Consider the following 86,967-nt stretch of genomic DNA (forward strand, 5'->3'; position numbering starts at 1 on the left):
ATATATCCATCAGCTTTGGGGCCGCTCCGTGCATATGGAATCAGTCATAGAAGGAAAAGAAGTCCTGTTTTCTTATGATGGAAAAGGCATTCACCGGAAATATTTATAAAGTTGATAAAACTGCCGGTCACTCGGCAGTTTTCTTGTTTTTGTCTCATTAAAGATTTACGGAAGGGCACCGATATTCGTTCTGTTCCGTTCCGTGGTGGCTTATCTGACAGGGGATGTTGAGGGGGCAAAAGAGTGTGCATACAACTTCCTGAAACAGGAGTTTGCAGTGTGAATCTGGCATCTAGTTCATGCGATCCTGGTATTCCTGCAACTATTACTAACGATAGTTCTTGCTGTGGCAACTATGTACAAGTGAGAATGGAAATTAAAAATAATTCCTGTTTTGAATAAACCAAAAGACCAGTCTGATGAACTCGACTGGTCTTATTAAATTGATGCTTTTTTGAGATGAAGTATTAAATTACTTTTGGATAGGTGTTGTTAAACATTTTATTCTTTCATCTACAATTCGAAATCTTTAATAACAGCAGTTGGACGTAATACTTTTTCCGAATTGAACTCTTCTAAAGGTTCTTCATTTTGAACTTTCTTTACCCAGTCGTGATTAGCCAATGCTCCTTTACCTAAAGTTATAATATCAGCATGACCATTATTAATCATTTCAGAAGCTCTTTCTGGCTTCTCTAACTGTCCATTTGCGATTATAGGTAATTGACTATACTCTTTGGCAAGTGCTGCAAGTGAATCTTTTCCTGTTTCAAATGCAGGTTGCCACGCTTTAAATTCTGTTACATGAATATAATCAAGATCTGCTTTTCCTAATGCTCCAAAGATAATCGCGGCGTCCTGCTCTTTGCCTGACCAATGATAGGAGTAATCATTCACTTTTGATTGTGAAATTCTTATACCAATAGTAAAGTCTTCTCCTACCGATTTTCTAACTTCCTGAATTATTTCTACTAATAACCTAACTCTGTTTTCTGTTGTGCCACCATATTCATCAGTACGTTGGTTTGTATATTCCGTTAGAAACGCATCCAATAAATAACCATTTGCTCCATGTAGTTCTATCCCATCAAAGCCAACAGATTTAGCTCGTTTTGCAGCTTCAACAAAACTGTTTTTAACATAAGCTATTTCTTCTTTTGTTATTTCTCTAGGTAATTGAAAGGGTCCTTCCCCTAAATAAAATTTTAGCTGTTCTCCTTTTGGTTGAACAGAAGAAGGAGCTACTGTTTCATCAGTGAAACGATTTCCCTGAGATAATGGCCCAGTGTGTTGTAACTGCATAAAGATTGCTGATCCTGCTGAATGAACAGCATTAACAACTCTTTTCCACTCTTGTGCTTGCTCATCAAAAGCGATACCTGGCTGATAATCGTAAGTTTGACTATATCTATCATCAATATAAGTTCCTTCAGTAATAATAAGTCCAAACCCACCTTCAGCAAAAGAACTATAATACTTAATCATATTATCTGTGACAAAACCTTTTTCAGTAGCGCTAATACGGGTCATTGGTGCTACGCCTACTCGGTTACTTAACGTAAAAGTTCCTATATTGAATGGTTCAAATAATAAAATTGTATTGGACATGATGTTTGCCTCCTCTTTTTTGCAAAAAAAAATGTATAATCTGATTAGTATTTGATTTATCAACTGCTTGATATTAGTTTAAATCTTCTATGTGGTTTAGTAAAATTGATATATTAGATAATTAAGTTCAAAAAAATTGAATTAAAGGAGATTTAATTATAAATGGAACTCCGTCAACTGATTACTTTTAAAACGATAGTAGAAAAAGGTGGGTTTAATAAGGCGGCAGAACACCTTGGTTATGCACAATCCTCCATTACTACTCACATCAAAGAACTAGAGAAAGAATTAGGTAGACCAGTTTTTGATCGCTTAGGAAAGAAAGTTATGTTAACTCACTATGGAAATGAATTTTTGTCTTATGCGATCAAAATCATTGAACTATATAATCAGTCATTAAATATTGACAAAGAGCCACAAGGCGCTTTAACTTTAGGGATTTCCGAATCTTTAACGATTTGTCGAATTCCGTCTCTTCTTCTCGAATATAAAACGAAATATCCTAAAGTAAAGCTTTCATTGAAATCACTTGAAAATTATGATGTTACAAAAAGTCTTCAAAATGGGGAAATTGACATAGCCTTATTATTAGAAAAAGATGGTTGGAGACAAGAAGAACTTTACTCTGAAAAACTTATCAGAGAAAGAATGGTTTTAATTAGCTCTCTAAATGTAGAAGATTTATCTCAAACAGCACTGTACTCCGAATCTAGATGTAGTTATAAATCTGTTTTCGATGAATATATTCGCCATCAGAATATGGACGTAACAGAAAGTTTAGAATTTCAAAGTATAGAAGCGATAAAACAATGCGTTAAAAGTGGTTTAGGTGTATCACTAGTTCCTTACTTTTCGGTCAAAGAAGAATTAGAAAGCAATAAGCTAAAAGGAGAAATTATTCCACAACACCATTCCTCTATATCAACATATTTGACTTATCATAAGGATAAATGGCTTTCCCCTTCGATAATTCGCATGATTGAACTCATACAAAACCACGCAAAAACTTGGTACTATTAATTCTTAAATAGAGAACCTGACTAGTCGAGGGGACGTGTAGGCTAAGTTCTCCACAGTGGGAGTTAGTTTGAAACCATCTATTAAGCAGACTACTATTAATAATTAATGGTTGAATATTTAATGCTTGATTAAATAAGAATATGCTTATACAATGATGTTGGATAATCATATAAGCATATACTTATTTAATTTGGGCTAGGAGGGATGAAATGCAATGAATGAGGCGTTGGATATAGAAACCACGGCAAACATTCTTAAATTACTAGGCGATAAAACCCGTTTGACCATGATTAAGATCATGTCTGAGCATGAATGCTGTGTCTGTGAATTTGTGGATCTATTCGAGATGAGCCAGCCAGCTATAAGCCAGCATTTACGAAAGTTGAAAGATGGCGGGATCGTGAATGAAGCGAGGAGGGGACAATGGGTTTTTTACTCGTTAAACCCGTCTTCTTCCCATTACTCATTTATTCAGGCGGTCATCAAGGATTTGCCAAGTCAAAACTTTAAATTAGAAAACTTAACAGCACAAGGAAAACGGATTTGTTGTGACTAACTAGGAGGAGAACATCAGTGGGTACAGTTATATTAGCTAGTATCATCTTTTTGCTGACGTTGACATTCGTCATCTGGCAACCCAAGGGATTGTCAATCGGCTGGTCAGCATGCGGGGGGGCGGTACTTGCCTTACTATTTGGGGTTGTTGACTTCAACGATGTAATTACTGTTACAGGTATTGTATGGAACGCGACGTTGGCGTTCATTGCTATTATCATTATTTCTTTGATTTTAGATGAAATTGGTTTCTTTGAATGGGCAGCTTTACATATGGCTAGAGCGGCTAAGGGAAATGGAGTAAGGATGTTTGTGTATGTGAGCATTCTCGGTGCTCTAGTCGCTGCGTTCTTTGCAAATGACGGAGCCGCTCTCATTTTAACTCCGATTGTTTTGGCGATGGTTCGAAACTTGAAGTTAGAAGAGAGAATGATCTTCCCATTTATCATCGCGAGTGGGTTTATTGCAGACACTACATCCTTACCGCTTGTGGTAAGTAATCTGGTCAACATTGTTTCTGCTGACTTTTTTGATATCGGATTTATTGAGTTCGCATCTAGAATGATCGTTCCCAACCTGTTTTCATTAGTAGCAAGCATCCTGGTATTATATTTGTACTTCAGAAAGAGCATTCCGAAGAATTATGATATGGCTCAATTGAAGAAGCCAGTCGATGCCATTCGGGATGTGAAAATGTTTCGCCTGTCTGGGATTGTTTTAGGCATTCTGTTGGTAGGCTACTTTATCAGTGAATTTTTGAACATTCCTGTATCCATCATTGCAGGTGTTATCGCCATATTCTTCTTGTTTATGGCAAGACGAAGTCCAGCTGTTAATACCAAGACCGTTGTAAAAGGCGCACCATGGGCGATTGTGTTTTTCTCCATTGGAATGTATGTCGTGGTGTATGGAATGAGAAACGTTGGATTGACGAACATTTTAGCTGACCTTATACAAGTAACAGCTGATCAAGGATTATTCGCTGCTACTGTCGGGATGGGCTTCATCGCAGCTATACTTTCATCGCTTATGAATAACATGCCTACGGTCATGATAGACGCTCTTGCCATTTCTGACACCCATACAACTGGAGCAATAAGAGAAGCCCTGATTTATGCAAATGTCATCGGTTCGGACTTGGGACCAAAAATTACACCGATTGGTTCTTTAGCTACGTTATTGTGGCTGCATGTCCTTTCATTAAAAGGCGTGAAAATCTCATGGGGAACTTACTTTAAAACGGGAATCATCTTAACCATCCCAACATTGTTCATCACATTGGCCGGCTTATATATATGGCTGCAAATTATTCATTAAACCTTACTTTACAAACAAAGGAGAGAAACCGCATGGCTAAGAAAACGCTATACTTTTTATGTACTGGTAATTCTTGCAGAAGCCAAATGGCAGAAGCATGGGGGAAGAAATATTTAGGTGACGAATGGCAAGTGCTTAGTGCAGGAATCGAGGCCCATGGGTTAAATCCCAAAGCAGTAAAAGCAATGAATGAAGTTGGGTTGGATATCTCCAATCAAACATCGGATATCATTGACCCAGATATATTGAATAATGCCGATTTTGTCGTAACATTATGTGGGGATGCGGCTGACAAATGTCCTATGACACCACCGCACGTTAAACGTGAACATTGGGGCTTTGATGACCCGGCAAAAGCGGAAGGAACAGATGAAGAGAAATGGGCAACCTTCCAACGTGTTCGAGATGAAATAGATGAAAGAATTGCACGTTTCTCTAGAACCGGTGAATAAATGAAATTGAAAAGCCGTGGATGTTAGCAGGCGGACCAAAGACCATAAAGAAAGAGCTGCCAAAATCGGCAGCTCTTTTCATCATTAAATCTTAATATCGACCTTAGCATTTTTCTGAAGTTCTTCGACATGCTTCACAAGCTTTTCTTGTTTCTTTTGCTGCTCTAGTTGTTCCTTGATTTGCGGCTTCATTTCTTCGAGTTTCTGTACCTTCTGTCCGCTTGTTTTAGCTTGCTCCGCAACCTGGTCGTAATACTTTTGGATTTCTTCATCAGTTGCTTCTTCCACTTTAATCTCTTTTTCAACGTACTTCGTATATGGGATGTTCTCTGCGATCTGGGCATTCAGCATTTCCGAATTCAGACCTGCTTGCTTCAATGCCGCCTTGAATTTTTCTTCACTCTCATATTGCTTCTTGATTTCGGCAAGTTGCTTTTCAATTTCGGCCTTGGAAGCTGTGTAGCCCTTTTTATCAGCTGCTTGAAGCAGCAATGTTTGCCCCACTAAAGAGTTGAGCGTTTGCTCTTTAATTTGTTTGGCGCCCTCCTTGGATGTGGGGTCTTGTCCGAATTGCTGCATCTGCATTTGTGTGGTGGATAACACGGTATTATATTCCGCACCTGAAATTTTTTCGTCATTGACGATGGCTACCGTTTTCTTTTCATCCACCTTTTGCTTGTCTAGTTTCTTCTGCATTTCTTCCATCTGTTTTTGCTGTTCCTCAGTTGCTTTAGCCGTTTCTTTCTCAGTTGTTTTAGTCTCTTTCTCGTCATTTTTCTTATCAGCTTCATCGTTCGAACCACAAGCCGTTAGAACAACTGCCAATAATCCAATGATGATTGGGTACAATAGTTTCTTCATATTTCAGTCTCCTCTCGTATTCAATGCTAAAAAATCATCTAATGCGCATTATAAAGGAATTTCCCATTAAAACACAATTAATTCATTCTTTTTTCCAGAAAACAGGAAGATAGTATAGGCATCATCTCATTATATAAGTGTAACATTCGCGGAAATGAACCCATTTACCCTTCGTCATGCAAAATTCTTAATGGGAATGCGAAGGCTTGATACCTGGTGGGCAGTCAGAAACTTGTAATCAATCTCTTAATCACAAAACGTAACTACCGTAAATTGGTTTAGTAAAAGAAAGACTCGTCAGAAGATTCTTGGATACTCTTCTAGGAATTAGCGGTTTATATCTCTACTTAATTTCCACATGTGTGTTTCTTCATCGATCGATATCAGCGGTTCCACCAGCTTTTTGACAAAAAACTTAGTCGACAGAACCCTTGTATAAGTAGTTTATTATAAATATACATTTGTTTGAAAGCTTCCTGTAGGAGATTTTAGAGATAAGTAAATCTCTCGATGAATCTCTTTTGAAATGAAGGGATATTTTCTCTTCCAGGTTAGTATTCAAAACATACAAAAACACATTTCCTTTTTCCTACAGAAAGCGGCTAACAATTTTACACGCAAGTTATTAATATAAAGACAAGGAAAAAATTCCAATTTTTAAGAGACTATCTGATGATTTGTCAGCGCTTCCATTACAGTTTGGTCCTAATAAAGGAGGATACAATTCATGGACGTGGTTGAGCAAGAGTGTAGATTATGTAAGCGCTCAAAATAAGTCAATACATCCTATGGGTAATTATCATTAATTTTTAAAATATATTCTAGGAGGATAATTGAATGAAAATAAAAAAGGCTCCATTTCTTTCTTTACTAATGGTTGGTATTCTTGCTGTTGCTACTCCACTTGCTAGTGCAGCTGACAACAAGGCTAAAATGTTAGAAGTCCCTATTAAGGAACCTTCTGTTAATTTAATTTCAGATGTTGTTTACTCTCAGCAACCTATTTATGGTGATTCCAATGTTCCACTAGAAATGGATATATTACAGCCTGAAGGTAAAAAACCGCTTCCTGCAGTTGTATTTGTTCCAGGAGGTGGATTCATGTCAGCTAATAACGATAAGTCTGTACAACAAAGAATGATCATTTCAGAGGCAGGTTACGTTGTCGCTAGTATTGAATATCGGGTTACGCCTCAGAGTACCTTCCCTTCACCACTTGAAGATGTGAAAGCGGCCATTCGCTACCTGCGTGCCAATGCTGAAAAATTTAATATCGACCCTGAGAATACCGTTGTAATGGGTAGTTCAGCTGGAGGATATCTTGCTGCGTTTGCTGGAATAACAAATGGTTTGGCGGAATTCGATAAAGGGGAAAATCTAGATCAAAGCAGTGATGTGAAAGCGGTAATCGATTTATATGGGCTTTCTGACTTAACGAGAGTTGGAGATGGCTTTTCAGAAGAGATTCAGGCCCTTCACAAATCTCCTTCCGCACCAGAAGGTATGTGGGTAAATGGACCTTCCGTAATGAGCCCTGGTGGTTCGATTTTTGATAATCTTGAAAAAGCAGCCAAAGCAAACCCCATCACATATATCACTAAGGATGCACCTCCGTTCTTAATCATGCACGGAGATGAAGATACACTTGTTTCACCAAATCAAACTGAAATATTACACGAAAATTTAATTAACAAAGGGGTTGATTCCACTTATTATGTTGTAAAAGGTGCTGGCCATGGTGGAACTCACTGGGTGCAACCAAAAGTCATGAAAATCTTGATTAGCTTCTTAGATAAACACGTAAAAGGGAAAGAAAATAAAAAGAACTAAAAAGAGAAAAATGAATTGAAGCTAAATCCTTCCGTGAATCATACGGAAGGGTTTCTTAGTGTGCAGTGGATTCCAATTGAAATACGAAATTTTTATCTCAGTAAAAGAAGAAACAAAAAGTCTGCAAAGCTATTCTTCCAGAAAAGCTTTGCAGTCTATTTGAAATCAAACAAAAAGTAGAAAGAAAAAACTCTACATAAACATTAATACGAAACTAACAAGCAATTTTCAAATGAATTGTACTCGGTAGAAGATACTGATAAGGCCATAACAAACAAGGTTAGTAGCCAAAGGGTTAACTGAGAAGTCTACATAATATTATCTTACTAATAATTTATGGCTCGCCCTTTATAAATTGTTTAGGAATCGAAAGAGATTAGGATAAAGGGAGATTTGAAAACGGAGTTCCTTGCTTTTCAAAACACTATTATTCGAATGATTGAAGTCTAAGAAAAAAACTGTGCAAATTAAATTAGGGAACGTCTTCTTTCTTATATATCACTAAGCTGTTTTACTAGTTGGATAGGTTGCACTATCCGAATAGACTACATAATAACTGAAAATAAACTTCTTTTTTCCTACATTAAGTGGCTAACAATCCTTACAGCCAGCTAATAAAATTAGATTACGGAAAAGTCAGTTTCTTAAAAGGAGGGAACAGAGGTTACAAAAAAATGAAAGCGTTTCCTATTGGTGCAGGGTATGATTTGTTAAATGAAATCTAAAATTAAAGGGGGGCAATAATAATGAAGTTGATTAATCCAATGAAAGTAATTGACGGAAGCCGCATCCATTCATTCCATATTTGGCTTGTTTTCTGGCTTTTTCTCGTCATTTTGTTTGATGGATATGATGTTGTCATATACGGGGCTGTCGTTCCATCCCTTATTAAGGAGTGGGGAATATCGGATGTTACAGCAGGTGCAATTGGTAGTTATACGGTAATGGGTACAGCGGCCGGCGCAATCGTATTCGGGTTACTTGCAGACAAATTGGGCAGGAAGAAAATTATCTTGTTGACCATTTTCCTCTTCAGCTTTTTCACACTGCTATCTGGGTTCGCGAATGGACCGACAATGTTTATAATTTTTCGGGTCATTGCAGGTATTGGCCTAGGGGGAGTCATGCCAAATGTTATTGCCTTGACCACTGAATTTGCACCTAAGCACATCCGTTCTGCTCTCGTGTCATTCGTTTTTTGTGGTTATTCGGTAGGAGCTATAGCAGCTGCACTTACAAGCCGGTCGCTTCTGCCGACTGTTGGCTGGGAGCCCGTTTTCTGGCTCGCGGGAATCCCTCTTTTGTTTTTTCCATTGTTAATCAAAGTCATACCGGAATCTGTTAGCTTCCTAATTCAAACTGGTAGAGTGGAAGAAGCCAAGAGAGTTCTTGCCAAGATTGATCCTACAATAAACGTGAAAGAGGCAATAGAACTTAAGAAACCTGATGAGAGAACACCAGGTTCACCTGTTATAAAATTGTTTGAACAAAAACGTGCAATAAGCACCGTAATGTTCTGGATTTCCTGCTTCAGCGCATTTATTTTGATTTACTCGATGAATACATGGCTTCCACGCCTTATGATGCAGGCTGGTTATGACCTTAAATCAAGCCTCACCTTTATTGCGGTCATGCAAATCGGAGCTATTGTAGGGACCATCGTATTTGGCCGATTGGTGGATAAACTGGGCTTTAAGAAAGTACTTGTTCCCCTGTTTTTCTGTGGTGCGATTGCCCTGTCGCTCATTGGCTTCACGAACAGTCCATTTATCGCATATGGCCTGATTTCAGTAATAGGTGCTGCATCGGTTGGTGTACAGAATATGTCAAATGCATTTGTTTCCCAGTATTATCCTACTGAAATGCGTTCCACGGCCCTAGGCAGTACCATGGCTTTTGGACGTATGGGGGGGATAGTGGCTCCAACATTCGTAGGTATTCTTCTTACAATGAACTTGCAGCCCCAGTATAACTTCGCAGCAATTGCAAGCGCCGCTGTGCTTGGGGGATTCGCGATGCTGTTCGTTCAGGAGAAGCATGGTAATTATAATAAGGAAGCGGACAAACCTGAATCGGCAGAAGATCGTTTGAATGCCGCTAAATAATAGTCATAAATCCCGATGAGATACTCTCTTCGGGATTTATGACTGAGAGGAAGGGGAAGAGGAAATGAGCATAAACCTGAAGCATATTTTTACGGCAAACATACATGTGGACGATCCTATTGAAGTAGGGGATGTGGGAACGGGTATAAGAAGAGTCATTCCTATAACGGGTGGAACGTTTTCCGGACCTGGGATAAAAGGAATTGTTTTATCGGGTGGCGCGGATTACCAGATGATTCGATATGACGGCATGACGGAGGCACTTGCCCATTATACGATTCAAACAGAGGAGGGGGTGCTTATTTATGTTGTGAACAAAGGTTACCGGCATGGTCCCAAAGAAATTATTGACCGTATCATCCAAGGGGAAGAGGTTCCAATTGGATCTTATTATTTTAAAACGGCTCCCTTGTTTGAGACAGGAAGTGAAGAATATGCTTTTTTAAATCGAAATATTTTTGTAGGAGAAGGCATAAGAAGACCTTCTGATGTGCAGATGAAATTTTATCAGGTACTATGATTTTTGGTTTTCCCTCTTTCATTATATGTTTCTTCATTTACAATAGGATTAGGGAGAATTAGGAAGGAGGGATGGGCTGTGTATAGCAGTAAAAGAGAGAAATTAATGAGAAAAGTAGATAACCATTTGCGAAAGACATCGCGTTATCTGATTAAGATTGACACCGAAGAAGAGGCACTGCAGTACTTGACCGATTCCTTTCGTTCTGAACTATACTGCGATTTTGTTGGTGTTGTGTTAGAAGAGGGCGGGCAGCTTTTACCGAAAGCGTGGAGCGGCAACATACCTTCTGTAACCGAGGCCTTTCCATTTTCCACAGATGACTGTTCCTCCAAATTATTTCGTCAAAGTATGACGTATAAAACAGCGGAAGTGCCGGAAAAATGCCATATGGCAAAAGTATTGAAGAAGGCCAACATTAAAACATGGTTTACTGTCCCCCTCAAAGATGAAATTCACCATTTTGGCTTCTGCATAGTTGGTTTCTTAAGCTTCGTCCCGCTTTTGGATATGGAAGTCCACTTCGAGGAATTTGGAAAGGACATGGCAGTTGCCATGGCAATGGCGAGGGAAAAGGAAACACAGCTGAAAAAAATAGAAGGCATTGAATGGATTAGCAAAAACCTCTCACTCGATGCACCTCTTGAACAGCATATCGCCGAACTGACGTCTAGGGCAGGAAAAGGGACCAATGCCGACTTTGCGTGCATTTATTTATATAATGAAAAAGAAAACTGTTTTGTTTTCCAACAACCTGCTTACGGGAAGATGGAATACGCACACAAAATCCTGATCCAAGACAATTATATGCTGAAAGACTACTTTCCCTTTCTGGAAACACCTGGTGGGAATCAGCTAACGATTCCTCTTTTCAATGATCTGAAACCAATAGGAGTCCTGCATGTTGGGAATGAAGGGACAGGTGTATTTTCAGAAGATGATTTGAGAATGTTGGAGCTGTTGTCCAAACACGTTGCTGCTTTGCTCGAAAATGCTCGTTTATATCATAGCGAAAGAGATCATAAACACAGGCTTCAATTTCTTTTGGATTCTCAGCAAGCGCTTGTAAAAGAAACCGTTGAAGTTGACAATTTTGATGGCATCACAACCATGCTCGGCGGAATATTTCAAAGTTCGGTCATCTTATTTGACCGGTTTATGCGGGAGTTATCAGTTCTCGACTATGGACATGAAGGTGGTCCGCTATATACACATCAGTTGGCTGAAAGAGCAAAGGAAGAACTTGGTAACCAAAAAGGGAACGAGCTTATCACTATGCAAGATCCCACTAGCGCAGACTATTATTTTTCATTCTGGCCAGTTAGTGGCGGTGGCAATTTACTTGGCTACCTAGCCATTCGCAGGTCTGGTGTAGAAATGGATGAGTTCGACCGTCTGACGGTCGATTTAGCTCGGAATATTTGCTCAATCCAGTTTATAAAGCAAAAGCTCGTCCTGGATGCAAAAGAACAGGCAAAGGATAGCTTCATTAGCAAATTGCTGACAGAAAAAATTGATAATGAAGAAAGCATTATCCAATATGCAAACTTATTTCAATGGGACTTGTTCAGCCGCCATCGGTTGGCTGTTTTGTCCATAGAGCTTGATGTAAGTGAAATGGAAGGAAGCAATCTTCTTGAACAGCAGACGAAAAAAACGCTTGTTTGGGATTCAATAAAATCTCATCTGTCGGAGCTCGATCGCACTTTTATATCTGCATCACATGACGAAAAGTTTGTTCTACTTGTTTCAACTGAAATGGAAGGGAATAAGCCGAAAATGTTTTGGGCTACGCTTTTTAAAAGTATTCAGCGCTGGGTCGCGAAGGGATCTATCGAATGTAAAGTACTGATGGGGATCGGGAGTGAAACGGAGAATATCCAGGATTATTATGTGAGCTATCAGCAGGCCGTTCAGGCATTGAATATAGTTAGTAGTCGGTTCGAAAACACTGGTTATTCACTTTTTAAAGACCTCGGTTCCTATACCATTCTCCATCATTTGGGTCATTCAACTGCCATTGATTTATTTGTGAAGAGTCAACTAGGGCCTCTTATCAAATATTCAGAAGGGAAAAACATCGATTTGTTCAATACTCTCCATGTTTTCCTTCAAAATAACGGGAATGTAAAAGGTACGGCTGAAGAACTTTATATTCATCGGAGTTCCCTCATATACCGGCTTGAAAGGATCGAATTGCTTCTGGATGCCGAATTAAATGACGCTGAAGTCCGGTTCAATCTGATGATGGCATTAAAGCTTTATGATATGAATGGTGGACTTATCTAAAACAGCCTTTATAGGCTGTTTTTTTATCCTACAAAATAGCCGAAGTGATTATAGTTTTTTCCCTCATTTTGTAGGTACAAACCTAAGATTACCAAGGTTATAATTAATTTACAGAATATTGATAATTTTATATAGTCGGGAGATGGAGAGATGGCAATTCAAACAATTGGGGTAGTTGGTGCAGGTTCAATGGGTTCAGGCATTGCGAATCTAGCGGCAATGAATGGGTTTACCGTTATCTTGTGTGACATTGAAGACAGCTATTTGGAAAATGCAATAAAACGTATTGGAAAGTTTATGGATAAAAGTGTTGCAAGGGGAAAAATGACCGAAAACCAAAAACAGGAAACGCTTGGACGCATCCAAACCACGACGCTCCTCGAAGAAATGAAAGACGCGGACGTGGTGATTGAAGCCGTTCTGGAAGACCTTAATCTAAAAAAGGAAGTGTTCTCTGCACTCGACCAAATCGTTCGTGAAGGCGTGATTCTGGCAACTAATACATCATCGATGTCGATTACAGAAATTGCAGCAGCGACACAACGCCCGGAACGGGTGGCTGGTATGCATTTTTTTAATCCGGCACAATTAATGAAACTTGTAGAGGTGGTTCGTGGATATCAGACAAGCGATGAAACTGTAGAGGAATTGAAAGCGCTCTCTAAACAGCTGACCAAAGAGCCGGTGGAGGTGAAAAAAGATACGCCGGGATTCATTGTCAACCGGATCATGATTCCACAGTTTATCGAGGCGATCAAGTTGCTTGAAGAAGGCGTGGCTTCTGCTGAAGATATCGATAAGGCCGTTACACTAGGCCTGAACTATCCTATGGGTCCATTCACACTGCAGGACTTTGCGGGTGTGGATATTGGGTACCATGTGATGGAGTATTTCAAAGAGGAATTCAACGATGATCATTTTGCTCCCCCTCTTCTTCTGAAACAGCTAGTCAGGGCGGGGAGACACGGTAAGAAGACAGGCGCTGGGTTTTACGACTATGAATAATAAGAATGGGGTTGAATTGAATGTATAAATTTATATTGTGTGAAATCGAAGATAAAATCGCGGTTGTAACCATTAACCGGCCGCCCGTCAATCCATTGAATACCAAGGTATTCCAAGAGCTTTCAATCGTATTTGATGAGCTTGAAGCCAATGAAGATGTTCGAGCGATTGTCCTTACTGGCAGCGGAGAGAAAGCATTCGTTGCAGGAGCTGACATCAATGAAATGGCAAGTCTTGATCTTGTCGGAATCAATATGATGAACAAGACATCCAGAACGGTATTTACGAAAATTGAGAATGTGACAAAGCCGGTCATTGCCGCGTTGAATGGAATGGCGCTGGGTGGGGGTCTCGAGCTCGCGCTTGCCTGTGACCTGCGTATAAGTTCCGATCGTGCGAAGTTTGCTTTCCCGGAAGTTGGCCTCGGTATCATTCCAGGGGGAGGCGGTACCCAGCGGCTACAGAAGATCGTCGGACAGGGTGTTGCCAAAGAACTGCTTTATTTCGGCGATATGATCGATGCGCAACGGGCATTGGATTTGCATCTCGTCAATAAATTGGTCACAGCTGGTGAGGTGCTGGAGACAGCGAAGGAATGGGCCGGGAACTTGGCAAAAAAACCACCAGTTGCTCTTCAAATGGTGAAGACTGCAGTCAATGCAGGAGGCAATACTGACCTTGAATCGGGTTTGATTATCGAAAGCGTTTGCTTTGGCAATGCATTTTCAACGGAAGATCGGAAAGAAGGGCTTAAGGCTTTCGTTGAAAAAAGAGAACCAATTTATTCAGGAAGATAAACAATGAAGCAACACTAGATAAGTAAAACCCATAAACGTAGATATGAAGGCAATTAAGAGGTTTTCAACTGTAGATTCCAGGACATTTAATGGTGGTAGCTAGGAACATAATGCAAAATGATACGCCCAAAACTACGAGTATTGATTATCAGGTTTAAAAATAAAAAATTAAAATGAGGTGAATGAAGTGAAGGAAATCTTATTGTTAGAAGGAGCAAGGACGCCATTTGCTGAAATTTCCGGATCATTCCGTGATATCACAGCAACGGACTTAGGCGTTTTTGCCGCAAAAGAAGCCATACGGCGAGCCAAAATTTCTGGTGAAGATATCGATCAAGTTGTATTCGGGAATGTGCAGCAATCAAGCAAAGATGCCCATTTGCTGGCGAGACATGTTGGGTTAAAAGCTGGTACCCCGATTCATGTCCCTGCATTGACCATTAATAGACTGTGTGGAACGGGTGTTGAATCTATTTTAACAGCGGCACGTTACATTTTAACAGGAGAAGCGAATGTCATATTAGCAGGTGGAACTGAAAGCATGAGTCAGGTACCGCATGTAATTCGCGGAATGAGATGGGGAAGTCAACTAGGGGCGCCTGTTGTAGAAGACTGGGTATGGGACGGCCTATACGATACTTATGGAGAATGTACAATGGGTGAAACCGCTGAAAATTTGGCTGCCAAATATAGTCTGTCCAGGGAAGAAGTCGATCAGCACGCTCTCGCAAGCCATGAACGTGCCCTTGCTGCAAGAGAAAAAGGCTATTTAAATGAAGAAATTGTACCTGTGAATGTGAAAGGCAGAAAAGGCGATAAAGTCATAGAAGACGATGAACACATTCGGGAAACTAGCATGGAACAGCTTGGGAAACTGAAGGCGAGATTTGTTGAAAACGGGGTAGTTACACCAGGTAATGCTAGTGGCATGGTTGACGGAGCAGCGGCAGTCATTGTCGCCTCAAGTGACTATGCGGAAGTAAAAGGACTGAAGCCGATTGCTCGACTTGTTTCCTGGGACGTAGTCGGAGTAGAGCCAAAGTACATGGGGATTGGACCTGTTCCGGCCATTCAAAGTGCATTAAAAAAAGCTAACTTAACAATCGCAGACTTAGATCTGATTGAAATCAATGAAGCATTCTCAGCTCAGTACCTTGCTTGTCAAAAAGAATTAGGCTTTGACCTTGAAATAGGAAATATAAACGGTGGGGCAGTTGCAATGGGGCATCCGCTAGCGGCGAGCGGAACAAGAATCGTAACCGCACTCATTTATGAATTGAGAAGACGCAATAAAAAATATGGGGCAACAGCTGTTTGCATTGGCGGGGGTCAGGGAATTGCGGCAATTTGGGAAGCATTATAAAGTTGTGATTTATAGAACCGTATAATCAAAGTTTAAGGCAGTCCTTTTCCAGGGATTGAAAGGATTTTGTGTACAAATGACGAAATAACTGATGAAAATGCAGGGATTCATGGTCATTGGGATTAGGATTCCATATCGAGGCGGTCATGCTGAAAATAGAAGTTAATGTAGGCTAAAGTTAAAAGGGAAAACAAGTTTCTGGTTAAAAAAATCACATTTAGTGGCAGGAAAAATGGCGAGATTTTTAGAACCATACGGGAGCGAGTGAGTAAATGAAAAAGGATCAGAATCTTTTGACAGTTTACGGCTTATTGGAGCGTGCTGTTTCAGCTAATGGGGATAAAGAAGCGATATATGATTTGAAGAGACGGGTTTCCTACCATGAAATGAAAAAGGACGTGGAACGGTTTGCCGGGACTCTCTACAATCTAGGCATAAAAAAAATGGACCGGATTGCTGTGTCATTGCCCAACTGGTATGAAACAGCGGTTATATTTTTTGCTGCAGCCAAAATTGGGGCGGTGATCGTCCCCTTTAACCATAAATATCGAACACATGAAGTCGAATACATCTTAAAGAATTCCGAGCCGAAAGCGTTGATAGTGACGGAAGAATTTGATCAAAACTTTGGGTTAAAAGAAGCGCAGTCGATTGTGCCGTCATTGATCTCTGTACGGTTCACACGGGATGGCCTCCATCCATATGAGGACCAAACCGATGGTGATGTCATGGAAGCAGAAATTGATGTAAATAACGATCTATTTTGTATTTTATATACGTCCGGGACAACCGGCGTGCCAAAAGGCGTTATGATCACGCATAGAGGTGTGGTACAATCCGCGAATACATTGGCAGGGGAACTTAGATGTACTGAAGAGGACGTTTTTGTTGTATCAGCGCCGCTGTTTCATATCTTTGGCATGGCATGCAACTTGTTTTGCGGCGTATCCGCCGGGGCACGAATGGTGTTGCAGGAAAAATATCATCCCCGTGAAACTCTCAAACTGATTGAACAAGAAAAAGTTACGATAAAGATGGGTGTACCGACAATGTTCATTAAAGAAATGGAACTGGAAGATTTTGGTAGTTACGACTTGTCGACATTGCGAACAGGCATGGTGGGGTCTGCTCCAATTCCACCAAGTAAAGTCAAGGAAATACGAGATCGCATGGGCATAAAACTTTGTCAATCATTTGGAATAACGGAAACGGTTACGGTTACAATGACTCCTTATGATGATGATGAACAGAAAATAACGAAGACACTAGGAAAACCGATTCCTGGGGTTGAGTTGAAAATTGTTGATGAAAACCGGCTTGAAATCCCATTGGGGGAAACAGGAGAGATAGCCCTCAAAAGCTTTGGGATAATGAAAGGCTATTACAAAATGCAAGAACATACGGACGGTGTTCTAGATCGGGAAGGCTGGTTCTATACCGGTGATCTAGGTGTGCAGGATGAAGAAGGATATCTGCATTTTGTAGGCAGAAAAAAAGAAATGATAATCCGTGGGGGCTATAACATATATCCTCAGGAAATTGAAAGTGTGCTGACCAAACATCCAAACATAATGGTTGCTGCAGTCGTGGGCATTCCAGATGAAGTGCTTGGTGAAGTGGTGTGCGCGTTCATTCAGCTAAAAAAAGGAACAGAAATTTCAGAAGGTGAAATTAAAGCCTTTTTAAAGAAACAAATAGCAAATTATAAAGTCCCGGAAAAACTCATGTTCATTGAGGATTTTCCAATGACGGCTAGCGGAAAAATCCAAAAATCGAGACTTCTTGATCAGATGGATGCGAAGGTCAGTCGTCCAGTCTGAAATTGAAAGGAGCATATCTAACATGATAGCAGAATATTCGTTCCAGGTAAGATGGGGTGACACGGACGCAGCAGGAATAGTGTTTTATCCCAACTTTTATAAATGGATGGATGAAGCCACTCATGAATATTTGTCAGCCCTAGGGTATCCATCCTCCAAACTTTATGCAGAACAGCAAATTGGTGTCCCTTTATTAGAAGCAAACTGCATTTTCAAATGTCCGCTTTTCTTTGAGGATAGCGTGGTTGTGCAAAGTACAGTTGAAGAATTACAAAACAAAGTATTTAAATTGCGACATGCTTTTATTAGAGGCGAACAAATAGTAGCTGAAGGGTATGAATTACGTGCCTGGACATCATTTGAGGGTAAACCGAAGGCGCTACCGGTTCCTGAAGATATCCGAAAAAAAATGATGCCGAAAACCCACCAGTCTATGAAGAGGTGAAAACATGCTTACGGAAAAAAAGGAAATCAAACATTTTTTGAATACTGACATCCTTCCTGACGAAATTTTCACACCCGAAGATTTTAGTGATGAACATATAATGCTGGAAGAGATGACTGGGAAATTTGTGAAGAACAGAGTTTATCCTGCATTAGGAAACATAGAAAACCAGGAGTTTGATGTAACAGTGCGTCTTATCAAAGAGGCAGGTGAACTCGGGCTGATCAGCGCAGATATTCCAGAGCAAGATGGCGGGCTAGAGCTTGGCAAAGTCAGTGCGTCGATCATATCTGAAAAAATGGCGCTTGGACGTTCGTTTTCCATTACATTTGGAGGGCAAACCGGAATTGGGGCGTTGCCAATTGCCTATTTTGGAACTGTGAAACAAAAGGCGATGTATCTCCCAAAAATGTTATCTGGTGAGACTATAGCTGCATATGCATTAACCGAACCTTCATCCGGCACGGATGCAATGAGTGCAAAGACAACAGCGGTACTCTCAAAATGTGGGAAATATTACATTTTAAATGGAGAAAAACAGTGGATTACCAACTCTTCTATCGCTGGCCTATTTATTGTGTATGCAAAAGTGAACGATGAAAAGTTTACTGCTTTCATTATTGAAAAAGATTACGAAGGAGTCTCCATTAATCCTGAAGAAAAGAAAATGGGGTTGCGGGGGTCTTCCACATGTTCTCTTATTTTGGATAATGTAAGAGTACCTTCTGAAAATGTTATTGGTGAAGTAGGGCGTGGGCATATTATTGCGTTTAACGTATTGAATATCGGCCGCCATAAGCTTTCAGCCACTTCATTGGGAACTGCAAAGAGATCGATTGAGCTAGCAGTTAGCTATGCCAATGAAAGGAAGCAATTTGGCCAGCCTATTTCCAGCTTCAACTTAATCAAAAATAAACTGGCTGATATGGCTATAAAAACATACGCGAATGAAAGTTCCGTGTATAGAACTGCAGGCTCGATGCAGGAAGGGTTTGCAAATATGAAACAAACGGGCTCCGATGACTTTTGTGAAACGATTTCCCGTTATGCTTTAGCATGTTCGATCAACAAAGTTATGTCCACGGAAGTTCTTGACTTTATCGTAGATGAAGCCTTGCAGATCCACGGTGGATATGGATATATGGAAGAATATGAAATAGAGTCACTATATCGTGATTCCAGGGTTAATCGGATTTTTGAAGGTACGAATGAAATTAATAGAACCCTGATTGCTTCAACATTACTGAAAACCTATGAATTGCCTAGTAAGAAAGGAAATGTTGACGAAGGTACGCTGCTACGTGAAAAGCAGACACTTCAACTGATGAAAAAGCTTTATCATTCTACAATAGAGTCTGTTCGGAAGAACGACCTGATAAATCTAAATCAAGAACAGGAAACAGCTGCATTTATCGCGGACCTAGTCATCGGAATTTATTCGGCGGAAAGCTCCATTTTACGAACGGAAAAAGCAGTACAGATAACAGGGAAAGATAAAAACAGCCAAAAAGTTGCTTATACGAAAGTATTTATACATGAAACATCCCAAATGGTCGCCATCAGAGCCTTAAATATTCTAAATCATCTCGGTGATGATGAAGCATTTTCGCGGATTGCTGGCCGTCTTATCATGAGTTGCCCGGAAGATATTGTGGAAGTGAAGCGTAAAATTGCGGATGTAATTATTGAAGCTGAAAAATATGTTTCTTAGTTATTAGTGCAGATACCTGATCAGCTACCGAGATAATTGGGAGTGGTAAATAAAGTTCAATTATTAGATGTAATTATGGAATCGCTTTCAAATCATGAACTTATTTTAAAAGGAGTGAATTGAATGGCTAAAAGTGAAGTTTATACACAGGAAAAGCTAGATCAGTATTATGAAGGCATGAAGAAAAGAAATCTTGGCCCTCTATGGTACGACCTTGGCCATATGGTAACCAAAGAGCCGGTACATGATGTAGAGCCGTATTTATGGAAGTGGAAATCCATCCGTGAATATGTGCTGACTGCAGGGGAATTGCTGGAGCCGGGGAAAGACGCAGAACGCCGTGTAGTGTATCTTCAAAATCCGAGCCTGCTGAAGCGAGGTCTTGTTGGCTATGGGACACATACTTTATATGCTGGCATTCAGCTATTGTTACCTGGTGAGAGCGCCCCCTCCCATCACCACTCGCAATCTGCGATCCGTTTTGTTATTGAAGGGGACGGGGCATACACGGCGGTTAATGGAGAGAAAACGTATATGGAACGTGGAGACATGATTTTGACGCCGGCCTGGACTTGGCATGAGCACAAGCATGAAGGGACAGAGCCGATGTTTTGGATGGATGGGCTAGATGTCGGTCTCGTCCGTACGATGGCTGCATCGTTTTTTGAGCCGTATGAGGAAGAGTCTTACCCGATGGAAGCACCAGAAAACTATGGTAATCAGCAATTTTCAATGGGAGCGTTTAAAAAGCTAAATGAAAAATCAAATCCTGATTATCCATCACCAATTTTCGGTTACAAATTCAATCGTGTTAAATATTTGCTTAATCAGATGACAGAAGCAGATTTTGACCCGTTTGACGGATACGCGATTGAATATATTAACCCAACCACAGGTGGCTCTGCTGATTCCCGCATTGGCACAATGATGCAAAAGCTGAAACCAGGTCAGCAAACGAAAGCGCACCGACATGTTCACAGCGCAATTTTTCATGTTCTTGAAGGTACAGGCTATACGGTCATTGATGGTCAGAAGTTTGAATGGGAAAAAGGGGATTTCTTTATTCTACCACCATGGAGCAATCATGAGCATGTGAACACGGGATCAGAAGATGTGTTCCTATTCTCCTTCAATGACAAACCCGTCATGGAAAAACTAGAGCTTGAATTCAGCGAGGGATACCAAGAAAATGATGGACACCAGGTAGTGAAAAAAGTCTTTATTCCTGACGGAACCGTTTGAGAAGAGAAGGGGGAGGCAGTGTGAAGATTGCTATTTTTAATGACGATTTACTTGGAGTGGTAATGGGAGACCGTGTAACAGATGTTTCAAAAGTAGCAGGGTGGGATAAAGCTGACCCGAATTCTTCTTTCCTCAAGCTCGTTGAAAATTTTAATGAACTAAAAGAGGAAATGAATCGGGAAGCGGAAACAGGAACTTCGTATTCATTGAACGAGGTGACATTGAAGTCCCCCGTACCAAGTACACGGAAAATTTGGGCTGCACCTGTGAACTATCGAAAACATCAAGAAGAAATGAATGAAATATTCAACAACGCACCTAGGACAATCGAAGAAATTGCCTTGTTTCTGAAATCACCAGAGTCCTTATCTGGCCCTTCCGATCCCATTTTACTTCCTTATAAGGATCGTCGTACGGACCATGAGGCTGAGCTTGGATATGTGGTCGGTAAAAAGGCGAAAAATATTAAGGTGGAAGAGGCAAAAGATTATATCTTTGGTTACTTTGCCTTATTGGATATTTCCATTCGGGGCAATGAAGAGCGGACCTGGCGAAAGTCGTTTGATTCATTTACTCCGATCGGGCCATGGATTGTGACTTCCGATGAAGTCGAAGATCCAAATGACTTGGCCATGACATTATGGGTGAATGATGAAGTGCGTCAGGATGGAAGTACAAAACATCTCATTTACGATTGTTACAAATGTTTTGAAGTGGCATGCGATAATATGACGCTCCTTCCTGGAGATATTGTGGCAACGGGTACCCCTGAAGGAGTTGGTCCGATTGAAGAGGGGGATTGTGTCCGCATTAAAATTGACAAAATTGGTGAATTCACCGTAGATGTTAAACTGGCCGGTGAAGTTTAAGGAATTGTAAAACTGAAAATGTCTATTTTGCCTTATAATTCTAACCACAAATAATCATAAAATATTAAATAAGGAGAATCTCATCTATGGAAAAAATTAATAAATGCGATGTAATAGTTGTTGGCGCTGGCCCGGTTGGTTTAGTTGCAGGTCTTGCATTGAAGCAAAAAGGAATTTCTTCTGTAGTAATAGAAGCGGATCCGCAAGGACGTCCTCGTCCGGGTAGCCGGGCGATCTATATGCACAGTGCAACTCTAAAACTTTTGGAAGAAATTTCGAAAGGACTGGGGTTCACACTGGGGCGCAATGGGATCATTTGGCCTGTTAAGCGAACACTTTATAAAGGAAAAGAAGTATATGTCCGTAATTATGGATTTACGGATAATACCGATCAAAATAAATTACCCCATTTCACGGCATTGCACCAAGATGATATCGAAAACCACATTTATGATGCCTGTCTTGACGCTGGTGTTGAGTTCGTTTGGGATTCACCAGTGAAAAAATTGGATATTACCGGTGCTGGAGTGAGATTGACTACAAAATCCGGTGAAGTGTGGGAAGCACAATACATTATTGGCAGTGACGGATCACATTCAGTTGTAAGAGAACAGGCTGGTTTAAAATTTGAAGGACCGCGAACGGCAGATACATTCCTTGTAGTTGATGTAAAAGAGGATGAGGAAAATCCCCTCCCGCTTGAGCGTACATTTCATTATCAACACCCAGCAATGGGAGGAAGGAATGTGATGTTTGTTCCGTTTAAAGGTGGCTGGCGGGTGGACCTTCAGCTTTTAGAAGGGGACAATCCGGATGACTATACAAATATCGAGGGTGTCAAAAAGTGGCTTCCAAAAGTGATGGATGCTAAATATGCTGAGCGTATTACATGGGTATCTACATACCGTTTCCATCAGGTCGTTGCCAATTCCTTTACAGATGAAAAAAGGCGAGTTCTTCTCGCCGGTGAAGCAGCCCATTTATTTGCACCTTTTGGAGCCCGTGGATTGAACTCCGGAGTACCGGATGCAATTATTTCTGTACGGGGGATTAAGAAAGCGCTTCAATCCAACTCTGAAACGGAGCGAAAAGAAGCAATTGATGCAGTTGCCACCGAAAGACGTATTGCCGCAAAATGGAACCGTGACGGATCAACCACTGCATTGCATCACCTTCAAGGGGATGCCCCTGAAATGAACTTAAAGCGTGAACTTGCAGCATCCCTCGTATCCATAGTTCCAAGACTGGGACGCTGGCTCGATGAAGGCCCATATGGACCGAAATTTGGTCCTCCAGAACTGACAACAAAATATTAACAGACATTGGTCGGCAGGGAAATCCCAGTCAGCCTGATAAAACGGAAGGTATGAAAGGAGCGGACTAATATGGCTTTAGCCGGAATAATCAATGAAGAAAAGTACGGTACGGACGCACGGCCTGCCAATGAAATGATTGTGCGACTTACATCCATAGACTGGTATTCACAAGTCGGGGTGAAGTGTAATGAAGCAGAGAAAAAAGTAGATCAGTTTATGAACGCAATTGGCGTCAGTGAATATAAAATAAAGTGGCTTTCGGCAACTCAGGTTTCAGAAGCAATCAGCTGTCTTTCGTTTGAAAGCAGTATACTTTGGGAAGTTCTAAAGGAATTGCCAGATCAACTTAAGGAAAAGATTGATGCCGCTGGAAATGAAAAACTGCTTGCAGATATCGTGGACAAAGTGCCGGAGGCCGTTTTTCATGGAGCATATAAACATGCATTCAACGCATTTAGGGATGAAAAAGCAATAAAGTTCCTCGTTGGACATGCCATGTATATAAGTGTTCTTGCTTGTACAGCTGAACTTGCTGGTGAAGAAAACCCATTTTCCTTTATTGTAGAATTGCTTGAAGATGGACATCTGCCGCTCGGTCCTGAAGGAAATACATTTTATCTTCTATAATTTAGAAGCAAACATGATAGTGATGTTTGCGTGCTAATATCACCTACTCAGACATATCTACCGGATGACATATTGTAGTGTTAAGATACTATTGCAAACAGAGACTTTTGAAGACTACCATCTTCTAATAAGAAAACAAGGTTGCCAGAAACGGAAAATCTGGTGCAGCCTTGTTTTCGCTTCAGTTTTAAATACGAATAGTTATATGCCTAAGAACAACTTGTTAGATTCGGATTATAACTTATTTCTATTAAAATAATAAACGGCTGAGATTACGAGAATCAACAGTATCAAAACAATCCTTAAATCGTCCGATGCCTTCAATACCTGTGTTACCGAATATGCCTCGACAAGAAGGGCGGGCAGTTTTCCGATGGATGTCGCGAGGAAGAAAATCATCATTCCCGTCCTGCTTAATGCCGCTGTAAGGTTGATTGCGCCGGATGGTATAAAGGGAAGGAGCCTAAGCATCAGGATTATCCAAAATGCATGGAACCCTTGTGACTTTTGCAGCTTCTTGACCCACCGGTTCTTCATGAACTTGGGTTTGAATGTTTGAAAGCCCTTTCGATATAACCAAAAGCTGACCACTGCACCGGCAATTTCTCCCATGTAAGAAAGGATCAATCCCTTTTCAAATCCAAATACGCTGATATTGGCGGCCGTGATGAATACACTTGGAATAAAACCAAGCACGCTGATCAATATATTGAATACTAAACTTACAGCAATGGAGAAAGGGCCGCTGGATAGTAATGCCTCAGAAATGAAATTCATATCAATCCACAGAACTCCATTTATACCCGATGCCCCAGACCGTTTTCAAATGTTGATCTGCTGGAAAACCGGCATGACGCAATTTCTCTCTAATATTTCGAATATGGGAATCGATTGTCCGATCTTCGGTATCCGTTTTAAATCCCCATATGGTCGAAAGCAGGTGGTCTCTGGAATACACTTGATCTGGGGATTTTAAAAACAAGCACAGCAGTGAGAACTCTTTCGGTGTTAATGGAATTGTTTTGGTATCATAATGTGCTTCATAAGCGGATTCATTTAATTTTAGCCCCCTAAAGGTCAAAGAATCATCCTGATTATGCACCCGCCGCGTCACTGCTTCGATTCTGGCAAGTAAAACATCTTCATGAAAGGGTTTCGTAATATAATCATCTGCACCCTTTTTCAACCCTTTCACCATTTCTTGTGCAGCATCCCGGGCGGTGAGCATGATTATGGGAATGCTGGAAAACGCACGGATCCTTTCGCACGTTTCCCACCCATCAATCTCAGGCATCATTACATCAAGAAGTACTATGTCCGCATGTTCATGCGCTAAGAATTGTAAGGCTTCATGTCCAGATTTCATCTTCAGGCATGTATATCCGTGAGGTTTAATGTATAGCTCCAATAGATCAAGCATTCTCTGTTCATCATCAACCAGAACTACTGTCTTCATTTTTTATCTCCTTAAATGTGATAGTGAAGCACGTTCCTTGCTCCATGTTGCTTTTAACCGAAATGGTTCCACCTTGTATCTCCACTAATTGCTTGACGATGGAGAGCCCTAATCCGAATCCGCCGGTATCTCTGGCACGTGATTTCTCGACACGATATAAACGATCAAAGATATGGGGGACATCTTCAGGTGGAATGCCAACCCCTTGATCGATTATGGAGATGGAAATCCAGCCATTGCATTCAGTGGCTTTGATGGTAGTGACTGTATATTCGTTCGAGTACTTCAGCGCATTATCCAACAGGTTAAGAATGACTTGCTCAAACCGTGAGGGATCTATAGCTATAAATAAATCATCCTTGCATTCCAGATTCAATTGAATTCTTTCATTTGCAAAAGCCGGTAACACTTTTTCATGAATGTTTTGCAGGAATGAAAAGAGCTGGACGATTTCTTTTGATATGGTGAATGTATTTACATCCATTCTAGCCATATTGAATAGTTCGTCCAATAATCTGTTTAATCGTTCGGATTCATCATGGATGATCTCTAAGTATCTTGTTCGTTCGGATGCATCCAAATCTTTCCGGAGGGTTATATCAGCATATCCCTTGATATAAGTTAGCGGCGTGCGCAGTTCATGGGAGATACTTGCCAAAAATTCATTGCGTTCCTTCTTTAAATAGTTCAATTCATTAGCCAAGCTTTGAATGGATTGGGCAAGCTCCCCGAGCTCATCATGAGATCGTACCGGCACAGCCACTGAAAAATTCCCTTTACTGAGTTTGGTTGTCGCTTCCTTCATCGAAATAAGCGGTCTAGTCAAAGCTTTTGATAGAAAATAGATGGTGATAAGCATGAATAAAAGGAGCAATGCAGTCGCAAAAAGGAAATGCCTATTCAATTGTGCGATTAAATCCTCAACATCTCTAGTATCTTTGAACATATAAACATAGCCTTTTTTTTCTTTATCACTGATAAATGGCGTAACGGTGGCTATATATCTTTCATCCTTCCAACTTGATTGGAGGACCATACCTTTTCGGGGTACTTGCGGGATCTTTTTTGCCAAGATTTTGTTCATTCCCCCATTTACCTTTGCGGAAGATATCAGAATATCTCCTCTTGTATTCGTAATCACGACATCTGTATCGGTATGGTATTCCATCAGGCCGATATGCTTAAGGGTAGAGTCGGAATACGTGATTTCCAACACATCACGATGACTATTGCCACGGGCCTTCAGTGATTCCAATTCTTGATTGATACGGGAATGGATCACTTTATTATGCAAGTAAATCATGGAGACGGTTTCCATCAAAAAAATGCAAATAAATATAGATAGTCCGAGTTTAAAGGAGATTTTCAGGATTATTCACCTTCTTATTGAATAAAGTCAGTTTAGCGAAAAAGTATGAAGAAAGTATGCAGTTTATTTCAATTTCTTCGCATCTATTAAACAACGATAATCCGAATGATGACTTGTTGCAAGAGAGACAATCCGTTTAATGGGCCAAAACTGTCACTTTTTTAAGTCCTGTGCAGGGGGGAATCAGGTTGTATTTAGCCACTCCTCCCAAAACATATACGTAGGATTGCTATGCGGCAACCGTGGAAAAACATAATTTCCATACGGAAATCATTAAACATAACACTTTTCGAAGTTGTTACTAATTATTCATATAGAACTTATTTTAATTACACCTCTAACGAATGGAAACTGCCGTGAAAATGGACCGTTTCTTTGATTTAGTTTATACAAAATGTTTTGTATTGAGGAAACATTTTGTCGTGATTGAATACTATGTAAAAAAGGAGCTGATCCATATGAATTGTACAAACCGTACGCAGAAAAAAATAATGGCATATTCCGCATTATTCAAAAAAATGGGCATTCTCAATGATGAGGAATACAAAAATATCGCAAAGACCTTTCAATCAAAGGGTTGAGGAAGTGTCCCTTGGTTATTCATAAACTTTTATCATGCAGTATACGGTCTGTAAAACCCCCGCCTTTCAATCTTAGAAAAGGAGGGGGACTGCAGACTATTAGGATATCAAGGAAGTGTGGGCGATGTTGTCAATTTGTCGGGCTCTAAGTCTATCGAATTTCATCTTTTTGGCGGCTGCACCCAGCTGGTTGAATTGATGCACCTTAAGTTTGAAAATTACATAAACGATGGACATTTCTTGGCAAGTAGGAGGGAGTTCATTGAAAAGGGATACGAAAAAATTTCTTGCGTTATGAGAAGTGAAAAGGAAGATTGTTGTGATCCGATGGTGTTCTCTGCGATAATGGAGTAAAGAAATTGAAAAGGAGTTACGTAAGATGGCGGAGGACTTTAAGATTCCCAGCTTGAAAGTTGATGAGATCGATAAGAAAATCATATCGGTTTTACATGAAGATGCACGAATTTCATATACCGACTTAGCGAAGAAAGTGGAGCTTTCCAGAGTTGCGGTTCAGATGAGAATTAATCATCTAGTTGAAAACGGTGTGATCGAGAGGTTCACTGCGGTCATAAATCCAGCTAAGGTCGGGATCCATGTTTCGGCATTCTTTAACGTGGAGGTTGAGCCAAAATATCTGGAATCGGTCGCGCAGCAATTAGAAAGTGAACCGGCTGTTACGAGTTTATATCATATGACCGGTCCGAGTAAACTCCATATGCACGGAATCTTTACTGATAATCAAGAGATGGAACGCTTTCTTAATGAGAAACTGTATGCGGTCGTCGGTGTTGTCAGCGTTGATTGCCAAATTCTCATTAAACGTTATAAAAGCCGGATGGGCATGAAGCTTTAATAAAAAAATCCCCCTATACAGGCGGATTTTTTTATTTATGTGAGCGGGATGATAAAGCCGCCATACGCAAAGGCAAGAATGATTACGAATGCAGGGTGGATCTTGAATTTACCTAAAGCCAAGAAGGCCAATCCAGCGATGAAGACTGAATGGATGTAGCCGATGGACCCGACCGCGTCCGCGGCCATATTCCAGGTGAGCAATAACATCATGATCGCGATCACGGGCTGTACAAGTAGTGACATGCCTTTTACGATAGGCGATTGTTTGTATTTTCGCAGGATTTTTAATAGATATATCAAAGCCACGGCTGAAGGGATGATCGTGCCTGCCAATGCAGCTAGAAATCCTGGCCAGCCATATACATCATATCCGACATATGCGGCTATTTTCGTGGCGATGGGTCCAGGGAGTGAATTTCCTAACGCGAGCATTTGTGAGAACTCGGTATTATCAAGCCAGCCATAACGGTTGACGATTTGATCATACATAAGCGGAATCGAAGCTGGACCTCCGCCGTAACCAAGAATATTGGCAATGAAAAACGCTAGAAAAACAGCAACTCCTATTGGGATAATAATACCCATTAAGCGGATTCCTCCTTCCTATCAGTCTTTTTATTTTTCAATCTATCCTTTAATTTATAATGAAACGCCCCATATAAAAGAAACATCATAATGACGATACCCGGATGCAGGGAAATGACCTGCAGAAGCAAAAAGGAAATCGCAAAAAAGGTGATTCCGAGCACTTTTCCTAACCCTTTTACCGCCTTTTCGCCAAACTCATAAGCCATTTGACCAAGCATGACAGCGACAACCGGCATGACAGCAGCGATCATATTACTGATCATTGCCGAATTACTTAGAACATTAATGAACGCAATCAAGAAAACCATCGCAATGCATGAAGGTAATACGTGAGCCGCCACACTTACGATGGCTCCCGGCCAGCCTTTTAATTTATAACCAAGATATGCTGCCATCTTCGTGGCAATCGGTCCTGGGAGCGTATTGGCAATTGCCAATGTGTCCCCGAATTCATCATCGTCAAGCCAGTGATAACGGGAAACTGCTTCGTGGCGGATGAGCGGGATGACAGATGGCCCGCCGCCGAATCCTAATATCCCCGTTCTCATCATTCCAATCGTCAATTCCGTATATGGATTTTTCACAAACGATTCCTCCTTTGTTATAAAATTCAGCATTCATTTCCAAGATTATGAATTAATGATAACAAAAATTCTTTCGAAATGTACAAAAAATAATGATAATAATTACGTAATGAATGAATAATTGGTATTTTTAAATAAAATAGGCTTATAAAAGTGATGAAAAAACAACTTTTTGTTTTGGGGAATGAAATTTGGATTACGTAAGAAAAACATACAAGTTATAATACAATCATCATTATTTTTTTTGAAAAATCAAATAATTAAAAAGGAGTAGATTTATGACCCAATCGATAATTGGTGGTAAGCCCACACTATTTAGCATCGGTGGCAGGTGAAGTTAAGTACGGCAAAGATTTCAGGGGAAACGGGAGAAAAAAATACATCCCAAATATAGGAATCAGATTCTTCTAGAATGAGTACCTAAAAAAAGCTAGTTCTAAGGCAAATGGATTCCACCAATTGAACAAACAAAAAAAGCAAGGTTAATTGACCTTGCTTTTTTTGATCAAAGTCCAAAAAGTAACAGTACTTTTGATTTTTCAATTTCATTGTCCTCTTCAACTATAGAATGTATATACTCCCTTTACTCTAATTGTCATAAAATTAATTTTCCATGTAAAAAAAATTTAACGCATTTTCGATTTTAATAGATTTTTACTATGACTATTTTTAGATTTCCCTTTTATTTACTACAATTTCCTGATTTCAATGTCCAAGTTCAAAGCTGGCACGCTGCTTGCAATATCTAAACATGAAAGCTTTTAAAACAGTATTGGAGGTAATGGAAATGATAGAGCGTCACATTGAATTTTATAGTGAAGGTTACAAATTAGACGGCACGGTATATCTTCCAGACGATTATAAAAAGGGAGAAAAAAGACCAGCGATCATTCCGAACTCTGGATATCAAGGATTTAATGAATTTTATCCAAAGTTATTTGCACGAAATTTAACAGCGGCAGGTTATGTCTGCTTAGGATTCGATTATCGGAGCTTTGCGAAAAGTGAAGGGGAAGAAGGTCGAGTTATTTTGGATGAGCAGGTAGAAGATATTCAAAATGCGATAACATTTCTCTCCCTCCAAGAAGAAGTAGATTCAGATAGAATAGGATTGATAGGTTGGGGTATGGGTGGTTCGAATGTTGTCCGTGTGGCTGCAAGTGACAACCGGGTCAAGGCAGTGGCAGCACTGAATGGTTTTTATAATGGCCAAAGATGGTTACGCTCCATTCATTCCTATGTTGAATGGAATGAAATCTTAAAGACAGTTAAAAAAGATCGAGAACAACGAGTATTAACTGGGAAGTCGCAACTTGCCAATACGTTTATTCATTATCCACTTGATCCGGAAACAGCGGATTATGTTGAAAAGGAATTGGCCATTCTATCCCCATTTGGTAAGCAAACAGTGTTGCAGTTTACAGATTCAATAATAAGCATGAACGCAGAAGAAGAAGTGAAAAATATAACTGTGCCACTTTTCATTGCTCATGGGAAAGATAACTTATTACATCCACTGGATGAGGCAAATGGGCTGTACGAAGCAGCAAATGAGCCTAAGGAACTTTATATAATAAATGGTAAGCATAATGATTTCATGTATCATGAGCATGAAGTTTTCCAAGATTTAAATGAACAGCTAAAAGCATTCTTTAATGGAATACTAACGAAAAAGGAAGAAGATAGTAAAGTCACCCAATTGCAAAGGTGAATTAGATAATAGCTTGGCAGGTGGCAAATTATTTGTCATCTGTCTTTTCATATAATTTATCAAAAGGAGCAACTTTATGGGAATTAAGCATCCTTTCAAAACAGCCGTTATTGAATTTAATCCACAATTAAATCAATTGGACAACAATATGGATAATTTGCTGGAAGCGGTAACAGAAGCAGCAAAAAATGGAGCAAAATTAATTGTCACTCCGGAAATGGCTACAACAGGCTATCATTATGAGAATCGTCAGTCTATCCTGCCATTTACAGATACCATCCCTGGTAAAACGACCAAACGTTTTGAAGAAGTCGCAAAATTATACGATACACATATTGTCATAGGAATGGCGGAAGTGGATGTAGAGGACGGACTTTGCTATAATTCCGCTGCGCTTGTGGGTCCTACGGGATATATCGGAAAATACAGGAAAGTGCATCAATGGGCAACAGAAGATAGCTGGGCACATTGGGGGGACATGGGCATTCCGGTATACGAAACGTCTATTGGGAGGATTGCAGTCATTATTTGTATGGATTCAAGCTATTTTGAATCAGCCAGGATCGTTGCAGTGAAGGGAGCTGATATTCTTTGCTTTCCGACGAATTCAACTGGTGGATCGCTTTCGATGCTGCAGGCATGGGCTGAAATGAACGGTCTGTATGTCATAGGTGCGAATCGCTCAAATACAGAAACCAATTACCATATGATCGGTGCAAGTGCCATTTGGTCACCTTTAGGTAGGAAACTTGCTGAAACCCCATACGTAGAAAAAAGTCACGCGAGAGATGAGACAGTCATTTTATATGCGGATATTGACCCTGCTTTATATGATAATCCCGCAAAAAAAAGAATGGAAAAACGAAAGCCAGACCTATATTCTGATTTAATGTTGCATGTCGGACCTTGGGAGTATAAAAAATCACCATCAGAGCAAATGGATACTGGGACTTATGAAAAAAAGACTTCTTCTGCTTTATTGCAGTATGAACCGGTAATAGGAGATAAAAAAGAAAATCTTAAGAAAATAAAAAAGCTCCTGGCGGATGCTAGCTTCAAGGCAAAAAAACAAAAGAGCTTGTTATCACTAGTTATTTGCCCGGAACTTTCCTTAACAGGTCCCGTTAATTCACTTAGCCCTGAGGATATCCGGAAACTTGCTGAACCCATATATGGAGAAACCATAAGAGAAATGAGAATGCTTTCAACTGAATATCAAATTAATATCATTTTTGGTATGATAGAGGAAGAAGAGAATCTCCTTTATAATACAGTAGTTCTTCTGACGCCAGCTGACAATAAAGTTACTAAAGCCCGTAAAATGCATTTGTCAGAATCGGACGAACGCTGGGCATCTGCCGGTTGGGAATTGGTTGTAGCAAATGTAAAGGATATAGGGCGTGTGGGCCTTATAGTCGGTTGTGATGCTGCATATCCTGAGGTAGCGGGCATTATTGCCGTAAAACGTGCCGATTTTATTACCATCCCCTCATGCTGGCATGGTGAATTTGGTGCAACACTGGCGCTTCCTGAAAAAATAATGGAAAATAGGTATCCGATAAATTCGATGACGACATGGGACGCCACGGCAAGATTTTCGCAAACAAAAACACTCATTGCGAATTTTATAGGTTCAGATATTGATTGTAAAGGTGGGAGTGCTCTTTATACACCTGATCCGATTTATGGAAATGACATGCCCGTAGTTGCCTCTTCTCACAGTGAAGAGGTATTGATAGTGGCTAATTCTAAAATGGAACAAAATTGGTGGTTTGATCAACATAAGCTATTACTATCAAGAAGGCCGATTTTTTATCGGGAACTGGTAAAGAAGTTACAAATATAAGCGCTTCGAGTCGTTAGTAAACTTTAATAATAGGTAACAATTAAAAGTGAGGGTGTTAAGAAGCACACATAAAAAGTACTTTAATAACAATGTATAAAGTGCTTTTTTCATTTCTCACATATCGAGGTTTTGTAAATGAAAGTATTTCAATCACGGCTAATGAAGCGTTATGTAACTATTGTTTTAGTTGTCATTTTGTTTGTACTGGCCTCTCTTTATTTGATTGCCGTACATGTAATGAATGGATCTGTACGGTCACAAATGGAATATCGAGATGAACTTATAGCCAAAACCCTTGGCAACCAAACAGAGAATATCTTCAAAAATTCAATTTCCGATATGCGACAGATATCGCCCATTGTTACAAATATTAATAACAAAGCAGAGAATGCTTTTCATGTAGAAATAGAGACGATTTTGTCACAGGATCCACTTTATCTGTTCATAGAAGTATATAAAGAGGATCAGTTGAACCTACGTATTCCGAATGTTCCATTTTCTGATTTTATAGAAAATGGTTCTATTTTAAAAAGGCTCACCTGGAGTCAGACAAGCTATATTTCAAATATGATGGAACTGCCTGACGGCCGCAAGACCATTGCGATTGCATATCCATCCATTAATGAAAAGGGAGAATTTAAGGGGAGTGTAGTCGCTTATTTAAATTTAAACGTTTTATCAGAACACCTTCAAAAATTTGCAATCGGGAAAGAGGGAGTGAATGCAATAATTGACCGCAATGGAACAATTATTGCACATACTGACCAAAGTTATATTGGCAAATCCATTCGGAATCATGAGGTTGGGATTCATCTTCAAAAAGAAGATTTTGATGTTTGGAATGGCGAGATTTTTAACAAAGAAATGGCCATTGCGTATCGGCCCATTCTCTTGGGTGATATTAGTTTGATTGTGGGAGAACCGATTAAACAAGCACTAGAGCCTGCAAAAGTGGTCCAAAGTTTACTTTTACAAGGATTTTCCATCGTTTTCATTATCGCAATAGGACTTGCTATGTTCAGTGCATCAAGAGTGATTCTTCCTGTCACGACTCTCATCAAGCATGTACAAGAATATAAAGTAGGTAAGCGGAAAGCATTCGTTAAAGTGAAAACAAATGATGAAATTGAGGAATTATCGATTGTATTATCAGAGATGGCAACGGAATTGAGGGAAAAAGAAAGAAGTATGTTTTATATCCTGGAGTCCATTCCATATTGTGTTATTACTACGGACAAGGATGGTAGGATTATGACCTTCAATAAAGGAGCAGAAGATTTAATGCTTTATAGCCGGGAAGAAGTATTAAATCAGCTTATTTTTAATTTGCCGATAAAACATGATATACAAGAGTTCGTTCTTTTAAAAACGTTTAATGCAGGGAAGTCTCTTGAAGAAGTCGAAAGCTATATTATTGATAAAGAAAAGGGGTTTCATGATGTCCGTATCTATGCATCTCTTCTTAAAGGAGAACAAGATGAGTACATCGGCGCCATTCTTGTCATTCGTGATGTAAGTGAAGTGAAGAAGCTTGAAGAATACTTAAAACAAAGTGAACGGCTAGCATCACTTGGTGAGCTCACTGCTGGGATTGCCCATGAAATAAAAAATCCTTTAAGTATTATTCAGGTTGCTGCTGAAACAATTCGCCTACAAATAGAAGATGAATTTAAAGAAAAAGAAGTGATTTATGAATTGACAGGAGATATTTTAAATGCCTCTGATCGCATGAACAAACTGCTAACTGATTTTCTGAAGCTAACAAAAGATGATGAATATAACAATCATGTTCTGACAGATTTGGTTATGATTACTGATGAATTGCTTAATTTATTAAGAAGAAAATTTAATGATGCAAACATTATGGTCACAACCGAATACAAATTTAGTAAAGCTCCCGTTTTGGGGGACCGGCATAAATTGACTCAATTGCTTTTAAATATATTTTTGAACAGTATTCAAGCGATAAAAGATGAAGGTAATATTCATGTTGCGCTTAAAGAGAAAGGGGTATATTGGCAGCTTTCCATTTCAGATACCGGAGAAGGCATTAGGAAAGAAAAATTAAACTGGGTCTTCAATCCGTTTTATTCCACGAAACCAGAGGGAACAGGTTTAGGTTTATCTATTGCTCACGAAATTATAGTTCAACATGGTGGGAAGATATGGGCGGAAAGCGTATTCTCTCAAGGAACCACAATACATATTGAAATACTAAAACATGAGGAGAATGAATATGAAGAGCATTCTGTTTGTGGATGATGAAATTAGACTTTTGCGTGTTCTATCATTGTCATTTCGCAAGAAGGGATATGAAGTAATTCTTGCTGCCAATGGACAAGAAGCACGAAGAAGAATGAAAGAAGACGGCCCCAACCTTGTTTTCCTCGATTTAAATCTTCCAGATGCAAATGGTTTGGAACTTTTAGAGGAATTCATGGCACTCTATCCTCACAAGGTATTTGTCATCATGACGGCTTATGGCGATATAGAAAGCGCTGTATCCGCTATAAGGGCAGGTGCATTTGATTATTTAGAAAAACCAGCAAAACTAGAGGAAATAGAACTTGTTATTAACAGAGCTTATACACTACTTGAAGTGAAACAAGAGAATATGCAACTGAAAAGTCAGTTAAACAAACTTGAATCTATAGAGGGCTTTATTAGTATAAGCAAGCAAATGAAGCAGATTTACGAATTAATTGAACGTGTCTCCGCCACAGATGTAACGGTTCTTCTTCATGGGGAAAGCGGAACAGGAAAAAGTATGATCGCCAAGATGATTCATTCCTTAAGTGATCGCAATAACGGTCAATTCATTGCTGTAAACTGCGCTGCTATCCCTGAAAATTTACTGGAAAGCGAGATTTTCGGTTATGAAAAGGGTGCATTTACCGGTGCCACAGCAAGTCGTGCAGGGAAATTTGAAGCAGCACAAAATGGTACTATCTTCTTGGATGAAATTGGCGAAGTGCCACTTACGCTTCAAGCTAAGCTTCTTCAAGTCGTTCAGGAGAAATCCTTCATGCGTCTTGGTAGCAATCAATTAAAACAAGTAGACGTCCGAATTATTTCTGCAACAAATCGTAATTTGAAACAAATGGTACAAGAGGGGAATTTCCGCGAAGATTTGTATTATCGCTTGAATATTATAGATATGCATATTCCGGCACTTAGAGAAAGAAAAGAAGATGTTCCCCTTCTGGTTGGGGAATTTTTGGAGAAGCACCGTAAAAAAATGAAGAAAAATTTTCGAGTGTCACCTCAGCTTATGAATATATTGAAAGTATATGAATGGCCAGGAAATGTTCGGGAGCTTCAAAATGCCGTTGAGCGAGCAGCAGTTTTATGTAAGGAGGAAGACTTGTCGTTACAAGATTTCCCTTCTGAAATTAGGGGATCTAGTGAAAGGAATGCAGAGTTTCCGTCAATCGTTTCTTTTAATAAAAAGAGAACGCTTCCAGAACAAATGGAAGACATTGAACGGCAATTTATATTGTCTGCGGTTGAAGAGAACGATGGCCAAATTGCCGCAGCAGCCAGAGAGCTGGGAATTTCAAGACAGCGGCTATTTTACAAGATAAATAAGTATCATGAACAAATGAATAAGTCATCTGAAGAAATTAAGCAAAAAAAGGAAGAATTATTTTAATTCTCCTTTTTTTTTTCGTTTTCATATGTTTTTGGCAATCCTCAAAGTTTGTAAAAGTATTTTTTCAAAGCGAAAAATTTTTTTACAAAATATATCAAAAAGATATGTAGAAATTTAAAAAAAGCCCATATATAGTTGGCATGTTACTTGCATTAATTTATATTAAAGAATTAACTTTTAAAAAGGAGTGGCATAGATGGATTTTCATCCGTTATTAGAAGGTGCAATAGAGTTACATTGCCATACGTATCCTAGTATTTTCCCAAGAAAGCAGACTGATTGGGAATTTATAGAAGACTTAAAAAAAGCTAAAATGGCAGGTGCCGTATTAAAAGCACATGAGGCATCAACTGTGGACCGCACGACATTAATCCGTTTAAAAGAGCCAGAACTTCATGTTTACGGTGGACTTGTTTTAAATGAATTTACAGGTGGCTTATCACCCAAAGCGGTTGATGCAGCAATAAGGCAAGGTGCCAAAATAATTTGGATGCCGACTATTTCAGCAAATCAGCATTGTTGTAATTTTGCCAAAAAAAAGACCCGTTTTTTCAATAGTGAACGAAGCCTGCCCATTGAAGAAGGTTTAACTATTTTGGATGAGAATAGACAGATAAAACCAGAGGTCATTGAAATTCTGGAACTTATCAGTGAAGCAAATATCACCCTTGCAACAGGTCATCTATCGGAAGAAGAAGTCTCTGTGTTAATTGACGCAGCCAATGAACATCATATCGACAAGATCTTAATTCAGCATGCAGATCTAGGCATTGCCCCAGTATCAATAGAAAAGCAAAAAGAGTTTGCCAAAAAAGGCGCTATAATCGAGAAATGCTATTTAGCCTGCGGTGAGGATTTTCAAGATTTAACGATAGCACAAATGGCTAAGTCAATACGGGAAATTGGTCCAGCGTCATGTGTGCTTGTAACAGATTATGGCCAAGAACACAATATTCCGCCAATAGAAGCATTAAGTCGCTTTGTCAGTGCAATGATCGAAGAAGGTATAACAGAAACCGAGATTGAAAGGATGATCGTTCATAATCCAAAGCAGCTTTTAGATATTGAAAAGTGAGGATGACAAGTGATGAAAGAGCAGCTATTAAGGCTTATATATACCATCGTTCCAAAAGAAAGGGTACTGACAGATTTAGCAGAACTTTATTCTTATAGCTTTGATGCATCATTCGGCGAATACTTGCCGGAAATCGTTATTCAACCAAAAAATAAAGTAGAAGTTGCTGACTTGGTCAAGCTTGCAAACGAATTTAAAATTCCTGTTTATCCTAGAGGAGCGGCTACCTCCTTAAGCGGGGGTTCCCTTGCTGTTGAAGGGGGCATGATTCTAGATATGTCACAATTTGAAAAAAAACTTGTGATTGACCGTGAAAATTTACTGGCAATCTCCTCACCAAGTGTAATTACAAGTGACATACAACAAAAGGCAGAAGAGGTAGGCTTATTTTATCCACCGGACCCAAGCAGTTCCCATGTTTCAACAATTGGAGGGAATTTGTTGGAAAATTCAAGTGGTCCAAAAGGCTTGAAATATGGTACTACGAAGGAATATGTAATTGGTTTAGAAGTTGTTACACCAACTGGAGAAATTATTCGCACAGGAGGTCGAACGGTTAAAAATGTGACTGGCTACGATTTAACAAGACTCATAGTTGGATCGGAAGGCACACTGGGAATTGTAACAGAAGCCATTTTGCGTCTAATACCAAAGCCGCTTGCAAGAAAAACACTTTTAGCTTCATTTGTACGAATTGCTGATTCGGGGCATGCCATAACAAAAATATTATCAAATGGAATATTACCAAGTGCGATGGAATTAATGGATAATGCATGTATTCGTGCGGTTGAAAATTACTCACCAGCAGGTTTGCCCATTGAGGCGGAAGCCATCGTCATTATTGAAGTGGACGGCCATCCAGCGGCAATCGATGAAGAAATAAAAAAATGTGAAGATATCTGTCTTTTGCAAGGGGCGACTAGTGTCAAAGTGGCGAAAACAGATGCTGAGCGTGATGAGATTTGGAAAGCGCGTAAAATGGTTTCTCCAGCTATTACACAAATGGGACCAACCAAAATTTCTGAAGATGCGACAGTACCAAGAAGCCAAATCCCCGAGATGATTGAAAAGCTTTATCAAATTCGTGAGAAATATCAGTTGAACCTGGTTGTTTTTGGTCACGCGGGAGACGGTAACCTCCATCCCAATATTATTACCGACAAGAGAAATATCGAAGAAATGAAACGTGTCGAAGATGCAGTCAGTGAAATTTTTGAAGCTGCCATCGAACTTGGCGGTACGCTTTCAGGGGAACATGGGATTGGGATATTAAAATCTCCTTATATGGAATTGGAGCTTGGATCAGATGGACTGCTAATGATGAAAAAAATTAAAGATGCATGGGATCCAAACTCTATATTAAACCCAGGAAAAATATTTCCACAGCCTGGAAAACTAAAGGTGGAATTAACATGAATAAAGCACCTCACGAAAATGAATTAGCAATTACAGATAAGTTTACTCAAAAATTGCGTGATCTTTCGTACGAAGCAACCAATCAATGTGTGCAATGCGGATATTGTCTTCCTGCTTGCCCAACATATGAATCTATGGGGAAAGAATCACAATCACCTCGCGGACGAATTAACCTGGTTAAAATGGCTGCAGAGGGAAAAATCGATCTTCAAAAAGATTTAGCTGAGCCAATTGACCTTTGTCTTGGATGCAGAGCCTGTGAAGTAGCATGCCCGGTTAATGTACCATACGGAAAAATTTATGAGGCAGCTAAAGAAGTCATTACAGAACATCAAAAGCATGAACATCATAAAAAGCAAAAAAATAAACCTAAGATTCAAACAAAAGTGGTCGATTTTACGCTGACCAGTTTATTTCCTCATCGCAATCGTCTTCGTACATTAGGCAATTTAACGTGGCTATATCAAAAAACAAAAATAAATAAAGTGGTGCAAAAAACAAAAATGATTAACAAAGTGTCAGAGCCCATGGGACAGTTTGAAAAGATCCTGCCGGAGCTCGAAGCACCAATCAAACGATATAAATACGGACAAAAATTTCCAGCATTAGGCGAGACAAAAGCAGTAATTGCCTTTTTCCCGGGATGCATCATGGACGCTATCATGTCAAAGATTAATAGGCTAACAATTGAACTGCTTCAAGTAATTGGCTGTGAAGTGATTATTCCGAAAAATCAAAAATGTTGCGGTGCACTTCATTCCCATCAAGGAATGAAAGATGCGGCTGTAAAACTCGCAAAAGCAAATATAGAAGCATTTGAAGCATCCGGTGCCGATTATTATGTCAATAACGCTGGAGGCTGCGGAGCGATGCTTAGGGAGTATAATCACCTTTTTGGCCAAGAACCTGAATGGAAAAAGCGCAGTGAAGCATTTGTAGGGAAATCAAAAGATATTACCGAAATTCTGGTGAAATTTGGTCCTCTCCCGTTTAAAAAAGAATGGGTTGGTATTATTACGTATCAAGATTCTTGCCATTTGAGAAATGTCCAGGGAGTATTTCAAGAACCTAGGAAGCTTCTAAGATCCATACCAGGGGCAAGTTATATGGAGATGGAGGGAAGTGACCGTTGCTGTGCATCTGGCGGTATTTATAATTTAATGAATTTTGATGAATCGATGAAATTATTAGACGAAAAGATGTATATGGCGGGAAAAACAAATGCAAAAACAATAGTTACAACAAATCCGGGGTGCCTGCTCCAAATGAAGCTAGGTGTAGAGCGAAGCGGTAAAAGAAATGTGGATGCTAAACACATTGTGGAAATTTTAGCAGAAGCTTGTTTAATTAAGTAGGAGAACATTTATATTAGACCATATTAAAAAGCAATTTATTTTTACAACTAAATAAAAAAGTGACCTGAACTATGCAAGACTATTAAGTCAGAATCGAATCATTTAAATTAAAGGAGGGTAAAAAAGTGGATTTATTGGACTTTATCGGGTCGAACTGGGGAGAGCTTTTAGCAATGACATGGGAGCACATCCAATTAGTTGGATTAGCAGTTGGTGTAGCCATATTACTCGGTGTTCCATTTGGAGTTTATATTACACAGCATGAAAAGTTATCAAATCTTGTACTGGCAGTAGCAGGCATTATTATGACGATACCAAGTATTGCACTGTTCGGTATCATGATTCCGATTTTATCTATCATTAATCAAGGGATTGGGTTTTTACCAGCGTTTATCGCATTGGTCTTGTACTCGCAGCTTCCAATCATCCGTAATACATTCATCGCTGTTAAAAATGTAGATCCCAATATGCGCGACGCTGCAATAGGTATGGGAATGACGGCATGGCAACGTCTTTTAAAAGTTGAAATCCCAATTGCCCTTCCAGTAATTATGGCAGGAATTAGAATGGCCGTTGTATTAACGATTGGAATTGGGGCAATTGCTGCCTATATCGGTGCGGGTGGACTTGGGGTATATATCTCAAGGGGAATATCCACAAGTTACACAGAGATGGTTCAAGCTGGAGCCATTGCCGTTTCAATATTAGCGATCGCTGCTGACTATTTACTAGGTCAGGTACAAAAACGGGTTTCGCCCAAAAAAGCTCATATAGGATAAGAAAGGGGATGACTTATGATTACATTTAAAAATGTGTCGAAGGTATACAAAAGCTCTGGAAAATCGGTGAAGGCAGTAGATAATGTAAATATGACAATTGAAAAAGGAGAAATTTGTGTATTTCTTGGACCATCAGGTTGTGGGAAAACAACTCTTTTACGAATGGTTAATCGTTTGGTTTCTATCACAGAGGGGACTATTGAAGTCGGAGGAAAAGATATTTACTCATTGGATCCAATCGAATTGAGACGTTCAATCGGTTATGTAATTCAACAAAATGGTTTGTTTCCGAATATGACAATTGAACAAAACATTAATGTTGTACCAAAGATGCTGGATTGGAACGAAGGGGATATGAAAAAACGATACAAAGAATTAATGGAGATGATGGGGTTAAACCATGAGGAATACCGAAAGCGTTATCCTTGGGAATTATCAGGCGGACAGCAACAGCGTATTGGAGTGGCAAGGGCGCTGGCGGCAGACCCGCCAGTTATGTTGATGGATGAACCATTTGGGGCACTAGATCCGATTATTCGCGATCGGTTGCAAAATGAATTTTTACGAATTCAAAAAGACGTAAAGAAAACGATCTTATTTATTAGTCACGATATTGATGAGGCTTTGTGTCTTGGGGATAAAATTGCTATATTTAACGATGGCCAAATCATGCAGTATGGAACACCGGATGAGATTTTGTCTAATCCAAAAAATGATTTTGTGAACAACTTTATTGGTAGTGATCGTGAAATTAAACGTTTACAACTATTAACGGTCAGGGATCTATTAAATAAAGCGAAAAAGGTAAATCGAAAAATGAATATGAAAATTGAATCTAGCGAATATGTGGTTAATATTGATGCAGATCTTCGAACAGCACTGTCTCTATTATTATCATCACCAAAAGGGGAAGCTGTGATTTTGGATCATAAAGGACAGCCAAGCGGAGTATTAGGCATTGGTGACTTTGAAGTTTTGACAGGTGTTCACCCTTCGAAATTAAAGTCAATAATTCAATAAGGTGGGTGTCTTAATGAAGGAAATAAACAAGATAGAAATATTGATTCGTGCTTTGTTAGTGTTGATTATTGTTGCACTGCTAGCTTATGCTCTCCAATCAGGTGCATTTCAATATATAAAAGATAACTCTGGTGAACTTCTTCATTTAGCCGGACAGCATATGAAATTGGTAGCGTTTTCATCCATGGCAGCCATTCTTGTGGCTGTGCCGCTTGGAATTTTTATTACGAGACCACAGTTTAAGAAATTTGAATTTATTGTAGTTAATTTTGCGAATATCGGACAAACGGTGCCAAGTATAGCCATTTTAGCGCTTGTCATGAGTTATTTAGGTTTAGGCTGGCAAACCGCGGTATTTGCGCTGTGGTTCAGCTCACTTCTTCCAATTTTACGGAATACGATTGCTGGAATTCAATCGGTTCCTCCATCGATCATTGATGCTGGAACAGGAATGGGTATGACGCAAAAACTCATTCTTTTCAAGCTTGAACTCCCGAATGCGTCATATGCAATTCTTGCAGGCATTCGTACCGCAACCGTTATTAATGTGGGATCAGCCGCACTTGCTTTCTTAATTGGAGGAGGTGGGTTAGGTGACCTTATATTCACCGGAATCTCACTTTACGATCCAGGCATTATGCTCGCTGGTGCCATGCCGGTTATCTTTTTGGCCATTGCAATTGATTTCTTATTAGGGAAAATTGAAGTAGCCACTACTCCGAGAGGATTGCAAAGAAAAGCTGATTTAATTTAAGACAATAAAAGGGGGAAGTAAAAATGAGAAAGTTTAGCATGTTATTTTGTGTCGCACTTCTTGCCTGTATGCTTACAGCATGCGGTTCTTCGGAGTCTAATGCCGGTTCAAATGAAAATAAAGGGAAAATTACAGTGGGAGGAAAGGATTTTACTGAACAACACATTTTGACACAAATTACTTCTATTTATTTGAAAGAAAAAGGATACAAAGTCGATGAAGCAAGTAGTATGGGCAGTACAGTGGCACGTTCCGCGCTTGAAAACGGTCAGCTCGATGTGTACTGGGAGTATACGGGTACAGCACTTATGGTTTATTTAAAGGAACCTGTTGAAACTGATCCCGAAAAGGCATATGAAAAAGTAAAAGAAATCGACAAAAAGAATAAACTTGAATGGTTAAATAAATCCGAATTTAATAACACATATGCTATTTTAATGCGCGAAGATTATGCAAAAAAATTAGGAATCAAATCCATATCGGATCTAGCTGATATTGTAAATCAAGATTCTAGTAAATTAAAATTTGGATCGAACTCTGAGTTCTATGCGCGAAAAGATGGAATGAAGGGTTTAGAGAAAAAATATAATTTCTCTTTACCAGCTAAAAATGTTGTCAAAATGGATACAGGACTTCTATATAACTCTTTAAAAGAAGGCCAGGTTGATGTAGCGGTAGGTTTTGCGACAGATGGACGCATTGAAGGTTTTAAACTTGTTGTGTTAGAAGATGATAGTCAGTTTTTTCCGGCATATAATGGAGCACCGGTCATTCGTCAAGAAGTATTAAAGAAAAATCCGGAGTTAAGAGATCTTCTTAATGCACTTTCAGATAAGTTAGATTCAGATACAATGAAGAATTTAAATTATCGTGTTGATATTAAGCATGAAGATATTAATGAAGTGGCTAAAACATGGCTGGATGAACAGGGAATGCTAGATTGAGATGAAAGCTAATAATTCGCTTATCACCTATATTGAATCTGAGTCGATTCAGAGCTTAGACAGTGGCACACTAACTTCACTCAAAGAAGCTTTAGCAGACATTATCGCTTGTACCATTGCAGGCCGCAATACGAAAGCAGCAGAGATTGCAAAAGAATTTGCTGTTTCGCAGTGGGGGATGGGAAACAGTTCGCTTTTCCAGTTCCCAGAAAGATTAACGCCTGCCGGAGCAGCTTTTGTTAATGCGACATTGGCAAATGCCCTCGATTTAGATGATGGACATCGCCTCACAAAAGGACATCCCGGGGCAGTTATTTTTCCCGCGGTGCTCGCCGTTGCAGAGGATCATAATATAAGCGGAGCAGAATTTTTGACGGCACTTCTTATAGGCTATGAAGTGGGGATTCGTGCAGGTATTGTTGCACACCTGACCCGGCTAGATTATCACTGCACCGGTTCATGGGGAGCTGTTGGAGCTGCCGCAGGTGTTTCGTACATTTTAGGACTTAAGGGAGGAACAATTGAGCACGCACTGGGCAATGCAGAATATTTTTGGTGCTTATTCTCCTATGATGCGCTGCATCGAACACCCTTCCATGTTAAAAGACGGGATTAATTGGGGATGTATGGCCGGGGTTAGTGGTGCCCATTTGGCAAAAGCAGGCTATACAGGGATTCCATCATTATTTACAACAGAAGAAGCTGAGGGTCTTACAGATGATTTAGGAAAAAATTATCGAGTAAATGAACTGTATTATAAGCCGCATGCATGCTGTCGGTGGGCACAGCCAGTAATTGAGGCAATCAGGGAAATTCAAAGCCGGCATATACTAATATCCCAAAATATAAAAAAAATAGTCATTCATACATTTACAGAAGCTGCAGCATTATCGAAAGATTATCCTGAAACTACAGAGGAAGCACAGTATAATTTGTATTTTCCTGTTGCAGCATTTATTTCTTACGGTGAAGTGGGTCCAAAACAAATACTAGACCATCTGGATGATCCAAAAATTTTGAGCATTATGGACAAGATTTCAGTGGTAATCGATCAACAACTTAACGAAGCATTCCCTGAAAAAGCATTAGGTATGGTTAAAATACTAATGCAGGATGGATGCACTTATCAATCAGAAATTATGCAAGCTCGTGGAGACTATAATTACCCCTTAACGGCTGAAGAAAAAAAAGACAAGTTTTTCAGGCTGACCACGCCATTTCTAGGAAAAGAACCTGCGCAGAGGTTATCAGAAACCATTCAAAACCTTGAACATATGAAAAGTATCCGGGAGCTTATGATTGCTATAGAGGCATCGGCAACATAAAAAAATATGAGCACCTAATTGCACTGGTAAGTAGTACTATTCTTTAACTATAAGAGGTGGAATTTTAGGCACTTGTTGTAGCTGCCTGTGTAGTGATTCCGATCTCTAAAAACCGGAGCTGAAAATTACAAATGTATATGGGGAAATGAGCGTCTGTTCTTAAGAAAACTAATAATCATTTCTGGACTTTTTATTGCACTTGGACCCAGAGACTTTGGTTGTTTTCGTTCAATAGGTTAATAAAATGATGGAATAAATGTATGAATTCCTTTTTAAGGCTCCACAGAGGAGAATACTGCCGGGCCTGCTATAGTAGCACAACTTTTTCCAATCCGCTTTTTTATTACAAAAAGTACCCTATAGGCAGACTTTTTTTAAAGTCTCTATAGGGTACTTTTTAATATAAAACACCATTCAACGTTTATATTACGGTTATTCTTCCCGAATGACTAATAGCACACCGATAAAAATTAAGATCGTACCGATCCAAAACGACAAGCCGATTTGTTCACCTAGTATTAACCAACCTAAAAAAGTACCGACTATAGGCTGTAAAAAGAAAAATAATCCGCCACTTGAAGCGGTAAGCATTTGCAGTCCGCGATTCCACAGTAAAAAGGCACATGCTGTTGAAATAACGCCCAAGTATAGAAGGCCGCCCCATATGGACGGATGCATGATGGCTTGAAAGTCAAGCTCATCCAATCGACTAATCGTAACAGGTGTTAAAAAGACAATTGCCACAAGCACGGCATAGGTCGTTATAACAATTTGTGAATATTGCCCTGGTACACGTTTGATTAGAACAGACATAAGTGCCCAAGTTAACGCAGCAATAAGCAGTGATACGCCCCCAAGTTGGTGAGATGAGCCAATATGGGCATTTCCGACAATGATACCGACACCGAGTGTCGCTAAAATAACAGAAATTGATTTTTTTAAAGTGATCTTTTCTTTTAAAACGATACGTGCAAATATCACCATGAATGCAGGTGTTGTTGAAGTGATGATGGCCCCCATTTGTGCGGTGGATAGCAGCGTACCGACTTCCTGGGTTACGATGGAAATGGTGTTCCCAACAAGTCCTATAATGAAAACCAAAAGCCAATCCCGTTTGTCAATCCGCCAAGATTGTTTTGTTATTAAACCAATTGTCAGCAATGCTAAAATCGCAATTACATATCGTAATAATACTAATTCAAGCGGCGGAACAACGTCTACCACAACTTTTACTACAACATACATCCCGCCCCAAATGCTGGCAGCGAGTGATAAATATAAAGAACCCATTATCGTGTTTTTCATTTTGTACCCTCCGTTTTAACTTAACATTTCCAGTCCTTAACGGAGATGCAGTTTTTCTGCCGTTAAGGAAGAAAAACTGCAGGTACATCATTTTCGAATAGTGGTGACCACAACATCAGCTTTCAGCTCACTTTCAAAAAATATTAATTTTCAATGATGTTAGCTAATTAAAAAGCTATTCGGAGCTGCTACTGATCATTCGTTTCAAACGTCAGTAAGTAATTAACATACTCATTTAAATATACAAGATTTTAGATTAATAAAACAACAAATTATAGTATTTAACCTAGCGTACCATTAAGATCATTCGAAATTATACTAAAACTTAAAACACAGGAAAAACCCCAACCTTAAAAACTGGTGGGGTTTCTATTTGGTTCATGGATTCTAGTTGGAATAGAAAGAGGGATTTATAGGGAGGGGAAACAAATGGTACAGTAATAATGCTGGTCAAATTGCCGGTAGCGGTAATGATGTAAGTAATAAAGCTGGAAAGAAAAGGTGGATTAGGATTAATGGGCTCCTTTAAAGAGTTTAATCCTAATCCACCGTTATGGTGAATTTAGTGCATGTCCTTTCCGGGAGCATCACTATCCCTTATATTTTCTTTCGATTTTCCTGAACTCATCTGATAGTTCAAATAACGTGTGTAATACGGCTGTTTGAATATATAGATTCATATAATTATCATTGCTCTTCTTTTGAAAAGATAAATCATGCTTTTCATTGATTTTCCGAGTTATACATTCATTAATTTCGCTCCACATTTCTTTCGTTCCTTCTTTAAGTTTAGTCTCCATAATCTCCCACTCCTTTTTTATTAGTTTATCCAATCTATTACATTCTTATACTTATTTTTTGGCCAAGCTGGTAACTTTTTTATCTTAAAATTAATGTCTTCAGTTTTTTTGGGTATCCTTCTGTTTGAGTGCAAAAAGCGAAAAATAGGAGAAGTCATTACCCATTAGTGGTTATTTAATTGCTGAAAAAATATTGTCTACTAACACTATTCGCTTAAAGTTAAAACAAAGTTGATTGGAACTGATGGCAGACCGCCCGCGGAAAGCGAGTGCCTGGAGGCAAACGCGCGCCGATGAGGACCGTTGTTTCTGGCCGCCAGAAACTTCTGTAGGGTATTTATCCTGAATCTCTTCAATATTCAATGCCTGAATGACTGGTCTCAGCCGTCTTTCCATCTCATCCGAAGAGAATTTCCTTAATGAAAGGGGCAGAAGAATATTCTCCTTAATCGTTAAAGTATCAAGCAAGTTGTAATCATGAAAGATGAACCCCATTCGTTCTTGGCGAAATGTGCGCAATGCTTTTTTGTTCAAATCCAACAGGGCCTGCTCTTCAAGCCAGACTTCCCCGCCAGAAAATTTATCAATTGTCGATAACACATTCATCAGTGTTGTTTTTCCTGAACCGGAAGGCCCCATAATAGCTGTAAATTCACCCGAAGTTATGATCAGGTCAATATTTTTTAAAACCTGTGACTTTCCATAGGATTTAGATAAGTTTTTAGTTTGTAATACTTTTTTCAACGTAAATCTCCTCCTCATGTTACATACTATAAAATTCATCCCTTTCCCCACCATAGATGTAACAGGAAGTAAGATTACAATTTTGTCACATTACAATTTGAAAATGAAAATAACAGCTTGAGCAGTGAATGTAATAAATGAAATTACCTATATCAATTAAGCATTTTCAGCAACTTAGTGGCAACAAGTTGAAATAATGGGAGTTAAATGGATTACGATCATTTTCTAATGAACTAACCGGTTCTTTACTTCACTTTCGGAATTTAAGGGGACAGGTTAGTTGCAAGGGTGCTAGAGCAGAAGGAGATATTATTGAAAGATAAGGAATAAAATCAAGTTTTCTACAAAGAATACTTCTATTCATTACAAATTAGGAGTGTAGATATGGAACAAACACTATATGAAAAAGTTGGCGGAGAAGAAGCGATAGCAAAAGTTGTGGACTATTTTTACTCCGAATTGGTTCTTAAAGATGAGACAGTTAATCATTTTTTTGAAAAAACGGATATGGAAAAGCAACGGAGTCATCAGACAAAATTTATTAGTTTTGCATTAGGCGGCCCAAAACAATATTCTGGACAATCCATGGCAAAGGCGCACCAAGGATTGAATCTGCAACCAGACCATTTCAATGCCATTGTCAAACATCTTAACGATGCACTTGCTCACTTTGGAGTGAATGAAGCTGATATAGATACAGCTTTGACTAAAGTTGCTTCACTAAAAGATGATATTTTGTATAAATGAATATCGATTCCATCCCCCATTATCTGGGGTTTTTTTATTTGGATTTTTTATCCTTTTGTTACATGTTTTTGACTTTCAAAAGAATGATTTTTAAATGAAGTTGCGTTTTAAGAACATTACAAAGACAATGACTGTTTTGTAAAATTCAGAAAAATGGAAAATATATTATTGACTTATGTCTGGAGTATTATGTATTATGTATACATAATACATATGAGGATTTAGCCAATCATATAGATTCAAGTTGTTCATATTGTAAAGACTTATCAAAAAGGACGGATTAATATGGCAGGAATTCATTTAAAACCAATCGAAAAGGAAAGAACAACACAAGATAAAGTTTATAAGCAAATAAAAAAAGCCATTTTATTTGGTGGTATTACCAGTGATGAAATATTTACAGAAGTTCAATTAGCGGAAAGGTTAGATACTTCAAGAACTCCGGTAAGGGCAGCTATTCAAGATTTGGTGAAGGAAGGATTACTTGTTTCCATTCCAAGGAAGGGTTTAACTGTAAGAAAGATTACTCCAGAGGAACAGGATGAAATCTTTTTACTAAGAAGTGCCATTGAAGTTGAATCAGTGAAAAAACTAACAAAAGAAATTACATCACCTGAACAACTGAGGCTGCTTAAATTAATTCTGAAGCAGCAAGAAGAAGCATTGCAAAATGATGATGCTATTAGTTTTATTAAGCTAGACCATGAGTTTCATCTCTCGTTGACAAGACTGGCAAACTTCACCATAATAGAGCAAGTTTTGAACAATCTTCATAACCTTACTCAGCTAATGGGGTTAAAAGCAGTCAGTAAACTTGGGAGAATGAAAAATGTTTTAACGGAACATACCCAGATTATCCAGGCTTTGGAGGAGAAAAATCCCGAACTTGCTTCACAGGCGATTTTAAACCATTTAGAAAAAACAAAAGAAACATTGATTATGGTTGATAATTCCTGATTTTCTATCAAATGATTGAAGGGAGGGATTGCTCCTAGTAAAAGGTAGTTTACTATATTTATTGGGACAAAAATTAACGGTTTTGAATAAACTTGCCTATGAAGTGGAAGATTTACAGCAAGGTCAAACCAATTCTCACGTTTAGAGCAAAAGCCTTGGAGAAATTCTTCCAATTCTTTTTCAAGGGTTTTTGCTTAGATAGTAAGCCATGGTGTTGAAAGAACCGTCTATAGTTCATTGCAAATGAAAGCGTTTACCAGTCGTTGATGTTCATAGGTAAAGAGTAGAGAATATTTAAGGGATAAACATTAAATTCACTTTGACTTTACCAACCATAATTACATGATAGGAATTGGCAAAGCCTTTAATGTATACACAATACATAATACATCATACAAAATACAATTAAGGTTCGCCTGTTAAGCTGTTAAATCGTTTCTTGTTTTTAAAACATGTACTTATTCAAACATATAGGAGGAATCAGGTATGGTTAGAACAGGTAAAGAATATTTACAGACATTGAAAGATGATAGGGCAATCTACATAAATGGGGAACGAGTACAGGATGTGACGACCCACCCAGCTTTTACAGGAATTACCCAAACCATTGCAGGCTTATACGACCTAGCATGGGATGAATCTCAGAATATGACATACAAAACTGAGGACGGTACAGTAGCAAATAAAATTTATATGATTCCAAGGAGTCGGGAAGAACTTAAAGAGAGAAGATTGGCGATTTCTAAATGGTCTGAAGCAACTTGTGGATTTGTCGGAAGAAGCCCTGATCACGTTGCCAGCTTTTTGGCTGCTTTTGCCAGTTCACCCGAAGTGTTTGATCGTGGAGGAGAAGGTTATGGAAATAATGTTTTGAATTTCTATAAACATGTGCGAGATCAAGATCTATATGTAACATACGTTATTATTCCGCCTCAAATTGATCGAAGTAAAGCAGCTCATGAGCAGGAAGATAAATTTCTCCCAGTTGGAGTGTACGAAGAAAGGGAGGATGGAATTATTGTTCGAGGTTCTCAAATGCTCGGTACTGCATCAGCCGTATCCGATTACTTATTCGTAAGTTGCCTTACACCACTCAGACCTGGTGATGAAGATTATGCTTTGTCTTTTGTACTGCCGATTCATGCAAAAGGATTAAAATTTTATGCGAGGCCTGGTTATGCTGAAAAATCACCAAGCACATTTGATTACCCATTGTCCTCCCGTTTTGATGAAAGTGATTCATTAGTCGTTTTTGACGATGTATTTATTCCTTGGCAAGATATTTTTGTTTACAAAAATATTGACATCGTGAGGGCTCAGTTCCATGAAACACCAGCTCACGTATTAGGCAATAATCAAGCGCAAATAAGATTTAGCAATAAATTGAAATTTTTGATTGGTGCTGCCCGAAAAGTTGCTGCTATGAATGGAATTGATAAAATCCCATCAGTCCAAGAGAAGTTAGGGGAACTCGCTTCTATTGCGGCTTCTGTAGAAGGTAATCTTTTAGCTTCGGAATATAATTGTATCATCGACAAAAACGGTGTCGCACGACCGAATCCACGTTTTCTCTATGGTGTAGTCGGTCAACAGGAAACTATCTATGCTTCCACTATTAAAATTTTACGGGAGTTATGCGGTGGAGGCGTTTTACAATTACCATCTTCATATAAAGAGCTCATCAATCCTGAAACGAAAGATGATATGTATCAATATATACGTTCTACGGGAGTTGGGGCTGAGGAGAAAATTAAACTATTTAAGTTAGTATGGGATATCATTGGTTCAGAATTCGGTGGCAGGCATCAACAGTATGAAATGTTCTATAATGGTGCACCATTCGTCACGAAAGGCTTTTCATTTAGAAATTACGGCTATGATGAGCCGGTTCAAATGGTGGATAAATTTTTAGGAAGCTATTCACTTCCCACTCAAGTGAAAGAATTAATATAAAAAATATATAGAAAAGGGTGTTGCAGAAATGAAAATTGCATCAATACAATTGGAGATTAAAGATAGTGAATCTAAATCTGCTCGCATAGATCGTGTGGAGTCAATGATTGATGGATTAAAAGGGCAAGATTTAATAGTTTTACCAGAAACGTGGGCAACGGGGTACTTTTCTTTTGATCGTTATATGGACGAATCAGAAGAATTGAATGGCGATTTTGTCCAACGTTTCTCCGCAAAGGCCAAAGAAGTTAAGTCATATATATTTGCAGGTAGTTTTATAGAAAAAAATAATGGAAAATACTACAACACAAGTGTTCTATTTTCTCCGGATGGGACACTAATAGGAACCTATCGAAAAATGCATTTATTTCGTTATGGTTCAAAAGAAGGGCAAATATTGACGAGAGGAAATGAAACAACTGTAGTCGATACAGAATTCGGGAAAGTGGGCTTATCAACTTGTTATGATTTGCGATTTCCTGAATTGTACCGTGCAGAAGTGGATTTAGGAGCAGAGTTACTTCTTGTTACATCTGCTTGGCCGCATAGAAGACTGGAGCATTGGAAATTATTCAATTCAGTTCGGGCATTGGAAAACCAGTGTTTCTTGATTTCGAGTAATTGTGTTGGAAATACTAATGACGTCCTTTTAGCTGGTCATAGTCAAGTGGTTGACCCATGGGGGATTGTTGTGGCTGCTGGAGGAGATGAAGAAACTATTATAAAAACAGAGATTGATCCAGCTCAGGTTGCTAAAATTCGTGATGTATTTCCTAATTTGAAGCACCGGGTTTTAGATAGGCAGGAGGAATTCAGTTGATAAATATTAATGTTTGTGGAAGAAATATTGTCGCAGACCCTAAACGATTGCTTATTGCCGGGTATACGGGAAAAGACCAGGAATCTGTAAAAAAACATATTGATGAATTGAAGGAGATCGGCGTTCCAGCTCCTCCTCAAGTTCCGATGATTTACGATCTTTCAACAAATCTCATAACGACAAATAACTCAATTTCAGTTATCCAAGAAAGCAGCAGTGGCGAAGCAGAAGTGGTCATCATGAAAATTGAAGGGAAATGGTATTTAGGACTAGGCAGTGACCACACGGACCGCGGGCTTGAAAAAGTATCTATTCAGAAATCCAAACAAGTATGCAGCAAACCTATTTCAACACAATTTTGGGCCTTGGATGACGTAAAAGATCGATGGGATGACATTGAAATGAGAAGCTGGATGATCGTTGATGGGGTGAAAAACGAGTACCAAGCAGGCAAGCTAGGAGAATTCTTGCATCCTGAAGAATTGCTCAAAATTATCGAGGAACGTGGCTATGATAGTGAGGATATGATTGTGTTTTGCGGAACATTACCGATTATAAATGGCGAATTCATTTATGGGGAAGCATTTTCAGCAGAATTATATGATCGTTTAACAGATAACAAAATTCAATTGAATTATCAGGTTCATATTTTAGTGGATGCGGAGGTAGTTTGAAATGGAAAAATCAAAAATGAAAATTGATAGAAAACCAGAGTTGGAATTTGTTGAGTATAAAACCTTTGAGGCCGTTCCTTCAAAAACTGTAAAAGGTGCATCTCAACGAATCATTGCGCAGATTCCAGATACTAATGTAGCAACTCGTATCCTTGAACTGGAGGCAGGTACTGATACATCCCCTGATGGCGTGCAAGTCCATGACTTTTGGGAAGAATTATATATTATTGAAGGATCCTTAATCGATTTACGTCTAAATGAGGAATTTACAGCAGGAATGGTTGCATGCCGTCCTCCAGGGATGGAGCATGGTCCATGGAAATCACCTAATGGGTGCAGGATTTTCGAAGTTCGCTATTATGCAGATCAGAAAAAAGAAGAACATGAATTTGTCGATCATACCACTTTTGAAGCGCAGCCTTTTAGTAAAGTTAAGAGCCTTTCTGAAAGAATCATTGCTTCTGACCCTACTACAGGGGTTGCTACAAGAATTCTTAATAACGGTCCAGGGACAGATACATCTCCTAATGGCGTGCAAGTCCATGATTTTTGGGAGGAATTATATATTATTGAAGGATCTTTAATCGATTTGCGTCTAAATGAGGAATTTACAGCAGGAATGGTTGCTTGCCGCCCACCCGGTATGGAACATGGACCGTGGAAATCACCAGATGGTTGTAAGATTTTCGAGGTCCGCTATTACTCCACGGAACAATAAAGAGGTATGTACCGGGATTCTGCATTCCTATAGCAATATGGCAATCCATCAAATGGCTTCTCGTGACATCAAACAACGAGGAGCCTTTTATTTCTGATACATTCATACGCAGGAACCAAATGCTAATGCTCAAACTGATAATTCGATGATTTCAGAAAGTGACTATTTTAAGTTTATGTGTAATGAATTATGTATACAGAGTTCATTACACATAAACTCTAATCGGTAAACAATGAGTGCACATTCATGAAAAGTTCAAATTGACTTAAAATGCACGCCATTAATGGTTGATTATCGACTGGGGACGAAACATGGTCCTTAGTACCAAACGGAAACAAGGTTCTTGAAGTAGTATTGCACTAAATAATATCGACTAAACATTTTAAAAGTCATTATTTTGATGACAGAGAAGGTGAAGCAAGTTGGAAGTTTTCCATTTAGCACATCCACTAAAGGAATCCCTATATCCAAGGGAGCCCCACGTAATGGCATTAGGTTTTTTTGACGGTGTTCATTTAGGTCATCAATCCTTGTTAAAGCAAACCAAGAGAATAGCCGAAAAGAACAATCTTAAATTCACGGCAATGACCTTCGATCCACATCCAAATGAAGTAATCAAATGGGAGAAAGATTTGCGGTATTTAACTCCCCTAGCTTTAAAGATTGAAAGAATGGCTGCTTTTGGAGTGGACAAGCTTTTTGTCATAAAGTTTAATTTATCATTGGCTTCCCTACAGCCATCCGATTTTATTAAACAATATGTTTTAGGTCTTCAAGCTAAACATATAGTGGTAGGATTCGACTTTACCTTTGGAAATAAAGCTCAGGGTAATGTTGATTATTTGCAAAAAGTGAGTAAAAACAACGCCTTTGATGTAACAGTCATTTCAAAACGGGCACATAATGGCGAAAAAATAAGTTCAACTTTAATTAGAAAAATAGTAAGGGACGGAGATGTCCACCTTGTACCTTACTATATGGGACATCAATTAGAAGTTAAAGGCTTTGTTTATATTTCAAATAGACATAAACATGAGAAAAAGAAAAAATCGGAAATTCATATTGAAAATAAGTATATCCTGCCAGCGCCAGGTGTATATCGTGTAGAAATCAAAAACGGGAACAAAGCTTGTCAGGGGTTATTTATAAGATATGGGTCCAGCAAGAGGAATGATGAAATAAGCGGTCAAATTATAGAAATGCTGAAGGGAGGTGTTGCCGAAGAGTTGACAGTTAAATTCTTAAACAAGATACCCTTTGGGTCAATGCCTGAGTATAGTTCAAATTTTAAGGAGGTTATAAAATGATGGATGATAGAAATTTTAGAAACGCTATGGGGAAATTTGCAACAGGCGTAACAGTACTTACAACATATTTAGAAGATGAAGTACATGGTATGACGGCGAATGCATTTATGTCGGTTTCCCTTAATCCAAGATTGGTTTTAATATCCATAGGCGAAAAAGCCAGAATGCTAGATAAAATTAATGAATCTGGAAAGTTTGCTGTAAATATATTGTCAGAAGCTCAAAAAGAGTTATCCATGCATTTTGCGGGGCAGATTAAAGAAAACCGTCAGATTGAATTTGGCTGGATAAATGATCTCCCAGTAATAAAAAATGCTTTAGCAAACATCGTATGTAAGGTCCATAGTAAACAAATAGCTGGGGACCACACACTCTTTATTGGAGAAGTAACTGAACTCGTCAGTAGCGAAGGGGCACCACTGGCCTTTTATGAAGGGAAATACGGCAAAATACTCAGCTAAGCTGTTTAAGGCGGAAAATTATTATTTAAGTTTGATCATTAAAGCTATGTTGAAAAGTTACGAATCCGAACGTGGAGCTTACTGGTTCCTTAATAGACTGTAAAGCTTTCTTGAGAGGGTCTTGTTTTGTTTAGGAGGGGAAACTCATGCAAAGCAAAAATAAGACGGCCGTCAGATCAATGGAAATCCTTAATCTTTTTTTTGCGCATTCAATGTTAAGTTTAAATGAAATCGCAAATATTTCAGGGATACCGAAAACATCTGTTTATCGAATGGTGATGTCACTTGAAGAGATGGGTCTTCTCGATAAGGGGAGAGATGGAAAATATTCACTTGGCCTGTTATTTCTTCAGTTCGGCCATTTGGTAGCCGAACGGCTTGATATTCGGCAGGTAGCTTTGCCGATAATGCAAAAACTGCATGACAAGGTAGGGGAAGCTGTTAATCTTGTCGTACAAGATGGCAAAGAGGCCATCTATATCGAAAGACTGGATACAAAACAGCGTGTTAGGCTTAATACGGCAATTGGCCGGAGAACTCCGCTTTATGCCGGAGCGTGTTCTCGTGTCATTCTCGCTTTTCAGCCGCAGTATGAGCGCGAACAATATTTAGAGCAAATCGAACTGAAGTCGATTGCTTCTGGAACGATCACTGATAAAGAGAGACTTCGGATTCTTCTAGAAGAATCCCGGAAAACGGGATATACGGTCAGTCACTCGGAACTTGAAAATTATATATCTGCAGTAGCCGCTCCTATTTTTAATGACAAAGGTTATATCATTGCGGGGATCAGTGTTACTGGTCTTGAGGTGGGTTACCGAAACGAGTTGTTGCCTCCATTGGTTGAAAAAGTGAAGAGTGCAGCCCTCGAGATTTCACGAGAATTTGGATATGCCGATAATGAAGCTGAATATGTCCACGGTTGAGAGATCAATTCCGATAGTCTTTATGCTTTTTCACAAGAACGATTATTGCCCTTATTGACGGATTTGTATAATGTATTGTGTATACACAATACATTATACATAATACTTATGGATTTGGGCGCTCATTAACTGGATATTCCAGCTGATGACGATGTATCTTACAGGAAAAACTAAAGAAGGGGAAAGGGGTAGAATATGACCCCGCATATAAGGAGCAAAGTAAGCGAATGGCAGGAGGTCAGACTCTCTATATCGGGAAGTAACCTAGTTCTTCATTAATGATGGTGCACCTTTAACCTTCTATTAATAATCAGCAAGCCATCCACATCCAAGAATCCACATCCAGGAAAGTAACTAATCCGGAGGTGTGTTAAATTGAGTGGGAAAAAGAAACTGGACAAGAAATCAAAAAAGATATTATTTGCGAGTTTACTTGGCAGTACCATTGAATTTTATGATTTCTTTCTTTATGGAACCGTTGCTGCACTTGTATTTAATAAACTGTATTTTCCTAATGATGATCCGTTTGTAAGTTTATTGCTTGCTTATGCATCATTTGGCATTACTTTTTTTATACGACCTCTTGGAGGGCTTGTATTTAGTCATTTGGGAGACAAGTTTGGCAGGAAAAATACTCTCGTGCTTTCACTTTTATTAATGGGAGTTTCTACCGTCTGTATTGGACTTCTTCCAACATATAGCATGATAGGGCTTTGGGCACCAATTCTCCTTGTTTTCTTTCGTCTCGTTCAAGGTATCGGGCTTGGAGGAGAATGGGGGGGAGCGATACTCCTGGCGGTTGAATCTGCGCCTAAAGAAAGACGTGGCTTTTTTGGAAGCTTTCCTGCAATGGGTATCCCTCTTGGGATGTTACTTGGGACATTTTCCATTTCATTAATGAGTTTACTACCGGAATCACAATTCCTTTCATGGGGATGGAGAGTGCCATTTGTCCTAAGTGCGATTTTGGTTGTTATTGGTATTTGGATAAGAAAAGGGATTGAGGAAACATCGGCCTTCAAAGAAGAGATAGAAAAAGGAAACGTCGTAAAAATCCCACTCTTTGAGACACTGCGATATCATTGGAGAGCGGTATTGATTTCTTTAGGTGCAAAATGTGTTGAAGTGGGCCCATTCTATTTATTTTCCACATTTTTCATATCCTATGCTACGGAAACACAGGGTTTTTCAAGGACTACAGCTTTAAATGTAGTTACGGTGGCAACAGTCGTTACAGCTATTTGCATGCCATTTATGGGAATGTTATCTGATAAAATTGGTCGTAAAACTGTTTTTCTTATCGGTACCATCGGAATAACTCTTTTTGCTTTTCCATACTTTTATTTATTTTCCTTACAATCCACTCCCTGGTTATACGTTATTTCAATAGTGGGCTTAGGAATACTTTGGCCTCCAATTGCGGCGACTATCGGGACAATGTTTACTGAAATGTTTAGTACGAATGTTGGTTATACAGGAATAACGCTTGGTTATCAAACAGGCTCTGCATTATTTGGTGGAACGGCCCCAATGATTGCGACTATATTAGTGGGCGCCTACAATAATTCTTGGATTCCACTGGCATTATTTTTAGTATTTCTTTGTATCGCCTCTCTTATTTCAGTATTATTTGTCCGAAATAGTCAAAATGAAAGTAATCCTTTCTCTGAAAAAAGGACACTAGATGATAAGGATACAGATAATCAAATAAGCGGGTAATGGATTGTCTTACTAAGAGGGAAATAGATTGATCTTTAAAAATGGTGACGTTTTCACAGTTAATGGAGAGCGGCTGAGGTAGGGAAGCCTTCAGATACCGCTCTCTTTGATTGAAGTCCCTTGAAGTGTTTGCGGCAGAAGGTACCATTAATGTGCTATGAACACGTAGACTCTGTTCGGCGAGGGCATTAGTAAAATAATAAACAGCCCAGCTAATTTTTTTCCCTTAATATATGACCTAATGAATAGATATTTCTTACATATCCGATAGTGAGCGCCGAGGACGGCTAGCTGAAGAAGAAAAGTATTGAATAATGGGTTGCCATATCCCGTCACTGGACGACTGATTATGCAATATTAAATAATTGATGTAGAATTGCATAAACCTTTTAATTAACCGAATAATCTGTATATTTAAATTGTTGGAAAAATACCATTAATCCCCACTTGGTATGATATTTGCATATAAGTTAATTAATCACGAATAAGGGTGGAGTGATACATGGAGAATGCAAAGTTAAGACGTTCGTTAACAGTATTTCCTTTAGTGCTATTTGGATTGGCCTATATGGCACCTACAACAGTTTTTTCTACTTATGGAGTTGTTGCGGAAATAACGAAAGGGATGGTGCCAGCTGCTTATATCATAGCTTTGGTTGGTATGTTGTTTACAGCCTATAGTTATGGTCAAATGGTCAAGGCCTACCCTGTTGCCGGTTCTGCTTATACATTTACTCAAAAGGCCCTTAATCCTCACCTTGGCTTCTTAGTGGGATGGGTCATCCTATTGGACTATTTATTTTTGCCAATGATCAATGGATTATTGATCGCCATTTACTTAAACGCGTATTTTCCATCCGTTCCTTTTTCCGTCTGGTTAATTGCCTTTGTCATTTTAATCACCGCTGTAAATATAATTGGAGTGAAAATAGCAACAAAAATAAATCTATTATTAGTTGCCTTTCAATTTTTAATAATCGTTATATTTACATTCCTCTCGATTAAAGGGGTACTTAACGGAATGGGTTCAGGAACATTATTCATGAGTTCTCCATTCGTGAATGGCGATATACCGCTATCTTTAGTATTGGCAGGATCCTCCATTTTATGTTTATCTTTTTTAGGATTTGACGCTGTTACCACATTTTCAGAGGAGACCATTAATCCTAAAAAAATGATACCAAAGGCCATTTTCCTCGTCGCATTAATAGGAGGAGGTCTGTTTGTCACCATCTCATACATCAGTCACCTTGTTTACCCAAATTTCCAAGCCTTTAAAGATCCAGATTCCGCATCCTTGGAAATTGCCATGTACATCGGGGGTCATTTATTTCAATCTATTTTTCTAGCAGGATACATTACCGGTGGGCTGGCTTCCGGTTTATCAGCTCATGCAAGTGTTTCGCGTCTTTTGTATGCCATGGGGAGAGATGGAGTTCTTCCAAAGAAAATATTTGGTCAAATTCATCCAAAATTTCAAACTCCAACACACAACATCATCTTAGTTGGTATTTTTGCTTTATCTGCTTTATTTGTTGATTTAGTGACAGCATCATCCTTTATTAACTTTGGGGCGCTTGTTGCATTTACATTTGTCAATCTCTCGGTTATTTCCCATTATTTTATTAGAGAAAAACAGCGAAACGGAATTAATGCATTGAAATACCTAATATTGCCGCTGATTGGTACGAGCTTCACAATTTGGTTATGGACCAGTCTTGATTCAAAGGCACTCTTACTCGGACTAGGGTGGTTCGGAATAGGTGTCATCATGCTGCTTTCAAATACGAAAATGTTTAGTAAGCGGCCGCCAGAGCTTTCCATTGATAGTGCGATTGAAAGAAATTAAAGCATAAAAGCTTTATGCATCAAGGAGGATAATAATGGTAAATGCAGACATCATTCTTTCTGGTCAACATGTTTTTACTGGATTACAAGATGAGCCTATACAGGCAGCTATCGCTATTAAAGATAATAAAATAATTAAAATCGGTTCTAAAGAAGATATAATGTCATTCCTTGGAGATCAAACAAAGGTGTATGACTTCGAAGAGGGGCTGATCATTCCGGGATTTCATGATTTTCATATGCACATTATGATGGGAAGCATTTTACAGAAGGATAGTGCCAAATTATTTGATGCAGCTTCAGAAGAAGATGCAGCCAAAATAGTAGCCGAATTTGCAGAAACGAGACCAAATGATGAGTGGATATTCGGTGTTGGCTGGGATCATACCAATTGGAAGAATAAAGTGCTGCCACATAGAACAACACTGGATAAATATATTTGTGATCGTCCCGTTTTATTATTCAATGCAGAAGTGCATTACGCATGGATTAATAGTAAAGCGATGGAAATGATCCAATTAACGAAGGATACCCCAAATCCGGAATATGGAGAAATTGGAAAAGATGAAAATGGGGAACTGACAGGCCTTCTATTTGAACAGGCAATTGGGTATGCATCAGAACATGCATACAAATTACCGAAAGAAAAACGTGTAAACCTATTCCAAGATTTTCTTAATGAAACAAAAAGGTTGGGAATCACATCCGTTAATGATTTATACGGAGCTAAAATTGCTCCGAATCCATTAGACGACCTTGAAATTTTTAAGGAATTTGAGAGAGAAGGGTTACTAACAACCAGAATTCACTTTTCGCCGGAGTTAAAAATGGATGTAGCTGCCGCCAAGGAATTACAAAAAAATTATCAGTCAGACAAGCTTACCTTTTCTGGATTAAAACAATTTATAGATGGTGTCGTGACTAGTCATACTGCTTTTTTATTGGATCATTACAAAGACCGTCCTGAAACAAAAGGCGGGACCACGTATCCAGCTGAAACAATTAAACAATTAGTAAAAAAGGCAGATAAGGAAAAATTTCAAATTCGTTTCCATGCTATTGGTAACGGTGCTGTCCGCTTAGCATTGGATGCATTTGAAGAAGCGAGAAACGTAAATGGGGAAAGAGATGCCAGACATGTCATTGAACATGTGGAGGTATTGCATCCAGACGATGTTCATCGCTTTAAGGAATTAAATGTAATCGCCTCATTTCAACCTAAACATATTGAATTAATGGAAAGTGAGGCATATACGGACAGAATCAGTGAAAAACAACAACCACTCTATTATCCTATCAAAACACTCGTGGATACTGGTGCAAAAATTGCCTTTGGTACAGATTTTCCTGTAGTGCCCCTAAATCCCATGATGGGCATTTATCAGGCAATCACGAGAAAAGATCTAACCGGGAAGGCGTGGCAAGAGTCGGAAGGAGTAACATTAGCACAAGCGTTAAAGTATTACACGGCTACACCGGCATTCGGGTCTTTCAGAGAAAAGGAATTAGGCACATTGGAAGCAGGGAAGATAGCGGATATCGCAGTATTAAATAAAAATTTATTTAGCATATCAACAGAGGAAATTCTTGAAACAGAAGTGAAGATGACGATCATGGATGGAAAGATCGTATATGAAAACCAGGTCATCACAACTGTATAAAATAAAAAATGATAAAAAGGAAGGTAGTGAGAAAAATGTCAAAAGTGAAAGTTGGGCTTATTCAAATTCATTGCGGAGAATTCATTGCGGAAAATATTCAAAAAACGATAGAGAAAATAAAAGAAACAGTAAATAAAGGTGCACAAATCGTTTGCTTACAGGAATTATTTTCTTCGCAATATTTTCCGCAAACGGTTAGCGTGAAAAATTATGATTTAGCAGAAGATGTAGATAGTGGTACATTGGCCGCAATGGGTGAATTAGCTAAGGAATTGGCCATTGTCTTGATTGTCCCTTTTTACGAAAGAGCAGGTGCTGGTATTTATTTTAATAGTGTAGCTGTATTTGATGCTGATGGGGAATGTTTAGGGATTACAAGAAAAAATCATATTCCGGATGGTCCCCAGTATCATGAAAAATATTATTTCGTTCCAGGCAATACTGGATATCCTGTCTATGAAACGGCTTATGGAAAAATAGGAGTTGGGATTTGCTGGGATGAGTGGTATCCAGAAGTTGCCCGAATTTTGAGCTTACAAGGTGCAGAAATATTATTCTATCCATCTGCTATTGGTTCAGAGCCAGATCATCCCGAGATATCAACAAGATCATCCTGGGAAAAGGCAATTTCCGCTCATGGCATTTCTAATGGTGTATTTGTTGCTGCGACAAATCGAGTGGGCCAGGAAAAGGACATGAATTTTTACGGCGGTTCATTCATTAGCGATACATTCGGGAATATTTTAGCTTCACTTGATGAGGAAGAAGGAATTATTGTCCAAGAAATTGATTTAAAAGAAATAGAAGAGACTAGAAAAATTCTGCAATTCTTTAGAGACCGTCGTGTCGATACATACGGCCCTATATTACAAAAAGAAATACTACCGACCCCACCCCCTTCAAAAAAGGGAACAAACAAAGCGCTGTTTAGATAGTCATTAAAAAATAATGCATGTGTTTTCTCTTGGGAGGTCCGTACCCATCAAGCTAATTCTGTTTTTTAAAAGTAGGGATTGCTGTCTTATTTTACGCTTACCACATCGTAATTAAGGCTGTGCAATCCTTCTTCTCAAAATTTGGTATACTTCGCCTGAAATTTAAACGAACGATTGTTGGTGGACACGTTGTTTATGTTCAGGCGAATACATTAGTAAAATAATAACCGTTTCTGCTAACTGCGTAACAAATTATGCAATTGAGATAATGGGGTTCAGTCGATTATAGCGGAATATATTTAAAAGAAATAGAAGGTGGGACTACCTATCATTTCTTTTTTGCTACTGAGAGCTATGCCTTAAAAGGTATAGCGTTTTTGTTAATACAAGCAGTTTTATCAAAGTTCAAAAAAAACAGGTTTATAAGTATAAAAACAAGGAAAAAAATTCTGAGGAAATAAAAATTTTAGGTGGAGTTATTAGTTTATTATAGATGACTAATAGGTGTACTTTTTTATATTTTAAGATAATTCCCAAACAGGGATTTTTTTATAGGAAGACCGCTAAAATAGTATCAAAAAAGAATCCATTAAGTGTTTTAGATTTCCCTGAAATACGTGGAGTATATATCCTTTTTCTTATTTACCCTCAAAAAGCCAAATTCCTCTTGAATTATATTGAGAGAAAGCAATATTATTTTGCTATTCTTTTTTAAGGAGGATTGTTTTATTGGGTATTTTTATCGTATTTTTGTTCTGTTTATCAATTGTTTTTTCTTTACTTCATTTGTTCCATTGTTTACCTTGGTTTCGTGAACAAAACGAAGGGATAAAACAAAATCTTGAAAAGGAAAAAGGAATTAGTATTCTAGTCCCTTGTTACAATGAACAGGGAATTATAGAAACCTCCATTAAGAGTATGAAATCCTTATCTTATTCACAGTTTGAGGTCATTTATATCAATGACGGTTCAAATGATAAGACTATGAATCTCTTTCATAAATTTCTAAAGTTAAAACCATGTTCAAAATCTGCACTTAGAAAGCTTTCCCATATGAAAGTAGAAAATTTTTATCAATCCAAACTTTATCCTAATATCTACGTTATAGATAAAAAGAATGGGGGAAAAGCTGATTCCTTAAATGCAGGTATTGAATATTCTAGCCAAAGTTTGATTGTAACATTAGATGCTGACACCATATTGACAGAACAGGCCTTATCAATTGTTAACAGCACATTTGAGGATAAGGATGTAGTTGCTGCAGGTGGTATGGTGCACGTTTTGCAAACAAAAACATCTAATCCTTTGAGAGACTTGTCTTTACTTCATACAAATATGCTAGTTCGTGTCCAAATGTTGGATTTCCTAAAAGCATTCTATATTACTAAAGTATCTCTTGCACGCTTTCGTGCATTAGCTATCATATCCGGAGCATTTGGTATTTTTACAAAACAAGCTCTTGTTGATGTAGGAGGATATCGTACAACAATAGGAGAAGATATTGATATAACACTGCGCATTCATAGGTACATATCGGGACAGAAAAAAAAGAAGATTGTTTTTGTACCGGAAGCTGTTTGTTATACAGAATTACCTGAGAACTGGAAGGATTTTATCAAGCAACGCATACGATGGCAAAAAGCATTTATTGATTGTTTTATCCATTTTAGATCCTTTTTTTGGAAAACGTTTTTCACTAAGCCGGTTTCCTTTTTCTACATAGCCGAATCTTTTCTAGTAGGGACCATCGGTACTTATGTTACGACAGGTATTTTTGTGATAAATAGTACCTTAAACCCTCCTACTTTCTCTCCTTATTATATATTTACCTATTTGTCTTACATTTTTTTATTTAGTTTAACGTATGACTTGGTGGCAATTGGTATGGGTAAGCATTACGGGTTTACGTTTCAGAAGAAAGATAGATATCGATTATTTATTACAATTATTTTTGATATATTTGTCTATCGATTTGTAACTTTGTATATTGTTATGTATGGGAGCATTGCTTATTTCTTTAACAAAGACTGGAATAAAGTTGCTCGAACAGGAAGAAATTATCAAACTGATTCAAAATCTGCAGCATAGTTTGAAATCTCGCCTGATGTTCTGTTTCAACATACTGCTTTTTTAAAATGTCAAATTAGGCATCTAAATGCCAATTATTGCGTTTATAGAAAGATTAATTTAGCAAAATTCTCGAAGACCGCCCTTTAAAGGGGGCGGTTATTTTTTTCAGCTGTAGCTTTAAATGAAGATTGTAGCTTTCGTTGTCGTAGCTTTTTCTAATGCAACTAATGGGGATTTTATTTCAATAATAGGGTTGTACTAGGGGAGCCTTTGAACTAACGGTGCAGGTTAGTTCCGTAGGAAATATATAATGAACAAGGTGAAAAGGTGAAACGATAAATGAATAAAGATTCATATTAGCGTCATAAGTGAGCCTCCAGTAGCACCGATTATCACTATAAACCAAGCAGGCAATTTCCAGTACACAAGCATACTAAATAAGATGGCAGCAAAAGCAAAGTCTATAGGAGCTGAGATGGAGCTGGTCCAAATGGGATTATAAAAAGCCGCAATCAAGATGCCTACAACTGCTGCATTTACTCCCATTAATGCCCCTTTTACTTTAGGATTACGGCGTAATGTGTCCCAAAATGGCAATGTCCCTAAAATAAGAAGAAATGCAGGTAAGAAAATAGCAATTGTTGCTAATAAGCCACCTTGCCATCCATTTATCACGGCACCTATGTACGCTGCAAACGTAAATAATGGTCCTGGTACAGCTTGTGTTGCACCATATCCAGCAAGAAATGCCTCTTTGTCTAGCCAGCCAGTAGGGACAAATTCACGTTCAAGCAATGGCAAGACTACATGTCCACCACCAAACACTAAAGAACCAGACCGATAAAAGCTATCAAACAGAGCAATCCAATTTGATGAAGTAACCTCTCGTAATATTGGAAGTAGAAACAGTAATCCGAAAAATAAAACTAAACTAACAAAACCGACACCACGCGAAATCGGAAAATGAACGTTAGATTCATAACTTTCGTCGTGTCGTTTATAAATTAGAAAACCAATAAATGCGGCCAGTATTATAATACCAACTTGCACATAGGCAGTCTGCCAAATCAAGGTCCCAACCAAGGCTATTAATGCAATTGTCTTTCTCTTTATATCTGGAGTTAAATTTTTTGACATCCCCAAAATGGCGTGTGCAACTACTGCTACAGCTACTATTTTTAATCCGTGGATCCAGCCTTCATTTGAAACATCCATTCCTTTGAAAAATGATGCTAATATTACTAACGCTATCACCGAAGGCAGTGTAAAACCAAGGAAAGCTAAAATTCCACCGAAGAAACCTCCCCGCATAACTCCGACTCCAATTCCAACCTGACTGCTAGCTGGACCAGGCAAGAATTGACACAAAGCAACTAAATCGGCATAGCTTTTTTCATCCATCCATTTTCGTCGTTTAACATACTCATCATGAAAGTAACCTAAATGTGCTATTGGCCCACCAAATGATGTTAAACCAAGCCTTGTTGAAACTAATAGTATTTCAATTAGTGACTTTAAACTTCTGTTTGTTTTGTTTTGATTCACTAAAATAGTCCTCCTATTATTTAAGTTCATAAGCTTTCTTTCCGGCTTCCATAAATATTTCCTTTTTCAGTGGTCGAATTAATAATTTTCTTATTTTCCCATCGACGTTTCGTTCCTCATTTATTAAAAGTCCATCAGATTCCATTGTGTATAAAGTACCTGAATTGACGGTTTATCCATGTCATTTTAGTTCTTAGAACATCCAAAGACCAAAGTCGATTATCTATAATGAAGTATACTATTTATAAATATTTAGTTTCTAATTCAAACAATTAATTTACACACTCTTAATATTTGCTCAACCTAACATTATTTATCAAAAAATGGAAACATTTATCGCCCTTAATGTTTAGGTAAATCCATAATGAAGTTCATTACCGGAAGCTGATCAGCAGCTTCTTTACTTTTGGAGAAAAAAAGCAGTATTTAAAAAGATGAGTTATTTAACACTTAGCGTACTACTTTTTTTAAGTGAGACGGTTAGCTAAGATCAATATGGGAAATACTAAGAGAATGAAATTCTTACCGAATTTTCAGAAAAATGCATTGACGGGAAATTAAGGTTGTTATATATTATTAATAAGTTAAATTTATTGTTATATAACAGAAGGAGGAATCTAGATGATGAACATTTATGATAAAGCTTATGAAAGTTATTTAAAGATTTGTGAAAGGTATGAAATCGAGTCGATAAACATTGACCATTTCATCAAAAATTTAACTAAAGATCAGTTGGATGAATACAGTAAATTAGCCGTTTAAACGAAAGGACGTGATTGCAAAGATGGACCTCCCGGTTGATGTAGATGTAGAAGCCAGTTAGAAACCCCACCAGTTGCTATGGGAACAGGTGGGGTTTTGTCATGTGTTTTTAGCGCTTATTTTTAATCTCGGCATGTTGCACAGATGTTGTTGGCGATTTATTCTCGCGATGACCCTCTTTATTTGTTGTTGAGCATTTTAATAGCTCGCCCGAAGACGAAGGTAACTTTCAAAATGTTCATCGTATTAATGGTCATGTTTGCGAAAGAACCCTTCTTTTGTTCGAGGACGTGTATAGGGTAAGCCGGTATGCTTAATAAGCAGCTTGTAATTGCTGGTGTTTTATAAGTTCTTCTGATCTTATAAAATCAAAGCAATAAAATATCAATTACTATTACATTACTAGTAAAAGAGAAAGGCTGTGCCATAAACTTGAGGGGGAAGGGTTAAAAATTCAGAATTTTCTTGAAAGTGGTTCATGCACATGTTAGAATTCATTTCAGGTAAGAATATTATAAATAAGATGATATTGATTTTTTGGTGAAACTGAGTTTCTTAATAAGCAACGAAAACCAATGATGAAGGGACTAAAGATTCTATCTAGGAAATAAAGTCTATGGCGACGCCTTCTTCCCTAGTACCTTAAAACAAAAAATCAGTACAATGATTGTTATACAGTTCGACATAACTAATCATTCTTTTTATACAAAATTTTTTGGTTATAGAAAGGAACAGTGTTGCTTATTAGGGAACTAGTAGTGTTGATTAAACATCTTCAGTTTTAATATTCTTCCTATCTATTAATAAGGGGGGTGAGAAAGATGATTTGAAGTGCTTCATTGGACGGGAAATAATATGTAATAAAATTAGTTTACATCACCGATAAAAGTTATGGCGATGTATGCTAATGATTTATTATGTGGAATGGAAGAAATGTAAGCGCTTGTATAAGGGTTATCAGTTGGTAATGTCCCGTGTTTTAGACTGTAACACCGTAACTAGTTTAGAAAAGGCACAACTTTACATGATGGAAATGAAATCATTCAGGAGGTTTTTGTTTAATGAACAAACAACTGCAGCTGAAAAAGAAATCTAAATGGAAAGTTCGTTATACTGTCTTATTCGTATTATGGTTATGTTGGCTGTTTTCTTTCCTGGACCGAATGGTAATCACTATTGCATTGCCATATATTGGTGAAGATCTTAATCTTACGGCAACAGCTCAAGGGTTACTGTTAAGTATTTTCTTTGCGGGGTATGCACTGTTCCAAATTCCGGGCGGGATGTTATCAGATAAATTTGGCTTTCGTCGTGTGATGAGCATTGCGATTGTTTGGTGGTCAATTTTCACATCATTGACTGGTTTTATTTTTTCTTATCCACTTATGTTACTTATTCGATTCGTTTTCGGTTTAGGTGAGGCATGTTTACCAGGTGCTGCTTATAAAGGAATAGCTAATTACTTTCCCAGTAAACAACGAGGAACAGCTACTGGAATTCAGTCAACAGTTAATACTTTAGGACCGGCTATTGCTGCTATTGCTGCTGCAGCAATTATTGGAGCATTTGGATGGCGTACCGTTTTTATCGTAATGGGTATTCCGGGCATTATACTCGGTCTGTATATCTGGTTTAAATTCAAAGATAATCCGAAAGATCATCCTAAAATGACGAAAGAAGAGCTTGCAGAATTAGAGGAAGACATTGAGAATGAAAAATCGAATGAAGAGAAGAACTCAGGAGTTTCCTTTAAGGAACTATTTAAAAAACCGATTTTATGGCAAATGGCGTTCATTTGGTTCTTCTTTGATATTACTTTCTGGGGCTTCACTTCTTGGCTTCCATCTTATCTGATAAATGTTAGAGGGCTTTCTTTAATGGATACTGGCATTTTCAGTGCCTTACCGTATTTAGTAGGTACAGTCTCCATTATTCTTGGTGGGTACTTGTCAGATAAAGTTAAAGGAAAGAGGAAATGGGTGTTTATCCCTAATGCTGTAATTAGTGGGCTGGCCTTATTATTAATGCTTCAATCTACTTCCACTGCAGTGGTCATTACGTATCAATGTGTTGCAGCATTCTTCATGTTCTTAGCTCAAGGAGCATTCTGGGGACTGGTTGTTGACACGCTTCCAGCGAAAATAATGGCTGCAGGTTCATCTACTGTTAACTGTTTCGGATCAATTGCAGGATTTATCGCCCCGTTATTAATGGGTTATATGATTGAAAGCAGCGGTGGTTCTTACAATTCAACTTTCATATTAATGATTGCAGCCATCATTGTAGCAGCAATTATTGCCCTTACGATTGGCAATAATACCGAAAAAGAAAATTCATTAAATTCAGAAACAATAGTGGAAGCCTGATTTGAATTGCCGATTTATCAGGAAGTAAATGGATTCACTTATCTTTGTTGAGAATGTTTTTTTACATGGTAATAGCATTATATTCAGAAAGCGCTTGTTGATAAGAGAGGCTGTCAGATGCCGAATCCTCGTACATAGAAATGCAGACGCTTTTTTTCAGATAGTGGGTAAGAAAGAGGAAAAAAAAAATGTTGAAATTTTCAGAAAAGTAATTAAAATTAAAAGAGAACGATGTTGCTTATTAGGTAACAGAAAGGGCATGAAGGAACGAAATAAGTTAAATCATCTTTAAGGGAGTTTGAATGAATGAAAGTAAATTTAAAACCAAACAATGTTAGTTCATTAACTAGGGTACTTGCAGTAGCTACGCAAAATCAATTTGCTGTCGGTTCGTTTACCCCAAGAGCTACAAAGATGATAGCTCCTATACTTAGAGGAGCACAAGAAAAGAAATCTGCGGTTATTGTTCAAACTTCTGAGAGGGAGCAGGAACGATATGGAATTAATTTAGCGGAATTTAGCCGAGAGTTTTATCGTGTGATCCAAGAGGAGAATATTACGATCCCTGCTGTGTTACATTTAGATCATACGAAGGATTTCAATGTAATTGCAGAAGCCATCGAAGTTGGTTTTACATCCGTTATGATTGATGCATCAGAGCAACCATTTAAGAAAAATGTTGAGATAACAAAAAAGGTTGTTGAGTATGCACATTCAAAAGGCGTAACTGTAGAAGCTGAATTAGGCAAGATAGGGACAACCGACTTTATTGAAACCGACGTTGATGAAGAGCTATTTACAGAGCCTGAAGAAGCAAAGCAGTTTGTTGAAGAGACCTGTATTGATGCATTAGCGGTATCTGTCGGAACTTCACATGGGGTTTATCTCGTTAAAGATCCAAAAATTGATATTGAACGTTTAATGGAAATTCGTGCATTAACATCTGTACCTTTAGTGTTACATGGCGGCTCAGGCACTCCTTCAGAGATGATAAAGAATGCAATTCAAATTCCTAATGGTGGAATCAGTAAAGTGAATATTGCAACAGATTTAGAACATATGATGATAAAAACTCTTAATCGAGAAATTCATGTTACAGAAAAAGAGTGGTCGGAACTACCGACTGAAACATTGACTTTAGTCCAAGAAGCAGTTCAGAACGTAGTACAAGAAAAAATTGAAAACTTTTTAATAAGTAGTGATAGCGCTTCTTACTATGTTTAAGAAGTAATATGATACCAACCTTTGAACAGTACCCCATATTTTAGACACATGGATAAACCCTTTAACCACATAATTTATGGCTATACTGCTTATCGTTGAAGATAACTTTTTTTAGAAGAATTGCTAAGGTAATAGGAGGAAAAATAATATGTCTATAGAAAGATCAAGTATAGTAACATTTGCTGGCAATCCAGTTACGTTGATTGGGAGTGAAATTCGTGTTGGGGATAAAGCGCCAAATTTTGAAGTGTTAGCAAACGATCTCTCAAAAGTTACACTTGAAGATTCAAAAGGGAAAGTCCGCCTTATCTCATGTGTTCCCTCTCTTGATACAGGAGTATGTGACGCACAAACACGGCAATTTAACCAATTAGCTAGCAATCTAGGAAATGATGTAGAAGTGTTAACAATTAGTGTAGATCTTCCATTTGCACAAAAAAGATGGTGTGGAGCAGCAGGAATAGAACAAGCCCAAACCCTTTCAGATCATTTTAAGATGTCATTTGGAACAGCTTATGGCACATATATAAAGGAACATCGTTTAGAATGCCGTGCAGTATTCGTTGTAGATGAAAATGATGTCGTACAGTATGTTGAATACGTTCCGGAAATTACGGAACATCCGAACTATGAAGCAGCTATAAAAGCAATTAAGTCATTTATAAAAGTTGAAAAGTGATATAAGTAAGCAATATACTCATGATTTAAAGAACGCATATTGTTTTTCATTAATCCTAAGAAGTAAAATGTTACTGCATTAAAATCTTTTTTTCTCAGTAGAAAGGCTGCCTTACACATACACAAGGTCAGCCTCTTCTCCTATATGTAATAATGGGGTGGTGAGGTGGGGAGATAGTAATATTCTGAATTTTACAACTTTTCGTTGAAAAACTAAATTAGTGGTGATAGTATAAAAAAGTGTAATATAGAATAAAATGTTATATTTTACTAATTGATTGAAACGGTGTTGCTTATTGAGGGGCAGGAAGAGTAACTAGATCTTTTGAGTTTTGGCAATGTTCTTTGAAAACAGACAGATTGAAGCATTTTAAACAACTTAATTTAAATGATCAGGTTTATAAAATTTAGTACAATCATCCAGTTCAAATTTTTTTACTCAGTATTGTATACAATACTGCATTCAATTTTGAATTCTTCATTGAGGGGAGGTATAAAGTGTTGAATAGTTTAGAAATGGATATCTATAAAAAAATCAAGCAAGCTATTATCCAGCAAAAGCTTCGGCCAAATATGCAACTCATAGAAAAGGATCTTGCTGAATCGTTTGGCGTAAGCCGTACCCCTGTTCGAAATGTTCTGCGCAGATTGGAATATGAAAAATTAGTGAAAATTAAAGAGCATAAAGGTACCTTTGTCTCCTGTTCAACAATTGAAGAAGCAAAAGAAGTATTTGAAATGAGGAGAATCTTAGAAGGGGAAGCAGTGCGAAGAGCATGCAGCCTCTATAACGAGCAACAATTAAAAGAACTAGAGACTCTGGTAGAAGAGGAACGACATATTTATGGTAGTCTGGATTTTTATGAATCTTTAAAAATATCTGGGGATTTTCATTTGAAAATAGCTGAAATCGCAGGGAATTCGTATTTTTATCAATATCTGGAAGACTTAATTTCCCTAACTTATGTGATTATAGCAATATATGGAAGAGGTAAAATGGAAACATGTGGTTCTCACGATCATTTGCAAATTTTTAATGCCATTAAGCAAAGGGATGGTGATCTTGCAGAACGCTTATCTCTCATTCATCTTAGTGAAATTGAGTCGAACCTGCATTTTAATGAGGAATTACAGATCTCTTCTTCCTTGTCAGATATATTTCTTTAATTGTAATTTGATATACAGTTATTGAAAGCGCTTACCATAGGGTTTTTAAGGAGGTGATACAGTCTCGAAAGCATTTTCAAATTTAAAGTGTTGTGATGTGTTTTTTTACATTTTTAAAGAAACGCCGTTGCTTAATGCGCGACGATACATCGGGTGATAATGGAAAATAGTTTTACAAAACAAATTCGCATTTTAAATCCCTGTGAATGATGAACAGAAAAGACCACTTAGAAGGGAAGTTTGTATCATATCAAAGCCTTGGCAAACATCTAAGACCTAACTTGTTAACCAATGCATTAAAATGCGGCAAACAATAAAAAAGGGGTTGGATGTATCATGTCTACAAATTTAGAAAATTACGTTCCACAAGAAACGCAGATCCAACATGATACGGGTGTGGATGAATCACTTAATCCGAAAACCGAGGAAGGTAGGACGGTAAGTCCGGTAGACTATATTTTCATGTGGGTTGGTGACGGTGTTAATCTAGGTAATATGACGCTTGGAGCCAGTATGATTGTAGCGGGAATCGCTACGTTAAACATCTTTCAGACATTTACCGCAGCTATCATGGCAATTGGTATCATATCAACTGTTTTTGCTTTAAATGACAGGCTCGGGTACAGAACGGGAATCCCATATGTTGTACAGCTTAGAATGTCCTTTGGGCTGAAAGGTTCCGTAATATCATCACTGATGCGCGGTATTCCAGCCATCGTTTGGTACGGTTTTCAAAGTTGGATTGGCGGTACTGCCTTAAATGAAATTGCGAAGATTATGACGGGCGGCGCCTTTGATAATGTTGCCATTTGCTTTGTCGTGCTGCAATTGGTGCAAATTGGGCTTTCGCTGTATGGATTCCATGCCATTAAATGGGTGGAAACGCTTGCGTCTATTGTTATTGTACTTGCGCTTCTCTATGTATTTAGCGTTCTACTTACCTCCTATAGCGATGTTATTGCAGAAAAATGGGTTCATGCAGAAGGATCATGGGGCTTACCTTTCTTTGCATTGATCATGATGTTTATGGGAAATTATGCGGCTATCTTTTTAAGTGCAGCGGACTATTCAAGAGAGCTAAAAACCGGTATTAGCGACAAAAAACGCGGGTTTTTGTACTTTCTTCCTATTTTAACAGCGTACGGCTTGACACTTACAATCGGTGGAATGCTTGCTTCCGCAACCGGCATCAACAATCCTGTGAAAGCATTTGCGGTCGTGGTGGATAACTCGTATATTACCCTCTTTGTATCCGCATTCATTGTTTTGGGTGCGGTGGCAGTAAACATGGTTGCCAATATTATTCCGCCAACCTATGTTATTACATTGCTTACAAAAATGAAATATAAACCTGCAGTTACCATAACCGGACTGCTTGCATTTTGTTCATTCCCTTGGGTTCTTGTGCAGGATTCTTCGGCAAAGGGTCTTGGAATCTTCATTCTTATATATTCCGCATTTTTAGGACCGATTGTTTCTATATTATTAGTCGAATATTATATATTAAGAAAGCAAAAGGTGAATGTTGCAGATTTGTATAAGGAAGACGGTCCATTTGCCGGGTATAATCCAGCAGCGGTGCTTGCATTGCTAATCGGCGCCGGTGCAGCCTGTTTGAAAGTGGAGCTGGCATGGATTATCGGCGTTGTTGTGGGAGGCAGTGCATATTTGCTTTTGATGAAATTTGCATTTAAAGATTCAAAATTCAAAAAGGGTACAATTTTTGAAAAGTAGACTTGTATTTCTATGTTTCCGGGGGCTATTCTCTCTGTCTATTTATCATGGATTGATGCAATCTGAGGAGGAAATGAACAAGGCAATTGTATAATGTAAATATACTGAAAATTGAAAAAAGGGGGTTGGGAGAATGAAGTTTGATTTAATTATAAAGAACGGAAATGTAGTAATTGAAAATACAGTAGAACAACTAGATATCGGTATACTTCATGGTAAGATTGCAGAAATTTCAAAAGAAATAACCGGAGAATCTGCTGAAATCATAGATGCTGCTCATCAATATGTCATGCCTGGGATGATAGATGCCCATGTCCATATTTGCGAGCCAGGCAGAACCGAGTGGGAAGGGTTTATAACAGGAACTCAAGCACTGGCTGCAGGAGGGACAACATCATTTGTAGATATGCCATTAAACGCTTTGCCGGCAACGACTACAAAGAGTTCACTGCATTTAAAATTAAGATCTGCTGAAAATAAGGCGTATGTTGATTATGCTTTGTATGGTGGATTAGTTCCTGATAATCTCCAAGATTTAGAGGACCTTTCTAACGAAGGCGTTGTGGCCTTCAAATGTTTTATGGCAACATGTGGCAGTGAGGAAATTGGAGATTTTAAAAATGTTGATGATTATACTCTATATCAAGGTATGAAAAAACTATCGGAATTGGGGCATATTTTATCTATACATGCTGAGAATGCAGAGCTTACTGATATACTGGCAATTGAAAAGAAAAAACAAGGGCAGACAACAGCAAGAGATTATGTAGAGTCCCGCCCCATTTTTACTGAGGTTGATGCTGTAAAACGTGCTTTGTTATTGGGGAAAGAGACTGGATGCAAATTACATTTTGTTCATATTAGCAGTGAAGAGGCTGTTGAAGAAATCCTTAAAGCACGTAAACTAGGCCAAGAGGTTACGATAGAATCGTGTCCTCACTATTTCACGTTGGATATGGAAACCTTTGAAAGGATAGGACCAGTTGCGAAATGCGCCCCACCGCTTCGTACTAAAACAGAACAAGATAAATTATGGGAAGCTCTTAAGGAAGGGAAAATTGATATCCTGGCCTCAGACCATTCCCCATGTCCTCCAGAAATGAAGCAGAGCAACACGAATAATATGTTTGATGTGTGGGGAGGGATTAGTGGCTGCCAAAATAATGTTGATTTAATGTTTGACGAGGCTGTTAAGAAACGTGGGGTTTCTGTAAGTGATTTTTCAAAGATGATTGCGACAAAACCTGCAGAAATATTCAACTTAAGAAATAAAGGAAGCATTAAAGTTTCCTATGACGCTGATATCATTCTTCTTGATCCAAATAAATCATACACCATTCAGCCAGAAGATTTGTATTACCGTCATCAACATAGCCCTTATGTTGGAAGAAAGATTAACTGTCGAGTGACGAAAACGTTTGTAAGAGGACAACTAGTATTTGATTTTGAGAAAGGGATTGTAAGTCATCCAATTGGGAAGTTCATTTCGGCAAAAAATAGTTTCGTACAAGCATAAAGTTATGTAAAGAAGGTTGACCCAAAAGGGCACTTTAGTTGCCCTTAATGGCGTCATACCTTCTTTTTTGGTTTATTTTTTGACTGGTATTATGTCTGGGTATTGCTCTTGTGGTAAAATAAAGAAACAGGATCAGTAATATAGGATTTAATCGGAGGTTAATATAAATGGTTAAGTCAGTAGATAGGGCATTAACAATTATTTCATTAGTGAGCAAGCGTAAAGAAGGGATTGGGGTTACTGAGCTGGCCTCCAACCTAGATTTAAATAAAAGCTCTATATTCAGATTATTAAGTACTCTTGTAGATCATGGATTCATCGAACAAAATCCTGAAACTAAAAAATATAGATTAGGCTATAAATATTTAGAATTAAGTTCGATGCTGCTTGAATCTATTGACTTGAGAACTCAAGCTAAACCATTTCTGGAAGAGTTAGAATCACATATTAATGAAGTGATCCACTTGACCGTATATGATCAAGGAGAGGTAATCTATATTGAAAAACTTGAGGGAAGTGAAACCCTTAGAACACATTCACAAGTAGGGAGACGTGCCCCAATGCATTGTACGGCAGTTGGGAAGGTAATCTTGGCCCATCTGCCATTAAATGAGATCGTAGATATAATTGACAAGCATGGTTTACCAAAACATACTGAACAAACGATTACCGATAAAGAATCCTTTTTTAAAGAATTGGGAAAAATAAGGAACGAAGGTATTGGTAGGGAAATTGAAGAAAATGAACAAGGAATCACCTGTATTGCAGCGCCAATTTTTGATAATCGGAAGAAAATTACCGCTGCTGTTAGTATATCAGGACCAAGCATCCGAATGACTGAAGAAAGATTAACTGAAATTAAACCAATTATAATGGATATTGGTAAAAAGATTTCCAAGAGGCTTGGTTATACAGATAATTAAATTAATGTGAAAAAGAATTGGTATAAGACCAATTCTTTTTTTGTGGAAATTTATTGAATCAAGTTTATCTTCGAATAGGAACATTGGTGTTTTGTCCTACGAAAATTTTTATAAAAAATTTAATGGTGAAATACTTGAAATATTCAAAAAACGGTGATAATATCAAAATAAGAAACAAGGTTAGTTAATAAGCAACAAATTACTTATTTTTATTTTTTTAATCATTTAATGAAACTGCGTTGCTTATTATGCGACTAAAAGGAGGAGTAAATTGTGGATTTTTCTAAAGAGAAAGGCGAATTTTATAATAATCTAACGAAAACAATTCGTCGGCACATAGTTAAAATGACGAACCATGCAGGAAGTGGTCATCCCGGTGGTTCTTTATCGGCAACTGAATTAATGTCCGTCCTATTTTTTGAACATATGAATGTTGATCCTGACAACCCAGATTGGCAAGACCGAGATTGTTTCTTCTTATCTAAGGGGCATTGTACACCTGTATTTTATTCAGTATTAGCTGAAAAAGGTTTCTTCCCGGTTGAAGAGTTAATGACCTTCAGGGATGTTGACGGCAGGTTACATGGACATCCATGTGGAGAGCATATTCCAGGTGTAGACATATCTTCAGGATCACTTGGTCAAGGATTATCGGTAGCTAATGGCGTTGGATTAATTGCAAAACTGGATGGCAGCAATAGAAGATCATATTGCATGATAGGTGATGGAGAATTACAAGAAGGTCAAGTATGGGAAGCGGCAATGACAACTGCACATTACAATCTTGATAACGTTTGTGCGATTATCGACTGGAACAAAATTCAACTTGATGATTTTGTTGAAAATGTAAAAGGTGTAAAAAATCTTGGTGATAAATTTAGAGCTTTCGGTTGGCACGTTGTTGAAATTGATGGTCATGATATTCATGCAGTTAATGAAGCGTATAAAGAAGCTAAACGCACTAAAGGTAGACCTACTGCAATTCTAGCTCATACGGTTAAAGGCAAGGGAGTTTCATTTATGGAAGATACCCATGATTGGCATGGAATGGCTCCGAATGATGAGCAATTAGAAATCGCTTTAAAGGAGTTGGCTTAAGATGGCAAATCAAGAAGCACCACGTAAAGGTTTTGCTGATGCACTAATTAGACTTGGAGAAAAACATGACGATTTAGTGGTACTTGACGCGGACTGCGCAAAATCGAATATGACAAATCTATATAAAAATAGATTTCCAGAACGCTTTTTCAACATCGGTATTTCTGAATGTGATTTAGTAGGTACCGCAGCCGGTATGGCAGTGGCGGGTAAAGTACCATTTGCCAATGCTTATGCAAACTTCCTTACTGGGCGCGCATTTGATCAAATGAGAATTTCAGTTTGTTATTCAAATAACAATGTGAAAATTGTCGGTCATAACGCTGGTACATCAGCTGCTCAAGAAGGTGCAACACATTTACCGCTTGAAGATATTTCTTTAATGCGATCACTGCCACGTATGACTGTAATTGTTCCAGCTGATGCGGTTGAAATGGAAAAAGCAGTAGAAGCTGCTTATTACCATGAAGGACCAATTTACCTCCGTGTTGGCAAATTACCAGTACCGATCGTTACCAAAAAAGAAGAACCATTCAAAATAGGTAAAGCAATTAAATACCGTGAAGGATCTGATATTACAATCATCAGTACTGGGATAATGCTTGATGAATCACTAAAAGCGGCAGGTGAATTGGAAAAGCAAGGTGTAAGCGCAGAACTTTTACACATCCATACAATTAAACCTATTGATAAAGAAGCCATTATTGCATCTGCTGCGAAAACAAAACATGTCATCACAGTTGAAGAGCATTCAATTATAGGTGGATTAGGTAGTGCTGTTGCTGAAGTATTGTCGGAAAGCCAACCAGCTATATTAAGAAGAATCGGTACAAATGACCGTTTTGGGGTTTCTGGAAAAATGGATGAATTACTTGATCTATTTGAATTAAGAGCACACCGTATTATTTCTACTGCAAATGAATTATTAGGGCATAGAGTAACTAGCTAATCACATTTTAGATAATGAAAGGGGGAGGGTTTTTGTCAAACGCAACCCAATATCTAAGTTTAAAGGATACTTTAGACCTCTTCTCTAAATCGGATGACAGCCTCCGTGCGGAAATCAAAGCACATTTAAATCAAACAAAACATAAGTTTATCGTTTTAGATGATGATCCAACCGGTGTCCAAACGGTACATGATATTTTTGTCATCACGGACTGGGGAAAAGACTGGATTAAAAAAGGATTATCTGATGAGAGAAGTGTACTTTATATTTTAACAAACACAAGAAGTTATAATGCAGAAAAGACGGAAAAGATCAATAGGGAGATTGTCCAAAACATTGTTGACGTTACTAAGGAAATGGGAATCAATTATTCAATTATCAGTAGAAGTGACTCAACATTAAGAGGGCATTATCCACTTGAAATTAATGTGCTCCAAGATGAATTATTAAAAACTGCTGATGTACAAATTTCTGGTCATTTAATCATTCCGGCTTTTTTTGAAGCACATCGTTACACCATAGATAATATTCATTATTTAGGTATGGAAGGCCAGCTTGTCCCAGTAAATGAAACAGAATTTGCGAATGATTCCGTTTTCGGTTTCAAAACCGCTAATTTGCCGAAATGGATTGAAGAAAAGACAAATGGAAGCGTAGCTTCAGAGTCAGCATTGATCATTTCACTGGAAGATATTCATAAAGGCGGCATTGATAGAGTTTATGAGATTTTACTATCTGCTAACAATAATACTCCTATTATAGTAAATGCTAAATCTTACTATGATTTAGACATCGTATCATTAGCTGTCCTTAAAGCAATTGATTCTGGCAAGCAATTCTTGTTTAGAACTGCAGCATCTATTGTAAAATCGATTGCGGGAATTCAGGATCGTCCATATTTATCAGCTAATGAGATTGTTTCAAATGATGAAAGCCAAAATAATGGTGGCTTTATTATAGTAGGTTCTCACACGAATAAAACTACGGAACAAATTAAGGAACTAATGAATAAATACCCGATTGAACAAATCGAAATGAATGTTGTGAAAGTTCTAAATAAAGAAACAAGAATTGAAGAGCTAACACGAGTATGTCAATTAGTAGATCAAAATATTTCTTCTAATCGCGATACGCTTGTATATACGAGTAGAGATTTAATTAGTGCGAAAGATAAGGAAGAAAACTTAAAGATTAGTCAAACTGTTTCAAGTTGTTTAGTTAAAGTTATTCGCTCACTAAAAGTAAAGCCGAAATTCATCATGGCAAAAGGCGGTATAACTTCGAGTGATGTGGCAACTGACGGCTTAGATATTAAATATGCAAAAATTTTAGGGCAAGCGATCGCCGGTGTTCCAGTATGGTTAACCGGAAGTGAAGCTAAGTTCAAAGATACACCTTATATCGTATTTCCAGGCAACGTTGGTGATAAAGATTCAATTGCTCAAATCTTTGAAAATATAAAAAAGGATCAAAAGGGAGAGATATAAATGGCTAAACAAAAAATGACAGCTGCTGAGTTAATTGCCTTGTATTTACAAAAAAGAGGGGTGAAACATGTTTATGGTGTACCGGGAGCTGCAATTTTACCATTCTATGATGCAGTAAAAGAATTAACTAAAATTGAATCATATATTGTACGTCACGAACAAACGGGTGCTTTCATGGCTGATGGTTATTCAAGAGCAACTGGTGAAGTGGGTGTATGTGCTGCCACATCAGGTCCTGGCGGAACCAACTTCTTAACTGGCCTTTACGGTGCATGGATGGATTCCATTCCAATGATAGCCATTACCGGTCAACAAAAAAATAGTTTAATTGGAACCATGCAATTCCAAGAAGCGCCTATCGTTGAAATGGCAAAGCCTGTAACGAAAGCTGCGTACCGTTTAACTGACGGTTCGAAAGCTGCTGAATTTATCCATGAAGCATGGGTAACAGCTACTACTGGCCGAAAAGGTCCAGTTCTTCTTGATTTACCAGTTGATCAACAAAAAGTTGAAATAGAAGTCGACTTAGATGTGCTTATCGGTTCTACTCCAGTCGATAACTTACCACAAGCTTCTGACGCTGATATAGAGAAAACATTGGAATTATTAAAAGATGCTAAAAGACCGGTCTTACTTTCTGGTGGAGGGGTCAACATTGCAAACGCTACCATTGAATTGAAAGCGCTAGCTGAAGAACTGCAAATCCCTGTAGTAACTTCTGGCATGGGGATGGATACTTTCCCTAACGATCACCCTTTATTCGCTGGACGTATGGGAACGATGCTTGATACTCCATTCGGTAACAAAACAATTGTTGAAGCTGACTTAGTCATCAACCTTGCCGGACGTTTCGCTGATCGTTCAACTGGTAATGTGTCGGTATTCACACAAAACGGTAAGAAAATCATCCACGTAAATCTTGATAATAAGGAAATTGGTAAAGTTGTACCAACGATTTTAGGTATCGTTTCTGATGTTAAAACCTTCATGGTTAAACTTGCAGAAGCCCATAAAGCACTTGGTGCTCATGTAGCTGCAACTGCCGAAGTAGGTACTAGAGTTAACTTAACTGAAGAGCGTAAGAAATGGGCACGTAAAACGGATTACACAACACTTCCAATCAGACAAGAGCGTGCATTGCGAGAGCTTCGTGAATTCTTAGATCGCGATGCCTTCATATCACATGACTGCGGTATCAGCCAAATCTGGTCCTCTCAATTATTTGAAACGTATGTACCAAGAACATACTTATTAACTGGTGGTGCGGGGACAATGGGTTGGGGCCTTGGTGCAGCAATGGCAGCGAAACTTGCATTTCCTGAAAGACAAAGTGTAAACATCCTTGGTGATGGAAGCTTAGGGATGTCATTACAAGATATTGCTACAGCTGCAAAGCATGATATTCCGGTCATTATTTTCTGTATGAATAACTCATTAATGGGATTAATTCGTCAACAACAAAACTGGTTCTATAATGAACGTCAAATTTCTACGGACTTAATTTACAAAAATGAATTATGTGATAATGAAGAGCGAGGAATCGACTTTGTTAAAACGGCTGAAGGTATGGGTGTTCGTGGTGAGCTTGTTACACATTATGATGATATCAAACCAGCTCTGCAACGTGCAGTAGACTCAGGTAAACCATATTTAATCGAAGTTATAGTTGATCCAGATCCTAAGAACGCATGTGAATTCTCTAATAACGGTGCACTTAACGGCTTCAAATACTCTGAAAAAATTGATTATTCTAAATAATAACCATCTTTATGGAAGTGATTTTTTTGAAGCAATGGGATATAACCTATTGCTTCAAAAAACATATTGACTGTACTTAAATAATGGGTTTATTAAAGGAGGGAAGCCGAAAAATCGGCGAAACAATGTCAGCAAATCTTCATAATTCTATGAAAGTCGGAATTGTTCACTTTATGGCTTATCCGGAAACAATGGGTGGAGATGGCCCAGCTGTTGAAACAATTAAGAAAATTGTACAAGATGATTTTTTCTCTGGAATTGAAATTACATCTATTAATAATCCTGAAGAACGTAAAGAGGCTGCTCAAATTTTACAATCTGGTGGAATGAATGTAGGATTTGGTGCACAACCGATTCTATTAAGAAACAAAGGAAACCTTAATTCTTTTGATGAAGCTGAGCGTAGGAGGGCTATCGATTTAGTAAAAGGCGGAATTGACCAGGCTTACGAAGTAAATGCTGCTAAACTTGGTTTCTTAAGTGGGGCTAAACCAGATACTCAACAAGATGTTGCCTTACAATTACTAACGAATTCTATCAAAGAATTATGCGATTATGCAAAATCTAAAGGTGATTTAGTACTCTCACTTGAAACATTTGATGATGAGACTGATAAGAAATGTCTAATCGGTTCGAATAAACTTGCTGTTGAAGTTGCAAAAGAAGTTCGTAAGGTAGATCCCACTTTCGGTTTAATGCTTGATTTAAGTCATTTACCAATGCAACGTGAAACGTCTCATGATGCATTAACGGTAGCTCGTGATTATATTAACCATGCCCATATCGGAAATTGCTATATTAAAGATACTTCTGATCCTGCATACGGCGATCAGCATCCGCGTTTCGGATATCCAGGAAGTGAAGTTGATGTTCCTGAATTAGCGGAGTATTTACGATCTCTATTAGAAATTGGTTACATCGGTGAAGGTATAAAGAATATAGTCGCTTTTGAAGTAAAACCTGTCGGTACAGAATCATCTGATATTGTAATTGCACAGTCAAAACGTACACTCGTTGATGCATGGTCATTATTACATTCGAAAAAAGGGCGTTTAGTTAGTTAGCCTATATATATGTACGATATGTATTAAACGGTGACAAGTGCTTTTGCTTGTCACCGTTTAATCTAACTTTTAATTAGCTTATCATGCAGAATCCCTATTGAGCAACGACTAAATAAGGTGTTAATATGACTTTGCATTAAGTAACTGGATTTAAATAACAAAAATTTTTCTTAGAGATTAAATTGGCAGGGAAGTGATCGATTGGTTAAACTTCAGAAGGATGTTGATGCTATAAGAATCAACACTAGAACCGAAGAACTTGCAGCTTGTTCATCCACATCTGTTGGTGTCACTAGACTACCTTTCACAGTGGAAAGTTTAAAAGCAGAAAGTCTAGTTGAAGAGTGGATGAAAGCAGCTGGGATGACGGTAAGAAAAGATGCTCTTAATAATATAATCGGACGTTATGAAGGGAAAGATCCTACAGCTCCAGTTTTAATGATTGGTTCACATTTAGATAGCGTGATTGAAGCAGGCAAATATGATGGTATTTTAGGAGTTATAACTGGAATCGAAGTTGTTCAAACTCTTAAGGATAATGGCATTATATTATACAATCCAATCGAAGTGGTAGGTTTTTGTGATGAAGAAGGAGTAAGGTTTCACTCAACGTTCCTTGGTAGTAAAGCGATTGCAGGAACTTTTACTGCTGAAGATTTAGAAAGAGCAGATGAACAAGGAATAACAATTGCTGAAGCGTTAAAAGGAATTGGTATTGCTGACCCATATGCTTATAAAAACGCTAGTCGTACTCCAGAAGAACTTCTCGCTTATTTGGAACTTCATATCGAACAGGGGCCTGTGCTTGAGAAGGAGAATGAACCTGTCGGCATAGTTCGTGGGATTGCTGGTGCTACAAGATTCTATTTTGAAATTATCGGGAAACCTGGACATGCAGGAACAGTTCCTGTTGCCCTTAGACAAGATGCGCTTTTAGGAGCTAGTGATCTCATTTCCTACATTGAGAACATCGCTATCCAAAATGAACCATTAGTGGCGACCATCGGAAAACTTACTGTAAGTCCGGGTGCTAGTAATGTAATACCTGGCCTTGTAACAGGAACGCTGGATATCCGTGATTTAAATGTGGATCGTAAGAAAAAAGCCATTGATGCCATATTAACTGAAAGTGAAAGAGTAGCAAAAGCTAGAGGACTCCAAATTCATTTTGAACAGGTCATGGAAGCCGATCCTGTATACTGTGATGAACAATTGATTAAAGTAATCGAGGAGTCCATTAGCGAACTGGATGGCAGTGCTATCAGTCTTGTAAGCGGTGCTGGTCACGATGCAATGGCTATGGCGGATGTAACGAATGTTGCAATGATTTTCGTTCGTTGTAAAGATGGTCTTAGTCATCACCCTGATGAATTCGTGACTGTAGAAGATATGGGTGCAGGAGCTAGAGTCCTTTACTCTACAGTGATTAAGATAGCCACAAACCAATATTGAGGAACTAATAAGTTTTGGCTATCAACTAAAAGAGAACTTACAAAAAACTCGTGATCCGACTGTATCGGATCACGAGTTTTTTCAAAATGAATACATTTCAATTTTAGGACAAAGATCCTTCATTCGATGAAACAGTCATGAGTATCGACAATGATCCAATGTAATAAAAGGAGTTCTGTATGTTCATAAAAAAGCCACTGAAATTCCTGGATTCCTCCATAATCCAAGACACTCCAGAAAATAAAGTCGAGATTTACTCTTTATATTGATCTCTGTCTGCGTGGGCAGTTACCTTCAGTCAATATCTGCTTTAGTAGTGATTACAATAACTTATTAATCACTATTACCCCTGAAAATTGAACTCATGAGTAAAGCTATACGTAAATGAAGTGAGTTTTTGGCATCATGAACGGAATAATTCAACATGTCCTCACATTTGGCAATTCGGTATTTAACGGTATTACGGTGAACAAACAGTTTCCTGGATGTAATAGCAAGTTCACAATTATTATCCAAATATACCAATAAGGTATTAACTAAGTCTTTTTCATCTTTATTTTTCGGGTAGGATAGAGAACGTAAAGTATTTTCATAAAATTTTTTTAAATCTTTTTCGGGAATTAACCGAATCAGTTCGATTAATTGCTTGGTTTCGTAAAAGTTGATAAATTTATTTTGAAACAGTTCAGCCCCATTTGTCCATGCTTCCACTGCCTCTTCATATGTAAGGTGGATATAGGTAAGGTCATTAGAAAAGTTACCAACTCCAAACGACAACGAAATTTTTAGATTTGAATAAGCCTCATTCTGGAATTCCTTCAGCCTTTCTTCTATTATGCTTTTAATCGAATCATTAATATTCAGAGGAGCTTGCATCAAAATAACAAAATATCCATCTTTCATAAAAACGATGTTGTTAGTATCTATTTTTAAAAATGATTTATGTAAAAATTTATATAAATAGTCGTATAATCTATTCATTATGTCTGCACTTTTTTGTAAAGCGTTTTGTTTATCATCATCAATCTTACATACAATGCATACGTATTTCATATTGTCGATTAAGCCATGCTGTTTTCCCCTATGAATAATTTCTTGTTTGTTAGAAATCTTTCCATCAACAAGGGAAGCAAAAAAGTTATTTTCTAACAAACGACTGTTTTCTCTAATAGCCTCGTTTTTAAGCAGCGTGAATGAAATGACTGTTGATGCTTGTTCTATAGCTAATTGTGATGATGGGTATGAAAGCTTCTCATGGTGAAGAATTAATAGAAAATAGGGATAGGGACGCATTGTTTTCACCCGAAACATCTTTATAGAAATGCCCGTATTTTGGATGTCGATTGTGAGCTGGTTTTTCTCTAGGTATGTTTCTATATCACGTTTAATGTGTTCTTGAACATTTTTCATAACGATTTTCATATTTCCTGTACGAAAATGATGAGAAAAGGATGTCACATCACCAATAGGATCAAGTAGGAGAACAGGACATTTTAATAGGGAGCCAAGATTTTCAATTAAAGAATTCAGACTGTAGCCTTTTATCATCATATTGGTAAATTCCTTGTGAATATGCATCGCATAGAATAACTCTTCAATTTGGTTATCCCATATAAAGCTTAATAATTGATGAGCAACCGCACCTAAAGTTAATGTCTCTGGAATTTGAATAATTGGAAATTCTAATGAGTCAGCCAATTCGATTACATCCTGCGGGATCTTATCAATGAATCTTTTAAGTTTAATGGCAATCCCTGCACATGGAAGTTCATTAATTTGGGAAATGAGATTGCATAATGCATGAGGGTCGTTTTTAAAAGCGTATCCTGTTGTCAATAATAGGGAGTTCTTAGCTAAAAAATTGATGGCATCTGGTGTTTCTGAAATCTCAATTGATTCTACTTTCCTTTTAAGTCCGGCATGTCCAGCAATAATTTTGGCTTCTTGAAACACATCAACGATAAATAAATCTTCTACCTTTTTCATCATACACCTTCTAATTCTACATTTTGTCAGTTTTTATTACTAGAAAGGGAAGCAAACGAATCTTGTTAAATTTGGACAAAAATTTAAATGGAAATTGTTTACATAGCATAATGATTTTGTGAATGAATCCGCTTATAATCAATTGTATAGAGGATTGAAGGTTAATGAAACTGTTTTCAAGATTTTTTTTTACATTCCATAAATCCCAAGTTCTTATTATATTTAGAAACTATATTTATATTTTGAAGCGTATACAATCCGCCAGTTCTCTATCATTTTTCTCAGGTACGATGCTCGCATTCGTTCATCTATATTGTTTTTGTTTAAGGCTGTTTTCGCATACTTTGTTGCTATTTACGAAGTAGTGCAGTGTGGTTGATTTCCCCTCCAGGTGCTCGCTTTCCGCGGGGCGGGCGGTGAGCCTCCTCGGCGTAAACGCCTGTGGGGTCTCACCTGTCCCGCTGCTCCCGCAGGAGTCTCGCACTTCCGCTCCAATCAACCTTAAATAGTTTCGTTTTAAAAACAACAAYCTTTACGAAAAGAGCCTT

Annotated in this window: 72 protein-coding genes and 2 pseudogenes; 61 read left to right on the forward strand and 13 right to left on the reverse strand. The window is 38.3% G+C overall.

The window, feature by feature from the left end; translation table 11 throughout:
- Nucleotides 1-109, forward strand: a pseudogene (locus AC1DIV_RS18370) (SpoVR family protein); the annotation flags it as partial.
- A gap of 404 nt (nt 110-513) precedes the next feature.
- On the opposite strand, the gene AC1DIV_RS18375 reads toward AC1DIV_RS18370, so the two are convergent.
- A complete protein-coding gene (locus AC1DIV_RS18375) occupies nt 514-1,608 on the reverse strand; it encodes an NADH:flavin oxidoreductase (RefSeq protein WP_252268752.1) in 1,095 nt (364 codons plus the stop codon).
- Nucleotides 1,609-1,770: 162 nt separating this feature from the next.
- Between AC1DIV_RS18375 and AC1DIV_RS18380 the strand changes: the two genes are divergently transcribed.
- The 4 genes from AC1DIV_RS18380 (at nt 1,771) to arsC (ending at nt 4,952) form a co-directional block, all read left to right on the forward strand.
- Nucleotides 1,771-2,628, forward strand: a complete 858-nt coding sequence (locus AC1DIV_RS18380) for a LysR family transcriptional regulator (protein ID WP_252268754.1) — start codon at nt 1,771-1,773, stop codon at nt 2,626-2,628.
- A gap of 214 nt (nt 2,629-2,842) precedes the next feature.
- On the forward strand, nt 2,843-3,184 hold the full coding sequence (locus AC1DIV_RS18385; RefSeq protein WP_340874899.1) for an ArsR/SmtB family transcription factor: 342 nt from the start codon (nt 2,843-2,845) through the stop codon (nt 3,182-3,184).
- Between the two features lie 17 nt (nt 3,185-3,201).
- Entirely contained in the window at nt 3,202-4,500 is a 1,299-nt protein-coding gene (locus AC1DIV_RS18390; protein ID WP_477577111.1) for an arsenic transporter, read from the forward strand.
- Between the two features lie 32 nt (nt 4,501-4,532).
- Entirely contained in the window at nt 4,533-4,952 is a 420-nt protein-coding gene (gene arsC, locus AC1DIV_RS18395) for an arsenate reductase (thioredoxin) (protein WP_340874905.1), read from the forward strand.
- 84 nt (nt 4,953-5,036) lie between these two features.
- On the opposite strand, the gene AC1DIV_RS18400 is transcribed toward arsC, so the two are convergent.
- The gene (locus AC1DIV_RS18400; protein ID WP_048689699.1) at nt 5,037-5,813 is read right to left on the reverse strand and encodes a SurA N-terminal domain-containing protein; all 777 of its coding nucleotides are present in this window, start codon (nt 5,811-5,813) and stop codon (nt 5,037-5,039) included.
- 837 nt (nt 5,814-6,650) lie between these two features.
- On the opposite strand from AC1DIV_RS18400, the gene AC1DIV_RS18405 reads away from it, so the two are divergent.
- The 14 genes from AC1DIV_RS18405 to AC1DIV_RS18470 all read left to right on the forward strand — a co-directional run bounded on the left by AC1DIV_RS18405 (nt 6,651) and on the right by AC1DIV_RS18470 (nt 23,752).
- A complete protein-coding gene (locus AC1DIV_RS18405; protein ID WP_336863076.1) occupies nt 6,651-7,643 on the forward strand; it encodes an alpha/beta hydrolase in 993 nt (330 codons plus the stop codon).
- A 746-nt stretch (nt 7,644-8,389) separates the two neighbouring features.
- Nucleotides 8,390-9,748, forward strand: coding sequence for an MFS transporter (locus AC1DIV_RS18410; protein ID WP_340874911.1), 1,359 nt, complete (start codon nt 8,390-8,392; stop codon nt 9,746-9,748).
- Nucleotides 9,749-9,812: 64 nt separating this feature from the next.
- The gene (locus AC1DIV_RS18415) at nt 9,813-10,268 is read left to right on the forward strand and encodes a DUF3237 domain-containing protein (protein ID WP_264896481.1); all 456 of its coding nucleotides are present in this window, start codon (nt 9,813-9,815) and stop codon (nt 10,266-10,268) included.
- Between the two features lie 78 nt (nt 10,269-10,346).
- Nucleotides 10,347-12,557, forward strand: coding sequence for a helix-turn-helix domain-containing protein (locus AC1DIV_RS18420; protein ID WP_406594281.1), 2,211 nt, complete (start codon nt 10,347-10,349; stop codon nt 12,555-12,557).
- Between the two features lie 150 nt (nt 12,558-12,707).
- Nucleotides 12,708-13,562: a 3-hydroxyacyl-CoA dehydrogenase family protein gene (locus tag AC1DIV_RS18425; protein WP_406594282.1), complete on the forward strand. Its 855-nt coding sequence runs from the start codon at nt 12,708-12,710 to the stop codon at nt 13,560-13,562.
- 20 nt (nt 13,563-13,582) lie between these two features.
- The gene (locus tag AC1DIV_RS18430) at nt 13,583-14,359 is read left to right on the forward strand and encodes an enoyl-CoA hydratase/isomerase family protein (RefSeq protein WP_406594283.1); all 777 of its coding nucleotides are present in this window, start codon (nt 13,583-13,585) and stop codon (nt 14,357-14,359) included.
- 187 nt (nt 14,360-14,546) lie between these two features.
- A complete protein-coding gene (locus tag AC1DIV_RS18435) occupies nt 14,547-15,722 on the forward strand; it encodes an acetyl-CoA C-acetyltransferase (protein WP_406594284.1) in 1,176 nt (391 codons plus the stop codon).
- 272 nt (nt 15,723-15,994) lie between these two features.
- Nucleotides 15,995-17,542, forward strand: a complete 1,548-nt coding sequence (locus tag AC1DIV_RS18440; RefSeq protein WP_406594285.1) for a class I adenylate-forming enzyme family protein — start codon at nt 15,995-15,997, stop codon at nt 17,540-17,542.
- Between the two features lie 25 nt (nt 17,543-17,567).
- Entirely contained in the window at nt 17,568-17,987 is a 420-nt protein-coding gene (locus tag AC1DIV_RS18445; protein WP_230177431.1) for an acyl-CoA thioesterase, read from the forward strand.
- A 4-nt stretch (nt 17,988-17,991) separates the two neighbouring features.
- Nucleotides 17,992-19,698: an acyl-CoA dehydrogenase family protein gene (locus AC1DIV_RS18450; protein WP_406594286.1), complete on the forward strand. Its 1,707-nt coding sequence runs from the start codon at nt 17,992-17,994 to the stop codon at nt 19,696-19,698.
- A gap of 123 nt (nt 19,699-19,821) precedes the next feature.
- Nucleotides 19,822-20,940, forward strand: a complete 1,119-nt coding sequence (locus tag AC1DIV_RS18455) for a cupin domain-containing protein (protein ID WP_477577113.1) — start codon at nt 19,822-19,824, stop codon at nt 20,938-20,940.
- 20 nt (nt 20,941-20,960) lie between these two features.
- Nucleotides 20,961-21,809, forward strand: a complete 849-nt coding sequence (locus AC1DIV_RS18460) for a fumarylacetoacetate hydrolase family protein (RefSeq protein WP_336863083.1) — start codon at nt 20,961-20,963, stop codon at nt 21,807-21,809.
- Nucleotides 21,810-21,895: 86 nt separating this feature from the next.
- Nucleotides 21,896-23,125 carry an FAD-dependent oxidoreductase gene (locus tag AC1DIV_RS18465; RefSeq protein ID WP_336863085.1) on the forward strand — a complete coding sequence of 410 codons (1,230 nt, stop codon included), beginning with the start codon at nt 21,896-21,898 and terminating at the stop codon, nt 23,123-23,125.
- Nucleotides 23,126-23,194: 69 nt separating this feature from the next.
- Complete coding sequence (locus AC1DIV_RS18470) at nt 23,195-23,752, forward strand: hypothetical protein (protein ID WP_264896490.1); 558 nt, start codon at nt 23,195-23,197, stop codon at nt 23,750-23,752.
- A 234-nt stretch (nt 23,753-23,986) separates the two neighbouring features.
- Here the strand turns inward: AC1DIV_RS18470 and AC1DIV_RS18475 are convergent, their stop codons facing one another.
- From AC1DIV_RS18475 to AC1DIV_RS18485, 3 genes are read right to left on the reverse strand one after another with little or no spacing between them, the layout of a single operon-like run.
- Nucleotides 23,987-24,529, reverse strand: a complete 543-nt coding sequence (locus AC1DIV_RS18475) for a TVP38/TMEM64 family protein (RefSeq protein ID WP_477577115.1) — start codon at nt 24,527-24,529, stop codon at nt 23,987-23,989.
- A 1-nt stretch (nt 24,530) separates the two neighbouring features.
- Nucleotides 24,531-25,208, reverse strand: a complete 678-nt coding sequence (locus tag AC1DIV_RS18480) for a response regulator transcription factor (protein WP_252297376.1) — start codon at nt 25,206-25,208, stop codon at nt 24,531-24,533.
- The gene (locus tag AC1DIV_RS18485) at nt 25,186-26,511 is read right to left on the reverse strand and encodes a HAMP domain-containing sensor histidine kinase (protein ID WP_477577117.1); all 1,326 of its coding nucleotides are present in this window, start codon (nt 26,509-26,511) and stop codon (nt 25,186-25,188) included. The genes AC1DIV_RS18480 and AC1DIV_RS18485 overlap by 23 nt, the downstream gene beginning before the upstream one ends.
- Nucleotides 26,512-27,537: 1,026 nt before the next feature.
- On the opposite strand from AC1DIV_RS18485, the gene AC1DIV_RS18490 reads away from it, so the two are divergent.
- Entirely contained in the window at nt 27,538-28,014 is a 477-nt protein-coding gene (locus AC1DIV_RS18490) for an Lrp/AsnC family transcriptional regulator (RefSeq protein WP_034315019.1), read from the forward strand.
- 35 nt (nt 28,015-28,049) lie between these two features.
- Here the strand turns inward: AC1DIV_RS18490 and AC1DIV_RS18495 are convergent, their stop codons facing one another.
- A complete protein-coding gene (locus AC1DIV_RS18495; protein ID WP_063596747.1) occupies nt 28,050-28,601 on the reverse strand; it encodes a chromate transporter in 552 nt (183 codons plus the stop codon).
- The gene (locus tag AC1DIV_RS18500; RefSeq protein WP_034315014.1) at nt 28,601-29,188 is read right to left on the reverse strand and encodes a chromate transporter; all 588 of its coding nucleotides are present in this window, start codon (nt 29,186-29,188) and stop codon (nt 28,601-28,603) included. Before AC1DIV_RS18500 ends, AC1DIV_RS18495 begins: the two co-directional genes overlap by 1 nt.
- 724 nt (nt 29,189-29,912) lie before the next feature.
- On the opposite strand from AC1DIV_RS18500, the gene AC1DIV_RS18505 reads away from it, so the two are divergent.
- The 13 genes from AC1DIV_RS18505 (at nt 29,913) to AC1DIV_RS18565 (ending at nt 45,065) form a co-directional block, all read left to right on the forward strand.
- Complete coding sequence (locus AC1DIV_RS18505) at nt 29,913-30,899, forward strand: alpha/beta hydrolase (RefSeq protein WP_477577172.1); 987 nt, start codon at nt 29,913-29,915, stop codon at nt 30,897-30,899.
- 76 nt (nt 30,900-30,975) lie between these two features.
- Nucleotides 30,976-32,745 (forward strand): nitrilase-related carbon-nitrogen hydrolase, encoded by a 1,770-nt coding sequence (locus AC1DIV_RS18510; protein ID WP_477577119.1) that lies wholly within the window; start codon nt 30,976-30,978, stop codon nt 32,743-32,745.
- Between the two features lie 135 nt (nt 32,746-32,880).
- A complete protein-coding gene (locus tag AC1DIV_RS18515; protein ID WP_477577121.1) occupies nt 32,881-35,007 on the forward strand; it encodes an ATP-binding protein in 2,127 nt (708 codons plus the stop codon).
- The gene (locus AC1DIV_RS18520; protein ID WP_477577123.1) at nt 34,982-36,397 is read left to right on the forward strand and encodes a sigma-54-dependent transcriptional regulator; all 1,416 of its coding nucleotides are present in this window, start codon (nt 34,982-34,984) and stop codon (nt 36,395-36,397) included. The genes AC1DIV_RS18515 and AC1DIV_RS18520 overlap by 26 nt, the downstream gene beginning before the upstream one ends.
- A 196-nt stretch (nt 36,398-36,593) precedes the next feature.
- Nucleotides 36,594-37,472 (forward strand): DUF6282 family protein, encoded by an 879-nt coding sequence (locus tag AC1DIV_RS18525; protein ID WP_477577125.1) that lies wholly within the window; start codon nt 36,594-36,596, stop codon nt 37,470-37,472.
- 12 nt (nt 37,473-37,484) lie between these two features.
- Entirely contained in the window at nt 37,485-38,888 is a 1,404-nt protein-coding gene (locus AC1DIV_RS18530; protein ID WP_413017024.1) for an FAD-binding oxidoreductase, read from the forward strand.
- Nucleotides 38,885-40,243: a (Fe-S)-binding protein gene (locus AC1DIV_RS18535; RefSeq protein ID WP_477577127.1), complete on the forward strand. Its 1,359-nt coding sequence runs from the start codon at nt 38,885-38,887 to the stop codon at nt 40,241-40,243. Before AC1DIV_RS18530 ends, AC1DIV_RS18535 begins: the two co-directional genes overlap by 4 nt.
- 125 nt (nt 40,244-40,368) lie before the next feature.
- Nucleotides 40,369-41,022 (forward strand): ABC transporter permease, encoded by a 654-nt coding sequence (locus tag AC1DIV_RS18540; RefSeq protein ID WP_477577129.1) that lies wholly within the window; start codon nt 40,369-40,371, stop codon nt 41,020-41,022.
- A gap of 15 nt (nt 41,023-41,037) precedes the next feature.
- Nucleotides 41,038-42,042 carry an ABC transporter ATP-binding protein gene (locus AC1DIV_RS18545; protein WP_477577131.1) on the forward strand — a complete coding sequence of 335 codons (1,005 nt, stop codon included), beginning with the start codon at nt 41,038-41,040 and terminating at the stop codon, nt 42,040-42,042.
- Nucleotides 42,043-42,055: 13 nt separating this feature from the next.
- Nucleotides 42,056-42,796 (forward strand): ABC transporter permease, encoded by a 741-nt coding sequence (locus AC1DIV_RS18550; protein ID WP_477577133.1) that lies wholly within the window; start codon nt 42,056-42,058, stop codon nt 42,794-42,796.
- A gap of 23 nt (nt 42,797-42,819) precedes the next feature.
- Nucleotides 42,820-43,740 carry an ABC transporter substrate-binding protein gene (locus AC1DIV_RS18555; protein WP_477577135.1) on the forward strand — a complete coding sequence of 307 codons (921 nt, stop codon included), beginning with the start codon at nt 42,820-42,822 and terminating at the stop codon, nt 43,738-43,740.
- 1 nt (nt 43,741) lies between these two features.
- Nucleotides 43,742-44,356, forward strand: coding sequence for an MmgE/PrpD family protein (locus AC1DIV_RS18560; protein WP_477577137.1), 615 nt, complete (start codon nt 43,742-43,744; stop codon nt 44,354-44,356).
- Nucleotides 44,262-45,065 carry an MmgE/PrpD family protein gene (locus tag AC1DIV_RS18565; RefSeq protein WP_477577139.1) on the forward strand — a complete coding sequence of 268 codons (804 nt, stop codon included), beginning with the start codon at nt 44,262-44,264 and terminating at the stop codon, nt 45,063-45,065. The genes AC1DIV_RS18560 and AC1DIV_RS18565 overlap by 95 nt, the downstream gene beginning before the upstream one ends.
- A 432-nt stretch (nt 45,066-45,497) precedes the next feature.
- On the opposite strand, the gene AC1DIV_RS18570 is transcribed toward AC1DIV_RS18565, so the two are convergent.
- The 3 genes from AC1DIV_RS18570 to AC1DIV_RS18580 all read right to left on the reverse strand — a co-directional run bounded on the left by AC1DIV_RS18570 (nt 45,498) and on the right by AC1DIV_RS18580 (nt 47,914).
- Complete coding sequence (locus AC1DIV_RS18570) at nt 45,498-46,370, reverse strand: DMT family transporter (protein WP_477577141.1); 873 nt, start codon at nt 46,368-46,370, stop codon at nt 45,498-45,500.
- Nucleotides 46,371-46,960: 590 nt separating this feature from the next.
- The gene (locus AC1DIV_RS18575; RefSeq protein WP_477577143.1) at nt 46,961-47,170 is read right to left on the reverse strand and encodes a hypothetical protein; all 210 of its coding nucleotides are present in this window, start codon (nt 47,168-47,170) and stop codon (nt 46,961-46,963) included.
- Nucleotides 47,171-47,341: 171 nt separating this feature from the next.
- Entirely contained in the window at nt 47,342-47,914 is a 573-nt protein-coding gene (locus AC1DIV_RS18580; RefSeq protein ID WP_477577145.1) for an ABC transporter ATP-binding protein, read from the reverse strand.
- Between the two features lie 384 nt (nt 47,915-48,298).
- Here AC1DIV_RS18580 and AC1DIV_RS18585 point away from each other — a divergent pair, with 384 nt between their 5' ends.
- From AC1DIV_RS18585 to AC1DIV_RS18650, 14 genes are all read left to right on the forward strand, one after another.
- On the forward strand, nt 48,299-48,661 hold the full coding sequence (locus tag AC1DIV_RS18585) for a group I truncated hemoglobin (RefSeq protein ID WP_063591950.1): 363 nt from the start codon (nt 48,299-48,301) through the stop codon (nt 48,659-48,661).
- A 285-nt stretch (nt 48,662-48,946) separates the two neighbouring features.
- Entirely contained in the window at nt 48,947-49,618 is a 672-nt protein-coding gene (locus AC1DIV_RS18590) for a GntR family transcriptional regulator (RefSeq protein WP_477577147.1), read from the forward strand.
- 486 nt (nt 49,619-50,104) lie between these two features.
- On the forward strand, nt 50,105-51,571 hold the full coding sequence (locus AC1DIV_RS18595; RefSeq protein WP_477577149.1) for a 4-hydroxyphenylacetate 3-hydroxylase family protein: 1,467 nt from the start codon (nt 50,105-50,107) through the stop codon (nt 51,569-51,571).
- A gap of 28 nt (nt 51,572-51,599) precedes the next feature.
- Nucleotides 51,600-52,391 carry a carbon-nitrogen family hydrolase gene (locus tag AC1DIV_RS18600; RefSeq protein ID WP_048689657.1) on the forward strand — a complete coding sequence of 264 codons (792 nt, stop codon included), beginning with the start codon at nt 51,600-51,602 and terminating at the stop codon, nt 52,389-52,391.
- Complete coding sequence (locus AC1DIV_RS18605) at nt 52,388-53,065, forward strand: DUF2848 family protein (RefSeq protein ID WP_194719360.1); 678 nt, start codon at nt 52,388-52,390, stop codon at nt 53,063-53,065. Before AC1DIV_RS18600 ends, AC1DIV_RS18605 begins: the two co-directional genes overlap by 4 nt.
- Before the next feature lies 1 nt (nt 53,066).
- Nucleotides 53,067-53,783 (forward strand): cupin domain-containing protein, encoded by a 717-nt coding sequence (locus AC1DIV_RS18610; RefSeq protein WP_477577151.1) that lies wholly within the window; start codon nt 53,067-53,069, stop codon nt 53,781-53,783.
- 485 nt (nt 53,784-54,268) lie between these two features.
- Complete coding sequence (locus AC1DIV_RS18615) at nt 54,269-55,090, forward strand: cytidyltransferase (protein WP_477577153.1); 822 nt, start codon at nt 54,269-54,271, stop codon at nt 55,088-55,090.
- Nucleotides 55,090-55,551, forward strand: coding sequence for a flavin reductase family protein (locus AC1DIV_RS18620; protein ID WP_477577174.1), 462 nt, complete (start codon nt 55,090-55,092; stop codon nt 55,549-55,551). The genes AC1DIV_RS18615 and AC1DIV_RS18620 overlap by 1 nt, the downstream gene beginning before the upstream one ends.
- Nucleotides 55,552-55,697: 146 nt before the next feature.
- Complete coding sequence (locus AC1DIV_RS18625; protein ID WP_477577155.1) at nt 55,698-56,477, forward strand: IclR family transcriptional regulator; 780 nt, start codon at nt 55,698-55,700, stop codon at nt 56,475-56,477.
- A 375-nt stretch (nt 56,478-56,852) separates the two neighbouring features.
- Nucleotides 56,853-58,196, forward strand: a complete 1,344-nt coding sequence (locus tag AC1DIV_RS18630; RefSeq protein WP_477577156.1) for an MFS transporter — start codon at nt 56,853-56,855, stop codon at nt 58,194-58,196.
- 502 nt (nt 58,197-58,698) lie between these two features.
- Complete coding sequence (locus AC1DIV_RS18635; RefSeq protein ID WP_340874966.1) at nt 58,699-60,045, forward strand: APC family permease; 1,347 nt, start codon at nt 58,699-58,701, stop codon at nt 60,043-60,045.
- A gap of 34 nt (nt 60,046-60,079) precedes the next feature.
- Nucleotides 60,080-61,705 carry an amidohydrolase gene (locus AC1DIV_RS18640; protein WP_340874968.1) on the forward strand — a complete coding sequence of 542 codons (1,626 nt, stop codon included), beginning with the start codon at nt 60,080-60,082 and terminating at the stop codon, nt 61,703-61,705.
- 35 nt (nt 61,706-61,740) lie between these two features.
- Complete coding sequence (locus tag AC1DIV_RS18645) at nt 61,741-62,640, forward strand: carbon-nitrogen hydrolase (RefSeq protein ID WP_340874971.1); 900 nt, start codon at nt 61,741-61,743, stop codon at nt 62,638-62,640.
- Nucleotides 62,641-63,369: 729 nt separating this feature from the next.
- Nucleotides 63,370-64,728, forward strand: coding sequence for a glycosyltransferase family 2 protein (locus tag AC1DIV_RS18650; protein WP_063596761.1), 1,359 nt, complete (start codon nt 63,370-63,372; stop codon nt 64,726-64,728).
- Between the two features lie 333 nt (nt 64,729-65,061).
- Here the strand turns inward: AC1DIV_RS18650 and AC1DIV_RS18655 are convergent, their stop codons facing one another.
- The gene (locus AC1DIV_RS18655; RefSeq protein ID WP_445670110.1) at nt 65,062-66,285 is read right to left on the reverse strand and encodes a chromate transporter; all 1,224 of its coding nucleotides are present in this window, start codon (nt 66,283-66,285) and stop codon (nt 65,062-65,064) included.
- Nucleotides 66,286-66,876: 591 nt separating this feature from the next.
- Here AC1DIV_RS18655 and AC1DIV_RS18660 point away from each other — a divergent pair.
- On the forward strand, nt 66,877-67,017 hold the full coding sequence (locus AC1DIV_RS18660; protein ID WP_153246179.1) for a hypothetical protein: 141 nt from the start codon (nt 66,877-66,879) through the stop codon (nt 67,015-67,017).
- A 154-nt stretch (nt 67,018-67,171) separates the two neighbouring features.
- On the opposite strand, the pseudogene AC1DIV_RS18665 reads toward AC1DIV_RS18660, so the two are convergent.
- Nucleotides 67,172-67,364 (reverse strand): annotated as a pseudogene (locus AC1DIV_RS18665) (IS5/IS1182 family transposase); the annotation flags it as partial.
- 714 nt (nt 67,365-68,078) lie between these two features.
- Here AC1DIV_RS18665 and AC1DIV_RS18670 point away from each other — a divergent pair.
- The 13 genes from AC1DIV_RS18670 (at nt 68,079) to AC1DIV_RS18730 (ending at nt 84,433) form a co-directional block, all read left to right on the forward strand.
- Complete coding sequence (locus AC1DIV_RS18670) at nt 68,079-69,383, forward strand: MFS transporter (protein ID WP_323597852.1); 1,305 nt, start codon at nt 68,079-68,081, stop codon at nt 69,381-69,383.
- Nucleotides 69,384-69,689: 306 nt separating this feature from the next.
- On the forward strand, nt 69,690-70,607 hold the full coding sequence (locus tag AC1DIV_RS18675) for a class II fructose-bisphosphate aldolase (RefSeq protein ID WP_477577158.1): 918 nt from the start codon (nt 69,690-69,692) through the stop codon (nt 70,605-70,607).
- Between the two features lie 148 nt (nt 70,608-70,755).
- Entirely contained in the window at nt 70,756-71,286 is a 531-nt protein-coding gene (gene tpx, locus AC1DIV_RS18680; RefSeq protein WP_477577160.1) for a thiol peroxidase, read from the forward strand.
- Nucleotides 71,287-71,786: 500 nt separating this feature from the next.
- A complete protein-coding gene (locus AC1DIV_RS18685) occupies nt 71,787-72,452 on the forward strand; it encodes a GntR family transcriptional regulator (RefSeq protein WP_323597855.1) in 666 nt (221 codons plus the stop codon).
- A gap of 336 nt (nt 72,453-72,788) precedes the next feature.
- Entirely contained in the window at nt 72,789-74,186 is a 1,398-nt protein-coding gene (locus AC1DIV_RS18690; protein ID WP_477577162.1) for an NCS1 family transporter, read from the forward strand.
- 133 nt (nt 74,187-74,319) lie between these two features.
- Complete coding sequence (gene allB, locus AC1DIV_RS18695; RefSeq protein ID WP_477577164.1) at nt 74,320-75,702, forward strand: allantoinase AllB; 1,383 nt, start codon at nt 74,320-74,322, stop codon at nt 75,700-75,702.
- A 167-nt stretch (nt 75,703-75,869) separates the two neighbouring features.
- Nucleotides 75,870-76,625 (forward strand): IclR family transcriptional regulator, encoded by a 756-nt coding sequence (locus AC1DIV_RS18700; RefSeq protein ID WP_053533978.1) that lies wholly within the window; start codon nt 75,870-75,872, stop codon nt 76,623-76,625.
- A 273-nt stretch (nt 76,626-76,898) separates the two neighbouring features.
- Nucleotides 76,899-77,723, forward strand: a complete 825-nt coding sequence (locus AC1DIV_RS18705; RefSeq protein WP_034314956.1) for a transketolase — start codon at nt 76,899-76,901, stop codon at nt 77,721-77,723.
- 1 nt (nt 77,724) lies between these two features.
- Nucleotides 77,725-78,672 (forward strand): transketolase family protein, encoded by a 948-nt coding sequence (locus tag AC1DIV_RS18710; protein WP_053533981.1) that lies wholly within the window; start codon nt 77,725-77,727, stop codon nt 78,670-78,672.
- Between the two features lie 32 nt (nt 78,673-78,704).
- On the forward strand, nt 78,705-80,159 hold the full coding sequence (locus AC1DIV_RS18715; RefSeq protein WP_477577166.1) for a four-carbon acid sugar kinase family protein: 1,455 nt from the start codon (nt 78,705-78,707) through the stop codon (nt 80,157-80,159).
- Nucleotides 80,160-81,917: a thiamine pyrophosphate-binding protein gene (locus tag AC1DIV_RS18720; protein ID WP_477577168.1), complete on the forward strand. Its 1,758-nt coding sequence runs from the start codon at nt 80,160-80,162 to the stop codon at nt 81,915-81,917.
- A gap of 125 nt (nt 81,918-82,042) precedes the next feature.
- A complete protein-coding gene (locus AC1DIV_RS18725) occupies nt 82,043-82,981 on the forward strand; it encodes a sugar phosphate isomerase/epimerase family protein (RefSeq protein WP_063596770.1) in 939 nt (312 codons plus the stop codon).
- A gap of 201 nt (nt 82,982-83,182) precedes the next feature.
- On the forward strand, nt 83,183-84,433 hold the full coding sequence (locus AC1DIV_RS18730) for an allantoate amidohydrolase (protein ID WP_275730836.1): 1,251 nt from the start codon (nt 83,183-83,185) through the stop codon (nt 84,431-84,433).
- Nucleotides 84,434-84,766: 333 nt separating this feature from the next.
- Here the strand turns inward: AC1DIV_RS18730 and AC1DIV_RS18735 are convergent, their stop codons facing one another.
- Entirely contained in the window at nt 84,767-86,419 is a 1,653-nt protein-coding gene (locus AC1DIV_RS18735) for a PucR family transcriptional regulator (RefSeq protein ID WP_477577170.1), read from the reverse strand.
- Between the last annotated feature and the right edge of the window lie 548 nt (nt 86,420-86,967).

The sequence above is a fragment of the Peribacillus sp. 05N428 genome (genome assembly GCF_056397085.1).

Excerpts from the sequence above, each read along its gene's own strand:
- AC1DIV_RS18410 (WP_340874911.1), top strand. The coding sequence starts at position 8,390 with ATGAAGTTGATTAATCCAATGAAAGTAATTGACGGAAGCCGCATCCAT.
- AC1DIV_RS18415 (WP_264896481.1), top strand. The coding sequence starts at position 9,813 with ATGAGCATAAACCTGAAGCATATTTTTACGGCAAACATACATGTGGAC.
- AC1DIV_RS18590 (WP_477577147.1), top strand. The coding sequence starts at position 48,947 with ATGGCAGGAATTCATTTAAAACCAATCGAAAAGGAAAGAACAACACAA.
- AC1DIV_RS18700 (WP_053533978.1), top strand. The coding sequence starts at position 75,870 with ATGGTTAAGTCAGTAGATAGGGCATTAACAATTATTTCATTAGTGAGC.
- AC1DIV_RS18620 (WP_477577174.1), top strand. The coding sequence starts at position 55,090 with ATGGATGATAGAAATTTTAGAAACGCTATGGGGAAATTTGCAACAGGC.
- AC1DIV_RS18610 (WP_477577151.1), top strand. The coding sequence starts at position 53,067 with ATGGAAAAATCAAAAATGAAAATTGATAGAAAACCAGAGTTGGAATTT.
- AC1DIV_RS18635 (WP_340874966.1), top strand. The coding sequence starts at position 58,699 with ATGGAGAATGCAAAGTTAAGACGTTCGTTAACAGTATTTCCTTTAGTG.
- AC1DIV_RS18555 (WP_477577135.1), top strand. The coding sequence starts at position 42,820 with ATGAGAAAGTTTAGCATGTTATTTTGTGTCGCACTTCTTGCCTGTATG.
- allB (WP_477577164.1), top strand. The coding sequence starts at position 74,320 with ATGAAGTTTGATTTAATTATAAAGAACGGAAATGTAGTAATTGAAAAT.
- AC1DIV_RS18670 (WP_323597852.1), top strand. The coding sequence starts at position 68,079 with ATGAACAAACAACTGCAGCTGAAAAAGAAATCTAAATGGAAAGTTCGT.
- AC1DIV_RS18545 (WP_477577131.1), top strand. The coding sequence starts at position 41,038 with ATGATTACATTTAAAAATGTGTCGAAGGTATACAAAAGCTCTGGAAAA.
- AC1DIV_RS18455 (WP_477577113.1), top strand. The coding sequence starts at position 19,822 with ATGGCTAAAAGTGAAGTTTATACACAGGAAAAGCTAGATCAGTATTAT.
- AC1DIV_RS18710 (WP_053533981.1), top strand. The coding sequence starts at position 77,725 with ATGGCAAATCAAGAAGCACCACGTAAAGGTTTTGCTGATGCACTAATT.
- AC1DIV_RS18480 (WP_252297376.1), bottom strand. The coding sequence starts at position 25,208 with ATGAAGACAGTAGTTCTGGTTGATGATGAACAGAGAATGCTTGATCTA.
- AC1DIV_RS18485 (WP_477577117.1), bottom strand. The coding sequence starts at position 26,511 with ATGATTTACTTGCATAATAAAGTGATCCATTCCCGTATCAATCAAGAA.
- AC1DIV_RS18675 (WP_477577158.1), top strand. The coding sequence starts at position 69,690 with ATGAAAGTAAATTTAAAACCAAACAATGTTAGTTCATTAACTAGGGTA.
- AC1DIV_RS18735 (WP_477577170.1), bottom strand. The coding sequence starts at position 86,419 with ATGAAAAAGGTAGAAGATTTATTTATCGTTGATGTGTTTCAAGAAGCC.
- arsC (WP_340874905.1), top strand. The coding sequence starts at position 4,533 with ATGGCTAAGAAAACGCTATACTTTTTATGTACTGGTAATTCTTGCAGA.
- AC1DIV_RS18575 (WP_477577143.1), bottom strand. The coding sequence starts at position 47,170 with ATGGAGACTAAACTTAAAGAAGGAACGAAAGAAATGTGGAGCGAAATT.
- AC1DIV_RS18530 (WP_413017024.1), top strand. The coding sequence starts at position 37,485 with ATGAAAGAGCAGCTATTAAGGCTTATATATACCATCGTTCCAAAAGAA.
- AC1DIV_RS18490 (WP_034315019.1), top strand. The coding sequence starts at position 27,538 with ATGGCGGAGGACTTTAAGATTCCCAGCTTGAAAGTTGATGAGATCGAT.
- AC1DIV_RS18400 (WP_048689699.1), bottom strand. The coding sequence starts at position 5,813 with ATGAAGAAACTATTGTACCCAATCATCATTGGATTATTGGCAGTTGTT.
- AC1DIV_RS18655 (WP_445670110.1), bottom strand. The coding sequence starts at position 66,285 with ATGAACTTAAATAATAGGAGGACTATTTTAGTGAATCAAAACAAAACA.
- AC1DIV_RS18595 (WP_477577149.1), top strand. The coding sequence starts at position 50,105 with ATGGTTAGAACAGGTAAAGAATATTTACAGACATTGAAAGATGATAGG.
- AC1DIV_RS18570 (WP_477577141.1), bottom strand. The coding sequence starts at position 46,370 with ATGAAAAACACGATAATGGGTTCTTTATATTTATCACTCGCTGCCAGC.
- AC1DIV_RS18560 (WP_477577137.1), top strand. The coding sequence starts at position 43,742 with ATGAAAGCTAATAATTCGCTTATCACCTATATTGAATCTGAGTCGATT.
- AC1DIV_RS18645 (WP_340874971.1), top strand. The coding sequence starts at position 61,741 with ATGTCAAAAGTGAAAGTTGGGCTTATTCAAATTCATTGCGGAGAATTC.
- AC1DIV_RS18450 (WP_406594286.1), top strand. The coding sequence starts at position 17,992 with ATGCTTACGGAAAAAAAGGAAATCAAACATTTTTTGAATACTGACATC.
- AC1DIV_RS18475 (WP_477577115.1), bottom strand. The coding sequence starts at position 24,529 with ATGAATTTCATTTCTGAGGCATTACTATCCAGCGGCCCTTTCTCCATT.
- AC1DIV_RS18510 (WP_477577119.1), top strand. The coding sequence starts at position 30,976 with ATGGGAATTAAGCATCCTTTCAAAACAGCCGTTATTGAATTTAATCCA.
- AC1DIV_RS18520 (WP_477577123.1), top strand. The coding sequence starts at position 34,982 with ATGAAGAGCATTCTGTTTGTGGATGATGAAATTAGACTTTTGCGTGTT.
- AC1DIV_RS18470 (WP_264896490.1), top strand. The coding sequence starts at position 23,195 with ATGGCTTTAGCCGGAATAATCAATGAAGAAAAGTACGGTACGGACGCA.
- AC1DIV_RS18525 (WP_477577125.1), top strand. The coding sequence starts at position 36,594 with ATGGATTTTCATCCGTTATTAGAAGGTGCAATAGAGTTACATTGCCAT.
- AC1DIV_RS18600 (WP_048689657.1), top strand. The coding sequence starts at position 51,600 with ATGAAAATTGCATCAATACAATTGGAGATTAAAGATAGTGAATCTAAA.
- AC1DIV_RS18660 (WP_153246179.1), top strand. The coding sequence starts at position 66,877 with ATGATGAACATTTATGATAAAGCTTATGAAAGTTATTTAAAGATTTGT.
- AC1DIV_RS18720 (WP_477577168.1), top strand. The coding sequence starts at position 80,160 with ATGGCTAAACAAAAAATGACAGCTGCTGAGTTAATTGCCTTGTATTTA.
- AC1DIV_RS18625 (WP_477577155.1), top strand. The coding sequence starts at position 55,698 with ATGCAAAGCAAAAATAAGACGGCCGTCAGATCAATGGAAATCCTTAAT.
- AC1DIV_RS18380 (WP_252268754.1), top strand. The coding sequence starts at position 1,771 with ATGGAACTCCGTCAACTGATTACTTTTAAAACGATAGTAGAAAAAGGT.
- AC1DIV_RS18550 (WP_477577133.1), top strand. The coding sequence starts at position 42,056 with ATGAAGGAAATAAACAAGATAGAAATATTGATTCGTGCTTTGTTAGTG.
- AC1DIV_RS18690 (WP_477577162.1), top strand. The coding sequence starts at position 72,789 with ATGTCTACAAATTTAGAAAATTACGTTCCACAAGAAACGCAGATCCAA.
- AC1DIV_RS18515 (WP_477577121.1), top strand. The coding sequence starts at position 32,881 with ATGAAAGTATTTCAATCACGGCTAATGAAGCGTTATGTAACTATTGTT.
- AC1DIV_RS18430 (WP_406594283.1), top strand. The coding sequence starts at position 13,583 with ATGTATAAATTTATATTGTGTGAAATCGAAGATAAAATCGCGGTTGTA.
- AC1DIV_RS18425 (WP_406594282.1), top strand. The coding sequence starts at position 12,708 with ATGGCAATTCAAACAATTGGGGTAGTTGGTGCAGGTTCAATGGGTTCA.
- AC1DIV_RS18405 (WP_336863076.1), top strand. The coding sequence starts at position 6,651 with ATGAAAATAAAAAAGGCTCCATTTCTTTCTTTACTAATGGTTGGTATT.
- AC1DIV_RS18640 (WP_340874968.1), top strand. The coding sequence starts at position 60,080 with ATGGTAAATGCAGACATCATTCTTTCTGGTCAACATGTTTTTACTGGA.
- AC1DIV_RS18615 (WP_477577153.1), top strand. The coding sequence starts at position 54,269 with ATGGCATTAGGTTTTTTTGACGGTGTTCATTTAGGTCATCAATCCTTG.
- AC1DIV_RS18465 (WP_336863085.1), top strand. The coding sequence starts at position 21,896 with ATGGAAAAAATTAATAAATGCGATGTAATAGTTGTTGGCGCTGGCCCG.
- AC1DIV_RS18440 (WP_406594285.1), top strand. The coding sequence starts at position 15,995 with ATGAAAAAGGATCAGAATCTTTTGACAGTTTACGGCTTATTGGAGCGT.
- AC1DIV_RS18375 (WP_252268752.1), bottom strand. The coding sequence starts at position 1,608 with ATGTCCAATACAATTTTATTATTTGAACCATTCAATATAGGAACTTTT.
- AC1DIV_RS18495 (WP_063596747.1), bottom strand. The coding sequence starts at position 28,601 with ATGGGTATTATTATCCCAATAGGAGTTGCTGTTTTTCTAGCGTTTTTC.
- AC1DIV_RS18535 (WP_477577127.1), top strand. The coding sequence starts at position 38,885 with ATGAATAAAGCACCTCACGAAAATGAATTAGCAATTACAGATAAGTTT.
- tpx (WP_477577160.1), top strand. The coding sequence starts at position 70,756 with ATGTCTATAGAAAGATCAAGTATAGTAACATTTGCTGGCAATCCAGTT.
- AC1DIV_RS18385 (WP_340874899.1), top strand. The coding sequence starts at position 2,843 with ATGAATGAGGCGTTGGATATAGAAACCACGGCAAACATTCTTAAATTA.
- AC1DIV_RS18585 (WP_063591950.1), top strand. The coding sequence starts at position 48,299 with ATGGAACAAACACTATATGAAAAAGTTGGCGGAGAAGAAGCGATAGCA.
- AC1DIV_RS18725 (WP_063596770.1), top strand. The coding sequence starts at position 82,043 with ATGTCAGCAAATCTTCATAATTCTATGAAAGTCGGAATTGTTCACTTT.